Raw genomic sequence first — 115,343 nt, forward strand, 5'->3', positions numbered from 1 at the left:
CGTCGGGGGTAGAGCACTGTTTTGGCTAGGGGGTCATGGCGACTTACCAAACCAAGGCAAACTCCGAATACCGACGAGTACAGCTTGGGAGACAGAGCACCGGGTGCTAACGTCCGGACTCAAGAGGGAAACAACCCAGACCGCCAGCTAAGGTCCCTAAAATTGGCTAAGTGGGAAACGAAGTGGGAAGGCTAAAACAGTCAGGATGTTGGCTTAGAAGCAGCCATCATTTAAAGAAAGCGTAATAGCTCACTGATCGAGTCGTCCTGCGCGGAAGATGTAACGGGGCTAAGCCAGTTACCGAAGCTGCGGATTCACAGTTTACTGTGAGTGGTAGGAGAGCGTTCTGTAAGCCTGTGAAGGTGTCTGGTAACGGATGCTGGAGGTATCAGAAGTGCGAATGCTGACATGAGTAGCGTTAAAGGGGGTGAAAAGCCCCCTCGCCGTAAGCGCAAGGTTTTCTACGCAACGTTCATCGGCGTAGAGTGAGTCGGCCCCTAAGGCGAGGCAGAGATGCGTAGCTGATGGGAAACAGGTCAATATTCCTGTACCGATGTGTAGTGCGATGTGGGGACGGAGAAGGTTAGCTCAGCCAACTGTTGGATATGTTGGTTCAAGCCTGTAGTCGTGCCTGGTAGGAAAATCCGCCAGGCTTAGATGAGGGGTGATAACGAGTCTGCTTGCAGACGAAGTGAGTGATACCCTGCTTCCAGGAAAAGCCACTAAGCTTCAGCTACACACGACCGTACCGCAAACCGACACTGGTGCGCGAGATGAGTATTCTAAGGCGCTTGAGAGAACTCAGGAGAAGGAACTCGGCAAATTGATACCGTAACTTCGGGAGAAGGTATGCCCCAAGTAGGTGAACCTGTACAAGGCGAGCCAAAAGGGGTTGCAAAAAATCGGTGGCTGCGACTGTTTAATAAAAACACAGCACTCTGCAAACACGAAAGTGGACGTATAGGGTGTGACGCCTGCCCGGTGCTGGAAGATTAAATGATGGGGTGCAAGCTCTTGATTGAAGTCCCAGTAAACGGCGGCCGTAACTATAACGGTCCTAAGGTAGCGAAATTCCTTGTCGGGTAAGTTCCGACCTGCACGAATGGCGTAACGATGGCCACACTGTCTCCTCCTGAGACTCAGCGAAGTTGAAATGTTTGTGATGATGCAATCTCCCCGCGGAAAGACGGAAAGACCCCATGAACCTTTACTGTAGCTTTGTATTGGACTTTGAACAGATCTGTGTAGGATAGGTGGGAGGCTTTGAAGTGAGGACGCTAGTTCTCATGGAGCCAACGTTGAAATACCACCCTGGTGTGTTTGAGGTTCTAACCTAGGTCCATTATCTGGATCGGGGACAGTGCATGGTAGGCAGTTTGACTGGGGCGGTCTCCTCCCAAAGCGTAACGGAGGAGTTCGAAGGTACGCTAGGTACGGTCGGACATCGTGCTAATAGTGCAATGGCATAAGCGTGCTTAACTGCGAGACTGACAAGTCGAGCAGATGCGAAAGCAGGACATAGTGATCCGGTGGTTCTGTATGGAAGGGCCATCGCTCAACGGATAAAAGGTACTCTGGGGATAACAGGCTGATACCGCCCAAGAGTTCATATCGACGGCGGTGTTTGGCACCTCGATGTCGGCTCATCTCATCCTGGGGCTGTAGCCGGTCCCAAGGGTATGGCTGTTCGCCATTTAAAGAGGTACGTGAGCTGGGTTTAAAACGTCGTGAGACAGTTTGGTCCCTATCTTCCGTGGGCGCTGCAGATTTGAGGAAGCCTGCTCCTAGTACGAGAGGACCGGAGTGGACACACCTCTGGTGTATCGGTTGTCACGCCAGTGGCATTGCCGAGTAGCTAAGTGTGGAAGAGATAACCGCTGAAAGCATCTAAGCGGGAAACTCGTTTCAAGATGAGATCTGCCGGGGCCTTGAGCCCCCTAAAGAGTCGTTCAAGACCAGGACGTTGATAGGTCAGGTGTGGAAGCGCAGTAATGCGTTAAGCTAACTGATACTAATTGCTCGTGCGGCTTGACCCTATAACTTTGATCACCATTTGATCAAGTTGTTATGCCAAGTGACGCAGTCAAAATACAAGCTGATTCCAAACTCTATGAATTCGCCGCCTTGATCACATCAAGGTAGCTCCAAGTTATGCCTGATGACCATAGCAAGTTGGTACCACTCCTTCCCATCCCGAACAGGACAGTGAAACGACTTTGCGCCGATAATAGTGCGGGTTCCCGTGTGAAAGTAGGTCATCGTCAGGCTCTTACAGCCCAAAGCGCCCCGACATCCAACGATGTCGGGGCGCTTTGCTTTTGGGGAATGAAATCCTCTCCTGTAAAACATCGCTCACTCTATTCGGCTTGATTGACCAGCCCCCAGTCAGGCATTCCCTTCACTTGGGTCCAAGCGTTGATAACGCTTTGCATGGCCAATTCGGCGCTGTTCATCGGCCCAAGGCAGTGGACGAAGCCGCAACTCGCTGCCCCTCCAATAAGCCAGCCCCCCCATCCCCGCCCACTCAATCCGCTCCAGGCCCGGCGGATACGCTACGATTGACGTTACGTCAACGTCAGCAAACCCTCCCCACCACGGCAGCCCGCTGACAGGGATGGGTCTCAACTCCACGAGTCTCCCCCACCTCCTATGGCCGCCAACACCTACACCATCAGCGACCTCGCCAAAGAGTTCGACCTCACCACCCGCGCCATGCGCTTCTATGAAGACATGGGGCTCCTGCAACCCGAACGCACCGGACCTGGCGCTCGAACTCGCATCTACACCGCCCGCGATCGGACTCGGTTGCGGCTCACCCTGCGGGCAAAACGCCTGGGTCTTTCGCTGACTGAGGCGAAGGAAATCATCGATCTCTACGACAGCCCCAGGGACACGGGCGTGCAGCTCCGCAAATTTCTGGATGTGCTGGCGGGCCACCGCAAGCAGTTGGAAGCCCAGATGGCCGATCTTCAGGCGAATCTTGAGGAGGTGCGGGAGCATGAAAAGGAAGCGCGAGCACTTCTCCTCAAGGCAGACAAGAAGAAATAGGCCATAATTGACGTTTACGTAAACGTAATGCAGCCAAGCCATGCCGACCACGCTGTCTGACCTTGCTCACCCCGACCATGTGCAACGCGTTTCCCAAAGTTTTGCGCTTCAGGGCGCGATGCGCACTTTGGGTGCGTATCTGGGGCGCATCGCCCCAGGCGAGGTGGACATCGAACTGGACTGGGCTCCATCGCTGACGCAGCAGCATGGTTTTTTGCATGCGGGAATGGTGTCTGCCGCGCTCGATTCCGCCTGTGGATACGCGGCCTTCACCTTGATGCCCGATGAGGCCGCGGTGTTGACGGTCGAGTTCAAGATCAACCTTCTCGCGCCAGCGCGCGGCCCGGGTTTTCGAATGGAAGGCCGTGTCATCAAGCCCGGTCGAACCATTACCGTGTGCGAGGGCCGCGCCTACGGCATTGACGGCAGCCAGGAAAAACTCATCGCTACCATGGGTTGCACGCTCATGTCCGTCATCGGGCGCGATGGTGTCACCGGCTGAACTTCTTCTTCACTGATTCCAAGAACAGGAGACTTCCATGACCATCGCCAGCCTTCCCGGCCTGAATTTCCAATTGGGCGAAGACATCGACGCGTTGCGCGATGCCGTACGCGACTTTGCACAGGCCGAGATCGCACCGCGTTCCGCAGAGATTGATCGCACCGACCAGTTCCCCATGGACCTCTGGCGCAAGATGGGCGAGCTGGGCGTGCTCGGCATCACCGTGCCGGAGGCGTACGGCGGTGCACACATGGGGTATCTCGCGCACATGGTAGCGATGGAGGAAATTTCCCGCGCCAGCGCATCGGTGGGCTTGTCCTATGGCGCCCACAGCAACCTGTGCGTGAACCAGATCAACCGCAACGGTTCCGAAGAGCAAAAGCGCAAGTACCTGCCCGGCCTGATCAGCGGCGAGCATGTGGGAGCGCTGGCCATGAGCGAGCCGGGCGCCGGCTCCGATGTGATCAGCATGAAGCTCAAGGCCGAGGACAAAGGTGGCTACTACCTGCTCAACGGCACCAAGATGTGGATCACCAACGGCCCGGACGCCGACACGCTGGTGGTTTACGCCAAGACGGAACCCGAACTGGGCGCGCGCGGCGTCACGGCCTTCCTGATCGAAAAGGGAATGAAGGGCTTCAGCATTGCGCAAAAGCTCGACAAGCTTGGCATGCGGGGAAGCCACACGGGCGAGTTGGTGTTCGAGAACGTTGAAGTTCCGGCAAGCCAGGTCCTGGGCATCGTCAACGGTGGTGCCAAGGTGCTCATGAGCGGGCTCGACTACGAACGGGCGGTGCTGACCGGCGGACCGCTGGGGATCATGCAGTCCGTCATGGACAACGTGGTGCCCTACATCCACGACCGCAAGCAGTTCGGCCAGAGCATCGGCGAGTTCCAGCTGATCCAGGGCAAGGTGGCCGACATGTACACGGTGCTGCAGGCCGGCCGTTCGTTTGCCTACACCGTGGCGAAGAACCTCGACATGCTGGGCGCCGACCACGTGCGCCAAGTGCGCAAAGACTGCGCGTCCGTCATCTTGTGGTGCGCCGAAAAGGCCACCTGGATGGCCGGTGAGGGCGTGCAGATCTTCGGTGGAAACGGTTATATCAACGAATACCCCTTGGGACGCCTATGGAGAGATGCAAAACTCTACGAGATCGGGGCCGGCACCAGCGAAATTCGCCGTATGCTAATCGGCCGCGAATTGTTCGCGGAAACATGCTGATTTGTTGAACAATCTTCGAAAGAACTGACATGGCCGTTCCAGACATCGAACAACTTTTTGTCCATAACCGTGCATGGGCAGCTCAGATGGAGCGGGAGCGTCCCGGGTTTTTCACTGGCCTCATGGCGCAGCAAAAGCCCAAGTACATGTGGGTCGGCTGTTCCGACAGCCGCGTGCCGGCCAACCAGATCACCGGGCTGGAGCCGGGCGAGGTGTTCGTGCACCGCAACGTGGCCAACGTGGTGGTGCCCACCGATCTGAACTGCCTCTCCACCATCCAGTACGCGGTTGATCAACTGCGCGTCGAACATCTGATGGTGGTCGGCCACTACGGTTGCGGCGGCGTGCTGGCCGCGCTGCAGGATGTGCGCGTGGGCCTGGCGGACAACTGGATCCGCCACGTGAAGGATGTGCGCGACCGCCACCGTGAACTCATTGCCGCAACGCCGGAGCAGTGGCGCCACGACGTGCTGTGCGAACTCAATGCCATCGAGCAGGTGATGAACATCGCGCAGACCACTGTGATGCTCGATGCCTGGGCGAGCGGCCAGAATGTCACGCTGCACGCCTGGTGCTACGGTCTCAAGGACGGGCTGATCAAGAACCTGAACCTGGAGGTCTCCGGCACCGAAGGCCTCGACGCGCTCTACCAGGCAGCCGTTGCCGGAATCGCGGCCATCCGCCGCGAGTAAGCCCGCTCCTTTTCGCAGGACGCAGCCCATGTTTCCCCAGCGACTGGACTCGCCCCACGCTTACGCGATCGCCAAGGCGATGATGGATGGCTTCAACCGCCACTATCAGCTGTTCCGCTCGGAATCCGCTCGCGCCAAGCACCGGTTCGAGACAGCCGACTGGCATGGGCAACAGCGGGCCCAGCGGGAGCGAATCGAGTTCTACGATCTGCGCGTGAAGGAATGCGTGCGGCGGCTGGACAAGGAGTTCCACGCGGGCGAGCAGCCCATGGACGTGTGGCACCAGGTCAAGCTGCACTACATCGGCCTGCTCGTGGACCACCACCAGCCCGAGCTGGCCGAGACGTTCTTCAACTCGGTCACGACGAAGATCCTGCACCGCACGCACTTCCACAACGACTTCATCTTCGTGCGGCCGGCCGTGAGCACGGAGTACATCGAAAACGAGGAGCCGGCCGCCCGGCCGACCTACCGCGCCTATTACCCGTCGCCAGAGACACTGCACGAAACGTTGATCCGGATCGTGGATAACTTCCAGCTGCAGAGCGAGTTCGAAGACCTGGACCGCGATACACGCCATGTGCTGGCCGCCCTCCAGCAGCGCCTGGGGCCACACACCAAGCTGCGCGCCAATTTCCAGGTGCAGGTGCTGTCGGGCCTGTTCTATCGCAACAAGGGCGCCTACCTGGTGGGCAAGGTGATCAACGGCTTCAACGAACTGGCGTTCGCCCTGCCCATCCTGCACGGCAGCGCGGGCCGCCTGGTGATCGATGCGGCCCTGTTCGGCGAAGACGACCTGCAGATGCTGTTCAGCTTCGCGCGGGCGTATTTCATGGTGGACATGGAAATCCCGAGCGCCTACGTGCAGTTCCTGCGCAGCCTGATGCCGCGCAAGCCCCGGGCCGAGCTGTACAACGCGCTGGGCCTGGCCAAGCAGGGCAAGACGCTGTTCTACCGCGACTTCCTGCACCACCTGCGCTATTCCAGCGACCGCTTTCGCATCGCGCCAGGCATCAAGGGCATGGTGATGCTGGTGTTCGACCTGCCGAGCTTTCCGTTCGTGTTCAAGCTCATCAAGGATTACTACCCGCCTCAAAAGGACACCACGCGCGAGCAGATCAAATCCAAGTACCTGCTGGTCAAGCAGCACGACCGCGTGGGCCGCATGGCCGATACGCTGGAATACAGCGAGGTGGCCTTTCCGCGCGAGCGATTCGAGGACGGGTTGATCGCCGAGATCGAGAAATTCGCCCCGAGCCAGCTGGAGATCAGCGACCGCGACGGCGACGGCCAGACCGAAGTCATCATCAAGCACCTGTACATCGAGCGGCGGATGATTCCGCTCAACATCTACCTGCAGGAGGCCTTCGATGCCGGTCTGCACGACGCGCGTGCGCGCCAGCAGATGGAGCGCAGCGTGGTCGAGTACGGCAACGCCATCAAGGACCTGGTGGCCGCCAACATCTTTCCCGGCGACATGCTGTGGAAGAACTTCGGCGTGACGCGCAACGGCAAGGTGGTGTTCTACGATTACGACGAGATCGAATACCTCACCGATTGCCAGTTCCGCCGCGTGCCCGCGGCGCGCAACGAAGAGGACGAGATGAGCGGCGAGGTCTGGTACGCAGTGGGCCCGCGCGACGTGTTCCCGGAAACCTTCGGCCCCTTTCTGCTCGGCAACGATGCGGTGCGCGAGGTGTTCATGCGCCACCACGCCGACCTGCTGGATGCAGACTTCTGGCAGTCGCACAAAGAGCGCATCCAGGCGGGCCATGTGCACGACGTCTTTCCCTACGACAAGGAGCGGCGCTTCTCGCCCCAGGCCGCACCGCCTTCCTGAGTACGGCCGTGGCCACCCCGTGGCCGTGTCCCTTCGGCTTTTACATCCCTTTCCCTTTTCAGCAGCAGGAGCAACAGCATGAGCAGTGATTCCATCGTCATCGTCGGTGCCGCGCGCACTCCCATGGGCGCCTTTCAAGGCGACTTCTCCAGCCTGGCGGCGCACGACCTTGGGGGCGTGGCCATCCGCGCCGCCGTCGAGCGTGCGGGCATCGCCCCGGAATCGGTGGATGAGGTGCTGTTCGGAAACTGCCTGATGGCCGGCCAGGGCCAGGCGCCCGCGCGCCAGGCGGGCTTCAAGGGTGGGCTGCCGCAGAGCGCCGGCGCCGTGACGCTGAGCAAGATGTGCGGTTCGGGCATGAAGGCCGCGATGTTCGCGCACGACCTGCTGCTGGCCGGCACGCACGACGTGATCGTCGCCGGCGGCATGGAGAGCATGACCAACGCGCCCTACCTGCTGCAAAAGGGCCGCGGCGGCTACCGCCTGGGCCACGACCGCATCTTCGACCACATGATGCTCGACGGCCTGGAGGACGCTTACGAGCCCGGCCGCTCGATGGGCACCTTCGGCGAGGATTGCGCCGCCAAGTACCAATTCACGCGCGAGCAGCAGGATGCCTTCGCCATGGCCAGCGTGCAGCGTGCCAAGGCGGCCAGCGACTCCGGCGCGTTCGCCGACGAGATCGCGCCGGTCACGGTGAAGACCCGTGCGGGCGAGACCGTGGTGTCGGTGGACGAAGGTCCGGGCAAGGTCAAGCTGGACAAGATCCCGCAGCTCAAGCCCGCGTTCAAGAAGGACGGCACCATCACCGCCGCCTCCAGCTCCAGCATCAACGACGGCGCCGCGGCGCTGGTGATGATGCGCGAATCCACCGCCAAGAAGCTCGGGCGCCAGCCCATCGCCCGCATCGTGGCCCACGCCATGCACGCGCAGGCCCCGGAATGGTTCACCACCGCCCCGGTCGGCGCCACCCAGAAAGCCCTGAACAAGGCCGGCTGGAGCGTGCTGGACGTGGACCTGTGGGAGGTGAACGAGGCCTTTGCCGTGGTGCCCATGGCGCTCATGAAAGAGCTGAACGTGTCCCACGACATCGTCAACGTGAACGGCGGCGCCTGCGCCCTGGGCCACCCCATCGGCGCCAGCGGCGCCCGCATCATGGTCACGCTGATCCACGCGCTCAAGGCGCGCGGCAAGAAGCGCGGCCTGGCCACGTTGTGCATCGGCGGGGGCGAGGGCACGGCCCTCGCGCTGGAGCTGGTCTGATCGGGTGGCAGGTGAAATGCTATAAAATTAATAGCAATATGCCCTAGTTAATATTGCGGTGGAGGCCGATTTGATACAAGGATTCAGGCAGTGACCCAGACCGTTCTCGTCATCGGCGCATCGCGCGGCATCGGACTCGAATTCGTGCGGCAGTACCGCGAGGCCGGCCGGCGGGTGATCGCCACCGTGCGCGACACTCCGGGCCGCGATCGCGTGCAGGCCCTGGGCGCCGAGCCGATCCTCCTGGATGTGGCCGACCCGGCCAGCGTCAGCGGCCTGAGCCGGCAACTGGCCGGCGAAAGCTTCCATGTGGCGCTGTACGTGGCGGGCGTGATCCGCCGTCCCTCGGCGCTCACCCCGCCCACCCGCGAGGATTTCGATGCGGTCATGCACACCAACGTGCTGGGCGCCATGCAGGCGCTGCCGCAGGTCGCGCCCCAGGTGGCGCTGGCGGGCGGCACCTTCGCGTTCCTGTCGTCCACCATGTCGCTGATCGGCAGCGTGCCGGGCAGCGATTCGTGGCTGTACCGCACCAGCAAGGCCGCGCTGAACATGGCCGTGGCCGCGGCGCAGCACGACCATCCGCAGGCCACGCTCATCACGCTCGACCCGGGCTGGGTGCAGACCGACATGGGCGGCGTGGGCGCGGCGCTCACGCCCGAGGCCAGCGTGCGCGGCATGCGCGCTGTGCTGGCGGGCGTCACCCCGGCCGACCGGGGCCGGCTGCTGCACCACGACGGCCGCCGGGCCGCGCACTGGTGACCGCCGCGACGCTGGAGGCCCCGCGCGGGGCGGCGGCGATCGCGCCCACCGCGCATAGCGCGAACCATTTCAACCTGCTGCGCCTGGCGGCGGCCATCGCCGTGCTGCTGTCCCACGGCGAGTTCCTTTACCGGCTGACCTTGCCCGTGCCCTTTGCGGGGCACAGCCTGGGCTCGCTGGCGGTGTATTGCTTTTTCTTCATCAGCGGCTACCTCGTGTGCCAGAGCTGGGAGCGCGAGCCGGGCATCGGCGTGTTCTGGGCCAAGCGCGTGGCGCGCATCTTTCCCGGCCTGGTGGTGGCGACCGGATTCTCGGTGTTCGTGCTGGGCTGGGCCATGACGCATCTGCCCACGGCGCAGTACTGGTCCGATGCCCGCACCTGGATCAATTTTTTCAACAACGCCGCGGGGCTGGCCTTCATGCAGGTGCTGCCGGGCGTGTTCGAGAACAACCCGTTCGCCAAATCGGTGAACGGCTCGCTGTGGACGATTCGTTACGAGCTGCTGATGTACCTGCTGCTGTCGATGGCGGGCGTGGCGGGATGGACGCGGCGGCGCTGGGTGTATCCCGTGGCCGCGGTACTCATGGCGGTGTCCTGGCAGTGGGCGCGGGTGGCCGGCTGGGATGCCTGGGTCGATGCCGGGCCGCGGTGGCTCACGGCGTTCTTCCATTTGTTCCACTGGGCCGAGGTGTCTGGCTTCGGCGTGGTGTTCCTGCTCGGCTGCACCTTCGCGGCCTATCGCGTGCGCAGCGGCCCGTGGCTGCTGGCGCTGGCCGTGCTGGGCGGCGCTCTGGCGTTGTTCACGCCGCAGGCGTGGAGCGTGCAGATCGGCGTGTGGGTCCTGGTGGCGGCCGGCACCTTCTGGGCCGCGCACGTGGGCGGCGGCCGCTCGGGGGGCTGGCTGCGGGAAGACCTGTCCTATGGCGTCTACATCTACGCGTTCCCGATCCAGCAGGCCGTGACCGAAATCGGCCTGCAGCGCGGCTGGAGCCTGGCAGTGTGCATCGCGGTGTCGCTTGCGCTCACGCTGGCCATGGCCGCGTTCTCGTGGTTTTGCATCGAAAAACCGGGCGTTCGCCACGGCCGCCGCGTGGTCGAGTGGCTGTCGCGCCGGCGCAGCCTGGGCGTGCAGGGCGCGGCGGTGTGACCGGCCTGTGCCGGTTTGCAAGGCAGCGCCTTGCCCCGATCTTTAAGGCTTCATCCAGCCATTTCTTTCGACGACGGAGACAAAAAGCATGCTGTTGAACCAAGACCAGGAAATGATCCGCGACGCGGTGCGCGACTTCGCCCAGCGCGAGCTGTGGCCGCATGCGGCCCGCTGGGACCGCGAACACCACTTCCCCCGCGAGGCCCACCAGGGCCTGGCCGCGCTGGGCGCCTACGGCATCTGCGTGCCCGAGGAAGACGGCGGCGCGGGGCTCGACTACCTGACGCTCGCGCTGGTGCTGGAGGAGATCGCGGCCGGCGACGGCGGCACCAGCACGACCATCAGCGTGACCAACTGCCCGGTGAACGCCATCCTCATGCGCTATGGCAACGCCGCGCAGAAGAAGGCCTGGCTCGCGCCGCTGGCGCAGGGCCGGATGCTGGGCGCGTTCTGCCTGACCGAGCCGCACGTGGGCTCGGACGCATCGGCCCTGCGCACGACGGCGGTGAAGGACGGCGACGGCTACGTGATCAACGGCGTCAAGCAGTTCATCACCAGCGGCAAGAACGGCCACGTGGCCATTGTCATCGCGGTCACCGACAAGGGCGCGGGCAAGAAGGGTATGAGCGCTTTCCTGGTGCCCACCGATTCGCCGGGCTACACCGTCGCGCGGCTGGAGGACAAGCTCGGCCAGCACAGCAGCGACACGGCACAGATCCAGTTCGACCAGTGCCGCGTGCCGGCCGAAAACCTCATCGGCGCGGAGGGCGAGGGCTACAAGATCGCGCTCGGCGCGCTGGAGGGCGGGCGCATCGGCATCGCTGCGCAGAGCGTGGGCATGGCGCGCAGCGCGTTCGAGGCCGCGCTGGCGTATTCGAAGGAGCGCGAAAGCTTCGGCACGCCCATCTTCAACCACCAGGCGGTGGGCTTTCGACTGGCCGACTGCGCCACGCAGATCGAGGCCGCGCGCCAGCTCATCTGGCACGCGGCGGCGCTGCGCGATGCCGGCCGACCATGCTTGAAGGAGGCCGCCATGGCCAAGCTTTTTGCCAGCGAGATGGGCGAGCGCGTGTGCAGCGCGGCGATCCAGACGCTGGGCGGCTACGGCGTGGTGAACGACTTTCCCGTGGAGCGCATCTACCGCGACGTGCGCGTATGCCAGATCTACGAAGGCACGAGCGACGTGCAGAAGATCATCATTCAGCGCGCGCTGGCCTGACTTTGACCGTACAGGTGGTGGTGCATTGGCGCGACCATCCTCGCCGGGGCTGACTGCCCCATCAGGCGCGGCGGTTGATGGATTTCCGGCGCTGTGAGGGGGCGAGTGGTCCGGGCGTGCTATTCCTTCAAAGTCTAGAAAGACGGCCTGCATTTTTCGCTGGTTTGCCCAGTGCTTCGGCATGACGGGTTGGCGCGCGCGCAAATATCGGATGCTCTGAGAAGCCGGCAGATATTGGCGGCAGAAAGAGAGCCATGTTGCCGGAGAACTCATTTCGGATAGATCGAAACCCCGGCCTGGGATCGCAGCGCATGCACACCGACGTGGAGCCATCCCGGTCGGCATCGCCCTCTCCGTCAGTGCTGGATGCACCAGCCGGACTGCGCAGCGCTGCCAGGCGCCCACCGGGCGCCCAAGAGCATGGCTCTCCCGTGCGCAGCCCGTTGCCACAGTCGCTGTTAGGCAAGGCGCAGGCAAGCGCCAAGGCGTCTGCCGCAGCATCGGCGTTGCCTCTGCCTGCGTTGGTACGCCATACGCCCTTCGTCCAGCCACACGCCGGCATTCATGGCGCGTCTGATCCCGTGCAGCGCGCGGCAAGCGCCCAGCGATCCGCGCGTGTGCCCCGAACGACACTGGGGCAATTGCTGGCTCAAGAGCGCCGGGAGGAGGCCGAGCAGGCGCGATTGGCACTGTTCAATGCAGGTGGAGCACTGAAGCGGTTGAAGGACCGTGCGGCCAGAATGCATCCGTCCACGATGGACCAGCGATGGCACGCCATCTTGAATGGAAAGCCCAAACCCATGGAGGGGAAGCGCAAAGAGGCGTTCGAGGATCTGATTTGGGCGGACGTCGTGGCGCTTGGCGAGGCTGGCAATATCGAAAACTCACGCGCGATCGACGAGATGATCAACGCGTTGAAAAATGGCACCGCTGGCCCTTCCATCCTGGAGCGAGACCGGCAGCTGCTGTTGGAAGTGCTTGAAGGATGGGCCGTCAACTGCCGATACGATGAACTGAACCTGAAAATCACTCCCTATACGCGGCTGACCTTTACCGATGATCAGGTTCTTGAAAAGCCCGGGAAGCTGGGGTCGGGAACGTTCAACACGGTGTTTTCGGTCAAGCTGACGGGCCCGGATGGCGTTCCGATCGACGCCATTTTCAAACCGCTCAGCACGGTGGAGCGTGGATGGGTGGCCATGGAAACCGGTATTCCGCCTGACGATCCACAGATCGCAATGCGCAACGTGGCCACGGTTGCGTATGTGAGAAAGCTCGGCATGCGCGTGGTTGCCGATACACGCGTCGCGTTGATCGATACCGGACAAGGCCGTCAACTTGGTATGGTGATGGAGCGGGCCCGCGGCAAGTCGGCCGCCGATACTGATCCAGGCCTTTTCAAGCAAGCGAACGTATGCGCGGAAGTGACCAAGCTGCAGTTGCTGGATCACCTCACAGGGCAAGGCGATCGCCATGCCGGCAACTATTTCATCAACATCGAACCGGACGGTCGTGCCAAGGTGATGGGGATCGATAACGATCAATGCTTCGGACACAAAATGACGGACCCGGCCGGAATCGAGAGAATCCGGAATGATCCCTCGCGTAAAGGGTTCCGCGGGACGGGGCTGCCTCCGGTGGTCGATACCGAAATGGAGCGATCGATTGGCGCGCTCACTGAAACCGACATCCGTTCGATGCTGGGAGACAAGTTGAGTGAGGCCGAGATCGACGCGGCGGTCCAGCGGCACGAAGGCGTCAAGCAGCATATTGCGCAACTGCGTTCCACCAACCGCGTGATCGATCCGGCCGAGTGGGGCGATGCGGGCGTGCAGCAACTCCTGAACAGCCAAAACAGCTACGTGGGGCGCGAGCGTGACCATGCGCTGTCGATCACCACCTGGTGAGGCATTGATCGCCAACGCATGGCAATCGAATTGCTAGTGGCTCATTGCCAATCGCTCTTCGTTTTTTCGCCTTTCGGCCATGGGCTTCGCAGCAGCGTGCATGCCAGTGTTGTTGTCCGGCATAGTCGCTCGGGCCGAACCATTCTGGCGGCAGAAAGAAAGCCATGTTGTCGGATATCGCTTCCCGGCTTGCCCGAGGCCTTATACACAATAAGCCTCGCACCTCCGCCGATGTACCGAAGCCTCCTGAGACGCCTTCGCCCCTCGCGTCGGAAAGTCCTGCGGGACTCCGGCATGCGCCCAAGCGGCCTCAAGGATCGTTGGAGCAGCTCTCACCTCTTCGCAGCCCGTTGCCCTCCCTGAACAGGCAGCCCAGCATTCGACTGCAAAGTGAGATTCAAGAGTTGTCTTCTGGCGCCAATCCATCGCAAGGGCCGGGTGCGGCTCCGCCATCGCGCAAGGTTGGCCGTCCGAGACTGGGCGAACTTTTGAAGCAGGAGCTTCGGCAGGAAAAAATCGAGCAAGCCGAAAAGGCCGAGCACGACCGCCAGCAACGGCGTGCCGCGCTGGAGCAACTGGTGCATTCTGCGTTGCCCGACGGGGGACAGGCCATGAAACGGCTCAAGGAGCGCGCAGTCAGAAAGCACCCGAAGACCGCGGCCCAGATATGGCATTCGGTCCAGACCGGAATGCCCAAAACCATGAAGGACCAGCGCAGGTCGGCTTTCGAAACGTTGGTGCGCGCTGATCTGCGGGCGCTGGCATCCAGTGGCCAGATTGCACCCAGGGCTGCTGTCGACCAATTGACCGAGGCGCTTGGAGAAGGCATCTTCGGCCAAGGCATCCTCAAAAGGGATCGAGCGCTTCTATTGGAAATATTGGGTGACCTGTCCATGGAAGGTCTCTACCGGCGGTGGAATTTGGCAATGACAGACGACACCAAGCCCGCCTTTACCGACGCAGACCTTCTGCAGGCGCCTAAACAGTTCGGCGCTGGAAAATCCAGCCAAGTCTATGAAGTCAGGCTCAAGGAGACCGACGGCGCGGTGCTGAATGCCCTCTTCAAGCCGATTCCGAAGGAGGATTGGTCTTATGCCGGTTTGGTGACCGGCATTCCGAGATATGACCCGCAGACCGTGATGCGCAATCTCGCCACCGTTGATTACGCCAAAAAGCTCGGGTTTCATGTGATCCCGGATACCCGCGTGGCACTGATCGACGTCGAGAAAAAACCGTTTGATCCCTCTGTGGGCCTGCTCATGGAGCTAGCCCAGGGCGAACCGGCCGAGCGCACGCCTGCGAGCGTTTTGGCCCGGGCAGATGTTCGCGCGGAAGTGACCAAGCTCCAGCTGCTCGACCACCTGACGGGGGAGGGGGACCGCCATGGTTTCAATTACTTCATCCATATCGACGCGGACGATCGGCCCACGGTCATGGGCATCGACAACGACCAGTGCTTTGGCGAAAAGTTGACCGATCCCGCCGGTGCGCGATACGCCGATGACTCACAGCACAGGCTCTTGGAGGGAGTCGGGCTGCCTCCCGTGGTGGATACCGACATGGAGCGCGCTATTGAGGCGATGACGGAGGACGACATCCATTCCATGCTCGGCAACAAATTGAACACCGCGGAAATTGCCGCCGCGCTTCAGCGGTACCGAGGCTTGAAAGCGCACATCGTTCAGTTGCGAGAGCAGAACTTGGTCATCGATCCGAAAGATTGGGAGACGCCGCAGGTGCAGGCGCTCATGACCCCTCAGAACAGCTACCTGGCACGCGATCTTCAACGAGTGGCAGGCGCTTGAGCCACGGGGCTCTGCGGCGGAAGGTCATGACATTTCGCATGCCGACCCCGCGCTTCGCTGCAATGTGTTCGTCCGGTGCCCTTGGCCGACACACTCATTTGCACCGTTCCCTTTGACGGCAGAGAGAGAGTCGTTTTGCTGGATAACCTGTTTCGGACCGCTCGCAGTTCCGTGCCCAATGCGCCGCGCGTCGAGTCTGGCGGCGTGCCTCCCGCGCGTACGCCGCATACTCCGGTGGCGCTGAAGGGGCCTGAAGGTCTCATGGGCGCACCAAAGCGACTTCAGGGCGCTGATGAGCAGTCCTCCCCCGTGCGCAGTCCGTTGCCACCGTCCGCACTGAACCGCCGCCAACCGGTCATCGACCGCTCGCAGTCAGAGATCCAGCCCCATGTCTCCGGCGGCCATTCATCGCCGATGCACGAGACCTCGCCTTCTCAGCCGGTACGGCGCCAGACGCTGGGCCAACTGCTGGCCGAGGCCCTGCGAGAAGAAAAAGCCGAGAAGGCGCAGCAGGCCCAGCAAGCCAAACAAGCCCGCCTCGCTGCGCTGGCGCAATTGGTGCACTCGGCATTGCCGGATGGCGGTCAGGCCATGAAACGATTGAAGGCGCGCGCGGCCAGGGAGCACCCGGCCACTTTGGCCGACAGGTTGCTTTTTATCCGCCATGGAGCTCCCAAACCGATGGAAGGCCCCCGAAAAACGGCGTTCGAGGCGCTGGTGCGTGACGACCTGTGGGCCATGGCCATGGCTGGTGGGATCGATCCTTTGGTGGCGGTCGACAAGATGGCCGAGGCTTTGGAAGAGGGAATACTCGGCCAAGGCATTTTGAAGAGCGATCTTGAATTGCTGACGCAAGTGCTGGACGACTTGGCCATCGACCGTTTGTACACGCGGCTGAACTTGAAAATGACGGACGACACCATGCCCGCGTTCACGAACGCGCAGGTGCTGGAGGCGCCTGTGGAGTTGGGGGAGGGGAAAATCAACAAGGTTTACGCAGTCAAGATTGAGAATACCGATGGCTCTGAACTGGATGCCGTTTTCAAGCCGCTGAACCCCGAAGTGCCCAGCGTGGAGGAGTGGAGTGCGGCTGCCAGACTGGCGGGCATATCGAGAGAAGATCCGCAGACGGCGATGCGCAATCTCGCAACCGTCGCCTACGCGAAGATGATCGGTTTTCATGTGGTCACCGACACGCGCGTGGCGTTGATCGACATCGGAGATGACCCGTTCAACCCTGCCTTGGGGCTGATCATGGAACGCGCCCGTGGTGAACCGGCTGAAGAGGTCGATGCGGAAGTGTTCAAGGAGGGCTCCGTGTGCGCGGAAGTGACGAAGCTCCAGTTGCTTGACCATTTGACCGGGGAGGCTGATCGCTACGACAAAAACTATTTTGTCGAGCTCGGCTCCGATGGCCGGGCCAGGGTCATGGGCATCGATAACGACACCAGCTTCGGCGCAGCACTGACTGATCCAGCCGGCGCTAAAGCGCCGCCGACCAACCCGGAAGTCCTCGTAATCGATCCAGCGCTCCTGGGGCTCCGCGGTACGGCGCTCCCCCCTGTGGTGGACACGGACATGGAAAGCGCAGTCCTTGCCCTCACGGAAGACGGCATTGTTTCGATCCTGGAAGACAAGCTGAACGATGCCGAGGTCGCTGCCGCCATCCAGCGGTACCGAGGCGTCAGGCAGCACATTGCCGAGTTGCGCGAGGCGGGGCTCGTCATCGCGCCGCACGAATGGAGCCGTTCCGACATCCAGGAACTCTTCACCCCGGAAAACAGCTATCTGGGCCGCGATCGCGAATTTGCTTAGGTTGCCAGCCAACCATAGACATTGAACAACCCACATGAACCTCTCTGCCAACGAAGCCGAACGCCATGCCGGCGCGTCCTCAGCCATGACCCTCTTCGCTGACGAAGGACTGCCGTTTCCTCCGGTCCCCGCACTGTTGCTGGCGTCGATGAAGCAGCAAGGCGCAGCGTGGTTCGCCACACGCCCAGTGGCTTCCACCCCCTACGACTTCCATCACTTCCTGGACGAAGTCGAAACACAGCCCGAGCTGGCGGACTACGCCGTGGTGGGCTTCGACGGCCATGGCACCAACAGTTGGGCGGTGCATTTCTACCTGGTTGGCACCGGTATCGCGCTCTTCGTCAAGCTCCCCTGGGGCGGGGCCTACATGGACCCCGAACCGGCCCGGGCGCACATCGCCGAAATATTCGACTGGGCCGCCGCCCTGCTGTCCCGGCTGCAACGTGCCGAGTCGGCCGGCCACATACCACCAGGCCTGCGGCTTCAGGTGGCCGCGAGCCAGTTCGACCACGCGGGTTGGCGCTGGCTCGGCACGGGTCAGGATGCGGCCCAGGCCCCGTGGAACCCGCCGTCCGGAATGAGGGCGGCCCTGCTGCAGGAGCTGGACGATGTGATCGCCGGCCGCAAGGTGCTGACGGCGCAGCGGTCTTGATGGGCCGCTGAACGGCGGGGGGCGATCGCGTTTTCGCCTGCCAGGCCGGCGCTTCGCGGCGGTGCGTGCCGCCAGAGCCCCGCACCGACAGACTCTCGGGCGCCCATCGGTTTTGGTGCCAGAAAGGGAGTCATTTGTTCGACCACTCACATCGGATCACCCGGGGCTCCACCGTGCCCGCGACCACGCGCATCCCGACGGATGCCGGACCTTCCACGCCGGCATCGAATTCGCCGGCCGTGCAGGACGGACCTGAGGGGTTGCGCAGCGCGCGCAACCGGCCCCAAGGGGCCTCAGGGCAGCGCTCTCCCGTGCGCAGCCGTTTGCCCGGCGGGCCGGGCGGCCATGCGCCAGCCGTTTCCGCTGTGTCGGTCATCGGTTCGCCGTCCACCCCTGCCGCGATAGCGCATCACCCGCCCGTCACCCGGCGCCGTGGCGAGATCGAATCGCAGTCTTCCGAAAGGAATTCGCCACCGCCGCAGGCATCGCGCCAGCGGCCTTCGCACCGAAACTCTCCAAAACCGGAAGGGTCGTCGGCCCCGCAGCAAGAACGGGAGAAAGCCGAACGCGCGCAGCAGGTGCGAAAGGCCCTGCCCGGTGGGGGCGAGGCCATGAAGCGCTTGAAGGAGCGGGCGGCCAGACAGAATCCGGCCACGCTGGGCGACAGGATGCGCGCCACCCTCCAGGGGGCGCCCAAGCCCATGAAAGACCAGCGCCGCAAGGCGTTCGAAGCCCTGGTGCATGCCGACGTGATGGCCCTGGCGGGCACGAGCCAGATGGCGCCCTTGTCGGCGGTAGACACGATGCGGGCCGCGGTGCAGGACGGGGTCCTGGGCCAGGGCGTGCTGGAGGAAGACCGGCAACTGCTGCTGGACGTGCTGGAGCGCTTGTCCATCGATCACCTCTACGGGCGGCTGAAACTCAAGAGAACGGCCGAGACGCTGCCCGCCTTCACCGACGCCCAGGTGCAGGCCCCGCCCACCCGGATGGGCGCGGGCAAGTTCAATACCGTCTTTGCGGTGAAGCTCAACCATCCGGATGGCTCCGTGTTCAATGGCGTCTTCAAGCCGCTCAGAACCAAGGCGCAGGGGTTTGTCTCAGCGAAGAGCGGCATCCCGCAGGACGATCCGCAGACCGCCATGCGCAACCTCTCGACGCTCGCCTATGCGAAGAAGCTCGGTTTCGATGTGATCGTGGACACGCGTGTGGCGCTGCTCGACATCGGGGCCGGCCCGGTGAAGCCAGCCCTCGGCCTGATCATGGAAAAAGCGCGCGGCCTGCCTGCGGCCAAAATGAAGTCGGACATTCTGGACCGGCCGCAGGTGTGCGCGGAGCTGACCAAGCTCCAGTTGCTCGACCACCTCGCGGGGCAAGGCGATCGCCACCTCAACAACTACTTCATCCACATCCACGGCGATGGCCGTGCCAGGGTCACGGGCATCGACAACGACCAGTGCTTCGGCCACAAGCTGATCGATCCGGCCGGCATCCAGCGGATCAAGGGCGACCCTTCGCGCAAGGGTTATCGCGGCACGGGACTGCCCCCGGTGGTGGACGTGGACATGGCGCGCGCCATCGATGCGCTCACGCAGGAAGACATCCCTTCGATGCTGGGAGACAAGCTGGACGAGGCCGAGATCGGGGCGGCGATCCAGCGCCTTCAGGGTGTTAAAAGTCACATCGCGCAATTGCGAAACCAGCGCCGGGTCATTGGTCCGCAGGCATGGAGCCAGACATGGGTGCAGGCGCTCCTGACCCCGGAAAACAGCTATGTGGGGCGCCAGCGCGAGCGGGCTCTGAAAAAATAGGCCGAACTGGCGCGTGCGCAGAGGGACGGCGATAGCGATGGCTCCGATAGCTGGATCTCGACCGGGGCCGTGTTTTTGTGAACCCGCAGCTGGCGCTGATCGACACCTGGCGAGACCCTTCGGTCTCCAACGTCGGCTTGGGGCTGATCATGGAGCGCGCCCGTGGCAAGCCGGCCTTGCACACCGATGTGGACACGCTGGGCCGCGCGGACGTGTGCGCGCAGGTGATGAAGCTCCAGTTGCTCGACCATCTCACGGGACAGACCGACCGAAATCATGAAAACTATTTCATCGACATCGGGCCGGACGGGCAGGTCAAGGTCACCGGCATCGACAACGACCAGTGCTTCGGCCAAAAGCTCACCGATCCCGCCGGCATCCAGCCCGGCGCCGACCGCACCCCGCAGGCCCGGTTCCGGGGCGTGGGGCTGCCTCCGGTGATCGACACCGACATGGAACGCTCGGTCCATGCGCTCACGGAGAGCGACATCCGCACCATGCTGGAAGACAAGCTGAACGACGCCGAGATCCGTGCTGCGATCCAGCGCTACCAAGGCGTGAAGGCCCATATCGCCCAATTGCGGGAGGTCGGCCGTGTCATCGATCCTTCGCAATGGGACGACCCGAATGTCCAGGGGCTGCTGGACGAGAACAACAGCTACGTGGGGCGCGAACGCCTCTGGGTTCCGATCCATGCCCGCGCGTTGGACAACCCCTGGTGAGATTTTCTCTGGAAGCCCTTGCGATAAGGCAGACCGCAATCACCGGCTACCCGGCCCCATCTCTGTGAGGCACACGAACGCACTGCGTCGATGCGTCTTCGCCCTCCGGTTTCGCCTGTCAGTGGGCCGCTTCGCCATCCCATGCCTCCCGGGAGCCGGCCCGCAGCAAACTCCCCTGTGCCGTATTGTTTTGACGGCAGAGAGAGAGTCGCCTTGCCACAGAACCCGTTTCGGATCGCCCGGAGTTCTATCCCCGTTGCGCCTCGCGTTGGCCTGGATGCAACGCCTTCCCTTCCCGCGTCGCCTTCGCCAGCCTCGCTGAAGGGGCCCGCCGGATTGAGAGAGGCTCCCCTGCGGTCCCAAGGCATGGCTGGCCAGCTGTCGCCCTTGCGCAGCGCGCCACCCCGCTCCCCAGTGAGAACGGCCCAGGATGGGCCGGGGCCATCGTCGGCGGCCGGGCAGGCGGGGCATCCAGCGGCCCGCTCGACGCTGGGCGACTGGCTGGCGAAAGAGCGCGCGCAAGAAAAGACCGAGCGGGGTCAACTGCTGGCATCGGCACTGCCCGGTGGCGGCGGGGCGATGAAGCGGCTGAAGGCGCGCGCGGCCAGACAGCATCCGGCCACGGTGGCCGATAAATGGCACGCGCGCCTGAACGGGGCGCCCAAACCCATCGTGGACGGCAAACGCAGGGCAGCGTTCGAGGCCCTGGTGCGCGCCGACGCGATGGCGCTGGCACGGTTCGGCCAGATCGACCCCCGGCTGGCCGCCGACAAGATGCGCGCGGCGGTGGAAGACGGAACGCTGGGCGACGGCATCCTGGCGGAAGACCGGAAACTGCTGCTGGAGGTGCTGAACCAGTGCACCGACCCCACCGATCACCTCTACCAGCGGCTGAATCTGAAGATCATGCCCGACACCCTGCCGGCCTACACGGACGCCCAGGTAGTGGAGAAACCCGCGCACCTCACATCGGGCACGTTCGCCTCCGTCTTTGCGCTCAAGGTCGAGAAGAGCAATGGCGTCGTGCAAGACAGTGTGTTCAAGCCGCTCAAGGCAACGGAGCAAGGCTGGGTGGGCAAGTGGTCCGGCATCCCCATGGACGATCCGCAAGCGGCCATGCGCAACATCGCGACCGTGTCCTGTGCGAAGAAGCTCGGCCTCGATGTGATCGCGAACACGCAGTTGGCAATCATCGACACCGGACGAGGCCCCTTGGACCCCGATCTCGGCCTGCTCATGGAACGTGCCCCCGGCAAGCAGGCCCGCGACGTCGGTGCAGACACATTGAAAAATCCGGCGGTCTTCAAGGAGGTCACCAAGCTGCAGTTGCTGGACCACCTGACGGGCCAGGTCGATCGCCATCCCAACAATTACTTCATTCACGTCGGATCGAACGGGGACGTCAAGGTCACGGGCATCGACAACGATCAGTGCTTCGGCAAGGACCTGCTCCGTCCGTCCGATATTCGGCCGCTCAGCGGGCTGCCGTTCCATGGCACCGAGCTGCCCCCGGTGATCGATACCGCGATGGCGAGCATGATCGGTGGCCTGGGAGACGATGAACTGCATGCCATGCTGGACGACAAACTGAGCGACGAGGAGATCGAAGCTGCGGTCTCTCGCCTACAGGGCATCAGGCTCCACGTTGACCAGCTGAGGCGCGATGGGTGGGTCATCGCGCCGGACCGATGGGATAGCCCGGAAGTGCAGGGGCGTTTCAATGCGCAAAACAGCTACATCGGCCGCGAGCTCAGCAAGAAGCCGCAGGTTTTAGCAGCCGGTTGAGCCGCAGGTCTTCTGTCCCCGCCATGCCCGTACCGGCCTGGCATCCGGCATGAGCGCATCCCTTCGATCAGATGTCTTGCGGCAGCGGCCCCGCATCCAGCAGGCGGGGCGTGGCCGCGCCATGGAACAGCCGCGCGGGCGCATCGCCCAGCAGCGCGCGCGCGCTGCCGCGCACCCGCACGCCCGTGCCCTCTGGCAGGCCCAGCACCGGGGTGTCGGGGTTGAGCGCGCAGAACTCCTGCAGGCGCTCCTGCCGCGTTTCGCCGCGGTGGCCGGGCGGGTGGGCCTCGGTGTAGTGCGCGTTGATCTGCCACGGCACCAGGGCCATCGCGTCCAGGCCGCCGGGATCGGTGATGGGCATGTCGTTGGTGGTGCGGATCGTGGGGCAGGCGATGTTGGAGCCCGCGCTCCATCCCAGGTACGACGCATCGCCTACGCGCACGCGCTCGGCCATGGCCGTCAGCAGCCCCCGGCGACGCAGGTGGCCCAGCAGCGCGAAGGTGTTGCCGCCGCCCACCACGATGCGGCGCGCGCCCTGCACGGCGGCCAGCGGATCGGCGGCGTGGTGCACCGACCGCACGGTCAGGCCCAGCGGCTGAAGGGCCTGCGCCACCAGCACCTCGTAGTCGTCCCAGCCGCGCGTGACGCCGGCGAACGGAATGAAGAGCGCTTCGCCGCCGTGCGCGCCGCCGGGGCCGGGGGGCAGCGCGGCCCAGTCGCGGACCCAGTCCAGCGCATGGGTGAGATAGCCTGCGTCGCTGCTGGAGTTGCTCAGGAGCAGAAGATTCATGGGGGTGTTCCGATGGGCCAGGGGACCTTTGGGGGAGGGTGAGACGAAGCAATGGCCCGGGTTGATGGTTGCTATTAAATATGTAGCATCATGCCCTAGTGGATATTGCGCTGGAGGCCTTTTTTATCAAGAGCCTGCGCCGCGTTGGCGCAGCACCACCGTGATCTGGCCGTTGGTCTCGATGGTGGCCCGCTCCACTTCGTGCAGGTGCAGGCTGCCGCCGGCCCGCAGCGCGGCGGCGAGGTCCTCGGTGGAGATCAGTTCCTTGCGCATGAGTGCCTGGTTCACCTGGCCACCTTGCACCAGCACCTCCGGCTTGCCGTCCACCAGGTGCGCCAGGCGCGGGAAGTGGAAGGTCAGCTGGGCGAGCAGCACGTGACAGGCGATGAGGGTCAGGGCCGAGATGAGGCCGCCCACCAGGGAGTTGTCGCCCGCGTTCATCGAGTTCTGCACCGCGTTCGACAGCACCAGCAGCAGCACCAGGTCGAACGGCGCGGTCTGCCCGGTCTGGCGCTTGCCGGTCAGGCGCAGGAAGGCCAGCAGGAACAGGTACACGATCACCCCGCGAACGATGAACTCCCACCACGGCACGCTCATTGCCAACATGGCCATTCTCCAATTGCGCCCGACATGGGCGGGGTGCAGTGTGCCATCTGCAAGAATGCGCCCCTCGGGCCCGTGCCGGGCCGCTTTCGTGCTTTCCGTTTTTGCAGCAAAGGACCGCCATGCAGCGTCGCACCTTCCATCACCGCGCGGGCGCCGGGGCCCTCGCCCTGTGGCTGCTGGCCGCCCACGGCCGAGCGCTGGCATTGTCGCTGGGCGAGCTGTCCAGCGCCGATGCCGCCAGCGGCGTGAAAGCCGCGCTGGCGCAGGGCGCGCAGGCGGCCGTGGCGCTGCTCGGGCGGCCCGACGGTTTTCTGGGCAATCCGCAGGTGCGCATCGCGCTGCCTGGAAAGCTGGAAAAGGCCGCGGACCTGATGCGCCGCTTCGGCCAGGGCCGGCGCATCGACGAACTGGTGACCACCATGAACCGCGCGGCCGAGCAGGCCGTGCCCATGGGCCGCGACCTGCTGGTGGGCGCGGTGCAGACGATGACCGTGACCGATGCCAAGGGCATCCTCGCCGGCGGCGCAACCTCGGTGACCGGGTTCTTCGCGCGCAAGACCCGGGCGCCGCTGGGCGAGCGCTTCCTGCCCGTGGTGAACCGCGCCATCGAACAGGTGGGGCTCACGCAGCAGTACAACGCCTTCGCCAGCAAGGCCGCGGGGTTCGGCCTGATCCGGCAGGAGGATGCCGACCTGTCGCAGTACGTCACGGGCAAGACCCTGGACGGCCTGTACCTCATGATCGGCGAGGAGGAAAAGAAGATCCGCCAGGACCCGGTCGGCTCGGGCAGCGCCATCCTGCGCAAGGTGTTCGGGGCGCTGCAATGACGGGGGCCTGCCCATGAGCCCGGTTGCCCAGCGCCCGCCCGCCCCGCGCGATGGCGCCACCGACTGCCCCTGCGGCCGCTCCAGCGGCCCCTCCATCGGTGCTTCGCCGCCGCGCCGGCCGCTGGCCTATGCCGCATGCTGCGGCCGCTACATCGACCACTTCGACACCACCCCCGCGCCCGATGCGGAAAGCCTCATGCGCTCGCGGTACACCGCCTTCGTGCGCGAGCAGGCGCCCTACCTGCTGGCGACCTGGGAGGCCACGCACCGGCCGGCGCGGGTGGAGTTCGATCCGGGCATCCGCTGGCTGGGCCTGGAGGTGCGGGCGCACCGCAGCCTTGCCGGCGAGCGCGCCGAGGTCGAATTCGTCGCCCGCCAGCGCGCGCCCGGCGGCCGGGCGCACCGCCTGCATGAGCTGAGCCGCTTCGTGCGGCAGGAGGGGCGCTGGTTCTACGTGGACGGCGACCTTCGCTAACCCGCCGCATGCCCGATCGCTCCGGCGCCATGGTGCCATCCGTTTCCGCTGCCTCCGCGCCGGCCCCGCCCAGGCCCTCCCCGCCCACGCCCACGCCCACGCCCGTGGCGGGCGACGCCGGGGTGCAGGCGCTGGACCTGGCCGTGCGCCGCCGGCTGCTGCAGTCGCTGGCCTCGCGCGGCTCCTCGGAGATCGCCGCGGTGGTCATTCCCGGCGTGCTGGTGGGGTTCTACAGCCGCTTCGCGCCGCCGGGGCCGCTCATCGCGTGGTGGGCGCTTTTCGGGATCGTGGCCGTGGGGCTGCTGCGGCTGCGCAGGGGCCTTCTGCGCGATGCGGCGCTGCCCGATGCGGTGGCCGTGCCCAAGTGGGAGCGCATCTTTCACTGGCTGTCCCTGGCGACCGGGCTGATGTGGACGCTGCCCGTCTTTCTCACGATGCCGGCGGCCCCGCTCGAATTCCGCCTCTTCCTGTACATGGTGCTGTGCGCGGTGATCGCATCGGCCACGACGTTCCTCGCGCCGGTGCCGGGCATCTTCTGGCGCTATTTCGCGGCCAGCTACCTGCCGCCCACGCTGGCGATCTACTGGTACTTTCCGCAGCGCTGGCATTACCTGCTGCCGCTGATGCTGCTGTACGGCGCCGTGCTGTGCCGCCATGCCTGGGGGTCGCGCCGCTTCGTGGTGCAGCAGGTGGAGATGGAGCGCCAGCGCGCGCAGCTGGCCGAGCAGTACCGCGCCGCCAAGGAGGCGGCCGAGCGCGCGCTGGAGGAAAAGAACCGGTTCATCGCCACCGCCAGCCACGACCTGCGCCAGCCGCTGCACGCCATGGGCCTGCTGGTGGAGACGGCCCTGCAGCGCAACGGCGACGAGCGCCTGAACGCCGTGCTGCAGGACGTGCAGGGCTGCGTGCGGTCGCTGAACTTCATGTTCAACGCGCTGCTGGATCTGTCGCGCATCGAGGCTGGCACTTTTTCGGTGCGCCAAGAGAGCGTGTCCCTGCGTGCGCTGTTCGACGACGTGGCCACCGTGTTCGCACCCGATGCCGAGCTGCGCGGCCTGCGCCTGCGCCTTTACCTGCCGCGCCAGCGCGAGGCGGCGGTGCGAGGCGACCCGGCGCTGCTGCGGCAGATGGTGTTCAACCTGGCGCAGAACGCGCTGCGCTACACCGCCTCGGGCGGCGTGCTGCTGGGCGCGCGGGCGCGGGGCGACCGCTGGCGCATCGAGGTGTGGGACACCGGCGCGGGCGTGGCGCCCCGGGACCGCCACCGCATCTACGCGCCGTTCTACCGCAGCGAGCAGGCCCGGGTGCAGCAGGCCGAAGGGCACGGCCTGGGGCTGTCGGTGGTGGCCCGCTCGGCGGGGCTGATCGGCGCGGGGCACGGGTTCGAATCCACGCCGGGCCGGGGCTCGTGCTTCTGGCTGGAGCTGACGGCGGCCCCGCCGGGCGGCCCGCTGCCGGCCGAGCCCATGCTGCAGCCCGCGGCGCCCTGGGCCGAACGCATGGCCTCGCTGCAGGGGCGCTGCCTGCTGGTGGAGGACGACCCGCAGATCGCCTCGTCGCTGTCCCAGTTGCTGCAGTCTTGGGGACTGCAGGTGCAATGCGCGGCCACCGGGGCGCAGGCCATGGCCGGGGTGGACGGCGGCTTCGTGCCCGATGCCGTGCTGTGCGACCACCGGCTGGGCGCGGGCGAGAGCGGCTTTGCCGTGCTGCAGGCGCTTCTAGCGCGCTGCGGCCATGCGCGCGGCGCCATGGTGAGCGGCGAACACGATGCCCCGGCGCTGCTGCAGGCCGAGGAGGAGGGCTACCTCGTCTTTCGCAAGCCGCTGGCGCCGCAGGCGCTGCATGCAGTGCTGTCCCGCTGGCTGGCGCACGCCGACGCACCGTGACGGCGCGGCCCCTGGAGGCCGGGCGGCCCACAGGCCGTGGCGCGGCTCAGCGGGGGTAGGTCGGTGGCGGCAGTTCCAGCCGCACGCCGCGCAGCTTGGCGATGGCCTCGACCCGGTTGCGCGCCTGCAGCTTGTGCAGGATGGCCGTCACATGCTCCTTGACGGTGTGTTCGGACACGTTCAGCGCGGTGGCAATCGGCTTGTTGGGCAAGCCCTGCAGCAGCAAGGCCAGGATCTCGCCCTGGCGCGGGGTCAGCCCCAGTTCGGCCGGGGCCAGCGGCACCTCGCGCGCCAGCGGCGTGTCGGCCACCGGCGCGGGGCTGTCCGGCGCGGCATCGAACCAGGTGCCGCCGCCCAGCAACGTGCTCACCGCCGCGGCGAACGCCTCGGGCGCTTCCTGCTTGTGCACGAATCCGTGGGCGCCGCTGGCACGCGCCTTGAGCACGATGGCCGGGTGGCTGTCGCCGCTCACCATCAGCACGCGGGTGGCCGGCGCCAGCGCCAGCACGTCGCGGATGAACAGGTCGGTCGCCCCGTCGGCCAGCCAGAAGTCCACCAGCGCGATGGCCGGAGCGCCGCGCTGGGCGATGGTGCGCAGGGCCTCGGGCGGGCTGCCCGCGCTCACCGCATCATCCAGTTTCTTGTGTAACCGCAGGAACGCGGTCATGCCGTGGGCGACGAGGGGATGGTCGTCCACGACCAGCCCGTAGTGGTCGCTGCCAGGGCGCAGGGGTTCTGAAAAGCTCAATGAAATTTCCGTGCCGGTGCAGGCTTGCCGCCCTCGGAGCCTGGTGCACCGTGTAACAAATACCCCCCTCCAGGGGGGTGGGGCATGGGGTGCACTGTACTGAAAATCACCCCCTCTTTGCGCCGTGCCGGGCGATATCGCTCCACGGCCGTTGCTTTGATGCCAGTCACCCCGACGCAGGGACGTGCCGGCGCCGCCGTGCCGGACCACGCGCGTCCGCTGCGATCGTGGGTGTCCTCGCCTTCCCGGCGGGCACCTTGCCTTGCCACCTTCTCCAGGAAAAAACCATGAACACTGCGGACCTGTCCCGCCGAACCGCTGCGGCCTTGATCGTCTCCCTTCTGGCTGCCTGCGGCGGCAGCGACGGAAACGGCGACGCCACCGCGCCGACGGCCCCTGGTGCCCCCGCTCCCGCCCCGGCGCCCGCCCCTGATCCGACGGCACCCACGCCGGCGCCCGCTCCGGCGCCTGCCCCCGCCAATGTGACCGGCCAGTACCGGCAGGAAAGCGCCGCCACGTCGGTGGACGCCGCATTGGCGGCCATGAACGCCCAGGGCGCGCAAGGCTATGCGTTCCTCTCCACGTTCGTCGCGGATGCCGGTGGCAGCGCGCAGGCCTTTGGCGACTTCTATCTGCAGGACACGGCCCATGGCGCATCGCGCCTGCAGTACGTGGCCATCGCGCAGCCCGCCACGGCGGACGCGGTGCTGGCGCTGCTCAACCAGCAGGGCGCGGGCGGCTTCGCTTACAAGGCGCCTCTGTCGTTCGGCTCGGCGTCGGGCATCCGGGGCCTTTTCGTGAAGGACACCTCCAAGTCCCTCACCTACACCTATGAACGGCAGCCCATGTCGTCCGCGCTGTCCCGGGACGGCTTCGTGGCCCAGCTCAATGCCCAGGGCGCGCGCGGCTTCCGCCTGGTGGGCCCCCTGGCGGCAGGCAATGAATTTTTCAACCTGTACGTGAAGGACTCTTCGGCCGATACCTATGCCTACGTGGGCCTGGACGGCCTGCCTTCGTCCCCTTCCACCTATGGCGACACATTGCGCCAGCGGCTGGACGAGCAGGGCGGGCAAGGCCGCCTGTGGATCGGCGACTTCGTGGTGGCGGGCGGCGCGAGCGCGAGCATTTTCGAGAAGAGCGCAAGCCAGAGCGGTGCCATCCGCTACAGCGTGGAGCCTTCCAGCGGCCAGCAGAGCCTGGCGCAACTGCAGTCCCAGCTCAATGCGCGTGCGGCCCAGGGCCTGTTCTATTACAGCGACGTGGGCGTCACCGATCTCGGCACCAGCCAGAGTGCCCGGTTCACGGTGTCGGTCGGCGGTGCCCTCACGATGCGCAACCCCTTGGCGGGCATCACCTACCCGTAAAGGCCGGCGGCGTCCGGGCCGCGGCACGGATGGGGTAGATTCAGCGGCTGGTTTCCAGCGGCGCCGGCTGCATTGCCAGCAGTGGCTGTGCTGCCCATCGCGCCGATCCTGCGCGCTCTTGCCCCACCCCTGCCATGCCCCCATCCGTCCTGCCCTCTTCCTACGACGCCGTGCTGTTCGATTGCGATGGCGTGCTCGTGGACAGCGAACCCATCACCCACCGCGTGCTGCGCGACCAGCTCGAAGCCTCGGGCTGGTCGCTCACGCCCGAGGAATGCCTGGCCATCTTCCTGGGCAAGGCCGTGCGCAGCGAGGCGGCACGCATCGAGGCCGAAACCGGCCAGCCGTTGACCGACGCCTGGATGGCCGATTTCTACACCCGCCGCAACGCCGCGCTGCAGGCCGAACTGGGCCCGATTCCCGGTGCCCCCGATGCCGTGCGGGCCGTGCACGAGCGGCTCGGTGGCCGCATCGCCTGCGCATCGGGCGCGGACCGTTTCAAGGTGGAGCTGCAACTGGCCAAGGTGGGCCTGACGCCGCTCTTCCAGGGCCGCATCTTCAGCGGCCACGAGATGCCCCGCACCAAGCCCGCCCCCGATGTGTATTTGGCCGCCGCCGCCGCGCTGGGCGTGGCGCCGGCGCGCTGCCTGGTGGTGGAGGATTCGGTCACGGGCGTGCAGGCCGGCGTGGCGGCGGGCGCCACGGTGGTCGGCTACAGCCCCATGCCCGAGGGGCATGCCTCGGTCCAGGCCCTGCGCGCGGCCGGCGCGGCGCATGTGATGCTCCACATGGCGGAACTGCCCGCGCTGCTGGGCTGAGGGCGGCCCGGCGAAAACAGCGCGCCTTCGCAGGGTGGGAAATGGGTTCGCCTGATCGGTGCAGGGCAGGGACTTTGGCTTCCACGATCGGCAGCAGTGGGATGGGCGTGGTGCGGCGCACCGCTCCATGCCCCCAGGAGAACCCATGTCGATTCAATTTCCCAAGAGCCCTTTCTCGCGTTTCAACAGCGCCTCCGCGCGCGGTGCCAACGCCGCTCCGGAGCACCGGGAGCCGCCCCGGCAGAGCCGTTTCAAGGCCGGTGGGGACGCGGGGCCGATGCCGCAGCGCCGGGCCGGCGCTGCAGGCCACCCGGCCGACAGCGCCGCCGCCAACGACCGCCGTGGGCCCGCCCCGCAAAACTTTGCAGGCCGCACCAGTGCGCAGGCCAGACGGCCGGGCGCTCCGCCGACCGTTCCTGGCAATCCCACGGTCGCGCAGGTCTTGTCCAAAATTCCGCTGCACGAAGTCGATCGCATGACCCCGGTGCAGGTCAAGCAGTTCACGAAGCTCCTGGGCGGGAAGACCTTCGGCGTGGAGCCCGCGCTGCTGGCGCAGAACTGGAAGCTGCTGCGCAGCCAGTTCAACGGGGCTGAACTGCAGCAGTTGCTGCTGAAGAAGACCGCCGACGTGATGAAGTTCCTGACGGCCCCAGCGCTGCCGAAATCGCCTGCGGCCCAGGTGCTGGCCGTGTTCCAGTTGCATGAAATCGACCGCATGGACCCGCCGAGGCTGAAGGAGCTCGTGGCGATCCTGGGTGGCCATGCCCCGGGCAAGGGCCCTGAAGCACGGGCCGAGAACTGGCAACTGCTGCGCCAAAAATTCACCGAGCCGGAACTGAAGCATTTGCTGCTGAACGACACCGCCAACGTGGTGGAGTTTCTGACGGCTTTGCCGCCCCCGCCGAAAGCCGGCGCTGGCCCCAAGGCGGATGCCGGCCCCAAGCCAGGCCCGGGCCCCAAGGCCGATTCAGGTCCCCGACCGAATGCGGGCGCCGGGCGGCAGGAGGCGCCGAAGCCCTCGGCCAAGGTGCAGCAGCAGCAGCCGGCGGCGGTGCCTGCTGCCGCAGGAACCAAGCCCATCGCCCTCGCCGGGATGAAGCGGGAGGCGGCGTTCCAGGCGCTCAAGGACCGCGGCATGTCGCACGCGCAGCTGCAGCAGATGCGGCAGGATTTTCTCGACCAGGTCAACCACGGCAGTGGCGCATCGGGCGACGCATTGAGCGCCAAGTACCGGGCGTTCATCACCGACGACCTGTCGCAATCGGGCACCTTGCGCCACTATGCCAAGCTGTTCGTGCGCCCCATTCCTGACGAGGCCGCCGCCGGCAAGGCTTAGGTCACGCGCCCTGGCCGAATCCACCCCCGCCCGCCAGCCGGGCAGCGCGGCGGAACGCGGCGGGGGACTGCCCCGTCCAGCCCCGAAACGCGCGGATGAAGCTCTTTTCGTTGAGAAAGCCCGCGGCCTGTGCCACCTGCTTGATCGGCCGGTCGGTGCGGTGCAGCCATTCGATGGCGCGGTGCTGGCGCACCTCGTCTTTCAGCGCCTGCAGCGACGCGCCTTCTTCCTTGAGTTGGCGGTGCAGCGTGCGCGGCGACAGGTGCAGCCGCTCGGCCAGTGCGTCCGCGCCCTGCAGCGCGCCAGTGTCGGCTGCCAGCGCCTGCCGCACGCGCTGCACCAGCAGGCGGTCGCGCCGGTATTGGCGCACGGTCAGGGGCAGCGCGCGCTGCAGCATGGTGCGCAGCGCGTTCTCGTCGCGCTGCAGCGGCATCGCCAGATAGCGCGCATCGAAGCGCAGCGCGGCCTGCGGCGCACGGAAGGCGATGGGGCCGGCGAACAGCAGCGGATAGGCCGCCTGGTGCGGCGGTGGCGCAAAGGGAAAATCCGCGCCCTGCAGCGGCAGGCGCGAATCGATGAGCCAGCAGGCCAGCCCCAGCGCGTTGCGCAGCATCGAGACCAGGCAGAACTCGCGCAGCGTGCCCAGGTCGCAGTGCTCGGTGATCGCCAGCGTGGCGGTGGCGCCGTCGGTGGCCAGGTGCAGGGCGATGTCGTCGGTCAGCAGGCCATGGTGGCGGCACCAGCGCTGCAGGGCCAGGCCCAGGTGCGGCGCGCTGATCGAGGCCCGCGCCAGCATGCCGTAGCTGCCCCAGGGCAGGCGCCGGCCGAACCAGCCCAGGGCCTCGTCGTCCAGTTCGCGCATGGCGCCGTCGGAGAGCTGCTCCATCTGCAGCGCCGTGATGCGCCCTTGCGGATGGTCGATGTCCGATGGCGTGATTTGTGCCTGCCGCAGCACGGCCGACGCATCCATGCCGCGCTGGGTGTAGGCCTGAACGATGGCCCGCACGAAGGCCATTGGCGTAGCAGCGGTGGGCGCGTGGGGGGCGGGGTGGGGTGGGGGGTGGGGCAGGGCGGTGGCGGGTTCGGGCATGGAGGGAGTTTGCCTTGCGTGGCGCATATTGCAACCTTTGTGACCCCATCTGTCATGCGGTCCTGGCCCGGGCGGGCGTATGCTGCGGCCCATCGCCGTTCCCGGCCGGGCCGGGGGCGTGCCACACGAGGAGACATTGCCATGGACCCAGTGAGCCCGACCGCCCCGTTGACTTCCGCCTTTGCACGCGGCAGCACGGCGGTGCCCCTGATCGAGCAGACGATCGGCGCCTTTTTCAGCGACATGGCGCAGCGCCAGCCGGACCGCGAGGCGCTGGTGAGCGTGCACCAGGGCCTGCGCTACACCTACGGCCAGCTGCACACCGAGGTGCGCCGCCTGGCCAGCGCGCTGCTGGGGCTGGGCCTGAACCCGGGCGACCGGGTGGGCATCTGGTCGCACAACAACGCCGAATGGGTGCTCATGCAGCTGGCCACCGCGCAGGTGGGCCTGGTGCTGGTGAACATCAACCCCGCCTACCGCACGTCGGAGGTGGAATACGCGCTCAACAAGGTCGGCTGCAAGGCGCTGGTGACCATGGCGCGCTTCAAGACCAGCGACTACCTGGGCATGCTGCGCGAACTGGCGCCGCAGTGGGCCGCCGGCACGCCGGGCGCACTGCAGTCCGACCGGCTGCCGCAGCTGCGCACCGTGGTGTGGATCGACGGTGCGGTCGGCGGCGACGAGCCCGGCCTGCTGCGGTTTTCCGAGCTGATGGCGCGCGGCGATGCGCAGGATGCGCGCATCGACGCCGTGGCCGCCACGCTCGATGCCAACGACCCCATCAACATCCAGTTCACGAGCGGCACCACGGGCTTTCCGAAGGGCGCCACGCTCACGCACCGCAACATTTTGAACAACGGCTTCTTCATCGGTGAGTGCATGCGGCTCGCCCCCGAGGACCGGCTGTGCATTCCCGTGCCGCTGTACCACTGCTTCGGCATGGTGCTGGGCAACCTGGCCTGTCTCACGCACGGCGCGGCCATCGTGTACCCGAGCGACGGGTTCGATCCGCTCAAGGTGCTGGAGACGGTGCAGGCCGAGCGCTGCACCGGCCTGCACGGGGTGCCCACGATGTTCATCGCCGAGCTGGACCACCCGCGCTTTGCCGAGTTCGACCTGTCCACGCTGCGCACCGGCATCATGGCCGGCTCGCCATGCCCCATCGAGGTGATGAAGCGGGTGGTGAGCGACATGCACCTGCCCGAGATCACCATCGCCTACGGCATGACCGAAACCAGCCCGGTGAGCTGCCAGAGCAGCACCGAGACGCCGCTTTATAAGCGCGTGTCCACCGTGGGCCAGGTGCAGCCGCACCTGGAGATCCAGATCATCGACCCCGAATCCGGCGCCGTGGTGTCCGTGGGCGAGCGCGGCGAGCTGTGCACGCGCGGCTACTCGGTCATGCACGGCTACTGGGACGATCCGGCCAAGACCCGCGAGGCCATCGACGAGACCGGCTGGATGCACACCGGCGACCTGGCCACCATGGATGCCGAGGGCTACGTGAACATCGTCGGCCGCATCAAGGACATGGTGATCCGCGGCGGCGAGAACGTGTACCCGCGCGAGATCGAGGAGTTTCTCTACCGCCACCCGCAGGTCCAGGACGTGCAGGTGGTGGGCGTGCCCGATGCCCGCTACGGCGAGGAGCTGTGCGCCTGGATCATCCCCAAGCCCGGCACGGCCGCGCCCACCGAGGACGACATCCGCGCGTTCTGCAAGGGCCAGATCGCGCACTACAAGGTGCCGCGCTACATCCGATTCGTCGCCGAGTTCCCGATGACGGTGACCGGCAAGATCCAGAAATTCAAGATCCGCGATGCCATGAAAGAACAGCTCGGCCTGCAGGAAAGCACCACCGCATGATCCTCGAATCCCAACTCAATGCCCGCTCGGCCGACTTCCTGGCCAATGCTGCCGCCATGCGCGCCCTGGTCGATGACCTGCGCGCCCGCACCGCCCAGGTGGCCCAGGGCGGTGGCGAAGCCGCCCGCGCCAAGCACACGGCCCGCGGCAAGCTGCTGCCGCGCGAGCGCGTGCAGATGCTGCTGGACCCCGGCACGCCGTTCCTCGAACTGGCGCCCCTGGCCGCGCTCAACATGTACAACAACGACGCGCCCGGCGCCGGCCTGATCGCCGGCATCGGCCGCGTGAGCGGCGTGGACTGCATGGTGGTGTGCAACGACGCCACGGTGAAGGGCGGCACCTACTACCCCATGACGGTGAAGAAGCACCTGCGCGCGCAGGAGGTGGCCGCGCAGAACCACCTGCCGTGCATTTACCTGGTGGACTCGGGCGGCGCCAACCTGCCCAACCAGGACGAGGTGTTTCCCGACCGCGACCACTTCGGCCGCATCTTCTACAACCAGGCGCACATGAGCGCGCAGGGCATCGCGCAGATCGCCGTGGTGATGGGCTCGTGCACCGCCGGCGGCGCCTACGTGCCGGCCATGAGCGACGAATCCATCATCGTCAAGAACCAGGGCACCATCTTCCTGGGCGGCCCGCCCCTGGTGAAGGCGGCCACGGGCGAGGTCGTGACGGCCGAGGACCTAGGGGGCGGCGATGTGCACACGCGCCTGTCCGGCGTGGCCGACCACCTGGCGCAAAACGACTTGCACGCGCTGCAGCTGGCCCGCAACGCGGTGCGCAATTTGAATAGAAACAAGGCCCATGCCGGTGAATTACATGCCTCTATTGCTCCTAAATTTGTAGCGAACGAGCTGTACGGCGTGATTCCGGTGGACACGCGCAAGCCCTTCGACGTGCGCGAGATCATCGCCCGCATCGTCGATGGCAGCGAGTTCGACGAGTTCAAGGCGCGCTACGGCACCACGCTGGTCACGGGCTTCGCGCGCATCGAAGGCATGCCCGTGGGCATCATCGCCAACAACGGCATCCTGTTCAGCGAGTCCGCCCTCAAGGGCGCGCACTTCATCGAGCTGTGCTGCCAGCGCAAGATCCCGCTGGTGTTCCTGCAGAACATCACCGGCTTCATGGTGGGACGCAAGTACGAGAACGAGGGCATCGCGCGCAACGGCGCCAAGATGGTCACCGCCGTGGCCACCGCCGCCGTGCCCAAGTTCACCATCGTCATCGGCGGCTCGTTCGGCGCGGGCAACTATGGCATGTGCGGGCGGGCGTATTCGCCGCGCTTCTTGTGGATGTGGCCCAACGCGCGCATCTCCGTCATGGGCGGCGACCAGGCCGCGAGCGTGCTGGCCACCGTCAAGCGCGACGGCATCGAGGGCAAGGGGGGCCAGTGGAGTGCCGAGGAAGAAGAGGCCTTCAAGGCCCCCATCCGGCAGCAGTACGAAAGCCAGGGCCACCCCTATTACGCCACTGCGCGCCTTTGGGACGACGGCGTGATCGACCCTGCCGACACGCGCCGCGTGCTGGCGCTGGGCCTGTCGGCCACGCGCAATGCGCCCATCGAAGACACGAAGTTCGGCCTGTTCCGCATGTGACCGCCAGCCCGCCGAAGACTCCGACGCAGATCCCGCCATGACCCTTCGCCGACACGCCCTGGCCTGGCTGCTGCGCTGCGCGCTGCTGCTGGGCGCCTTGCCCGCCCTGGCGCAGTTGGCGCCGTCCACCGCGCCCACGCTGGATGCCACGCTGCGCGAGCAGATCGTGATGGTGCCCAAGGGCGAGGGGGTGCTGTCCACCGAGCTGGAAACCACCGTGTACCGCCCGGCGGGCACGGGGCCGTTCCCGGTCGTCGTCATCAACCACGGCAAGGCCAACGGCAACCCGCGCCTGCAGGAGCGCGCGCGCTACCTGGCGGCCGCCCGCGTGTTCGTGGAGCGCGGCTACCTCGTGGTGATCCCGATGCGCCAGGGCTTCTCGCGGTCCACGGGCGCCTACCTGGGCAGCGGTTGCAACGTCGAAGGCAACGGCCGCACGCAGGCCGAGGACGTGCAGGCCGCGCTGGCCTACGTGCGCCGCCTGCCGGATGCGGACAGTCAGCGCATCGTCGTCGTCGGCCAGTCGCACGGCGGCCTGACCACCCTGGCGCTGGGCACGCTGAACCCGCCCGGCGTGCGCGGCCTCGTCAATTTCGCCGGCGGGCTGCGGCAGGAGCAATGCCCCGGCTGGGAAAACAACCTGGCCAGGGCCTTCGGCGCCTACGGCCAGGGCACGCGCCTGCCGTCGCTGTGGTTCTACGGCGACAACGATTCGTACTGGCCGACCTCGCTGTACCGCGACATGTACGCGCGCTACGTGGCGGCTGGCGGGCGGGCCCAACTGGTGGCGTACGGCAAGTTCGGAACCGATTCGCACCGGCTGTTCGCCTCGCAAAGCGGCGTGCCGATCTGGCTGCCGCAGGTGGAGCGCTTCCTGGCCGGACTGGGCCTGCCGTCCCGGCCGGTGACGCACATTCCGATGATGCCGCACGACAGCGCCGTGCCCCGGGCCACCGACGCCTACCCCGTCGCCGATGCGGCGGCCATTCCCTATGTGCGCGATGCAGCGCGGGAGGGCTACCGCAAGTTTCTTGCGGCGCCATGGCCCCGGGCCTACGCCATCGCGCCCAGCGGCGCCTGGGCCTACTACTACGGCCGGGCCGATGCCATGGCCGCGGCGGTGGCCCGCTGCAACGAAAACGCCAAGGCGGCCACCTGCCACCTGTATGCCGTGGACGACCACGTCGTGTGGGAGGCGCCATGAGGCCGGCACATTCGCCCGCCGCACGCATCCGGCCGCATCCGCGTTCGGCTTTTTCTCCAGAGCACCGAGGACCCACCCCATGAACTCCGTCCAGACGGCCTATGACGGCGCCGTGGCGCGCATCACGCTGGCGCAGCCCGATCTGCGCAACGCCTTCAACGACGAAACCATTGCCGCGCTCACGGCCGCCTTCGCGCAGGCCGGCGCGCGCGACGATGTGCGTGCCGTGGTGCTGGCTGCGCAGGGCACTGCCTTCTGCGCGGGCGCCGACCTGAACTGGATGCGCCGCATGGCCGACTACACGCGCGAGGAAAACGTGGCCGACGCCGGCGCGCTGGCCGAGATGCTGCGCACGATCTACGAATGCCCCAAGCCCACCATCGCCCGCGTGCAGGGCGACGTGTATGCCGGCGGCATGGGCCTGGTGGCGGCCTGCGACATGGCGGTGGCCGTCGATACGGCGGGCTTTTGCCTGTCGGAGGTGAAGCTGGGGCTCATCCCGGCGACCATCAGCCCCTATGTGATCCGCGCCATGGGCGCGCGCGCCGCCCACCGCTATTTCCTGACCGCCGAGCGCTTCGGCGCGGCCGAGGCGCTTCACCTCGGTTTCGTGCATGCGGTGGTGGAGTTCGAGCAGCTCGACGACACGGTGGATGCCTGGCTCAAGGCGCTCACCAGCGCCAGCCCGGCCGCGGTGCGCGCCTGCAAGCGGCTGGTGCAGGACGTGGCGGGCCGCGACATCGATGCCGCGCTCATTGCCGCCACGGTGCAGGGGATTGCCGACATCCGCGCCAGCGACGAGGGGCGTGAGGGCGTGCAGGCCTTCCTGCAAAAGCGCAAGCCCTCCTGGCTGGTGGGGCCGGGCTGACCGGGGACGGCATGGACGCGCTCTGGCTGCACATCGTTCAGTGGCTCCACGCCGTGGGGCTGCACGTGGACCCCGGCACCGCCCGCGGCGTGGCGGCCGGCGCGTCCCAGGCCACGGCAGCGATGGACCTGCCGGGCCTGCTGGCCCTGGCCGCCGCGCTCGGCTGGGCCAGCGGGTTCCGGCTGTATGCGGTGGTCTTCATCGTGGGGCTCATGGGCGCGGGCGGCTGGCTGCCGCTGCCTGCCGGGCTGCACGCGCTGCAGCACCCTGCCGTCCTCACCGTGAGCGGGCTGCTGCTTTGCGTGGAGTTCTTCGCCGACAAGGTGCCCTGGCTGGACAGCGCCTGGGATGCAGTGCACACCGTCATCCGCATTCCTGGCGGGGCGCTGCTGGCCGCGGGCGTGTTCGGCGCCGACAACGCCACCATGGGCCTCGTCGCGGGGCTGCTGGGCGGCTCGCTCTCGGCCACGGCCCTGGCCACCAAGATGACCACGCGCGCCGCGGCCAACACCTCGCCCGAGCCTTTCTCCAACTGGCTGCTGTCGTTCTTCGAGGACGGCCTGGTGGTGGCCGTCGTGTGGATGGCCACGCAGCACCCGGTGCTGTTCGGCGTCGCGCTGGTGGTGATGCTGGTGCTGTCGGCGCTGCTGCTGATCGTGCTTTTCAAATTCCTGCGCGCCGTGCTGCGGCGCGTGTCGTCTCTTTTTTCTGGTCCTGCGAAGGTGGTTTGAATGTTCACGAAGATTTTGATTGCCAACCGCGGTGAAATCGCCTGCCGCGTGGCCGCGACCGCACGTCGCCTGGGCGTGAAGACCGTGGCTGTGTATTCCGATGCCGACGCCGGCGCCAAGCACGTCGCCGCATGCGACGAGGCCGTGCACATCGGCGGCAGCTCGCCCAAGGACAGCTACCTGCAGTGGCAGCGCATCATCGACGCGGCCCGGGCCACGGGCGCGCAGGCCGTGCACCCCGGCTACGGATTTCTGTCGGAGAACGAGGAGTTCGCCCAGGCCTGTGCCGATGCCGGGCTGGTCTTCATCGGCCCGCCCCCGTCCGCCATCCAGGCCATGGGCCTGAAGGCCGAGTCCAAGCAGCTCATGGAAAAGGCCGGCGTGCCCCTGGTGCCCGGCTACCACGGGGCCGACCAGGACCCCGCGCTGCTGCAGCGCGAGGCCGACCGCATCGGCTACCCCGTGCTCATCAAGGCCAGCGCGGGCGGCGGCGGCAAGGGCATGCGCGCGGTGGACCGGTCGGAAGACTTCGCCGCCGCCCTGGCGTCGTGCCAGCGCGAGGCCATCAACAGCTTCGGCGACGACGCGGTACTCATCGAGAAATACGTGCAGCGCCCGCGCCACATCGAAATCCAGGTGTTCGGCGACACCCTGGGCAACTGCGTGTACCTGTTCGAGCGCGACTGCTCGGTGCAGCGGCGCCACCAGAAGGTGCTGGAAGAGGCCCCGGCCCCCGGCATGACCCCGGCCATGCGCGCCGAGATGGGCAACGCCGCGGTGGCCGCTGCACGCGCGGTGAACTACGTGGGCGCGGGCACGGTGGAATTCATCGTGGAGCAGCGGGCCGATGGGTCCATGGACTTCTTCTTCATGGAGATGAACACCCGCTTGCAGGTGGAGCACCCGGTGACCGAGGCCATCACCGGCCAGGACCTGGTGGAGTGGCAACTGCGCGTGGCCTGCGGCGAGCCGTTGCCGCTGGCGCAGGACCAGTTGCGCATCGGCGGCCATGCCATCGAGGCGCGCATCTGCGCCGAGAACCCCGACAACCAATTCCTGCCCGCCACCGGCACGCTGCAGGTGTACCGCAAGCCCGCGGCCACCAGTTTCGAGCGCGCGCCACTGGATGGCGCCGCCGCCGGTATGCGGATCGATGACGGCGTGCGCGAGGGCGATGCCATCAGCCCGTTCTACGACTCGATGATCGCCAAGCTCATCGTGCACGGCGACACGCGCGAGCAGGCGCTGGCGCGGCTCGACGAGGCGCTGGCGCAGACCCGCATCGTGGGCCTGTCCACCAACGTGCAGTTCCTGCGCCGCGTGGCCCGCACCGACTCGTTCGTGCAGGCCGATCTGGACACGGCGCTGATCCCGCGCGAGCAGGCCGTGCTGTTCCACCAGGAGCCGGTGGGCCTGCCGCTGGCCGCGGCGGCAGCGGTGGCCCGGACGCTGCAGCGCGAGCGCGCCACGGAAGGCGCCGACCCGTTCAGCCGCCGCGACGGCTGGCAATCGCACGGCGTGACGCGCCGCCGGTTCGCGTTCGAATTCGGCGGCCAGCCCGCCGATGCCTGGCTCACCTACGGACCGGGCGGCGCGATGGAACTGGCGGTGGGCGAGGGCGAGGCTGCCGTGGCCGGGCCGCTGGCCTTCACCGCCGATGGCGAGGGCCTGGACCTGCACTTCGCCGGCCAGCGCACGCGCGCCGTGGTGCATGCCCAGGGCGAGACCGACCACGTCTTCACGCCGCGCGGCGCCACGCAGATCGTCGCCATCGATCTGCTGGCCCACGCGGGCGAGGCGCAGTCCGAGGGCGGGCGCCTGACCGCGCCCATGCCCGGCAAGGTGGTGTCGTTCGCCGTGAAAGCGGGCGATGCCGTGACCAAGGGCCAGGCCCTGGCCGTGATGGAGGCCATGAAGATGGAACACACCATCGCCGCGCCCGTGGACGGCACGGTGCAGGAACTGCTCTATGCGCCGGGCGACCAGGTGACGGAAGGCGCCGAGCTGCTCAAGCTCTCGCCCGCGTGACAGCGCGCAGCCCCCAGGCGCGATACGCTCCCAGGCCATGAACATCACCTTCTGCTGTACGAACACCAAGGCCGAGCCCTGGCTGCAGGGCCTGCAGGCCGCGCTGCCCGGGGCGCACATCACCGTCTGGCAACCGGGCGCCCCCCCGGCCGATTTCGCCGTGGTCTGGGCGCCGCCCCAGCAGTTCATGGACGAGCAGGCCGGCATCCAGGCGCTCTTCAACATCGGCGCGGGCGTGGATGCGCTGCTGGCCCTGCGCCTGCCGCCCGGCGCGCAGGTGGTGCGGCTGGACGATGCCGGCATGGCCGTGCAGATGGCCGAATACGTGTGCCACGCGGTGGTGCGGCACTTTCGCGAGTTCGAAGCCTACGAGGCCGACATGCGCGCCGGGGGCTGGGCCTACCGCCGGCCGCGCCTGCGCAGCGACTTCTCCGTCGGCGTCATGGGCCTGGGGGTGCTGGGCGAGCGCGTGGCCAAGGCGCTGGCGCATTTCGAGTTCCCGGTGAACGGCTGGAGCCGCTCGCCCAAGGCCGTGGAGGGCGTGCGGGCCTTTCATGGCGCGGCGGGATTCGACGGCTTCCTGGCCGCCAGCCGCGTGCTGGTGAACCTGCTGCCGCTCACGCCCGACACGCAGGACATCATGAACCGCGACACGCTCTCGCGCCTGCAGCCGGGCGGCTATGTCGTCAACGTGGCGCGCGGCGCGCACCTGGTCGAAGACGACCTGATCGCCCTCATCGACGCGGGCCATCTGGCCGGGGCCACGCTCGACGTGTTCCGCACCGAGCCGTTGCCTGCCGACCACCCGCTGCGCACGCACCCCCGCATCACGACCACGCCCCACACCTCCGCCCGCACGCTGCGCGAAGAAAGCATCGCCCAGATCGCGCGCAAGATCGCCGCCATGCAGCGCGGCGAGCCGGTGGCCGGCATCGTGGACCCCCGGCGCGGCTACTAGGCCACGGGCGCCGCCCCGCATTCATCACCGCAGGATTTCCCCATGAGCAGCAGCATTCCTTCCCGCGTCAAACTCGTCGATGTCGGCCCGCGCGACGGCCTTCAGAACGAAAAGTCTCCCGTGCCCGCCGCGGTCAAGATCGGCCTCGTGCACCGCCTGCAGGCGGCAGGCCTCACGGAGATCGAGGTCACCAGCTTCGTCTCGCCCAAGTGGGTGCCCCAGATGGCGGACAACGTGGAGGTGATGGCGGGCATCGAGCGCCAGCCCGGCGTGCGCTATTCGGTGCTCACCCCCAACCTCAAGGGCTACGATGCCGCCGTGCCCACGCGGCCCGACGAGATCGTCGTTTTCGGTTCGGCCAGCGAGGCCTTCAGCCAGAAGAACATCAACTGCAGCATCGCCGAGAGCATCGAGCGTTTCGCGCCCGTGGTCGAGGCGGCGCGCGCGGCGGGCATTGCCGTGCGCGGCGCCATGAGCTGCACCGTGGGCTGCCCCTACGAGGGCGAGGTGGCGCCCGAACGCGTGGCGTACCTGGCCGGCCTGATGAAGCAGATCGGCGTGCAGCATGTGGGCGTGGCCGACACCATCGGCGTGGGCACCCCGCGCAAGGTGCAGCGCGCCATGGAGGCCACCTTGCAGCACTACGGCATCGATGCCGTATCGGGCCACTTCCACGACACCTACGGGCAGGCGCTGGCCAACACGCTGGCCTCGCTGGAGATGGGCGTGTGGCAGTACGACACCTCGGTGGCGGGCCTGGGCGGCTGCCCCTACGCCAAGGGCGCCACGGGCAACGTGGCGACCGAAGACGTGGTGTACATGCTGCACGGCATGGGCATCGACACGGGCATCGACCTGGACGCGCTCATCGATGCGGGCGCGTACATCAGCGATTTCCTGGGCCGGCCGTCCAACTCGCGCGCCGCCAAGGCGCTGCTGACCAAGCGCCTGGGCTGAGGCCGCGCAGGGCCTGGGCGCTGGGTGCGGTCAGCCTCCGGGCAGCGGCGCGGCCACGCTCTGCAGCTGCTCCTTGAGGTGCATGAGGAACGACTGCGCGGCGCGTGACAGCGTGCGGCCCATGAGGGTCTGCACCTCGATGTTGCGCAGGTCCAGCCCGCGGTCGCGCAGGCGCACGCAGGCCATCTCCTCGCGCTCGATCTGGTAGCGCATGGTGATCTCGCCAGAGATGGACACGCCCTCGGGCTCGTGCTTGACGAACCCGAACAGGCTGGCGATGTAGTTGCTGGTGAGCACCGGGTCGATCTGCACCTTCTGGCGGCTGCACGCGATGTCGAACAGCTGCCGCACGGTGGTGTCCATTTCGGGCAGCGCCACGGGGTAGTTCTGCAGCTGCGACAAGCTGACCTGCTGAAAGCGCGTCAGCGGATGGCCGCGCTGCACCACGGCCAGCACGGGCGAGGGCTGCAGCAGCTCGATGCGGATGTCCTTTTCGGCGCTGCGGCTCATGGTGATGCCGATGTCCGCATCGCCCAGCAGCACGCGGCGCGTGCTTTCGGCCGGCGGGAACACCCCCAGGTGGAACTGGATGCCCGGGTGCCGCCGCCGGAAATCGCTGATGAGCCGGGGCAGGAATTCCAGCGCGAAGCCCTCCGACGAGGCCAGGCGCACCCGCCCGCGCTCCATGCCCTGCAGCGCCTGCATTTCGTGCACCACGCGCTCTGCGTCGTGCGCGGACTTCTGTGCATGCACCGCCAGCAGCTCGCCCGCCGCACTGGGCACCATGCCGCGCGCATGGCGGTCGAACAGCGTCGCGCCCAGCAGGTCTTCCAGGTGCGCGATGTGGCGGCTGATGGCCGAGCCCGCCACGTTCAGCCGCTGCGAGGCCTCGCTGATCGAGCCGCAGCGCACCACCTCCAGGAAGTAGCGCAGGGCCGTGTCCTGCAACTGGCGGGCGACGATCTGCGAGCGTTTCATGGCGGGGGCGAAGGGGCGTGGTGCGCTGCGGCAATTCCCGGAGCATAGGCGCAAAGCGCCGGGAGCATTGCCTTTTTGAGATCGCTCGCCGCGATATTCGGTAATGGCGAAAACGCGTCCGAGGTCCCATTCTTGCTCCCGTTCACTGTGTTTCCTGTTTCATCACGATGAAGGAGTTCGCAATGGGGCATTTATTCACCCACTGGGTGCGCCGGGGCTGCCTGGCGCTGGGCATGGTGGTTTTCGGGGCCGGCGCGCATGCCGGCAAGGCCAACGACACGCTGACCTACGCGTCGGACAACGAGGTCGAGAACGTGAGCCCGTACCACAACAACATGCGCGAGGGCGTCGTGCTCGCCGCCATGGCGTGGGACACGCTGCTCTACCGCGACACGAAGACGGGCGAGCTCAAGCCGCAGCTGGCCACCGCCTGGAAGTGGGAGTCGCCCACCGCGCTGCTGGTCACGCTGCGCCAGGGCGTCACCTTCCACAACGGCGACAAGTTCACGGCCGACGATGTGGCCTACACCTTCAACGTGGTGACCGGCCCCGACGCCAAGATCGCCACGCGCCAGAACACCGACTGGATCAAGGGCGTGGACAAGGTGAGCGACTACGAGGTGCGCATCCACCTCAAGACGCCGTTCCCTGCGGCGCTGGAGTACCTCGCCGGCCCCACGCCGATCTACCCCGCAGCCTATTTCACCAAGGTGGGGCTGGAAGGCTTCAGCAAGGCGCCGGTGGGCAGCGGCCCCTACAAGATCACCAGCGTCGTGCCGGGGCAGGGCGTGACCATGGTGAAGAACACCGCCTACTTCAAGGACAGCCCGCTGGGCCAGCCCAAGATCGGCACCGTGAAGTTCACCGTGATCCGCGACCCGGAAGCCCGCATGGCCCAGTTGATGACCGGCGCGGTGGACTGGATCTGGCGCGTGCCGGCCGACCAGGCCGATTCGCTCAAGGCGGCGCCCAACCTCTCGGTGCTGAGCGGCGAGACCATGCGCGTGGGCTTCATCTCCATCAACAACAACGGCACCACCCCCGAGGCCGCGCCCTTCAAGGACCCCCGTGTGCGCCAGGCGCTCAACTACGCCATCAACCGCAAGGGCCTGGCCGACAGCCTGGTGCGCGGCGGCAGCCAGCCGGTGTATGCGCCGTGCTTTCGCACGCAGTTCGGCTGCGACACCAGCAAGGTGCAGCAGTACGAATACAACCCGGCCAAGGCCAAGGCGCTGCTGGCCGAGGCGGGCTACCCGAACGGTTTCGACACCGCGCTGTGGGCCTACCGCGAGCGCGAATACGCCGAAGCGATGATCGGCGACCTGCGCAAGGTCGGCATCCGCGCGCGGCTGCACTTCGTGCAGTACCCGGCGCTGCGCACCGAACTGCGCGCCGGCCGTGCGCCGCTCACGTTCCAGGCCTGGGGATCGTTCTCGATCAACGACGCTTCGGCCTTCGTGGGCAACTTCTTCAAGGGCGGCCCGGACGACACCGCCAAGGACCCGCAGGTCATCGCGCTGATGCAGACGGCCGATGCCACGGTGGACAAGGCCGAGCGCAAGGCCAAGTACGCCCAGGCGCTGCAGCGCATCTCCACCCAGGCCATGTGGGCGCCGCTGTTTTCGTACTCGACCAACTACGCGTTCACCTCGGACCTGAAGTTCGAGGCCCAGCCCGACGAGCTGCCGCGCTTCTTCCAGGCCAGCTGGAAGTGACGGCCCCGGCGTTCGTGTCCCTCCCACACCCTCGCGGGCCCCTGCCATGCTGATCTACATCTTTCGCCGCCTGCTGGTGGCGCTGAGCGTCATGCTGACCGTGGCGGTCGTCAGCTTCATGCTGCTGCACCTCTCGGGCGATCTGGCCACCGCCATCGCGGGGCCGGAATCGAGCGCCGCCGACGTGGAGAAGATCCGCGTGCAGTACGGCCTGGACCGCCCCATCGTGGAGCAGTTCTTCGACTGGCTGGGTGCGGCGGCGCGGCTGGATTTCGGGCGGTCGTTCTATTTCCAGAACACCGTCATGGAGCTGGTCGGCGAGCGCCTGCCCATCACGCTCAAGCTCGGCGGCGTGGCGCTGCTGCTGGCCGTGGCCGTGGCCATTCCTTTGGGTGTACTGGCCGCGCTCTACCGCGACACCTGGATCGACCGCCTGGCGCTGATGGTGGCGGTGGTGGGCCAGGCCATGCCGACCTTCTGGTTCGCGCTCACGCTGGTGCTGCTGTTCGCCGTGGGCCTGAAATGGCTGCCGGTGGCGGGCAACACGAGCTGGCAGCATTTCGTGCTGCCGGCGGTGGCCCTGGGCTACTACGCCATGCCGGCCATGATGCGGCTCACGCGGGCCGGCATGCTGGACGTGCTGGGCGCGGACTACATCCGCACCGCGCGCGCCAAGGGCCTGAGCCGCTCGCGCGTGGTGTTCAAGCACGCGCTGCGCAACGCCATCATTCCGGTGGTGGCGCTGGCCGCCGTGGAGCTGGGCTTCATGCTCGGCGGCTCGGTGGTGATCGAGTCGGTGTATTCCATGCAGGGGCTGGGGCAGCTCGCCTGGGACTCCATCGCGCGCAACGACTACCCCGTGGTGCAGGCCGTGGTGCTGATCATCGCGGTGTTCTACATCGCGCTCACCTTCCTGGCCGATGTGCTCAACGCCGCGCTCGACCCGCGCATGCGCACCCGCTGACATCGCTGCACCGGAGACTGCCATGACCGCTTCCACCACCCTTTCCTCCCCCGGCGCGGCGGCCACCCTGGCCCTGCCGTCGCCACCGGCCTGGCGCCGCTGGCTGCGCCGCGTGCTGGGCCAGCGCGGCCTGGTGCTTGGCGCCATCGTGCTCGTGCTGACCCTGGTGGCCGCGCTGCTGGCCCCCTGGATCAGCCCGCACGACCCCTACGCGCAGGACGTGACCCAGCGCCTCATTCCGCCCGTCTGGCACGCCAAAGGCAGCTGGGAGCACGTGCTGGGCACCGACAAGCTCGGCCGCGACTACCTGAGCCGCCTCATCTACGGCGCCCGCGTGTCGCTGCTGATCGGCGTGGTCACGGCGCTCATCGCCGGGGCCATCGGCACCACGCTGGGCGTGCTGGCCGGCTACTTCGGCGGCCGGGTGGATGCGGTCATCAGCTACATCATCACCACGCGCCTGGCCATGCCGGTGGTGCTGGTGGCGCTGGCCATGGCTTCGCTCGTGGGCGGCTCGCTGCAGGTGGTGATCGTGCTGCTGGGCTTGCTGCTGTGGGACCGCTTCGCCATCGTGACCCGCTCGGCCACGCAGCAGCTGCGCGATGCCGAGTTCATCGCCGCGGCCAAGGCGCTGGGCGCCTCCACGCCATACATCCTGGTGCGCGAGCTGCTGCCCAACCTGATGAGCGCGCTCACCGTGGTGGCCACGCTGGAGATGGCGCACGCCATCCTGCTCGAATCGACCCTGTCGTTCCTGGGCCTGGGCGTGCAGCCGCCCACGCCGTCGTGGGGTCTGATGGTGGCCGAGGGCAAGGCCTACATGTTCTTCCAGCCCTGGGTGATCCTGATCCCCGGCGTGGTGCTGGCCGTGCTGGTGCTGGCCATCAACCTGGTGGGCGACGGCATCCGCGACCTCACGGCCCCCGATGGCCGGAACTGAAAGGCAAACACCCATGACCACCCCTTTGCTGGACGTGAAGAACCTGCGCGTGGACCTGCCCACCGAGCGCGGCATGCTGCACGCGGTGCGCGGCATCGATTTCCACGTGAACCGCGGCGAACTGCTGTGCCTGGTGGGCGAATCGGGCTGCGGCAAGTCGATGACCTCGCTCGCGCTCATGGGCTTGCTGCCGCGCAAGGCGGTGCGCACGGCCGACCACATCCGCTTCGACGGTGCCGATCTGCAGGGCCTGCCCGAGCGCGGCATGGCAGCGCTGCGCGGCGCCCGCATGGCGATGATCTTCCAGGAGCCGATGACCTCGCTCAACCCGTCGTACACGCTGGGCGACCAGCTGTGCGAGGCGCTGCGCGCGCACCGCAAGGTGAGCATGGCCCAGGCGCGTGAGCGCGCCGTGTACCTGCTGGAGCGCGCGGGCGTGCCCCAGGCCCCCGAGCGCCTTCGCCAGTACCCGCACCAGCTCTCGGGCGGCCTGCGCCAGCGCGTGATGATCGCCATGGCGCTGATGTGCGAGCCCGACCTCATCATTGCCGACGAGCCCACGACGGCGCTGGACGTGACCATCCAGGCGCAGATCCTGCGGCTGCTGCGCGAGCTGCAGCAGGAGTTCGGCACGGCCGTGGTCTTCATCACCCACGACCTGGGTGTGGTGGCGCGCATCGCCGACCGCGTCGCGGTGATGTATGCGGGCGAAGTGATCGAGACCGCGCCGGTGGGCGAGCTGTTCGCGCGCCCCAAGCACCCCTACACGCAGGGCCTGCTCAACTGCATTCCCGTGCGCGGCAAGACGCTGCCGGGCAGCCGGCTGCAGGCCATTCCCGGCGTGGTGCCCAGCCTGGTTGGCACCGTGCAGGGCTGCGCTTTTTCCAACCGCTGCGCGCACGCGCAACCGGCCTGCGCGCACACGCCGCCCTATGTGGCGGTGGATGCCCACCACGCGGTCCGCTGCGTGCAGGCCCATCCCCTGGCGGAGGCCGCATGACCCCCACACCCCTTCCCCCGGCACCCGGCAGCGACATCGCGCTGGAGCTGTGCGCGCTGCACCGCAGCTTCCGCCTGAAGCGCGGGCTGTTTCGCGCGCCCGGCGAGATCCACGCGGTGAACGACGTCTCGCTGCGCATCCGCAAGGGCGAAACGCTGGGCCTGGTCGGCGAATCCGGCTGCGGCAAGAGCACGCTCGCCAAGATGCTGCTGGGCCTGCTGCCGCCCAGCTCGGGCAGCGTGCTGGTCGATGGCAAGGAGGTCGATCCGCGACAGCGCCGCGCGCTGGCGCGTCGCATCCAGCCCATCTTCCAGGACCCGTATTCGTCGCTCAACCCGCGCCGCACGGTGGCTGACATCGTCGGCGTGCCGCTGCGCCTGCACCAGGTGGGCACGGCCGTGGAGCAGCGCCGGCGCGTGCGCGAGATGCTCGATCTGGTCGGCATGCCCGAGCGCACCCATGCGCAGTACCCCAACCAGCTGTCGGGCGGGCAGCGCCAGCGCGTGGCCATCGCGCGGGCGCTGGTGCTGCGGCCCGACATCCTGATCTGCGACGAGCCGACCTCGGCGCTCGACGTGTCGGTGCAGGCGCAGATCCTGAACCTGCTGCTCGACCTCAAGGCCGAGTTCGGGCTGACCTACCTGTTCATCAGCCACGACCTGGGCGTGGTCGAGCACCTGGTGGACCGCGTGGCCGTGATGTACCGCGGCGCCATCGTGGAGCTGGGAACGCGCGAGCAGATCTTCGCCCGGCCCGAGCACCCCTACACCCGCCGGCTGCTGGCCTCCGCGCTCACGCCCGAGCCGGGGCTGGGCATTCCCGACATCGAGCGCGCTGCCCTGGCCTGAACGGCTGCGCGCCCCTTCACTTCGTTCCACCCACCCGAGGACCTTTCCCATGAGCCGTGACCAAGCCATTGCCCAGACGCTGGCCTGCTTCGACGACGGGCGCTTTCAGCAGACGCTGGCGCGCCGCGTCGCCTTCCGTACCGAAAGCCAGGACGCCGCCAGCGGCCCCATCCTGCACGCCTACCTGACCGAAGAGATGGTGCCGCAGCTGCAGACGCTGGGCTTCGCCTGCCGCGTGGTGGACAACCCGGTGCCGGGCAAGAGCCCCTTCCTGCTGGCCGAGCGCACCGAAGAGGGCGCGGCCTTCACGATGCTGACCTACGGCCATGGCGACGTGGTGCGCGGCTACGACGCGCAATGGCGCGCGGGGCTCAAGCCGTGGGAGATCGTGGTGGAGGGCAACCGCTGGTACGGCCGCGGCACGGCCGACAACAAGGGCCAGCACACCATCAACCTCACCGCGCTGGAGCAGGTGCTGGCGGTGCGCGGCGGCCGCCTGGGCTACAACGTCAAGATCATCCTGGAGATGGGCGAGGAAGACGGCTCGCCGGGCCTGAACGCCGTGTGCGCGAACGAGCGCGAAGCGCTCGCAGCCGACCTGTTCATCGCCTCCGACGGGCCCCGGGTGTCCGCCTCGCGCGCCACCCTGTTCCTGGGCTCGCGCGGCGTCTTCAACTTCGACCTGCACGTGAAACTGCGCGACGGCGGCCACCACTCGGGCAACTGGGGCGGCCTGTTGCGCAACCCGGGCATCCGGCTGGCGCATGCCATCGCCAGCCTGGTGGACGAGCGGGGCCGCATCCAGGTGCCGGGCCTGCGCCCCACCGAGCTGCCTGCCAGCGTGCGCGAGGCGCTGCGCGACATCGACGTGGGCGGCGGCCCTCATGATCCCGAGATCGACCCGGACTGGGGCGAGCCCGGCCTGACCCCGTCCGAGCGAGTGATCGGCTGGAACAGCCTGGAGGTGCTGGCCTTCACCACCGGCAACCCGGCCATGCCGGTACATGCCATTCCCGCCGAGGCGCGCGCGCACTGCCACATGCGCTACGTGGTGGGCTGCGACCCCACGGCGTTCCTGGACCACATCCGCGAGCATCTGCAGGCCCGCGGCTTCACCGACGTGGAGGTGCGCGGCACCGACGTGCACATGGCCGCCACCCGGCTGGACCCGGACGACGCCTGGGTGCGCTGGGGCCTGGCCTCCATCGAGCGCTCCACCGGCCGGCGCCCGGCGCTGCTGCCCAACCTGGGCGGCTCGCTGCCCAACGACGTGTTCTCCGAGACGCTGGGCCTGCCCACGCTGTGGGTGCCGCACTCGTATCCGGCCTGTTCGCAGCACGCGCCCAACGAACACATCCTGGCGGACGTCACGCGCGAATCGTTGCAGATCATGGCCGGCCTGTTCTGGGATCTGGCGGAGCAGGGGCCCGGGGTGCACCAGGACCGCGCGGCGGCTTGAAGGCCGAAGGGCTGCGCGCTGGGTCCGCCATCGCTAAGATTCACGGCTTTGGACCACCGGCCTTCCGGCCTTGAGACACCCCATGTGCGCAGCCGAACTCATTCCCCTTCCCGAAGGCGTCCAGCGCGTGGCCGCCACGCTGCAGTCGCTGGGCCATCCGCACATGCCGCGCATGCTCGACGACGCGGCGCGCACCGCCCAGCAGGCGGCCGACGGCCTGGGCATCCTGGTCGGCCAGGTGGCCAAGAGCATCATCTTCCGGCGCAAGAGCGACGATGCGGCCGTGCTGGTCGTCACCTCGGGCGACCGGCGCGTGGATGAAAAGAAGGTCGAGGCCCACGTCGGCAAGATCGGCCGGGCCGATGCCGAGTTCGTCAAGGCGCGCACGGGCTTCTCGATCGGCGGTGTGTCCCCCGTGGGCCACGCCACGCCGCCGGTCACGCTGATCGACCGCGAGTTGTTCCGCTTCGAGGAGATCTGGGCCGCGGCTGGCCACCCGCACAGCGTGTTCGCGCTGCGCCCGCAGGACCTGGAAAAGCTCACCAGCGCGCCCGTGGTCGATGTGGTGCAAGCGCCAGTCGAATCATGAGTGCTACTGAATCGATCGCCAACCGCGCGATGCTGCTGGGTGCGGGGGGCTATTTCGACGAGGCCAGCACGGACGGCGTGCCCTCGCCCTGCATCTCAGTGTGCCGCCTGTCCGCCGACGGCACTTACTGCGACGGCTGCTTTCGCACGCTGGACGAGATCCGGGCGTGGTCGGGCGCGGACGATGCCGAACGCCGCGCGATCTGGGCCCGCCTCGCGCAGCGCGCGGGCTTCGAGTTTCCCCCGCCATCCCCTTTTCCCGACCTGCCGTGAAGCACATCACCTTCTACCTGGACTTCGTCTCGCCCTATGCCTGGCTGGCATTCGAGCAGTTGCCGCAGGCCCTGGAAGGACTGAGCTACAGCGTCGAATACCGCCCCGTGCTGCTGGGCGCGCTGCTGCAGCGCCACGGCAACCCCGGCCCGGCGGGCATTCCGGCCAAGCGGCTGTGGACGTATCGCCATGCCGAATGGCTTGGCCATTCGCTCGGCACGGGCCTGGCCATGCCGGCCCGGCACCCGTTCAACCCCTTGCCGCTGCTGCGCCAGTCGCTGGCCTGCAGCGACGATGGCGCCATCAACCGCTTCGTGGCCGGCACGGTGCTGCGCCACGTGTGGCTGGGCGGGCACGATGCCAACGACCCGGCGCGGCTGCAGGTGCTGGCCGAGGCGCTCGCCCAGCAGGTGCGCCCGGACCCTGCAGGTGCCGCCGCCAAGGCCCTGTTGCGCGCCAACACCGACGCGGCAGCGGAGCGCGGCGTGTTCGGCGTGCCGGCGTTCGCTGTGGAGGGCCGCCTGTTCTGGGGGCTGGACAGCCTGCCCATGCTGCGCGCCTGCCTGAGCGGCGACCCCTGGTTCGACGGCCCCGCGTGGGCCCATGCCGAAGCGTTGCCCTCCGGCTTGCCGCCAGTCGCCGCCTGATCCGCCGAACCCGGCGGCAGGCACCGAGTCGGCCGGCGTTACCGTGCTGACGCGGCCGATTCCCCTGACGTTCCCGCCGTTTCAGGGTTAGTCCCTGGCAGGGTTTTCCCGCGGCGAGGCGCTGCGTCGTTGGTGCCTCCGTGGCCCGTTCGGTGGGCTGCAGCGCTGTTTTCACCCCGATTTACCGCATCGAGAAATGCGGGCACAGGGTTGGCCCGGGGTTTGTCAGTTGGCAGTCAGTCCGGGGTGCCGGCAAGCCACCGGCGCTTGTCAGTGTTTGGTCAGATGCGAGTCCGATATTGCGGTCCAGGCTGCGACGAGTGCCCGGAAACCCCATCGCACCGTGCATTTCCGCATCCATCCGACCACCTTTGGAGACAAGCACCATGGCTACCAATGTTGCATCCCGGCCCATGTCGCCGGAAGAGAGAAAAGTCATCTTCGCCTCGTCGCTCGGCACCGTGTTCGAGTGGTACGACTTCTACCTGTACGGCTCGCTCGCGGCCATCATCGCCAAGCAGTTCTTCAGCGGGCTGGATGCGGGCTCGGCCTTCATCTTCGCGCTGTTGGCCTTCGCGGCCGGGTTCATCGTGCGGCCCTTCGGCGCGCTGGTGTTCGGCCGCTTGGGCGACATGATCGGGCGCAAGTACACCTTTCTGGTCACCATCCTGATCATGGGCCTGTCCACGTTCATCGTGGGCATCCTGCCGACCTACGCCAGCATCGGCGTGGCTGCGCCGGTGATTCTCATCGCGCTTCGCATGCTGCAGGGCCTGGCCCTGGGCGGCGAGTACGGCGGTGCCGCCACCTACGTGGCCGAGCACGCGCCGCAGGGCAAGCGCGGCGCCTACACCTCATGGATCCAGACCACCGCCACGCTGGGCCTGTTCCTGTCGCTGCTGGTCATCCTGGGCACGCGCACCATCATGGGCGAGCAGGAGTTCGGCGATTGGGGCTGGCGCATTCCGTTCCTGGTGTCCATCCTGCTGCTGGGCATTTCGGTGTGGATCCGCCTGTCGCTGTCGGAATCGCCCGCCTTCCAGAAGATGAAGGCCGAAGGCAAGACTTCCAAGGCGCCGCTGACCGAGTCGTTCGGTGAGTGGAAGAACCTCAAGATCGTGATCCTCGCGCTGATCGGCCTGACCGCCGGCCAGGCCGTGGTCTGGTACACGGGGCAGTTCTACGCGCTGTTCTTCCTCACGCAGCAGCTCAAGGTGGATGCCGTCACGGCCAACCTGATGATCGCCGCCGCGCTGCTGATCGGCACGCCGTTCTTCATCGTGTTCGGAACGCTGTCGGACAAGATCGGCCGCAAGCCCATCATCATGCTGGGCTGCGTGCTTGCCGTGCTGACGTACTTCCCGGTGTTCAAGGCCCTGACCGAAGCGGCCAACCCCGATCTCGCCGCGGCGCAGGCCAAGAACAAGGTGGTGATCGTGGCCGACCCGGCCGAGTGCTCGTTCCAGTTCAACCCCACGGGCACGTCCAAGTTCACGAGTTCGTGCGACATCGCCAAGCAGGTGCTGGCCGCCGGTTCGGTGAGCTATGACAACGAAGTCGCACCGGCAGGCACGCCCGCCGTGATCAAGATCGGTTCCACCACCATTCCGAGCTACAGCGCCAAGGGCCTGCCCGCTGATCAGGTCAAGGTCAAGGACGCGGAGTTCAAGAAAGCCGTGGCCGACACGCTCAAGGCCGACGGCTACCCCACCAAGGCCGACCCCGCCAAGATGAACAAGGTGATGATGGTCGTTCTGCTGACCTACCTCGTGCTGCTGGTGACCATGGTGTACGGCCCCATCGCCGCCATGCTGGTGGAAATGTTCCCCACCCGCATCCGCTACACCTCGATGAGCCTGCCGTACCACATCGGCAACGGCTGGTTCGGCGGCCTGCTGCCCACCACCTCGTTCGCCATCGTGGCCCAGACCGGCAACATGTACAACGGCCTGTGGTATCCGATCATCATCGCCGGCGCCACGGCGGTGATCGGCACGCTGTTCATCCGCGAAACGAAGGACGTGGACATCTACGCCAACGACTGATGGCTCCGGGCGGCCCCGGATTGCGGTGCCGCCCGCGTGGAAAACGCCTGCATGTGTTGGCAAAAAACGCCAAAGTGTGGTGGCGATGCATCAGCGCTGTTATCAAAGTGACTTTGGGTGGTGGTATTGCGGCGGCACGCCCTAGAATTTCGTAAGTAGTTGCACCAACGCCCGGCGGCCAGCCGCTCTGCAGTGCCTACCACACCATCTGACGGATAAAAGCATTCAAGGAAATCACATGCAAAAGACGAATCGTTTGGCACTGGCTGTGCTGGCTCTCCTGGGTAGCACCGCTGCCTTCGCCCAAAGCAGCGTCACGCTGTATGGCCGTGTGAACACCACCGTGGAACGCCAAGAAGTGGGCGACACCAAGACTACCGGTCTGTTCAACAATGCTTCGCGTTTCGGTTTCAAGGGCACGGAAGACCTCGGCGGTGGCCTGAAGGCTGGCTTCCAACTGGAAAGCGGCTTCGCTTCCGACACCGGTTCTTCCGATGCACGTGGCTTCTTCGCCCGTCAAAGCGAAGTGAACCTGTCGGGTGGTTTCGGCGCCGTGCGCCTGGGCCGCTTCACGGCTGAGTCCTACTACGCTACGGCCGACTACGTCAGCCTGCACAACCATGACACCGGTTCGTCGTCCGACGCGTTCTACGCCTACGTGATGCCCGATGCCAACAAGATTGCCTATCGCACGCCCGATTTCGGCGGCCTGAGCCTGGAAGGCGCTGTCGCGCTGCACGAGCAAGCCGTCGGCGTGAAGAACGCCTATGACCTGGCTGCCAACTACAACCTGGGCGCTCTGGCCCTGGGTGCTGGCTACAGCAAGCAAGGCGACGTGAACCAGTTCGCAGTGCGCGGCCTGTACACGATGGGTTCTTTCATGTTCGGTGGCTACTACCAACGTGACGAAGACGCATACGTCCTGAACGGCGGCAAGCGCAACACGTTCCGTCTGTCGGGTGCCTACCTGATGGGCGCTTCGGAATTCCACGTGAACGTGGGCCGTGCCGGCAAGTACAAGAACGTGTCTGACAGCGCCGCCAACCAGTACACGCTGGGCTACAACTACAACCTGAGCAAGCGCACCAAGGTTTACGGCTACTACACGAAGGTGAACAACAGCCGCAATGCCGCTTACATGACGGGCATCGCCGGCGCTGACTTCAGCTCCGTGGCCGTGGGTGTTCGCCACGCTTTCTAATTAATGGTTGACGCGGGTCGGCGGCCCCGGCTGCCGGCCAGCGCTCCAGACGATCTGAGCCTCACATCCCGAAAGGGGTGTGGGGCTTTTTTTCAGCCGTTCGTTTCACTAAAAAGGAGATAGGTATGTGGAAAATTGTCGTGGGCTTCGTTCTGTTTGCAGCGCTGTCGCTCTTCGTCATCATGAAAGCCGGAGACAAAGTGGACATGAGCGGTGAAAAGCACGGTGCCGATGCCGTGCATGTGCCTGAAACGGCAGCGCCACCGGCAAGCACGCCGGCTTCGATTCCAGTCGTTCCGGCTTCGGGAGCCAGCAGCGCTTCTTGATGCCGATCCGCTGCCATGCACAAAAAAAGCCCGCTGATGCGGGCTTTTTGCTGGGTGAAGCGCGAAGATGGGATGAATGGGATGAATGGGATGAATGGGATGGGGATAGGCCCCCTATCGATCAGCGGCGGAATTTTCCGTCCGCCCCGAGGATGGACAGGTCGGCAAAGTCCAGCCCGGTGTGGTCGTCGGGGCCGTAGCTGATCTCCATGCCGCCCAGGTCGAACCTCTGCAGGCCTTCCAGGGCGGCATGGATCTTTTCCCGTGTCGGCTTGGGGCCGGCGCGTCGCAGGCCCTCCACCAGCACCTTGGCGGCCGCGAATCCTTCCAGCATGGCGGGGCTGACTTCCTTGCCCTGCGTTTTGGCCAGGTCGTGGGCTTCGCTGACCAGGGGCACGTTCACGGCGCGTTCGTTGGGGAACACCTGGGTGACGATCACCCCGCGGGCGTTGGCGCCCAGGCTTTTGGCAAAGCCGGCGGAGGCATTGTTGGAGAGCGTGACCATCTGCGCCACCGAGCCGGCCGCGCGCAGGGCCGCGTAGCCTTCCGCGGCAGCGGTGCTGGAGGCGATCATCAGCACGGCCTGCGCCTGCGATTGCACGATTTTCGGAACGAGGGCGCCGAAGTCGGGCTTGGAGCGATCGAACTTTTCCTGCAGCACGGCCTTGAGCTTGGCGGCATCCAGCCCTTTCTGCGCGCCGACCAGGCCATCGGCGCCGAAGCTGTCGTCCGCGTGGACCACGGCGATTTTCGTGATGCCGATGGATACCAGATGCGAAACGGCTTTTTCGGCTTCGCGCTGGTAGGGCGCGCGCACGTTGAAGACGTTTCGGCGCACCGGCCTGTGCAGCACCATGGCGCCGGTGGACGGGCCGACCAGGGCCACGCCGTATTTGTCCAGCAGCGGAATAACCGCCTCGGTGGGCGGCGTGCCGCGCGTGAGGAAGAGTGCGGAGACGTTCTGCTCTTCAATCAGCTTGCGGGCATTGGCCGCTGCCAACTGGGGGTCGAGTTGGTCGTCCAGCGAGATGAGCTGCACCTTCTGCCCATGGATTCCACCCCGCGCGTTGATGGCGTTCAGGTACAGCTTGGCGCCGTCGGTGGTTTCCTGCACGCCTGCAGCCACCGTGCCGGAGAAGCCGGCGGTCTGTCCGATGAGGATCTGCGCCTGTGCGGCCGACAGCAGCGCTGCCCAGGCGACGACGCCCGCGCTGATTTTCTGAAGGGTTGTCATAGCTCTCTGGTCAAAGGATGGAGGGGCGTGCCGGACTCACTCCGGCCCCGGCATGTCCGGCCACGGCGCTTCCCGGGAAGGGGCGTAACCGAAAGGTACGGCGATTGTGCCGAGGCGATGGCCGCGGCTTTCCTCATATCCCCCGGATGGGCTGGGCCATTGCTGCCGCTCGGGCACGCTGGCCGGGTTTCAGCGGCGGAATTTTCCGTCGGTTCCGATGATAGACAGATCGGCGAAGTCCAGCCCGGTGTGGTCCTCGGGGCTGTAGTTGATCTCCAGGCCACCCAGATCGAACTTCTGCAGCCCTTCCAGCGCGGCCTGGATGCGGTCGCGCGAGGGCTTGGGCCCGGCGCGGCGCAGGCCTTCCACCAGCACCTTCGCGGCGGCATAGCCTTCCAGCATGGCGGGGCTGATTTCCTTGCCCTGGGCCTTGGCGAGGTCCTGCGCCTCGCGCACCAGGGGGAAGTTCATGGCCCGTTCGTTGGGGAACACCTGGGTGACGATCACCCCGCGCGCGTTGGCGCCCAGGCTTTTGGCAAAGCCGGCGGAGGCGTTGTTGGACAGCGTGACCATCTGCGCGCCCGATCCGGCGGCGCGAAATGCCGCATAGCCTTCGGCCACGGCGGTGCCCGAGGCGATCATCAGCACGGCCTGGGCCTGCGACTGCACGATCTTGGGCGCGATGGGGGCGAAGTCCGGCTTGGAGCGGTCGAACTTTTCCTGCAGCACGGCCTTGAGCTTGGCGGCTTCCAGCCCCTTTTGCGCGCCGACCATGCCGTCGGCCCCGAAGCTGTCGTCCGCCTGCACCACGGCGATCCGGGTGATGCCCATGGAGACCAGGTGGGAGATCGCCTTTTCGGCTTCGCGCTGGTAGGTGGCGCGCACGTTGAAGATGTTCTTGCGCACCGGCTTGTGCAGCACCATGGCGCCCGTGGAGGGGCCGACCAGGGCCACGCCGTGCTTGTCCAGCAGCGGAATGATGGCCTCGGTATGGGGTGTGCCGCGCGTGAGGAAAAGGGCGGAGACGTTCTGCTCTTCGATCAGCTTGCGCGCGTTGGCGACGGACAGCTGCGGGTCGAACTTGTCGTCCAGCGAGATCAGCTCCACCTTCTGCCCGTTGACGCCGCCGCGCGCGTTGACGGCGTCCAGGTACAGCTTGGCGCCATCGGTCGTCTCTTGCACGCCCGCCGCCACCGCACCGGAAAACCCTGCCGTTTGGCCGACGAGGATCTGGGCCTGGGCCGCCGACAGCAACGCCGCCAGCACCAGCGCGGCGCCTGTTTTGTGCAAGAGTGTCATGGTGTCTCCAATCAATGAGGGATCGCCGAGGAAAGCCCCTCGCCAGGCCGCCACCTTGCCGCACGCGATCATTCGTGACAAGAGGTAACACCCTGGGTCGAAGGCCTTTTCCATCCAGTGGGCGGTTGCTGATGGCGGGCTTGCCCCGATATGGGAAAACGCCCTACCTTCCGCGCGCGCAAGCGGTCCCTAGAATGCTCCGCCTCCCCCACCCGAAAGACCCCCGATGACCCAGGGATTGATCCGCATCCACGGCGCACGCCAGCACAACCTCAAGAACCTCGATCTGGACATCCGCACGGGTGAATTGACGGTGGTCACGGGCCCGAGCGGTTCGGGCAAATCGAGCCTGGTGTTCGACACCCTCTACGCCGAGGGTCAGCGCCGCTACGTGGAAACCTTCAGTGCCTATGCGCGCCAGTTCCTGGACCGCATGGACAAGCCGGCCGTGGACAAGGTGGAAGGCGTGCCGCCCGCCATCGCCATCGACCAGACCAACCCGGTGCGCTCCAGCCGCTCCACGGTCGGCACGATGACCGAGCTGAACGACCACCTGAAGCTGCTCTTCGCCCGCGCGGGGCAGTTGTTCGACAAACAGACCGCGCAGCCGGTGCGCCACGATTCGCCCGAGACCATCTATGCCGAGCTGCAGCGCCGCTGCGCCGAGGCCGGCGACCCGCGCGTGGTGCTGACCTTCCCGGTCGAACTGCCGGCCAACACCTCGCCCGAGCAGGTCGAGCAGTGGCTGTCCGCCAGCGGCTTCACCAAGGTGCAGGCCGAGCGCGAGGTCGCGGCGCCCACCGGACCGCGCAAGCTGCTGGACGTGGTGGCAGACCGGTTCCGCCTGGGCACCGCAGAAAAGGCCCGCGTGGTGGAGGCCATCGAAGTGGCGATCAAGCGGGGCACCGGCCGGCTGAACGTGTACCGCCTCGTGGACGAGGGTGAGTCGGAACTCTGGCGCTTTTCCACCGGGCTGCATTGCCCCGACAGCGACCTGCGCTACAGCGAGCCGATCCCGTCGATGTTCTCGTTCAACTCCGCCGTGGGCGCGTGCGACACCTGCCGCGGCTTCGGCCGCGTGATCGGCGTGGACTACGGGCTCGTGATCCCCAACGAGAAGCTCACGCTGCGCGCGGGCGCGATCAAGACCATCCAGACGCCGGCGTGGAAGGAGGCGCAGGACGACCTCATGCGCCATGCCGAAACCGCCGGCATCCCGCGCGACACGCCCTGGTACAAGCTCACCGAGGACCAGAAGCAGTGGGTCATCGGCGGCACACCCGGCTACAAGGACGGGCAGTGGAACAAGCAGTGGTACGGCATCAAGCGCTTCTTCGAGTACCTGGAGAGCAAGGCCTACAAGATGCACATCCGCGTGCTGCTGTCCAAGTACCGCAGCTACACGCCGTGCCCGACCTGCGGGGGGGCGCGCCTCAAGACCGAGAGCCTGCTGTGGCGCGTGGGCAGCAAGGAAGACGCCGATGCAGCCATCGAACCCGCGCGCCGTTTCATGCCCCAGGGCGTGCAATGGAGCCGCTCGCAGCTGGAGGCGCTGCCCGGCCTGTGCCTGCACGACCTGATGCTGCTGCCCATCGACCGGCTGCGCCGCTTCTTCGACCGCATGGAGCTGCCCGAGGGCGATGCCGGAGCGGGCGGCGACGCGCAGGCGCTCAAGCTGCTGCATGAAGAGATCACCACGCGCCTCAAGTACCTGTGCGACGTGGGCATCGGCTACCTGACGCTGGACCGGCAAAGCCGCACGCTCAGCGGCGGCGAGGTGCAGCGCATCAACCTGACGACGGCGCTGGGCACCTCGCTGGTGAACACGCTGTTCGTGCTGGACGAGCCCAGCATCGGCCTGCACCCGCGCGACATGCACCGCATCACCGAGGCCATGCTGCGCCTGCGCGATGCGGGCAACACGCTGGTGGTGGTGGAGCACGACCCGGCCGTCATGCTGGCGGCCGACCGCGTGATCGACATGGGCCCCGGCCCCGGCGAGCGCGGCGGCGCCATCGTGTTCGACGGCACCACGGGCGACCTGCGCCGCGCCGACACGCTCACCGGCCAGTACCTGAGCGGCACCAAGCAGATCGGCATGGGCTTTCAGCGCCGCGTGACCGAATCCACGCCGCGCCTGATCCTGGAAGGCGCGCGCGAGCACAACCTGCAGAACGTGTCGGTGGAGTTCCCGCTGCAGCGCCTGGTCACCGTGACCGGCGTGAGCGGCTCGGGCAAGTCGAGCCTGATCCAGGACGTGCTGGCCCCCGCGCTGCTGCGCCACTTCGGCAAGGCGACGGAGACGCCCGGCGCGCACGACCGCCTGCTGGGCGCCGACCACCTGGGCGAGGTCGTGTTCGTGGACCAGTCGCCCATCGGCAAGACCGCGCGCTCCAACCCGGTGAGCTACGTGGGCGCGTGGGACGCGATCCGCGAGCTGTTCGCCGTGGCGCCGCTGTCGCGCCAGCGCAGCTACACCGCGGCCAAGTTCAGCTTCAACTCGGGCGACGGGCGCTGCCCGACCTGCGGCGGCTCGGGGTTCGAGCATGTGGAGATGCAGTTCCTGTCGGACGTGTACCTGCGCTGCCCCGACTGCGACGGCAAGCGCTACCGGCCCGAGATCCTGGAAGTGACCATCGAACGCGGCGGCCGCTCCTTCAACGTGGCCGGCGTGCTCGACCTCACGGTGAGCGAGGCGGCGGCGCTGTTCGCCGCCGACCGCGACGTGATCCGCGCGCTGCAGCCCATCGTGGACGTGGGGCTGGAATACGTGAAGCTCGGCCAGCCGGTGCCCACGCTGTCGGGCGGCGAGGCCCAGCGCCTGAAACTGGCCGGCTTCCTGGCCGAGGCGGCGCGCAGCGAGGCCAAGTCGCGCCAGCCGCTGGCGCGCAAGGGCACGCTGTTCCTGTTCGACGAGCCCACCACCGGCCTGCATTTCGACGACATCGCCAAGCTCATGCGCGCGCTGCGCAAGCTGCTGGACGCGGGGCATTCCCTCGTCGTCATCGAACACAACCTGGACGTGATCCGCGCCAGCGACTGGATCATCGACCTCGGACCCGAGGGCGGCGACGGCGGCGGCCTGCTGGTGGCCGAGGGCACGCCCGAGGACGTGCGCCAGCACCCCACCTCGCACACGGGCGCCGCGCTGCGCGAGTACGAGCAGGCCCTGGGCGCGGGCGGTCACTCGGTGCACGAGAAGGCGGCGGTGCTACGAAAAGAGAAGCAGAACGCCCTAGATAAACATGCGCCAGCGGCCAAAAACGCCATTCAAATCGTCAACGCCAAGGAGCACAACCTCAAGAACCTGAGCGTGGACATTCCGCGCGGCCAGTTCAACGTGATCACCGGCGTGTCGGGCTCGGGCAAATCGACGCTGGCGTTCGACATCCTGTTCAACGAAGGCCAGCGCCGCTACCTCGAATCGCTCAACGCCTATGCGCGCTCCATCGTGCAGCCGGCGGGCCGGCCCGAGGTGGATGCGGTGTACGGCATTCCGCCCACGGTGGCGATCGAGCAGCGCCTGTCGCGCGGCGGGCGCAAGAGCACGGTGGGCACCACCACCGAGGTGTGGCACTTCCTGCGCCTGCTGTACGTCAAGCTGGGCGTGCAGCATTGCGTGCGCGACGGGGCTGCCGTGCAGCCGCAGACGCCCGACAGCATCGCTGCGCAATTGCTGCGCCACTTCAAGGGCCAGCACATCGGCCTGCTGGCGCCGCTGGTGATGAACCGCAAGGGCGTCTATACCGAACTGGCCGACTGGGCGCGTCCGCGCGGCTACACCCACCTGCGCGTGGACGGGCATTTTCTGCCGACCACGGGCTTTCCGCGCATCGACCGCTTCAAGGAACACACCATCGAGCTGCCCGTGGTCAGCCTGGACGTGTCGCCCGAGAACGAAGGGCTGTTGCGCTCGTCGCTGGCGCGCGCGCTGGAACTGGGCAAGGGCGTGGTCCATGTGCTGAGCCAGCTGGACGGCCTGAAGGACGCCATGGTGGCCGGCACCGCCACCGCGCACATCGGCGCGCTGCAGGCGTTCTCCACCAAGCGGGCCTGCCCCGTGTGCGCCACCAGCTATGCCGAGTTGGACCCGCGCCTGTTCTCCTACAACAGCAAGCACGGCTGGTGCCCCGACTGCGTGGGCACGGGCGTCAAGCTCACCCGCGAGCAGCGCAAGGTGTTCGACGACTCGGTGCAGGACGACAAGGAAAAGGGCCGCGAGCAGACCTTCGCCGAGCCCGAAGCCGAGGACGTGGCCGACGTCGCCTGTCCCACCTGCCAGGGCAGCCGGCTGAACGCCACGGCACGCGCCGTGCGCTTCGGCGAGAACGCTGCCGCCGGCCGCGCGGGAGTGGGCATCGCCGATATCGCTGCGCTGTCGGTCACCGACATCCGCCAGTGGATCGAGGCGCTGCAGCAGGGTGCGGCCTTGAGCCGGCGCGAGACCGACATCGCGCGCGACCTGATCCCCGAGATCCAGAGCCGGCTCGAATTCCTGGAAGAGGTGGGCCTGGGCTACCTCACGCTGGACCGGGGCGCGCCCACGCTGTCGGGCGGCGAGGCGCAGCGCATCCGCCTGGCGGCGCAGCTGGGCAGCAACCTGCAGGGCGTGTGCTACGTGCTGGACGAGCCCACCATCGGCCTGCACGCGCGCGACAACCAGATCCTGCTGAACGCGCTGCACAAGCTGGGCGACAAGGGCAACACGCTGGTGGTGGTGGAGCACGACGAGGACACCATCCGCCGCGCCGACCACATCATCGACATCGGCCCGAGCGCTGGCAAGCGCGGCGGGCGGCTGGTGGCGCAGGGCAGCGTGGCCGACGTGCAGGCCGCCGAGGACTCGCAGACCGGCCGCTACCTGCTGCATGCCATGCGGCACCCGCTGCAGGCCCGGCGCCCGGTGGTGCCGCCCGTGCACATCGTCCGTTCGGACGCTACTATTTTAATAGCTACAACGGCAGATAGTACTAGGGCGCAAGGCCAAAAAGAGCCCGAAACCGCCCAGCCGGAGCACTGGCTGACCGTGCGCGGCGCCCATCTGCACAACCTGCAGCGCGTGACGGCCAGCGTGCCGCTCAACCGCCTGGTGGCCGTGACCGGCGTGAGCGGCTCGGGCAAATCGACCCTGGCGCGCGACGTGCTGCTGGCCAACGTGCAGGCCTGGGTGCAGCAGCGCTCTACCAAGGCCGGGCGCGACGCGATGGACGCCGGCAAGGCGCCGCCCCTCGTGGGCTGCAGCGGCCTGTCGGGCTTCGAGACGGTGGACCGCGTGCTGGAAGTGGACCAGACCCCCATCGGCAAGACGCCGCGCAGCTGCCCCGCCACGTACATCGGCTTCTGGGACACCATCCGCAAGCTGTTCGCCGAAACGCTGGAGGCCAAGGCGCGCGGCTACGCGGCCGGCCGGTTCAGCTTCAACACCGGCGAAGGGCGCTGCCCGGGCTGCGAAGGCCAGGGCATCCGCACCATCGCCATGAGCTTCCTGCCCGACGTGAAGGTGCCCTGCGAGACCTGCCACGGCGCGCGCTTCAACCCCGAGACGCTGGCCGTCACTTGGCGCGGCAAGAGCATCGGCGACGTGCTGCAGATGGAGGTGGACGAGGCGGTGGAGTTCTTCGCCAGCATGCCCAGCATCGCGCACCCGCTGCAACTGCTGAAAGACGTGGGCCTGGGCTACCTCACGCTGGGCCAGCCCAGCCCCACGCTGTCGGGCGGCGAGGCGCAGCGCATCAAGCTGGTGACCGAGCTGACCAAGGTGCGCGACGAGGTCGGCCGCCGCGGCCAGAAGGCGCCGCACACCCTCTACGTGCTGGACGAGCCCACCGTGGGCCTGCACATGGCCGACGTGCACAAGCTCATCCAGGTGCTGCACCGGCTGGTGGACGGCGGGCACAGCGTGGTCGTCATCGAGCACGACCTGGACGTGATCGCCGAAGCCGACTGGATTCTCGACCTGGGGCCGGAGGGCGGCCGGGAAGGGGGCCGAATCGTCGCGGCGGCGGCGCCGGAAGACGTGGTGCGGCTCGGCACGCACACCGGCAAGGCCCTGGGGCCGGTGCTGGCGCGGGGACAGGGGGCTGGTGACTTGAGGTGAAGTCCCCATGGTTCTCGCCGTGCATTCAGAGGTGCGCCAAGCCGATGCACGTTGCCCGAACGCCTTCAATTCATGGGCGTGTGCTGCAGCGTGGGGATGACTTGGGTGCCGAAAAGCCGGAAGGAATTTTCGAAAGAAACCCGGTTTTCTCGGTTACCCGCAAAGAATCCGACGATGTTGGCGGCACCTGTCAGCCTTGCTTGTTCAACGATTTGTTCGATCACTTCGACCGGGGTGCCCGCGATGATGTCGTCCGTCAGGATGGATGGAATCTGCGTTTGCGCCGCTTGGGCATGTTCCCTTGCCTCCGAAGCACTCTGGGCGACGAAGATGCAGCGGCGGACAGCCAATTGCTCAGGGTTGCAGGGCTTGCCCTTCGCGGCCCACACACTCCGATAGTTGTCGAAGAGTTCCTTGATCTGCGGCGTCGCCAAGAAGCCGGTGCATGCCTTGTATCCCCGTTTCGCTACCTCTTGCGCCGAAGTATTGCTGCGGATGGTGGCCCATACCGGCGGTCCGGGCCGCTGGAGCGGCCTGGGCAGCACGGGCAGTTGGTCGAACGACCAATATTGGCCATGGTGAGACAACGTGGGATGGTTCCATGCCTTGTCCAGAATTTCCAGCGCTTCGTTGAACATGGGTGTGATGTCCTCCTGAGCAATGCCGACCGCCTGCGCTTCCTGGGGGTTGGAGCCACGGGCAACGCCTACTTCCAGCCTTCCCCCGCTCAGATGGTCCAACATTGCCACCTCTTCCAAAAAGCGCCATGGATGCCATAGGGGCAGGACCCAGCCCAACACGCCGATGCGCAAATTTTGTGTTCTGACTGCGAGTGCGGCGGCGAGGATGCCAGGACAGGGGGAAATCCGGGCGCCGCTGAAATGGTGTTCGCTGAAAAATATGCCATGAAAGCCAAGATGTTCGGCTTCGGTCCACAGTTTGAGGCGCCACGCGAACTCTTCTTGAAATGCGTCGCGGCAATGGGTGGCCGCAGAGGGATCGGCGGATGTATTGAGCTGTTCGAAGATCCAGGGTTTTATGGTGGTTTTAAGATATCTGCATGAAGTTGAGGTTTTTTCGGAGGGCCGTTCAGACGTGGAAAGTGAGTCGTACATTCTTAAAAAAGTCGGGAGGTAAGCGTATGGAATGATTGCGAAAAGGAAACGGAAGCGCTCTCACTCGCAATCGCGTTGATCATTTCCTTATAAACCTGCGGCTAATCGCGCTCCCTTGGAAGATTTGGATCAATCTGCATGTGGTTCTTCAATTTTCTTAGCGTCCCACCGTTTTAATTCAACGGCTTTGGCGAGCATTCCCAATGTGAGTGGAACTTTTATCACCTCTTTTTTTAGCTTCGCTCGAAAGCCAGGAAAGGGCAGTAGCAGCATTTTGAAGGGATTCAAACCTTCTCCATTAAAGTATCTTTGGAAATCGAATGCCTCGTAATCTACTTCGAATTTATCAAAGAACTTCTCCATGAAATCTACTGCGTCATCTCCCGTGATTTGCAGATCGTCCTCAATTGTTGTGAGTTGATTTAGGATTTTGCTCGGAAAAACGCCGGATTCTCTTCTTGCGAAATCCTCTAATTCTGCAACAAGATTTCTTTTCATTAGAAAACCCTATCCTCTTCTTTTGCAATTGCATTGTAGGCGCGCAAAGATTCAGTGGAGATTCTGTAGGCGTCATAAGCCAGCATAAAAACCCCAATCACTGGGATTGATCGTCCTACAAATGTACCTATATTTTTAACGAACAGCACCTTTAACTGGAGCATGCTCTTCCAAGTGATTGTTGGAAGGATTTTGTATTTCAGTTCAAAAGGAAGAGCTCTTCTTGATACAACAGAAGCAATAGATGTTCCTTTGGTAGCGCCACCAAATTTCCCCCGAGTAGGAAGCATAGGGTAACCTGCAATAATTGCTCCCAATACCGTAACGTCTTCTACGCCGAAGTGTCGTGCTGCGGTGTCTACAAAAGACTAGAAAGAATAGTTCCTGAGGTTCCAGTTGTTCATGAATGCCAAAAGTATAAATGTTGCTCAATCTAACCTCCGTTGTTATGGACGGTTTTTTCACATCTAAAAATTAGCGCTACTCAGCACCATATCAAATGCTGGTAGAGGAATTTCTAAGAGTTTTCAGTTGATCTATACGATCACTTGATTCATTTCAAAGAAATGAGGATACATTCTCGCGCGCAATCGCGTTGATCATTTCTTCATAAACTTTTATCACTTTTTCGTAAGCACCAGGCTTCTCTTTCAACATGCTTTTTACGTAGTCCATCCTGCTGTCTGAACATTCGACGCCAGAAGCGCAGCGGCTGGCTACGTCAAATTCGGTCGAATTGCAATTCAAGCCCAAGCCACAGGGAAGAAGGTATATGGCAAGGCCCACATCGGTATCAGAGGCGAGTGGGTAAAAATGATCGTTGAATTTGTATCCGCGTGCTCCTGTATCGGGGTCAACCTGCAGCGCTATGCGCGGACCTATATCTTCGATAACCATGGGGTCTTGGGTTGCAAGCAGTTGGGTCAATGCTGATTTTCGATTTTGTCGTTGCTCTTCCTTATTGTTTCCGGGGCTGTTGATCTTTTCTAGGAAATTTCTTTCCGCGAGAAGCAAGGGATCTTTCTTTTGCACGCCCTCTGATTTGACTTCGGCGATTCTACTGTCAGATAATTCACTCGCTAGGAAGTTTGCGCACTGGGCGCGCAAAATATCGGCCGATTTGGAGATGGAAGTGTAATCTGAATTGTTTTTATTAGCGCTGTAGGGCGTTTGTACTTGCTTGAAATATTTTCCGTCTGCAGTAACGCTTTTACATTGAGATAAGGCGTGGGCTGCGTAATAAGTACCACCCAATTCCGGATGTTGCATTGCGTATATCACGAATGCACGAAGATCTTTTGAATCGTTATATCGATTTAAAATCTGAGAGGATAAAGCCGCCTTTTTCGATGGACTTTCGGGCAACTTCTGCCAAGATTCGTTAACGTTCACCACAATTTCCGAATGCGAACTTGCACGTTCATGTGCGCTGTTTACTTTGTAAGCGGGCGTGGATTCTGGGACTGCATTGGTGACCTTTAAAGTGACAGCCACTGCAATGATCCCTATCACTGAAATTGCGGCAAGCCTTTTCATATTTTTGTGCATACTTTGTCATCCCTCATTGCATTTGCGGTGGCTCGGCTTATTGGTATTGATCGAGTCGGGGAATGGAGTGTCTATCAGCTTGATTGATGAATATTTGTAGCCCGGATTAATGGCCCAGGTTTCTCTACTGCCGTCCGCGTAAGAAACGGTAAATCCGTTGTAGGTAACGCCATTCATTGAAATTTTGAAATCCCTGGCAAAATCTCGGTAAGAGTCTATCGTTCCAAGGTTTGTCATGTAATTGAACACCTCTTGGGCCGCAAGCCAGCGATTGGTCACGTCCGAGTTCCTTGTCGTGCTTTTAGCGCCTGAACTGACCCGCGCCACACAGACGCTGGTCCCGCTTTCAATGGCTGACATCTGCGCCATGATGTCAATGCTGTCACCCAAAACAACCGTTCCATAAAAGCCTGGGCCGCCGAAAAACCCTGTAAGGGGATCTGGACTCGCTATCACGGTTACATCCGGTAGAACCGGTTCGTCAGTGAGTCCAGCGGACGAATGCGTCAGCCCGAAAAAAGCAATGAACGGATGGCATAGGTATTTGATTTTCATTTTCCTCCCTTGTTAAATCGGTCGTTATCGACTTTCCGAAGGGCGGAATTATTTGTATTGCTGCGATTCTCGTCAATCGCTATTGTGTAACAGCCTAGTACGTAACATCGCTGGCATGTCGCAGCCCTGGCATAGCGTCCATCAAAGGATTGATATCCACGGCCCCCTCGTAGAAGGCCGTGACGCTCCACGATTTGCGCACAAACGCTCGATAGACGGTCAAGGTTGGGTGTTCAGACTGCGCTGCAGATGAAACCCCCTCCTGGAGCCTTTCCGACATGAGCCAAGACAACGCCCAACTGCTGGCCGACGAAGCAAAGTACTGCTCGTTCGGCGACACCGTCCACTACGTCAACCCGCCCAAGATCTTCGACGGCTGCGAGGGCAGCTACATGTACGACGCGCAGGGCACGCCCTACCTCGACCTGCAGATGTGGTATTCGGCCGTGAACTTCGGCTACAAGAACAAGCGGCTGGAAGAGGTCATGATCCGCCAGCTGCAGACCCTGCCGCAGGTGGCCAGCCAGTACCTGCACCCCACGAAGATCGAGCTGGCGAAGTTCATCGCCCAGGACGCCGAAGCCAAGTGGGGCAACGCGGGCCGCGTGCATTTCAACGTGGGCGGCGCGCAGGCCATCGAGGATTCGCTCAAGGTGGTGCGCAACGCCACCGGCGGCAAGAGCCTGATGTTCGCCTTCGAGGGCGGCTACCACGGCCGCACGCTGGGCGCCTCCAGCATCACCTCCAGCTACCGCTACCGCCGCCGCTTCGGCCACTTCGGCGACCGTGCGCAGTTCCTGCCGTTTCCGTACCCGTTCCGCCGCCCCAAGGGCATGACGGCCGAGGAATATTCGGAGTCGCTGGTCAAGGAGTTCGCCCGCAAGTTCGAGAACGAATACCACGCCGTGTGGGACCCCAAGACGCGCCAGTGCGAATACGCGGCCTTCTACATCGAGCCCATCCAGGGCACGGGCGGCTACGTGGTGCCGCCGGCCAATTTCTTCAAGGGCCTCAAGAAGGTGCTGGACGACCACGGCGTGCTGCTGGTGGTGGACGAGATCCAGATGGGTTTCTGGCGCACCGGCAAGCTGTGGTCGGTCGAGAACTTCGGCGTCAAACCCGATGTGCTGGTGTTCGCCAAGGCGCTGACCAATGGCCTGAACGCGCTGTCCGGCCTGTGGGCGCGCGAGGAACTGATCAACCCCACGATCTTCCCGCCGGGCTCGACGCACTCCACCTTCGCCTCCAACCCGCTGGGCACGGCGCTCGGCCTGGAGGTGATGAAGATGACGCACGAGATGGATTTCGGCGCCCAGGTGCGCGACAGCGGCGCCTACTTCCTGGAAGGCCTCAAGGACCTGCAAAAGCGCCACAAGGAGATCGGCGACGTGGACGGCCTGGGGCTGGCGCTGCGGGCCGAGATCTGCACCGAAGACGGCTTCACGCCCAACCGCGCGCTGCTGGACAAGATGGTGGACATCGGCCTGGAGGGCAACCTGGAATACCAGGGCCAGAAGCGCGGCCTGGTGCTGGACGTGGGCGGCTACTACAAGAACGTCATCACGCTGGCGCCGTCGCTGATGATCACGCGCCCCGAGATCGACGAGGCCCTGGTGCTGCTGGAGCAGCTTCTCACACGCGCCAAGCGCAGCTGATGCCCTGGCGCAACCCGCTCGAGCCGCAGGCGCTGGCCGGGCATTTCGCCGCGCACCCGCCGCAGGGCTTCACGGTGCTGCAGGGCCTGCCGGTGCCGGCCTTCGTGGCGCCGCTGGACCTGCTCACCACGGCGGACGATGCGCTCAAGGCCCGGGTGCGGGCGCTGCCGCTGTTCGCGCGCTGGTCCCGCTGGCTGCGGGTGGCCACGGGGTTCGTGGGCACCACGGTGACCGAATACGCGCCGCTGCCCGCGGATGGCACCGCGCCCGAGGCCCTGGCGCAGGCCGTGCGCGCGGGGCCGGGGCGGCGCTTCGCGCTGGCGATCATCAAGGACCTGCCGCAGCAGTCGCCCCTGCTGTCCGATGCCGACAACGCCTACGCGGCCGCCCTGGCGCACGCTTGCGAGCGCCAGGGCTTCGTGCTGGTCGAGGGGCAGGCGCTGGCCTACGTGCCCATCGACTTCGCGAGCATCGACGACTACCTGGGCCGCCTGTCCGCCAGCCGGCGCCAGAACCTGCGCCGCAAGCTGCGCAGCCGCGCGGGGCTGTCGGTGCGCCGCATCGCCACGGGCGAGGCCTTTGCCGACGACGCGGTGGTGGATGCCTACTACGCGCTGTACGAAGCCGTTTATGCGCAGAGCGAGGTGCACTTCGACCGGCTCACGCGCAACTTCTTCGCCGCCGTGCTGCGCGATGCGTCCAGCGGCGGCGTCGCCTTCGAGTACCGCCACGCCGGCACCGGCGAGCTGCTGGGCTGGAACCTGTGCTACGTGCACGGCGGCCGCCTGGTGGACAAGTACATCGGGCTGGCCTACCCGGCCGCGCGCGAGGCCAACCTGTATTTCGTGAGCTGGATGGAAAACCTCGAGTACGCGTTGGCGCAGGGGCTCACGCACTATGTCGCCGGCTGGACCGACCCCGAGGTCAAGCGCAGCCTGGGCGCGCGCTTCACCTTCACCCGCCACGCGGTGTACGTGCGCCAGCCGGTGCTGCGCGCGCTGGCGCGGCGATTCGCCGGGCGCTTCGAGAGCGACCGGCAGTGGCGCGACCGGGCGGAGGCCGCATGAGGCCGGCTGCCTGGCCGCCCATCGTGCTGGACCTCGACGGTGCCGTCGGGGCGCTGCCGGACGAGCGGCGCATCGATCTGGCGCAGGACTGGCACGAGGCGCTGCGGTTCGGCTGCGGCCTGGCCCGCATCCGGGCCTTCGGCGGCCTGCTCGATGCCCGGCTGCCGGCCTTCGGCCACCACGGCCCCGTGTTCATGGGCAGCGGCGATTTCCACCACCTGAGCTGGCCGCTGATCGCCCGCTGCATCGCCGCGCGCGCGCACACCGCCGCGCGGCCCCTGCGCGTGGTGGTGCTGGACAACCACCCGGACAACATGCGCTTTCCGTTCGGGGTGCACTGCGGCTCGTGGGTGCGCCGCGTGGCGATGCTGCCGCAGGTGTCGCACGTGCACGTGGTCGGCATCACCTCGGGCGACATCGGCGTGCGCCACGCGTGGGAGAACTACCTCGCGCCGCTGCAGGCCGGCCGGCTCACCTACTGGAGCGTGGGCGTGGACACGCGCTGGGCGCGCTGGCTGGGCCTGCAGGCGCGGTTTCGCAGCCTGCCCGATGCCGATGCACTGGCCGCCACCATGTTCCGCGTGCTGTCGGCCCACCGCCAGCCCACGTACCTCAGCATCGACAAGGATGTGTTCTCGCCTTCGGTGGTGCGCACCAACTGGGACCAGGGCGTGCTGGGCTCGCACCACGGCGCGGCCTTGATCTCCGCGCTGCGCGGGCAACTGGCGGGCAGCGATGTGACGGGCGAGGTGTCGGTTTACCGTTACCGAACGGCATGGAAGCGATGGCTCAGTGCGGGCGACGGCCAGCAGACGGCGCAGGCCGATGCCGCGCTGCCGCAGTGGCAGGCGCAACAGGTGGCATTCAACCGTGTGCTGCTGGGGCAGCTGGAGATGGCGGCCGACTGAAAGTGCAATGGTGGTTTATGCCTGGGCGGCCCGCTCCAGCGTGGCGCAGACCTGATCGAAGCCCGCATCGTCCAGCCAGGGGCTGTTGCTGATGGACAGCACCCGCGCCGCGAAGCTGCGGGCGTGGGGCAGTTCCGCCGCCCCGCCCTCCGCCGAGACCAGGTGGGCATAGCGCCCGTAGTCGGGCAGCACCTGCACGAAGGGCACGCTCACGCCCAGCCCCGCGCCCCACAGGGCCGCCAGCGCGGTCTCGCGCGCAGCGGCATGGGGCAGCAGCACCAGCAAGGTCGGCCAGGTGCCTTGCGCGCCGCTGGCGGCCGCGCTGTCGTCCAGCACCCGCAGCCCCGCCATGCCACGCAGCCGCGCCACCCGCGGCGCCGCACGTGCCTGCGCCGCCGCCAGCCAATCGGGCAGGCGTTCCAGCGCGCGCACCCCCACGGCTTGCCGCCAGCGGCCCACGCGGTGCAGCGGAATGCGCGGCGAAAAATCGTCTCCCGCAGCGCCCACGCGGTCACCCCGCGCCAGCGCCCGGCGCAGCGGCGCGCCGTAGGCCAGGGGCAGGGTGGCCGGGCGGTAGAGCGCGGCATACGCCAGCAACTCGGCGCTGCGGCGCAGTTCCCACAAGGCATGGCGCGGCACGATGCGGCGGCTGGCGCGCACGCACGCGGCCCGCAGCACCGTGTCGGCCACGACGAGTGCGCCGCCTTCGAAAAGCGTCAGCCCCTTGCCGACGGCCAGGCTGAAAAAAGCGATGTCGCTTCCGGTCCCCACGCTCGCGCCGGCCACACGCGCGCCGAGGGCCTGTGCGGCGTCTTCGATGACCCATGCGCCGGCGGCCCGGGCCAGGTTGCGCACGCTGGCCGTGTCCACCACCCGGCCCGCCAGGTGCGTGGGCAGCACCGCCAGCGTGCGGTGGCCGCACAGCGGGTCGAGCTCCGCCAGGTCCAGGTCGAGCGATTCGGGGCCCAGGTCGCACAGCCGCAGCTTGAGGCCGCAGTGCGCCACTGCCAGTGCCACCAGCGGGCAGGTATAGGCCGGCACCACGACTTCGTCGCGGTCGGGCGCCAGCGTGCGCAACGCCGTGAGGGCGACCACCAGCGCCGCCGTGCCGGAGCATTCCACCTGCACGGCAGGCACGCCCAGAAAGCGCGCGAGCGCGCCGCCCAGGTCGGCATCGCCGCATGGCAGCAGATCGGCCCATCGCAGCGGCAGGCCCGCGGTGGGCGGCGCCTCACGCGCCATCGTGCGCCAGCGCCGGCCCGGGCTCGGCATCGGCCTCGCTGCGCGCCAGGCAGGCGATGCCGCCCAGGATGAGCGCGGCCCCTGCCACCTGCGGCCAGCCGATGGGCTCGTTGAACCACACGGCCGAGATCGCCAGCACCGAGACGACTTCCAGGTGCGACGCGGCGAACGCCGGGCCGATGGGGGCATGCTCCAGCAGTGTCATCCAGGTGAAGAACGCCCCCAGGTAGCCCACGAAGGCCCCGTAGATCCACGGGTGCCCGAAGACCCGCACCAGCCAGCCGGCGGACAGCTCCAGCGGCAGGGCGTGTTCGCCCGCGAGCTTGAAGCTGATCTGCGCCAGCGTGTCGAACGCCACCAGCGCGAGGAAGCCGATTGCGTAGAAGCGCTTCATCCGTGCAGCCCCACGACGGCCACGCCGGCCGACACCAGCAGGATGCCAGCCACGCGCATGCGCGAGAGCTTCTCGCGGAACAGGAACCGGCCAGCCACCATGACGGCCACGATGTTGATGGAGCCCAGCAGCACGCCGTCCGACAGCGGCACGAGCGAGAGAAACGCCAGCCACACCAGGAACTCGGCCACGTAGCAGCCCACGCCGATCCACAGCCACGGCCGGCGTGCCATGAAGGCCCAGCGGGCCAGGCCGCTGCCGGCGCGCGGGTCGGCCGTTGCCGCTGCCTTGAAGGCCAGTTGCCCGCCCGTGTCCACTAGCATGTTCAGCGCCCAGAGCGCCGCCACCAGCGGCGTGATGCCAGCCCCGGCCCCACCCGGGTTCACGGCGTGCCTCCGCGGGCGATGTGCTCCGCGAACGCGACGGTGCGCGCCACGACGGCGCGGCGCTCCCGGTCGATGGTGATCATGTGGTAGCTGTCGTCCAGCAGCACCAGTTCCACCGGCGCGTACCGCACGCCCTGCACGATGGCCTGGGCGTTGCCGGCCGAGGCGATGTCGTCGTGGCGCGCATGCAGCACGAGGCAGGGCGAGCGCACGGCATCCAGGCGACGGCGCACGTGGGCCGCCAGTGCGCGCATTTCGATCACCGACCACCAGGGATTGCCTGGCAGGCCGGCGGCGGCGCTGTCGCCGGAGTTCATCTGGGCCACCACGCGCTCGCGCAGCGCCGCGTCCTTGATGCCGTAGGGCGGCTGCTCCATGAAGACCCGGTGCCGCCCGATGCCGAGCGCGCGAAACAGCGGCAGCAGGAACGACAGCCGCGTGTACGCGGGCATGCTCCAGCCGTCGTAGCGGAAGGTGGGCGACAGCGCCACCACGCCGGCCACCTGCGCCGGGCGATCGGCGGCCAGCGCCAGCGCCAGCACGGCGCCCATCGACAGGCCGCACGCCACGAGCCGGCCGCCGGTCACCAGCGCCAGCCGGTCGGCACCCCGCTGCACGCTGGCGTGCCAGTCCTGCCAGCGCGTGGCGACCAGGTCTTCCTGCGTGCCGCAGTGGCCGGCCAGCTGCACGGCCAGCACGGTGAAGCCGGCGCGGTGCAGGCCCTTGGCCAGCAGGCGCATTTCGTTGGGCGTGCCGGTCAGCCCGTGGATCAGCAGCACGCCGGTGCCGGCGTTCGGGCCGTGCCCGCGCAGCAGGTATTCGTGCTGCGTCCCAGGAACGTCGGGGCGGGCCGCAGCGTCGCCCAGGGGGAGGGCGGTTTCGCGGGACATCACGGCGGCGTTCATGCCGCCAGTTCCAGCGCCACGGGCTGCGGCAGCAGGGCCAGCGCCTGCGAAAAATCGGTGAACGCCGCATGGGCGATGCGGTTGTCCACGCAGTGCTGGATGAGCTTGTACTTGGCCAGCACGAAATCGGCTTGGCCGGACACGCAGAAGTCCGAGGTGCTGTCGCCCACGTACAGCACGCGGCCATGCCGCTCGCGCTGCTCGGCCAGGCGTTCGCATTTGCAGTTGCCGCTGGCGCGCGTGCACGCGGCGCTGGCCCATGGCGACTGCAGCTGCCAGCTGCGCGGGCCGGTCTGCACCAGCCGGTTGGCGATCACCGGCAGGTCGCCCAGGCCATGGCGTTCCAGCACGGCATGGATGGCGTAGTCGATGCCATCGCTCACCACCTGCACCGGCATGCCCCGCTCGCGGGCTGCGCGCACGAAGGCACCGAAGTGCGGGTCCACCGCGATGGTGGCCAGGTGCGCGTCCAGTTCGGCGCGGTCCATGTCGAGCAGGGCCACCTGGCCCTTCATGCATTCGCGCGAGCCGATCTCGCCGCGCTCCCAGGCGGTCTCCAGCGCCTCCCAGCCGTCGCGGCCGAAGCGCTGCAGCAGGGAGTCGGTCACGTCTTCGGTGCTGATGGTGCCGTCGAAATCGCATTGCACCATCCAGCCCGAATCGGTGGCGGGGTGGGTGGCATGGCGTGCATCGACCAGGGCGATGCGGTGGGTTTGGGCGTCATTCATGGAAGCTCACTCTCACGTTCTGTCCGACCCGCGCGGTGGGCGCCTGATCGAACTCCAACACACATTCGACGATGCGCACCGGGCCGCGCTGGGCGTCGTCCTGCAGCCGGCCGGTGCCCAGCACGGGGCTGATGCGCACCACATGCGCCGGTGGCAGCGCTGCGGGGGCGATGTCGCCGTCGGTGGTCACGGTGGCCCGCTGGCCCACGTGCACCTGGGCGGCGTAGCTTTCGTTCAGTTCGGCCCGCACCACGAGCGCCCGGTGCGGCAGCAGCACGATGGCGGCTGCGCCGTTGGGCGCCAGCGGCGCGCGCTGGCCGGCCTGGGTGCCCACGCGCACCACGGTTCCATCCTCGGGCGCATGCAGCTCCAGCCGGGCGCGCTGCGCCTGCACCTGGGCCAGGCGGCTGCGGGCCACCTCGGCCTCGGCCTGCGAGACGGCGAGATCGGCTTCGGCATCGCGCACGGCCTGCAGGGCTTCGTCGGCGCGCTGGGGTTCTGCGGCGCCTGCGGCCACGGCCTCGGACAGCCGCGCGGCGGTGCGGCGCAGGGCCGGCAGGCGCTGGGCGCGCGCCTGGTGGCGGGCCTGGGCCAGGTGCAGCTCGGACTGGGCGACGGCGGCCTCGGTGCCTGCGGCATCGCCCGCCAGGCGCAGCAGCAGCTGGCCGCGCTGCACGGCCTGCCCTTCCTGCACGGCGACGGCCTGGACCAGCCCCTCCTGCGCGGGCGACAGTTCGAGCAGGCCGCCCGGCACTTCGATCTTGCCGCGCGCAACGGCCACCTGGGCGGGGGACGGCGGCTCGGCCGCAACGGCCGAGGGCAGGGGCTTTTCGTTGCAGGCGACCAGCAGCATGGCCGCGGCAAGCATCGCAGGCAGGAGGCCGAGCAATGACGGAGGGGAAAGGGGCAGGCGGGTCATGGGGTTTTCGTGGTCGGGGGCGCTTCGGGCTGGCGCCAGTCGCTGCGGATGGCGCCGTCCTCCATGCCCAGCACCCGGTCGGCATGGCGCACCAGTCGGGGGTCGTGGCTCACGCACAGCACCGTGGTGCCGTGCGCATGCGCGATGCGGTGCAGGATGTTGATCACGCGCTGGCCGCTGTCGGCATCCAGGGCACTGGTGGGCTCGTCGGCGAACAGCAGTTGCGGCTCCTTGGCGATGGCCCGCGCGATGGCCACGCGCTGCTTTTCGCCGCCCGACAACTGCGCGGGCCGCATGTTGGCGCGGTGCGACAGGTCCACCTCGTCCAGGGCGCGGCGGGCGCGCTTTTCGCTCTCGCGGTCGCTCATCCCCAGGTAGCCCAGCGGCAACTGCACCTGCTCCAGCGCCGTCAGCGCGGGAAACAGGTTGAAGCCCTGGAAGACGAAGCCCGTGTGGTGCAGCCTAAAACGCTCCAGGGCGCGCACGCTGAGCGCGCCCAGGTTTTCGCCCAGCGCGATGGCATTGCCCGCATCCGCCCGCTGCAGGCCGGACAGCAGCGACAGCAGCGTGCTTTTGCCGCAGCCGGAGGGGCCCGAGATGAGCGTGAGTTCGGCCGGGTAGATGGACAGCGTGAGGCCTTCGATCACCTGCACCTGCACCACCCCCGACACGAAGGACTTGTGCACCTTCACGGCCTGCAGGCTGGGCGTGAGGCGGTGTGCTTGGGTGGCGGTGTTGCCGTTCATCGCAGGAGCAGGGCCGGATCGGCCCGCAGCAGGCCACGGATGGCGAAGAAGCCCGAGAACAGCGCGACGATCCCCACCAGCACGGCGCAGGCGGCCGCCACGCGGGGCGTCATGGCGACCGGCACGCCATAGGCGGCGGCCACGCCCAGCAGCGCCGCGCTGGTGGCCCCGGCGACCAGCAGGCCCAGCCCGCCGATCCAGCAGGCCTGCTCGATCACGAGCCGGCTCAAAGCGCCGCGGCTGGCGCCCAGGGCGTTGAGCACGGCGTATTCACGCGCCGTGCCGGCCACCACGCCCATGAGCGACTGGCTGGTGACCACGGTGCCGACGAGGCACACGACGATCACCATGAACAGCACGGCCACGCCGGCGCCGGTGTCGAACATCCAGTACAGCTGCGACCGGCGGGAGAACTGCCGGGCCGTCCACACCTCGAACGGGCCGAAGCCCGGGCCGCCGTGCGACAGCCGCGCCTGGGCGGCCGAGGCCTCTGCCGGGCTGCGGGTGCGTGCCACCACATAGGTGCTGCCAGGCGCGGCTTCGGCACCGGCGATCTCGCGTGCGGTGTCCAGCGAGGCGAGCACGTTCACGCCGCCCAGGCCGCGCAGGCCGTCCACGGCGGCGGCCACGCGCACCGGGTGGCTGTTGATCCACGCGGTCTGGCCGACCTGCACGCCCAGCGTGTCCAGGTCGGATCGGTCCACGATCACTGCGCCGGGCTCGCGCAGCGCATCGCGCTGCCACGGGGCGATCAGGCGCGCGAACAGCATGCCGTCGGGCGCGCTGCGGATGCCCGAGACATAGACCGAGATGCCGCCCGCGCCCGCCTGGGCGCTGCGCCAGTCGCCATCGACCCAGAGGTAGGGCTCGACAGCGGCCACGGCCGGGTCCATGCGCATCCGGCTTTCCACGTCGCGGCCGATGGCTCGGCCGAAGTTCACGCTCTGCGTGCCCGGGTATCCGGCCCAGAGGTCGGCCGTCGAGGCCCGCACATAGACGGCGGCGCTGCCGAAGATGCCCAGCACCAGCGCGGCCTGCACCATCAGCAGCAGGCCCGAGAACCCCACGGCGAACACCGCCGGCACGAACCGGCGCCATTCGTGCACCAGGGTCTTGCGGGCCAGTGGAATCATGGCCGGGCCCCTGCGATGCGGGCGGTCGTGGTGAGCGCAGGGGCCGCCTCGGCCGTGCCCTCGGGCGGCGGCAGCGGCGCGCCGCCCAGGGCTTTGTAGAGCGCAACGAAGGCGAGGGCGCGGGCGTCCTGTGCCGTGCGCCATTCCGCGGCGGCTTGCAGTTCGGCGCGGCGCTGCGGCAGGCTGTCGTATTCGCTGGCCAGCCCGAGGCGGATCTGCGTCTGCCCGGCGGCGGCCCGCTCGCGCAGCAGGCCACGGGCCTGGTCGAGCGCGTCGGCGCGGGCCTGCTGGGCAGCCATTGCCGCCAGCGCGCCTTCGGCCTCGGCCACGCCGTTGTTCACCGCCTTCCGGTAGCCGATGAGTGCGGCGTTCATGGCTTCCTGCCGGGCCTGCACCTGCATGTTCCGGCGGCCCCAGTCGAACAGCGGAATGTCGATGACGGGCCCCAGGGCCGGTGCGTTTTCGCTGCGCGTGCGGAAATGCTGGGTGATGTTGTACGAGTACAGCAGCGAGCCCATGAGCGCGATGCGCGGGTACAGCTCGGAGCGCGCCAGCCCCAGTGCGGCGGCAGCCTTGTTCACCTCGGCTTCGGCGGCATGCACATCCGGGCGCGTGCGCAGCAGATCGGCAGGCAGTTCGGCCAGTGCGAACGGCGCCAGCGTGGGTTCGGGGTTGCCCGGCGCCGTGGCGCTCCAGGCGGGATCGGGGACGGAGCGGCCCAGCAGCACGGCCAGGGCCTGGGCGGCGCGGGCGCTGGCTTCCTTCAGTGCGGCCTGAGCGGCGCGGGCCTGCGCCGCACGCACGCGGGCCTGAGCGATTTCATCCGCCGGGCCCAGGCGGGTGCGCAAGCGCACCTCGGCCAAGGCGGCGCTGCGGTCGTCGAGGGCGGCCATCTGCGCCAGCGATTGCGTCTGGCGGCCGGCGGCACGCAGATCGAGGTAGTTGCGCACCACGTCGGACACGACCGCCACGCGGATGCCCTGGGCATCGGCCCCGGCCGCGTCCAGTTCGGCTTCGCCGGCCCGGCGCGTGCTTTCGCCTGCGCCGAACAGGCCCAGCTCCCAGACCATGTCCAGGCTGGCGTGAAAATAAGTGTCGGTGGCTGAAATGTCCTGCAGCGACCGGGCGCTGGCACCCAGCGACGGCCGGAACTGCAGGGCCGCGCGGCCCGATTGCAACCGCGCCTCGCGCAGCCGGCTGGCGGCCTGCGCCAGGTCGAGGTTGGTGGCGAGCGCCTCCTGAACGAGGGCGTCCAGCGCCGGGTCGTTGAATGCCTTCCACCAGGAGCGCAGATCGGCCGGGGCCGCACCCGCCGGCGCCGGTTGGGTCCATGCCGGCGGCACCGGGGCGGTGCCCTGCAACGAGGGCGCATCGGCGCCGCCCAGCGCGCTGCACCCGGCCATCAGGACGGACAGCGCGGCGCAGGACAGAATGCGAAAGGGGCGTTTCACGCGGGCAGGGCTTCGAAGAGGGGGGCGGGGGAGTCGCCCGGGGCGGGGCTTTCTGCGGGCATTGGGCTCGCCAAAATTCGCGCAGCCGTGAATACCGTGTGGAGAAAACGTGGAGACGCGCCCGGCCCGGCGCCGCGGATGCCGGATGGATAATTGCCCGGCGATGTGCCGCCCTCGGGCCCTCCCCGGGCCCCGCGCCGTCGCCTTAGCCACTGCTGCCATGAACAGTCCTGCCCCTCTGCCCGGTCCGCTTGTCCTTGTGGTCGAGGACGAGCCCGGGATCGCCAGCATCCTCACGGCCTATCTGCAGCGCGACGGCCTGCGGGCGCAGCAGGCGGGCAACGGGCTCGACGCCCTGCGGCTGTTTCGCCAGTTGCGTCCCGACATGGTGCTGCTGGACATCCACCTGCCCGGCATGGACGGCCTGGACGTGCTGCGTGCCATCCGCGAAGAGAGGCAGACGCCGGTCATCATGGTCACCGCGCTGGCCGACGACATCGACAAGCTGCTCGGCTTGCGTCTGGGAGCCGACGACTACGTGGTCAAGCCCTTCAGCCCGCCCGAGGTGGTGGCCCGTGTGCGTGCCGTGCTGCGCCGCACGCGGTCGCAGGAGGCGCCCAGCACCACGCCGATCCGCGTGGGCCGGATCGAGATCGACCAGCAGGCCCACGCCGCCCTGGCCTATGGGGAGGATGGCCGCGCGGTGCCGCTGCCGCTCACGCTGACCGAATTCAGGCTGCTTGCCTGCCTGGCGGCGCAGCCCAAGCGCTGCTTCTCGCGCGGCCACCTCATCGAGCATTGCCTGCCCGAGAGCGACGCGCTCGACCGGGTGATCGACTCCCACCTGTCCAAGCTGCGGCGCAAGCTGCAGCAGGCCGGGCAGGGCGAGCTGATCGAGACGGTGCGCGGCATCGGCTATCGCCTGTGGCCCGGCGAGTCCGCCGAAGGCTGACCCAGGCCGCCACGCCATGCAAGGCTCCATCCTCGATCGCATCTGGGTCCGCTTCGGGCTGTACATCGCCGGGACGCTGCTCGCCACCATGGGCCTGCTGGCGGCCAGCGTGGTCGTGTTCTCCGAAGTGCAGTACCGCGACTTCTACCGCAGCCTGCCGGCCAGCGTGCAGCACGAGCTGGACGAACTCAACGACCACGACCAGGAGGACAGCCCCCAGGCGATGGCGATCTACGGGCAGTACTGGCGCGGCGACCTGCTGTTCGGCGAGAAGTGGTCGCTGGTCGTCGGGCTGGTGGTGTGCCTGCCTTTCGGGCTCGCGGTGGGGTTCTGGGTGTCGCGTCTCGTCACGCAGCCCGTGGCCTCCATGGCCGAAGCGGCCACGCGCGTGGCGATGGGCGACTTCACCGTGCGGGCGCAGCCGGGCCGCTACAAGGGCGAGATGGCCGAGATGGTGGGCCACTTCAACCAGATGACCGATGCGCTGGAGGACATGGCGCGCGAGCGCCGCGCCACGGCCGCCTCCATCTCCCACGAGCTGCGCACGCCGCTGACCGTGCTGCGCGCGCGCCTGCACGCGATCTGCGACGGCGTGATCGAGGCCGATGCCGCCGAGTCGCGTGCACTACTTGAACAGGTGGAATACCTCGGTCGCCTGGTCGGCGACCTGCACACCCTGTCGATGGCCGAGGCGGGCCAGCTATCGCTCAAGATGGCGCCGCAGGACCTGGCGGAACTGGTGCGCGAAGCGCTGGCCAGCCACGCCAGCCGCATCGCCGAACACGGCGTGGCGCTCGACTTGCAGGTACCGCAGGCCCCACGCGCGGCGCTGGTGAATGCCGACCCCGACCGCCTGCGGCAGGTGCTGTTCAATCTGGTGGAGAACGCGCTGCGCCACGCGGGCGACGGCGGCTGGCTGGGCGTGGCGGTCGAGGCAACGGCCACGGGTGTCGCACTGCGCGTGAGCGATGCCGGGGCCGGCCTGCCGCCCGAGATGCTCGCGCGGCCGTTTCGCCGCTTTCCGCACGCGCCCGGACACGGGGGAGAGGGGTCGGGACTGGGCCTGTCCATCGTCCATGCCCTGGTGGTCCGTCAGGGCGGCACGGTGGAGGTGGACAACCGCCCGGAAGGGGGCTCGTGCTTCACCGTGCGGTTTCCGGCCGTGGCGCCCCATGCGATGGCTTGAGGGAGCCGCTACTGCCAGCGAGCCGCCCAGCGGACCGAAGACGTCCGGGAGTCTGTCCTACGGACCCCGCTGCCAATGGCCCACAGCCCGGGCCGGACGCCATTTATAGGATCGGGGCTTGTTGCAAGGACGGGGCATGCCACCCGATCCTTCGGCTTCCCATTTACCGATCCTGTCCGACCCATGAACGCTTTCCTCAAGACCTTTTCCGCTGCCGCCTGCACCGCCTTGCTGCTCACCGCCTGTGGCGGTGGCAATGACGACGATCCCACACCGAGCGACCAGCCCGGCGTGCTCACGGTGAGCAATGCCACGGTCTCGGGCCTGAACGGTGTTTACGGCGACGGCACCATCAACCTGACCGACGTGGAAAAGAAGAACCCCGTCGGTTCTTCGCCCGAAGTCTGCAGTTTCCGCTTCGACGGCGCCAAGAAGGTCGGCTCCAGCGACCAGGCCTCGGGCGACGTGCGCTACCAGCCCAATGCAGGCAGCCTGTACATCGCCTTCCTCACGTTCTCCCAGCGCGAATTCAGCGCCACCGACTGGAGCGATACCACCGTGTCGCGCGACGCCAACCAGGTGCGCCTCCTGAGCAAGACGCTCACGGCCACCGATGGCACGGGCGACCGAATCACCGTCTCGGGCATCGTGCCCATGCGCGGCAACCGGCCTTCCGGCTGCTGACCAGAACACCCCCAGGCAACCCCCTCGCCCCAATGATTTGGGGTTTACCCTGTCCATCCTTCCGGGTGGGCAGGGTTTTTTCATGGCCCGGTGCGATGGGACAATGGCGGCCATGACCGCTGCCCACTCCCCCGACACCCTCACGATCACCCGCCCGGACGACTGGCACCTGCACGTGCGCGACGGCGAAGCGCTGCGCACCGTGGTGCCGCACACCGCGGCCCAGTTCGGGCGCGCGATCATCATGCCCAACCTGCGCCCGCCCGTGACCACGGCGGCCCTGGCCACGGCGTACAAGGCGCGCATCCAGGCGGCCGTGCCGCCCGGCGTCGCCTTCGAGCCGCTGATGACGCTGTACCTCACCGACAACCTGGCGCCCGAAGAGATCGAGCGGGCCAAGGCGGCGGGCGTGGTCGCGCTCAAGCTCTACCCCGCCGGCGCCACCACCAACAGCGATGCCGGCGTGACCGATCTGCGCAAGACCTACCCCACGCTGGAGGCCATGCAGAAGGCCGGCCTGCTGCTGCTGGTGCACGGCGAGGTGACCAGCAGCGACATCGACCTGTTCGACCGCGAGGCCGTGTTCATCGAGCAGCAGCTCATTCCGCTGCGCCGCGACTTTCCGGAACTGAAGATCGTCTTCGAGCACATCACCACCCGGGACGCGGCGCAATACGTGCAGCAGGCCGACCGTTTCACCGCGGCGACCATCACCGCGCACCACCTGCTCTACAACCGCAACGCGATCTTCACCGGCGGCATCCGCCCCCACTACTACTGCTTGCCCGTGCTCAAGCGCGAAACGCACCGCGTGGCGCTGGTGGAGGCGGCCACCAGCGGAAGCGACAAATTCTTTCTGGGCACCGACAGCGCGCCGCACCCGGCCCATCTGAAGGAGCACGCCAGCGGCTGCGCCGGCTGCTACACCGCCCATGCTGCGATCGAGATGTATGCCGAGGCGTTCGACCACGCGGGCGCGCTCGACCGGCTCGAAGGCTTCGCCAGCTTCCACGGCCCGGCGTTCTACGGCCTGCCGCGCAACCAGGGCACGATCACCCTGCGCCGCGAATCGTGGACGCCGCCGGACAGCTTCGCCTTCGGCGAGGCCGAACTCAAGCCGCTGCGCTCGGGCGAGTCGCTGCCGTGGCGGGTGGTGGGGTGAACGCCACCGCACGCCCGGCGTGCCTGCTGGCCGTGACGGCCGTGTCCATACATCTTCAGCGAGGCCATCCATGACCGCTTTCTTCATCGATGCCGACAACCTGTGCGCGCCCGCCTGGGTGGAGGAAGCCTTTCGCACGCTGGAGCAGCACGAGGGCAGTGTGTCCCTGCGCCGTGCATACGGCAGTGCCGACAAGCTCAAGGGCCTGGGGGAGGTGCTGCGCACCCGCATGATCCGGCCCTACATGAACCTGTCGCTGACCAAGAACACGACGGACGTGGCCCTGGCGGTCGATGTGATGGAGCTGTCCTATGCGCCGTCGCGCCCGTCCACCATCGCGATCGGCTCGGGCGATGCCGACTTCGTGCCGCTGGTGCTGCGGCTGCGCGAGCGCGGGTTCCGGGTGGTGTGCCTTTCCGACCGCGGCAAGATGGCGCCCGAGGCCGTCAATGCCTACGACCAGGTGTTCCTGGTGGGGCAGGAGGGCGAGCCCGTCACTGAGGCCCCCTCCGCCATGCCGGTGACCGCACCACCGGCCCCCCGCAGCCCCGCGGCCAAGAAAGCGCCCGCGCGCAAGGCCACGCCCCGCAAGGCCGCAGCGCCCAAGCCGGCGGCGCCGCCTGCGCCCGCCAAGAAGGCGCCTGCCAAGAAAGCCGCGGCCAAGAAGGTGGCATCCACCTCTACCGCTACCTCCGCTTCTGTCTCAGCGACCGGAGCGGCAGGTCGCGCCAGGGCGGGTTCGGCGGGCTCCGGCGAGGCCGTCAGCGTCCGGCACATCCTGGACCACGCCCCCGCCCTGAAGGCCGGGCAGTGGCAGCCCCTGGGCGACATCGTGAAGCTGCTGCATGACGCCAAGCTGCTGGGCAAGAACACGGCATCCACCAAGCTGTTCAAGAAATTTCCCGACCAGTTCGAGCTGAAGCCCCAGACGCAGCCCAACGCCGTTCGCTACCTGCCTGCGGCCCGCTGAATCCGTGGACGCGGGTGCTCGCGGCACGGCGCCGCCCTGGCTGCAGCCGTTCGAGGGCACGGGTCCCGCGGTCCGTGCGGCGTGGCGGGCCGGCATTTCCTTGCCGGACGCGCTGAACCGAATGCCAGGGGCCGCCCGGCGGTTCGTTCCGCAATCGGCGCTGCCGGCGGGCCGGGCCTACGAGCCATTCATCTTCGACACCGGCACTGTCCCCACGCGCGACAACCTGCACGACTTCTTCAACGGCCTGGTCTGGCTGCGCTATCCGCAAGCCAAGCGCCGGCTGAACGCGCTGCAGGCCCAGGCCATGGCAGCGACGGGCGTGGGTGCGGTGCGCGGGCCGCTGCGCGACGCGATCACGCTCTTCGACGAAAACGGCGCGGTGCTGTTCGCCCCCGCGCCGCTGTGGCAGGCGCTGGCGGCGCGCGACTGGCGGCGGTTGTTCGTCGATCTGCGGCCACTGTGGCAGCACGCGCAACTGATGCTGTTCGGCCATGCGCTGCTGGAAAAACTCGAATCACCGAGAAAACCGATCACGGCGCACGTCTATCAACCGCTGATTGCTATCGAATCGGTAGCGGATGTGGATGCCTGGCTGGCCGGCGCGCTTGATGCGGCGCATTTGGCCGCCAAGCCCTTCCTGCCGCTGCCGGTGCTGGGCGTGCCCGGCTGGTGGCCCGAGAACGAGAACTTTTGCTTCTATGATGACTCCCTCGTATTCCGCAGCGCGCGCCCCGCATAACAAACCACACCAGGGCCATCGCAACGCTGCAAGCACGGCTTGAACGCCTGCGCATCACCCCCACTTTCCGGTTTGTGACAGCGCGTTCCTGCCGCTGTCACACCCCCCGTATCCCTTCGTGGAGAACCCTTCGATGAAACGAATCGCGCTTTTCTTGTTGACCAACGTCGCCGTCGTGGTGGTGCTGGGCATCGTCGCCAGCCTGCTGGGCGTCAACCGCTTCCTGACCGCCAACGGCCTGAACCTGGGGGCGCTGCTGGGCTTTGCCTTCATCATGGGCTTCGGCGGCGCCATCATCTCGCTGCTGATCAGCAAGCCCGTCGCCAAGTGGAGCGCGGGCGTGCAGATCATCGACGGCACCGGATCGGCCGATGAGGCCTGGATCGTCGAGACCGTGCGCAAGTTCGCCGACAAGGCCGGCATCGGCATGCCCGAGGTCGGCATCTTCCCCGGCGACCCCAACGCATTCGCCACCGGCGCCTTTAAGAACAACGCGCTCGTGGCCGTGTCCACCGGACTGCTGCAAGGCATGACGCGCGAAGAGGTCGAGGCCGTGATCGGCCATGAGGTGGCCCACATCGCCAACGGCGACATGGTGACCATGACGCTGATCCAGGGCGTGATGAACACCTTCGTGGTGTTCCTTTCCCGCGTGATTGGCTATGCGGTGGACAGCTTCCTGCGCAAGAACGACGAAAACAGCTCCGGCCCCGGCATCGGCTACTACGTCACGACCATCGTGCTCGACATCCTGCTGGGCTTCCTCGCGTCGATGATCGTGGCCTGGTTCAGCCGCCAGCGCGAGTTCCGGGCCGATGCCGGAGCGGCGCAGCTGATGGGCCGCAAGCAGCCCATGATCAATGCGCTGGCCCGCCTGGGCGGCGCGCACCCGGCCGAGCTGCCCAAGAACATGGCCGCCCTGGGCATCGCCGGCGGCATCGGCAAGCTGTTCAGCACCCACCCGCCGATCGAAGAGCGCATTGCCGCGCTGCAAACGAACGCCTGAGGGGTGAAGCGACCCGGCAGGCGGCCATTTCAGGCAACCTGCCCACCAAAGAGCGGCCGGAGCGATCCGGCCGCTCTTTTTTTGCGCTTGTATCAAGTTGTCAGAACCGGTGCCGATACTTACCATGGACCTCCCCATGCGCTTGGTGGACCGCCGGCCGCCCGATCGTGCCCGCGCTCCGCCCTCACCGGTATCTGACATGACACTGCACAACGCCCGCCTCTCCCTGCGCCTTGCCCTGGCTTTCGGGGTCATCTGCCTGGTCATGTCCCTCGCTGCCGCGGTGGGCATCTGGCGGCTCATGGAGTTGCAGGACATCGCCGACGGCCTGGGCGGCCCCGCGGCCGAGCGCGCCCTGCTGGCGCGTGAGCTGCATGCCATCGTCGTGCTGAGTTCCTCGCGCGCCGAAACGTTGCTGGAAATCGACAACCCCGCCTACGCCGCGCGCATCGACGCCGACCGCAAGGCCACTTCCGCCCGCTCCACCGAGGTGCGCAAGCGGCTCGAAGAACTCGCGGTGGACAGCGAATCCAAGCGCATCTTCGATGCCATCGACGCGGCGGGCAACGCCTTCCGGGGGGCGCGCGACGATCTGGTCAAGCGGCGCAAGGCCGGGGAAACCCTGCCGCCCGATGCGGTGGGCAAGCTGCTGCGCCCCGCGGCCGACCGCTACGCCGCGGCGGTGAACGACATGGCCGACTACCAGCGCAAACAGGTCGAGGAAGACCGCGCCGCCGCCGCCGCCAGCGAACGCCAGGGCATCGCGCTGCTGGTGGGCGGGTCGGTGCTGGGGCTGCTGCTGGCGCTGGTGTGCGCGGTGGCGCTGTCGCGCTCCATCCTGCGGCCGCTGTCGCATGCGTCCACTGTGGCGGACCGCATCGCCGAGGGCGACCTGACTTCCACCGTGCCGGCCATCGGCGCCGGCAACCGCGACGAGGTGCGGGCCATGCTGGCACGCCTGGATGGCATGCAGGCCCGCCTGGCCGGCCTGGTGGTCGGAATGCGGCAGGCCAGCACCTCGGTGGCCGGCGCCAGCGCAGAGATCGCGGCCGGCAACTCGGACCTGTCGGCGCGCACCGAGCAGACCGCCTCCAACCTGGAGGAAATCGCGGCCAGCATGGAGGAGTTGCTGTCCACCGTGCGCCACAGTGCGGATTCGGCCCAGCAGGCCACCCAGCTGGCCGTGTCGGCCAGCGGCGTGGCGCGGCGCGGGCGCGATGCGGTGGAGCGCGTGGTGGGCACCATGGACGGCATCGCCCAATCGTCGCGGCGCATTGCCGACATCACGAGCGTGATCGACGGCATCGCGTTCCAGACCAACATCCTGGCGCTGAATGCCGCTGTGGAAGCGGCCCGCGCCGGCGAGCAGGGCCGGGGCTTCGCCGTGGTGGCGAGCGAAGTGCGCAGCCTCGCGCAGCGCTCGGCCACGGCCGCCAAGGAGATCGGCGGGCTCATCAACGACAGCGTGCGCCAGGTGGCCGAGGGCTCCCAGCTGGTGCATGCGGCCGGCGGCACCATGGGCGAGATCGTCGATTCGGTCCAGCAGGTGGCCACCATCATCGGCGAGATCAGCACCGCCACGCGCGAGCAGAGCACGGGCCTGGGCCAGGTCGGCGAGGCCGTGAACCAGCTCGACCAGATGACGCAGCAGAACGCCGCGCTGGTGGAGGAATCGTCCGCTGCGGCGCAGGGGCTGCGCGTGCAGGCCCAGCAACTGGCCCAACTGGTGGAGGCGTTCCGATTGCCTGCGGGCTCGGCGCTCGCGATGCGCTGATCCGCCAAGGCGCGACGCCAGCCTTCGGACTCGCGCGGCGGCCGCGGCCGGTGCAGTCATCGATTGGGCCGCCCCTGATCGCCGATTGCGGTCCCCCAGCGAGGGGCCGGCGCTTTACCGGGGATTTACGCCGGCGCGTCAACAGGGCACGCTGGCGCAGGCGTTGAGAACGCATCAGTCACTCTCTCGGACCGGTGCCCATGCCTTCTTCCCATCCTGTCACTTCTTCTTCCAGGCCCGCTGTCGGCGGCCTGGCGGCGGCCCTGGTGGCCGCCGCTGCCTTGTCGGGCTGCGTCGTGGCCCCGCCGCCCCGCCCGGTGGTGGTCGCGCCCCGCACCGTGGTGGTGGAACCGCCGCCGGCGCGCGCTGTGCTGGTGGAGCCCGCTCCCGCCGTGGTCGTGGCACCCACCGCGCCGCCTGCGCCGTATGTCGAGACCATCACCGTCGCCCCTTCGCCGGTGCATGTGTGGGTGGGCGGATTCTGGGAGTGGGGCGGTGGCCGCTATGTCTGGCGGCCGGGCCACTGGACCACGCCGCCGCGCCAGGGCGTGGTGTGGATTCCCCACCATTGGGAACCGGGCCCCGGCGGCTGGCACATGCGGCCCGGCCACTGGGCGCCCCGCTGAGGCGCCACGCCCACGCCCGGACCACGCCGGGCGCCGCGTGCAGGCGGTGGATGCGCGTCAGGCAAGCAGCGCGCGCGCCACGGCCTCGCCCACCTTGATGCCGTCCACCCCGGCTGAAAGAATCCCGCCCGCGTAGCTCGCGCCTTCGCCGGCCGGGTACAGGCCGGCGGTGTTCAGGCTCTGGAAGGCCTCGTTGCGCCCGATCTTGAGGGGCGACGAGGTGCGCGTTTCCACCCCGGTCAGCACCGCGTCGTGCATGTCGAAGCCCTTGATCTTCTTGCCGAAGGCCGGCAGCGCCTCGCGCAGGGCCTCGGTGGCGTAGCCGGGCAGGGCGGCATCGAGGTCGGTCAGCGTGACGCCGGGCTTGTACGACGGCTCCACGGAGCCCAGCGCCTTTGACGCGCGCCGCACCAGGAAATCGCCCACCAGCTGCGCGGGGGCGTTGTAGTTGCTGCCGCCCAGCACGTAGGCGTTCGACTCCAGCTGGCGCTGCAGCACGATGCCCGCCAGCGGGTGCGGCGTCGCGCCGGCCGCCAGCGCCTGCACGCCATAGGCGCCGCCCAGCGCGGCCTCGAACGCCGCAGGGTCGTGCGGATAGTCGTGCGGGTCGATGGCAACCACCATGCCGGCGTTGGCATTGCGCTCGTTGCGCGAATACTGGCTCATGCCGTTGGTGACCACGCGGTGAGGCTCGCTGGTGGCGGCCACCACCGTGCCGCCCGGGCACATGCAAAAGCTGTACACCGCGCGGCCATTGCCCGCGTGGTGCACCAGCTTGTAGTCGGCCGCGCCCAGCAGCGGGTGTCCGGCGTGCCGGCCCCAGCGCGCGCGGTCGATGAGCCCTTGCGGGTGTTCGATGCGAAAGCCCACCGAGAAGGGCTTGGCCTCCATGTGCACGCCGCGCTCGTACAGCATGGCGAAGGTGTCGCGCGAGCTGTGGCCCAGCGCCATCACCACGTGGTCGGCGCGCAGCGCATGCGTCTGGCCCGTGGCCTGGTCCAGCACCTGCAGGCCGCGCAGGTGGCGCTGGCCCGCCGCGTCCTGCTCGACCACCACGTCGGTCACGCGCTGCTGGAACCGCACCTCGCCGCCCAGCGCGATGATTTGCTCGCGCAGCGTCTCCACCACCTTGACGAGCTTGAACGTGCCGATGTGCGGGTGCGCCACCGAGAGGATCTCGGGCGGCGCACCGGCCTGCACGAACTCTTCCATGACCTTGCGGCCCAGGTGGCGTGGGTCCTTGATCTGGCTGTAGAGCTTGCCGTCGCTGAACGTGCCCGCGCCGCCCTCGCCGAACTGCACGTTCGACTCCGCCTGCAGCTCGCGCCGCCGCCAAAGGCCCCAGGTGTCCTGCGTGCGCTCGCGCACCGCGCGGCCGCGCTCCAGCACGATGGGCTTGAACCCCATCTGCGCCAGCACCAGCGCCGCGAAGATGCCGCAGGGCCCGAAGCCCACCACCACCGGCCGGTGCGCCAGCCCCGCGGGCGCCTGGCCCACGGGCCGCCAGGCCATGTCGGGCGTGGGCTGGATGTGCGGGTGCCCGGCGTGGCCCGCCAGCAGCGCGGCCTCCTGCGACGGGTCGGCCAGGGTGATGTCGATGATGTACACCGCCAGCAGCTCGGCCTTGCGCGCGTCGAAGCTGCGCTTGAAGACGTGGACGTGGGCGATGCCTTCGGGCGGCAGCGCCAGGATGCGGCAGGCGGCCGCGCGCAGCGCGGGCTCGGGCGTTTCGGCTGCGCCGAGCGGCAGCTTGATTTCGGACAGGCGGATCATGGCTTGCGGGCCCGTGTCGATCGGGCGAAGGGCAATGTCGGGGGGACCGGCATGATAAAGGAGGCCTGCGACGCCGGGCGGGCAGTGCGCAGCCACCCCGGGCAAGCCACCAAGACGATCGCTATTAAATTAATAGCGGTATGCCCTAGTGTCGATTGCGCTGGAGGCCTTTTTGGCTTGTATTGCTGCCGTGCCTTCCAATGGCCTGCCAGACCGTGACATCCCGGCAACCGAGCCGCCTGGCGACGGTCAATGCATCGGCCGGCCGAGCCGTTGGCTGGCCCTGGATATCGCGTAATTCACAAGGCAGTAAAGCGCCGCGACCACCAGATAGACGGGCACCAGCGAGTGGTAGTTGGCGATGAGCACCTTGGCGTTCTGCATGAGTTCGCCATAGGTGACGACGTAGCCGAAGGTGGTGTCCTTGACCACGATGACCAGTTGCGCGACCAGCGCCGGGACGATGTAGCGCAGCGCCTGGGGAAAGACGACGACAGTAAAAACCTGGGCCTCGGTCAGCCCCAGGCTTCGCGCCGCATCGGTCTGGCCGCGGGGAACGGCGAGCACGCCCGCGCGGTACACCTCGGCCACGACGGCGGCGGTGCTCAGGCCAATGGGCAGGGTCAGCATCCAGTAGGTGCTCAGCTTGATCCCGGCCGACGGCAGCACCAGAAAACACACATAGATGAGCAGCAGCGTCGGCGTGCCACGCAGGAACTCGATGACCGCGGTACTGGGCCAGCGCACGAGCCGCGACCTTGCCCGGCGGCCCACCATCAGCACCAGCCCGAGGGTCAGCGCGATGACGGCGGCCATGGCCGCCGAAGCCAGCGTGCCGAGCAGGCCTTTTGCCAGGAAGGCCCAGGTCGTGGGCCAGGCGAAGAATTTCCAGAACCGGGCGTCGAACTGCCCCGCGGAGTGGAACCGGAACGCGACCGCCGCCGCCAGCAGGAGCAGCAGGGCCGCTGCGGCCACGCTCGCCGCCCGCGCCACGGCCCGGGCCTGGGGGCTTGGCGCGCCGAACAGAATGTCTTCCAGCGGCCGGCTCATCGCAGGATTCGCACCTTCTTTTCCAGGGCGGCGCCAGCCCAGGCGATGAGCAATCCGGTCGCCACGTACATCGCGGCGGCCACCGCGAATGCGGCCATGCCGGCCGCGGAATCGTTGGCGATTTTCGACACGAGCGTGGTGAGTTCCCGGCCCGGAAACGGCACCTGCGACGCCAACGAGGTGGACAGCATCAGCGCGATGAGCAGCGAGGTCATCGGCTGCACCACCGCGCGCAGCGCCTGCGGCAACACCACCGCCGTGATGACGCGCACCGGCCGCATGCCCAGGCTGAGTGCCGCCTCCGCCTGGCCGCCGGCGACGGTGTTGATGCCCGTGCGCAGGTAGTCCGCCGTGAAGGCGGAACACACCAGCGCCAGCGTCAGGATCACGGCGGGCTCATAGTCGATCAGCACGTTGAGGTCGGGCAGCGCGAACACGATGAAGATCAGCAGCGCGACGCTGGGAATGTTGCGGAAGATCTCGACGTACCCGGTCAGGGCGAAGCGCAGCGGCGGCAGCGGCAGGAGCCGAAGCACCGTGACGAGCATGCCCAGCAAGAAGCCGGGCACGAACGACAGGACCGTGAGCTTCCAGGTCAGAAAAAGGGCCTGCCCGAAGGCAGGCCCATGGTCGGCCAGGAGCCTGGAAACCTCGCCCATCGTCGATCAGGGGAGGGCGGGCGGCGTCGGCACGGCGGTGCTGCCGGTGCGCTGGCCGATGGAAATGGTCCAGAGCTTGGCCCAGGTGCCGTCGGCTTCGATCTTTTTCAGGAAGGCATTGATGAAGGCCACGCCGTCCGAGCCCTTGGCGAGGCCGATGCCGTAGGGGTCCTGCGCACCGAAGGGCGTGCCCGCCAGCTTCGCGTCGCCGGTGCCCAGGCTCAGGGCGTTGAGCAGCAGCGTGTGGTCGGTCACGTAGGCATCCACGCGTCCCTGGCGCAGTGAGTCGAGGGCTTCCTGGTGCGTCTGGAACTCCTGCACGGTGGCCTTGGGGGCGAATTGCGCCAGGATCGCGGGCCCCGTGGAGCCCGCCTGCGTGGCGGTCTTCTTGCCGGCCAGATCGTTGTACGACTGGATCGTCTTGTTGTTCGCCTTGACCAGCACCCCGGCCTGCGAGGTGTAGTAGGGCCCTGCGAACGCAATCTTCTCGGCACGCGCGGGGGTGATGGAGTAGGTGGCGAGCACCATGTCCACCTGATCGTTGATGAGCACCTGCTCGCGCGTGGACGAGTTCACCTGCGTGAACTGCACCTTGGCCGCATCGCCCAGGATGTAGCGCGTCAGAAGCTGAGCCACGCCTGCGTCGAAGCCGCGCATCTTGCCGTCCTTCTCGTTGAGCAGCGAGAAAAGATTCGAGGTCTGCGTGCCGCCCAGGCGCAGGGTGCCGGCCTGCTTGATCTTGCTGGCCCAGGTGCTCGATGCGATGGTCGCCGCGTCGGCGACGGGGCCCTGCGCCACCAGCGCGTCGAACGCCGCTGCATTGATGGGCGTGCCCTGTGCGAAAAGCGACCCACTGGTGACGATTGTCAGCGCCACCACGGTGGATTTCAGAAGGGATTTGATCGGCATGCGGTCCTCTTGAATGGTGTGTTGCATCCGTCGATGTATAGCACGTATGGAATGCGCGAGCGGGCTCCGGTCCGTCTTCGCACCGGTTCGCCTGACGGGTTGAAACGCCAGTGCAGCCGGTCAAGAAAGGACGTGCGGCATCCATCGATTTGCTATCTAATTGGTAGCAATATGCCTTAGTGTTTATTGCGCTGGAGCCTTTTTTGATGCTTGGTCTTCGCAGTGGCCGCGGCGGCAGCGCCCAAGCCGGCGCCTGCCGAGCAATTCCACCCCGCCGAACGCCAGCGCAGCCAGTCCCAGGGGCAGGAAGAAGTACAGCGTGCGGTATGCCAGCACCGAGGCCAGCGCCTGCGGCGCGGGCAGGTAGGCGGACAGCACCGCCACGCCCACGGCCTCCAGCACGCCCAGCCCGGCGGGGATGCGCGAGATGAGCCCGGCCACCGCGCCCAGCAGCACCGTCGCCAGCGCGGCCGCGTAGGGCGCGCGCTGCCCGGTCAGCACCCACAGCGCCGCGCCCATCACCATCCAGTTGGCGGCCGACAGCGCCACCTGCAGCATGCCCACGGGCCAGCGCGGCATGGCGATGCGGTGCCCGCGCAGGTGCACGGGCCGGCCGTGGCGCAGTGCGCAGGCGGCCACATGGAGCAGGCTCATCGCCGTGAGGGCGGCGCCGATCCAGCGCAGGTGCTGCGGCCCGACGTGCCAGCCCTCGGGCAGTGGTGGCGACCACTGCCAGAACACCAGGCCCGCCAGGAAGAAATAGCCCAGCCAGTTGGTCAGGATGCTCATCCCGATCACCTGCCCGATGGCCCCCACCGACACGCCCTGCCGGGAGTAAAGGCGGTAGCGCACCGTCACCCCGCCGATGATCGACCCCAGATTCAGCGTGAACGGATAGGCGATGAGCGTGATGCCGACCGACCGCCCGGCCGACAGCCCGTGCCGTGTGTAGTAGCGTCCGAACAGATCGAAGGTGCTGTAGATCAGGTGGCTGGCCAGCGCCAGCGTGCCGCCCAGCAGCAGCACGGGCACCGGCAGGGCGAGGAACGAAGCCCAGACCGCGGGCCAGTCCACCGTGCGCGCCTGGCGCACCAGCAGCGAGACGACGAACAGCACGAAGGCCCCGCTGGCGATCGTCACGCCCCAGGGCCACCAGCGATGGGCGGTCAGGCGCCTCCACCGGGTGCTGGGGCGTGCCTTGCGGGCGGCACCCTGCCCAGCGCGGTCCGCATGGCCCTCGGGTGCTGGCGGGGCGGTCTCTTGGCCGGGCGCGGCGTGGTCCGGGGAGGGAGCCGCTCCTGCCATGGCTCAGGTGGCCGAAGGCCGGCGGCTGGTGTCGGGCGCAGAGGCGTCCGCAGCGGCACCGACCAGGGAGATTTCAGGCTCGTGGCGCGGCAGCCAGCCGGCCCAGGAGGGAAACCAGCGCATGACGTGGAACAGGAAATAGCTGCGCAGCAAACGCAGCCCGTCCCAGCGCGAGGGCGGCGTGGCCTCGACCTGGCGGCAACTGTGCTGCATCAGGTGGTCGAGCCGCTCGTAGAGCGTCGCGTTGAAGTCCTTGTCGCGGATCACCACATTCGCCTCCAGGTTGAGCGACAGGCTCAATGGGTCGAGGTTGCTGGAGCCGACGGTGGACCATTCGCCGTCCACCAGCGCGACCTTGCCGTGCAGCGGCCGGTCGCAGTATTCGTAGATGCGCACGCCGGCGCGCAGCAGGTGGTCGTAGAGCATGCTGGCCGCCGTGCGCACGATGGGCATGTCGGGCTGGCCCTGCAGGATGAGCCGCACGTCCACCCCCCGGCGCGCCGCGCGGCGCATCTCGCGAATGAATCGGTAGCCGGGAAAGAAGTAGGCGTTGGCGATCACCACGCGCTCGCGCGCCGCGCGCAGGGCCACGCGGTAGTGGCGCTCGATGTCGTTGGTGTGGTTGTGGTTGTCGCGCGTGACGAAGATGGCGTCCGCCGTGCCGGCGCGCGGCAGTTCCGGGACCGCGTTTGACTCCTGGCGGCGGCGCCGCCGCGGCTTGGGCGGCGGCATGACGGCATCGCGCGCGAAGCGCAGCATGTGGGCGACGATGGGCCCGCGCACCTCGACCGAATAGTCCTGCTTGGCCTCGGGCCCGTAGTCGGCCACGTGGTCGGCGGAATAGTTGATGCCGCCGATGAAGCCGATCTCGCCGTCCACCACCACGATCTTGCGGTGCATGCGCCGCAGCACGTTCAGCCGCTGCCCGAACAGGCGGCGGCCCGGGTCGAAGATGCGAAACCGCACGCCAGCGTTCACCAGTTCGCCGATGAAATCTTCCGGCAGGTCGGGCGAGCCGAAGCCGTCCACCAGCACGTGCACCTCGGCGCCGTTGCGCGCGGCCTGCAGCAGCGCGGCATGCAGCTCGCGGCCGATCTTGTCGTCGAAGAGGATGAAGGTTTCCAGGATCACCTCGCGCCGCGCCTGCGCAATGGCCTCGAACACGCGGGGAAAGAACCCCTCGCCGTTCTCCAGCAGCGTGAAGTGGTTGCCGGGCACCCAGCGGGACGGGCGGGGGCGCTGCATCACAGCGAAATCTCCGCGGCCAGGGGCGCGTGGTCCGACAGCTTGTGCCAGGGCTTGCGCGGCAGCACCACGGGGGCGTGCACCGAGGCGTTGCGCACGTAGATGCGGTCCAGCGCCAGCAGCGGCATCGATGCCGGGAAGGTGCGCACCGCCTTGCCGCGCGCATGCATGAACACTTCATGCAGGCCCGCGCCTTCGCGCAGCACATCGTGCGCACGGCCGCGCCAGTCGTTGAAGTCGCCTGCCACCACCACCGGGTCTTCGGCCGGGAACGTGGCCACCAGTTCGCACACGCGCTTGAGCTGGCGCTGGCGGTGTGCCTCCTGCAGGCCCAGGTGCACGCAGATGGCATGCACCTGCCGGGGGTGGCCCGGGGGCTGCAGCACGCAGTGCAGCATGCCGCGCCGCTCGGGGCCGCTCACGGAGATGTCGTGGTTTTCGTAGTGGACGATGGGGAACTTGGACAGCAGCGCGTTGCCGTGGTGGCCGTTGTCGTACACCGCATTGCGGCCGTAGGCGTATTGCCCCCAGATGGTGTCGGCCAGGAATTCGTAGTGCGGCTCCTGCGGAAAATTGGCCACGCGCCCGGCGTGCCGCTGGTGGGTGCCCAGCACTTCCTGCAGGAAGACCAGGTCGGCCGACACGCCGCGAACGGCTTCGCGCAGTTCGTGCAGCATGAAGCGGCGGTTGAAGGTGGTGAAGCCCTTGTGCACGTTCACGGTGAGCACCTTGAAGGCAACGGGAGAGGCGGTGGATGGTTCCATGGGGCAATCAATGAACGCGGGGGAGGGAGCGAGAACCGGTCCGAAAAGCCCGGTGGAAGGCTGGGCCCCGCATGGGCTTTGATTGTTTCGATGGCAGTCCGGCTGGGCTGTAGGACGGCTGGCCGAACACTTGTGACCCGATGGCGGCGCAAGCGCAGAGTGCGTCCTGCAGGGCGTTCGCAGGGGCTGCGGCCCAAAGCTCGCCCGCACCTGAGAAACCGCGCCATGGCGATCCGGTGGCAAAGCGCGCGCTACCCCAAGGGACAGGGCAGCGCGCAGCCCAGAATCCGCTTCAAGAGGGCAGGAAGCCTTCGACCGACAGGTAGCGCTCGCCCGTGTCGTAGTTAAAGCCCAGCACCTTGGCGCCGGCGGGCAGCTCGGGCAGCTTCTGTGCGATGGCGGCCAGCGTGGCCCCGGAGGAAATGCCCACCAGCAGGCCTTCCTCGCGCGCGGCGCGGCGGGCGTATTCGCGGGCGGGCTCGGCATCGACCTGGATCACGCCGTCGAGCAGGCTGGTGTCGAGGTTCTTGGGCACGAAGCCCGCACCGATGCCCTGGATCGGGTGCGGCGCCGGCTGGCCGCCGGAGATCACGGGCGAGGCGACGGGCTCCACCGCGAAAATCTTGAGCGCTGGAAACTTCGCCTTCAGCACGCGGCCCACGCCCGTGAGGTGGCCGCCCGTGCCCACGCCGGTGATCAGCGCGTCCAGGCCATCGGGAAAGTCCGCCAGCACTTCCTGCGCCGTGGTGCGCACATGCACGTCGATGTTGGCGGGGTTCTCGAACTGCTGCGGCACCCAGGCGCCGGGGGTCTGCGCGCGCAGTTCCTCGGCGCGGGCGATGGCGCCCTTCATGCCCTTTTCGCGCGGGGTGAGGTCGAACTGCGCACCGTAGGCGAGCATGAGGCGGCGGCGCTCGATGCTCATGCTGTCGGGCATCACCAGGATGAGCCGGTAGCCCTTCACGGCCGCCACCAGGGCCAGGCCGATGCCCGTGTTGCCCGACGTGGGCTCGATGATCGTGCCGCCGGGCTGCAGCGCGCCGGTGCGTTCCGCGTCTTCCACCATCGACAGGGCGATGCGGTCCTTGATCGAACCGCCGGGGTTGCTGCGCTCGGACTTCACCCACACGTTGGCGCCCGCGCCGAACAGGCGGTTGATACGCACATGGGGCGTGTTGCCGATGGTTTGCAGGATGTTCTCGACTTTCATGGCGTCTCCAGGTTGGACAGGGTATGGGACAGGCAAAAAAACATTTTGGCCCATGCCTACGACACTCCGCGCATATGGTTATGCCGGCGATGCGGCTTTCTCGATGTCGATGCGCGTGGCACCCGGGCACGGTGCCATGGCGATGCGCACCGGCAGGCACTGCGCGATGACCTGCGCATTCGTGCTGGCATGCGGGGTGATCGCCTCGGCCGTGTAGCTGGCATTCTTGCCGCTGCGCCAGACGGCGAGGGCCAGCGGCAGCATCCACTGGTCCGCCAGGTGCGGGCCGACGGCGCCCCGGCTGCGCTCGAAAGAACGCACCTCGCCGGCCAGCTGGCGCGCCACCTGTTCGGCCGGCATGCCGCGCTCGCCCAGCGCGCAGAACACCTCGGTCACCTCGGCATGCTCCAGCACCGCCAGCAGGGCGTTGCCCGGGCCTTCGTTCTGCCGCGCGGGCGGAATGCGCCAGGGGTCGTCGCCATCGCTCCAATCCAGTTGCTGGCGCAGCGCCGCCAGCTCGCGCACTGCGATGCCGCGGGCCAGCCCCGGCACCAGGGCCTCGGCCCAGGCGCTGCGGCGCGCGCCGCGGTCCAGCAGGTCGAACGGCGCCAGCGGGCCGGCCGCGGGCGTGATGGCCGCGTGCACCTCGCCGCCGCCCGCGGGATAGAAGCCCCGGCGCCGCAGCGTGAGGTCCAGTCCCACGCCCAGGCGCCGCACCATCGGCGCGAAGGCCCGCTGCACAAAGTCGAACGGGGGCGCCATGGGGTTGTGCGTGCCGCCCGACAGCTGCACCCGGCTGGGTGCGCCAGCCAGCATCAGCGCGGGCAGCACGGTCTGCAGCACCAGCAGGCAGCTACCTGCTCCGGCAATCGAGAAGGCGTAGTCGCCCGCCTGCACTGGGCCGGGCGTGAACTGCAGCGCCTGCGATCCCAGTTCCGCCCCTTGCGCCTGTCCGCCGCAGACCTGCACCGCCGCCTGCACGCAGGCCAGGTGCTGGCGCATCAGTCCCGGCTTGGGCCGGCCCGCGCGGATGCGGTCGATGCGCAGCGGCCGGCCGGTCACCATGGACAGCGCCAGGCCGGTGCGCAGGATCTGCCCGCCGCCTTCGCCGTGGGAGCCGTCGAGGGTCAGCATGGCGCGGGCCTTTCGGCGCCGCCATGGGCAGGATCGAAGCGCAGCACCGTGTCGTGCAGCAGGGCGTCCAGCCCGGCATGCCCGGCAATGGGCAGGGCCTGCACCGGCTGCGCCGCATTGGCGGCCAGTTCGGCCTCGATGAATGCGTGCACGCCCGGCCAGCGCGGGCTGGTGGCGGACTCGTTCGCGCGCATCTTCACCGCCAGCAGGGCGTTGATCTCTTCGATGAGCGCTGCGTCGCGTTGCGCATCCAGCGTGTGCTGGGCCAGCTCGGCAAAGCGCATGGGCGGCACGCCGGGGCGCGTGCGGATCCATCGCGCCGCCAGCAGCGGGCGCAACACGTACAGGTATTTCTTGTAGCGCACGACGTCGGCCTGCAGGTGCTCGCGGAAGTTCTTCTTGGCCATGGAGGCGTAGTGGTGCCACGCCTTGGCATTGGAGAACACCCGTGCCGCCAGGGCGCGCACCTGGGCCATCGTGTCTGCCGCCTCGCGGTACACGATGGGCGAGCGCAGCCACTCCAGCAGCGTGGGGTTCGATTCGCGCATCAGCCCGAGCGCCTTGCGCAGGTCCCAGCCGTTGATGTCCAGATCGCCGCTGATCGGCACCTCGATCACATCGCGCCCTGGCGATACCGTGAGGTACCAGGGCAGCCGGTTCACGTACAGAAAACGCACGTCGTAGTCGCTGTCGGGCGATGCGAAGCCCCAGCCCCGGCTGCCCGATTCGCAGGCGAACAGGATGGTGACGTGATGTTGCGCCTCGATATCGCGCAGCGCATCCATGATCTGCGCGCGCATGGCTGGCTCGATGGGGTGGGCGGAACGAAGCAGTTCCTGGGGTTCTATCTTTTGCATAAAAAATGCCTTCTGCGCACGTTCCCCGTGCTTTGGCAGCTATCAAATGGTTGTTGCCATGGTGGGCGGTCGCCTGGTGCACGCCAGAGTTTGGCGCGTGCGCTATCCCTTCACGCACACCACCTGCTTGAGCGTGTACACCACCTCCACCAGGTCTTCCTGCGCGGCCATCACGGCGTCGATGTCCTTGTAGGCCATCGGGATCTCGTCGATCACATCGGCGTCCTTGCGGCATTCCACCCCTTCGGTGGCGGCGATCTGGTCGGCAATGGTGTAGAGCTTCTTGGCCTTGGTGCGGCTCATCTTGCGGCCCGCGCCGTGGCTGCAGCTCATGAAGCTCTCGGGGTTGCCCTTGCCGCGCACGATGAAGCTCTTGGCGCCCATGCTGCCGGGAATGATGCCCAGCTCGCCCGCCTTGGCGCTCACCGCGCCCTTGCGGGTGATGAGCACGTCTTCGCCGAAATGCGTCTCGCGGCTCACGTAGTTGTGGTGGCAGTTCACCGCCTCGACATGGGCCTCGAAGGGCTTGGCGATCACCTGGCGGGCGGCCGCGATCACGCGCTGCATCATCACCTCGCGGTTGGCCCGCGCGAACTTCTGCGCCCAGCCCACGGCGCGCACGTAGTCGCCGAAATACCGGGCGCCTTCCTCGAAATACGCCAGGTCCTGGTCGGGCAGGTTGCGCTGGTGCAGCTCGGCATCCTTCTTGGCCAGCTCGATGAAGTGCGTGCCGATGGCGTTGCCCACCCCGCGCGAGCCCGAATGCAGCATGAACCACACGCCACCGTGTTCGTCCAGGCACACCTCGATGAAGTGGTTGCCGGTGCCCAGCGTTCCCAGGTGCTTGTGGTGGTTGGTGCTGGCAAAGCGCGGGTAGTCCTCGCAGATCGCGTCGAACTCGCCCTTCAGGGCGGCCCAGGCCGCATCGCTCTCATCGGGCGGCGTTTCCCACGAGCCCTTGTCGCGGCCCATGCGGCGCGGGTTGCTGCCGTGCGGCACGGCCTTTTCGATCGCAGAGCGCAGCGGGCCCAGGTTGTCGGGCAGGTCGTTGGCGTGCAGCGTGGTCTTGCACGCCATCATTCCGCAGCCGATGTCCACGCCCACGGCGGCCGGGATGATGGCCTTGAAGGTGGGGATCACCGATCCCACCGTGGCGCCGATGCCGTAGTGCACATCGGGCATGGCGGCCACGTGCTTGAACACGATGGGCAGGCGGGCCGCGTTTTCCAGTTGCTTCTGGGCTTCGTCTTCCACGGGGACGCCCTGGGTCCACATCTTGATGGGGACGCCGTTTTCCACATTGCGTTGCAGGTAGGTCATTTGGTTTTCCTTCTTGTGTTGTCGTCTGTTCGTTGTCGATGTGCGGGTGGCAGCTATTCGCTGATCACGTCGAATACCGCTTCGAGAATCTGTCGCGGGCCCATGTGCGATCCGCAGCCACATGGCTGGGGGCCTTCCAGAGCCTGCGCATCGATGGCCAGGATCTTCCGGGAAAAGCGCTGGCGGTGGCCTGCATCGAGCAGCCAGTCCTTCATCGTGGTCTGGAACTCCGGCCGGTCTTCGGAAAATGCGTTCTGAATCCGCTGCTTGCCCCAGAAATCCCAGTAGCTGCCGTCGGCGTAGTGCAGCACGGCACTCGCACGATCGTCTTGCAGCCAGTGGGCGAGCAGCGGTGCGATGGCGATGCCTCCGATGTGGAACATCAGCAGGATGTCGAATGCGTTGGCGCCATGGAACGGGCTGGGCTCCTGCGCACTGCGGCCCAGCCCTTCGCGAAAGAACGCCAGTGCGAACGCATCCACGGCAGCGCGCTCGGGGCGAGACAGCGCATCGGCAGGGCAGCGGCCCAGACGGTCCAGGTACAGCTCGGTCGAGTGGTGCAGCTCTTCGCCCTGGGCCAGCAGTTCCAGCATGCGCGGAAGAAGGTACAGCATCTCTTCCGCCGGCTGCTCGCTGCTCTTGGCAGAGCTGTTGTATTCGTAGAAATGGCGGGCCGTTATTTCGCGCAGGGGCAGGCGCCGCATCTCGCGTTCCATGGCCTCGTCCATGCAGCAGCCCGTGCACACGTCCAGCATCTGCGTTGGCGGGCCATGGCGCTGGAAGGCGGCATAGGCGGCATCCACTGCCTCGCGCAGGGCGGACGGCAGCGTGGCGGCCTGCGCTGCGGGGGCATTCGGTTTCATCGTGTTCTTTCCTGTTCGGTTCATCGTGGGGCGCTGCCCTGCAGGGCGCATTCAAAAAATGAGGTGACAAGGGGTGGCGGGTTTGTGCAATTGAGCTACCTGCCGAAGCAGGCCGGGGGTCGAACCCGGAACCTTCAGGACCCGAGGGCCCCGACGCTCTACCTGTAAACCCGCCTGCATTCACCTCGCAAACAAAAAAAAGCAGCGACAAGGATCGACGAAACGTCGTGCTCTACCACTGAGCTACGGCCTTTCGACCGGCGGGATTCGAACCCGCGACCACGAGAGTCATAGTCTGTAGTTCCGTCCGCATTCGCTGCAAAAAACAGTGCGACAAAGGTGGCAAGACATGGACCACGCCGCGGTGCGGCGCTGGGATTCGAACCCCGGTCCCTCCAGATGTAGTCCTGCCTGCATTCGCACATTCATTCATCGATGCCATTCCCGTTCGGCGACAAACCGGCGGTGCGACCGGGATGTAGTCACACCTGCATTCGCCGAACGACAACGGTCATTCATCATTCATTCCCGGGGCGGGTGCCGTGAATTGGTCAGATCGGGGTTTCCTCGATCACGCCGACCCAGTGCTCCGCGCCCATACCCCCCGCGGCGTACACCGCCAGCAGCTTGAACACTTCGTCGCTGAAGCCGCCGATGTTCAGCACATCGGGCTGCTCCTGCACCTGCGTCGTTGCGCAGGGCTGGATGTCGATGCACACCAGCCGGGCCGCCGGGTTGCGCTGCTTGAAAGCAGCCCACTCCTGCATCGTCGCGGTCCCCCGGCCCCGTGCACGGTCGGCCCACGATTCGTTGTCGGACACCAGCACCACCAGATCGGCCTGCGCCTTCTCGCGGTTCAGCAAAGCCAGCGGTGCGCTGCACGACGTTCCGCCGCCTCCCACCGCGGCCAGCTTGGCCGCATTGGTCATGACCGAATCGCGGGGATTCAGTGGCAGCGGTACTACCTTCGTTTCGAAGGGCAGCACACGCGCATCCGCATTGCGGCGCAGCACGGCGGCGGCCACCAGGGCGGCCACGTCGATGCACCGCACCGCGGAAGTCGCCGAGCCCCGGTGGCCCGTCACGGGCGAACCCATGGAGCCCGACACGTCGGGGCACACCACCACGCGGCCTTCGAACTGCGGCACATTGGCCAGCGCGAGCTCCATCGCATCCTGCAGCGCTTCCTTCACCACAAGCGGCACGTCGGCGCCGCAGGCGGTGTACGCGGCCATCAACTGGTACGGCAGCACACGGGCCTTGGCCACGGCCTGCGGGTCACGCAGCTTGGCGGCCACGGCATCTGCCAGGCCTGGCAGCGCGAACACGCCATGCCGGGCAAAGGTGTTCAGGTTCTGGCGCACCATCTGCCACGAGCCGCGCTGCGCGATCGCGGCCCAGGCGGCTGCGTCCAGCTCCAGCGCGGTCAGCATCTGGAACGGCACGTCGGGCACGGGCTGCGTGCGGTCTTGCTTGAAGCGCTCGAAGGCCTGCGTCAGTGGGGGCAATGCCTCCTGCGCATAAGGGCGGCCGATCAGCCAGGCGAACCACGCGGCGCGCCAGGCTTCGGCGGGCTTCGGGTGCACCATCTTCACCACGTCGGCCAGCGATGGCGTGTTGCCCACGGCGGCGTTCAGCAGTTGCGCCTCGGTGGCGTCGAGCAGCCATTGCTGCACCAGTTTTTTCGGACGCGTGCCGAGCGATTTGCGGCCCACTGCGCCGGAGCGCAGCATCTGCACGAAATTGCGCAGCATCTTGCCGTTGTCGATCACGCGGCCGAACACCTGGGCCAGCACGGAAACGTCGCGCACCGCCAGCGTGGCCGCCAGCAGGGCCGGCATGTCTTTCATGGAGCCGGCACGGCGCGCATACAGGGCCGTCTTCGCCACGAACACCGGATCGACTTCACGGGCCAGTGCCTGAACGGCGTCGAGCTGGTCTTGCGCCTGGGCGTAGAAGGTGCTGTGGAGGCAGCCGGTGGCAGCCAGCTGCGCCAGTTGGTGCTTGGGCGACAGGGCGTAAGCCGCGCCACCGGCCAGGTTGCGCACAGTGGCAGCGGGGAGCAGGGTGCCGCGCAGCGTCTGGAAGAGCGGGTTGTTGGCCATGTGTTTTTGCTCCGTTCGGTTGTTCTTGGTTCGGTTGTATTTGTGACTTGCCATACCTACTGCAACGGATGTGCCAACTTGGGTGTTGCGTTGGTGTTGGTTTTGCTAATTCATTGATTTAATTGGATTTTTTGGTGTTGTCTCCGTTTTTCAGGATGCAGGCTGAGGCGTAGAATGCTTCTATTTTTATAAATTGAGCTAGTTTTTTATCTGAATGATGAAGAAGCAAAACGTGGTGATCGGCTTTCTGGGTACCCAGCTCGACTCGGGCAAGGGGGCGGGGCGCTGGGAGAAATGGCGCCCGACGCTTTCGCTGGTGCAGCACGACGATGTGGTCGTCGCGCGGATGGAGTTGTTCTATACCCCGCCCCACCGTGAACTGGCCGAGCGGGTGCGCACCGACATAAACGCGGCTTCACCCGAAACCACGGTGGCGCTGGTGCCCCTCGACATTGCCGACCCCTGGGACTTCGGCGAGGTCTATGCCAAGCTCTTCGACTGGACGCAGGGCTACGCTTTCGACACCGAGCGCGAGGAGTACTGGACGCACATCACCACCGGCACGCACGTGGCGCAGATCTGCCTGTTCCTTCTGGTGGAGTCGCGGCGCATTCCCGGCGTGCTCGCCCAGACGTCGCCCCCGAAGCGCCAGCAGGCGGGAGATCCCGGCAGCTACGCGCTGATCGACCTGGACCTGTCACGCTACGACGTGATCGCCCAGCGCTTTGGCGCCGAGCAGCGCGATGCGGTGGACTTTCTCAAGAGCGGCATCGCCACGCGCAATACCCGTTTCAATGCGCTGATCGAAGAGGTGGAGCGGGTGGCGGTGCGATCGCGCGCACCCATCCTCTTCACCGGTCCGACTGGCGCGGGCAAGTCGCATCTGGCGCGGCGCATGTTTGAACTGAAGAAAGCCCGCCACCAGGTGGAGGGCGAATTCGTGGATGTGAACTGCGCCACGCTGCAGGGCGACGGCGCGGCGTCCACGCTGTTCGGGCACAAGAAGGGCGCCTTCACCGGCGCGGCAGCGGACCGGGCGGGCTTGCTGCGCACGGCCCACAAGGGCGTGCTGTTTCTCGACGAGATCGGCGAACTGGGCGTGGACGAGCAGGCCATGCTGCTCAAGGCCGTGGAGGAAAAGCGCTTCTATCCCATGGGCAGCGACCGCGAGGTGGCCAGCGATTTCGAGCTGATCGCCGGCACCAACCGCGACCTGCGGGCCGAGGTGGCGGCCGGGCGTTTTCGCGAAGACCTGTACGCGCGCATCAACCTGTGGAGCTACCAGTTGCCGGGCCTGGCCCAGCGGCCCGAGGACATCGAGCCCAATGTGGACCACCTGCTGGCGCGATGCGGCGTGGAGCTGGGCCGCACGGTGCGTCTGTCGGCCGAGGCGCGGGCGGTGTACCTGCGCTATGCGCAGTCTCCCGAGGCGCTGTGGAGCGGCAACTTCCGCGACCTGTCGGCCAGCGCCACCCGCCTGGCCACGTTGGCCGAGGGCGGGCGCATCGGTCTGCCCCTGGTGGAGGCGGAAATCGCGCGCCTGCAGTGGCTGTGGCAACCTCTCGGTCCGGCAGACCGCGGCCAGGATGGCGATGCGGTGGACCTGGCCGCACTGCTGGGCGAGCCGCAGGTGCAGTCCATGGACCTTTTCGACCAGTTGCAGCTAGCGGCCGTGCTGCGTGTGTGCCGCGGGGCGCGCACGCTGTCGGATGCAGGGCGGCAGCTGTTCCAGGCGTCGCGCTCGCAGCGCGCGGTCGTCAACGATGCGGACCGCCTGCGCAAATACCTGGCGCGATTCGGTCTGGACTGGGAGCAGGCCCGCAGCGGTGGACGATAATCGCCCCCGTGAAGCGCGCCAGACCGCCGCTGGTGCAATCTGGGAAACCAGGCACTGGAGGAACGTCCGGACTGCACAGGACAGCGTAGCAGCTAACGGCTGCCCACCGTGAGGTGAGGATCAGAGCAACAGAGACGAGTCTTAGCAGGCACAAGCCACCGAAGGTGTTCTATCGGTCACCCGCGCAAGCGGGTACGGCTGGCGCAAGCCAGACGGTTTGCGGCGAAAGCCGCAAAGACCATAGCCGCCCGAAGCGGGCAGCGCCTGCTTCGGGTGAAACGGGCAATCTCTACGCGCAGCAATACCAAGTAGGCCAGCGTTGATGTGGTTCCGCAGAGCTGGCGGGTAGGTAGCATCGAGCCGTGGTGGCGACACCCGGCCCAGAGTAATGGCGGTCACGCCGCGGGCAACCGCGGTGCACAGAATCCGGCTTATCGGCGCGCTTCACACTTTGAATTCCATTCCGATCCCTTGGCCCGGCAGGCGCTGAGGCGAATCGGCGCCATCCCCGCGTGGGTCTGGCCGCACCTTGAACGCCTTGGCATGAATGCCCTTTTTCATAGGGGCCCGCTCTGCCGCAGGACCGGGCGCTGCTTTGGGTTCGGCCACGCGCGTTTCTCTTCCCGCGATTTCTCTCTTTGAAATCGGCGCCTTCGCTTTGGCTCCCTTTGCAGGCGCCACAGGCCTTCCGTGTTTTTCTTCCCCTCGTCGCTCAGCGCAGGCACTGAGTTCGCGCCCGCCGCGCCGTTTCTCTGCCTTCAGTTCATCCGGCATGCGCCTCTGGCCGGCTTTCAGAACGCTTCAGAAGTCTTAAGGGAGATCGGCCGGGTTTTCATGCCGTGCTGCATTCAATCCCACCAGAATATTCACAGGCGCTGGTAGCCACTCATGCCGTGGATTAACAGTGCCATGCATTTTCAATTCGAAGGAAATGATGGCGCGTGTTGTCTTCCATGTGCGTGACGGTCCCTCATTGGCGAATGCCTGCCGATGTGGCCCTGCGGCTCTGCAGCGCTGTTGCGAGGGCATGGCCAGTGGCGTACGGCATACCGAGGGGCAACCGATTTTCAAATGGCCTTCGAATCGATTTTCTTTCCTCAAAGGATATAGACATGAGCAGTGATCCATTCACCCAGATACTCAATGAAATTCTGCAGGGCCTTGTCACGCAATTGAATGGTGAAATCGGATCCGCCATCCGGGGCGCCGGCTACGACCCTTATCCCAATGTCGCCTCGGGCTCTGCCAGCATCGGGGTGGGCACCGCTTCTTATTCCATCTCCAATCTCACGGGCATTTCCTCGCTGCAAATCCAGGACATGGTGGTCGGAAATGTCACCGCGTCCGGCGCCAATCTTTCCGGCACGGTGAATTTCCATGCGGTCCTGAACAGTTCCTTGAGTGCGCAGGCCAGCGGAAGCGTGAAAGTGCTGTTCTTCGATCCAGGCATCTCCGGCAATGTCCGGATCGACAACCCCAGCATCTCGGGTACGGCGCAGTTCCAGGCGGGCACGTCCGGCGGCAAGCTGTGCCTCAACCAGCTGTCGGGCATGAATGCCAGCTTCAACTACGGCAACGCTTCGGTCTGGATCGATGGCCTGGGGCCGCTCAACTACCTGTTGCAGCCGGTGGAGAACCTGATCCTGGACGCCGCCAAGGGCGCCATCAGCGGACTGATCTCGTCGCAGATCAACAGCATCGTCGGCCAGGAGCTGAACCAGGCACTGCCCCAGTGCGTGCCCTTTCCATGAGGGTGAGGATCGAGCCGCTGGCCCGCACGACGCAGCGCATCGGTCCCCTTTTTCCCGCTTTCGAGGAGGTCCTGGGGAGTGCAGGGCAGGCGCTGAACTTGCCGCTGGAGCCGCAGCAGCGCACCAATTGGTGCTGGGCTGCGGTGACCTGCGCGATTGCCGCCCATTACGGCGACACCTCGTGGCGGCAGGACACGCTGGCCTGGCGCATTCTCGCGGCGGACGACGTGCTTCCCCATAGCCCGCCGCCAGCGGGACTGCTCTCGGAGCCACGCTACGACCAGCAGGCCGCGATGGAGCGCACCCTGCGCTACGTGAACTGCCTGGCCGGCTGGAGCAGTGGGCGGCCGCCGTTTCGCCGCCTGATGCGCGAATTGGACGATGGCCGGCCGGTCGCGGTGGCGATCCGCTGGCATGCGGGGCCACAGCACTACGTGCTGGTGGACGGCTACTGCCGCACGCAGCGCACGGTCTCGGTCGCCGACCCCCAGTGCGGCCGCGCCACGGTCGATTTCGATGATTTTCCGTTGCACTACCGCCATGGCGGCGAGTGGATGGAAACCTACTGGACACGCAACCCCCGTTCGGCAAGCCCGACACGCAAAGGAGAGGTGGAATATGAGTAGCTACGACGTCGCGCTGGTGCTGGATGCCGGCACCCTCAACCAGGGCATGACCCAGCTGTATGCCAATGCCCAGGCCAAGCAGAAGCTGTTTCAGGGCGTTCAGGATGTGGGACAGATGGGCATCACCACCGTCAACTGGAGCATCGATGCCGCACCCCAGTTCGTGCTGGCGCCCCCCACCACCACGCAGTGGAACGATCCGAACACCTTCGTGCCGTCGGGCGAGACGAAGCCGCCGGCACCGACCGACCAGATGTTCCAGGTGCAGCTGGCGTCCGTGTCCACCACGTTCAACATGCAGAGCGGGCCGCCGTCCCCGCTGAAGTTCTCGTTCACCCTGTTTGCGCAGGTGACCGTGTCCGACAACCAGATCCAGCTGGGATCGGTGGCGGTGCTGCCGATCAATCCGAGCGGCGCCACGGAGTTCATGCTCCAGGTGATCTGCGGAATCATCTACACCAAGGTGCAGGCCCTGCTGCAGGGCTACAAGATTCCGCCCAGCATCCCGGTGGAAGGGCAGAGCTTCACCCCGCCGGTCATGACCGTCACGGGCTCGCACCTGGTGCTGGCGAGCAACCTGGTGGCCAACGGCACGCCGGACATCAGCGGCGTGCAGTGGCCGCAGCAGGCGCTGGGCGTGCTCGTCGGCCGCAACCTGCTGTCCGCGATGGTGGCCCAGTACAGCAGCGCCATCGTGCAGAAGATGGACGACGCCCAGGTCAATCAGAGCGACAGCAACTGGACGGGGAGCTACTCGCTCAATGGCGGCATCAGCAACGCCTCCATCAAGGTGGCTTCGACGCTGCCCAACATCGATATCACCGCCACCTTCGCGGCCACCGCCTCGGTGGGCGTTTCATGGTGGCTGGTGCCAGCCGCCTGCGCCCTGGAAGCCGCCTCGAACCTGCTGCCCTGATTGGAGCCACACCATGGTTGACTTTGCCAAAGCCGATTTCGCCACCGACCCCACACCCCTCACGTTCACCGTCGCCCCCGTGGTGTCCGGCTCGAACACCGTTCAGCTGCAACTGCAGCCGCTGCCCCAATTCACGATCACCTACACCGCGGATGGCAGCGGGTGGGAGAAGTTCAATGCGGGACTGCTCAAGCACGTGGCGACCACCATCATCGGCGTCGCCACACCCTTCATCACCAGCACCATCCAGAGCAAGGGGCAGGCCTATCTGAACGAAAAAGCCTCGTTCCCGGTGCCGCCCATCCCCATCACGTTCGACGGCATCAGCCTGAGCCTGACCGCTTCGAACCTGAATATTTCCACCGCGGATGCGGACCACGTGCTGGTCACGGCCACCGTCAATGTTTCCTGACCCGCCGTCCCTGCCCATCGGACCCGGTCACATCGTACGAGGAGAATTTTCATGAGCGCTGGAATGCAAGCTTTTCAAGACGGCTGGAAGAATCAGCCCGCCGCCACCCTGAACGCCGCCTTGCCCCGCAGGATCGGCCTCGGCGACATCCCGACGTTGCCGCTGGCACGCTCGCTCGACATGCCCGCGCAGGCCGGCTTTGCGCGCGGCTCGCTGGGCATCGACCTGTCGGGCATGCAGCTGGCGCTGGCCGGCGACGGGCCGCTCGCGGTCGAGTGCAGCAGCGATGCGCAAGGCCGCTGCGTGCTGGCGGTGCGGCTGCAGGACGTCGCGCTGCAAGGCCTGCACACCCTGAACGGCACGCAGATCTGGGAGACCGACCTGGACGGCGCCGGCACGGCATTGCCGATGGGGACCCGCCGGCGCGGGGGAAGCGGTGACGACAACCTGCACCCCACCTGGGTCCAGACCGCCAACGAACAACGCGGGAAGCTGCAGAACCTGCCTGGCAGCAACGGGCCAACCCTGCTGACCACCTATTCCAACCACCGTGCGGCCTTCAACGACGTGTTCACCGACCCGCTGGCGTATGCCTTCCAGATGGGTTGGGGCACGCCGGCCATCTCGGGCATGGCGGACGACACCAACAAGGCGCTGACCCAGGGCGGGGTCGTCAACGATCCCACCAAGCAATACGGTGCAACAACCTACAACGGCAATGCCCAGACCCAGCAGCTGGCCTTGCTGACCACGCTGACGGCCATGGCCACGAACGCCGATTCCAACCATCCGACCGATGCCACCAACCCCTACAACCAGGCCGCCGCCGCCACGCTGACCTTCGGTACGAGCATCACGCAGAACACAGCCGTGACCCAGATCACCGATGTGCCCCCGCAGACCAAGGACGGCGTCTATGACCTGGTGCAGGGCGGCTCGCCGGCAGCGCCGCATTCGGTGGACGACGTGCACAACTTCCTCAACGGCAGCCCCATCGGCGGCCGCGACGCGCAGGGCAACACCTGGACCCGGTCGCTGAGCGAGGACGAGCGCGTCTTCGTGCGCAAGCTGCAGGCGGACATCGCGGAGCACGCCGCACGGCTGGCCGCGAGAAAGCCGGTGGCCCTGGTGAAGGGGGCGCTGCATGCAAGCTTGGCCTGCCATGTGTACCTGCAGTTCGGCGCGCAAGGCGCTGAAGGTGCGCCCGCGCTGATCGACGGACGTGTCGAGCTGGACGGGTTCGACCTGCACTTCGACGACGCCGCATGGAATGCCGCGCTGGGCGACGGCCCGGCGCAGACCGCGCGCGATGCCCTGTCCGAGGCGCGTTTCATCAAGAGCCTGCTGCATGACCGCATCGCCGATGCGCTGGAGCGCGCGCTGGTCCAGCCGCTGGCCCAGGCGCTGCTGGATTCGCAGCCGTGAGGATTGCCGCCGCATCGCCGGACCCGGTCGACGACATCCTGCAGGGGCTGATGGCGGCGGAGATGCAGGGTTTCGAGCGGGAGCTGGCCAATGCGCTGCAACCGCAGCAGGGCTATCTGACCGACGCGGAAATGTCGCTCTACCGCGGGGGCAAGAAACTGCGCCCGCTGATGCTGCTGCTGACCGCGCGCCTGTTCCGGCCCGAGGGCGAATTGCCGAACAAGGTGCTGCGCGCCTCCGCATCGCTGGAGATGCTGCACGTGGCGAGCCTGATCCACGACGACATCATCGATCACGCCTCGCTGCGGCGGGGCCATGCCAGCGTCAATGCCGCCCGCGGCACCGAGATGGCGATCATGATCGGCGACATGCAGTTCCTGCAGGCCGTGCGCTGCTTCGTCGATGCGATCGAGGACGAGAACGACATGCAGCTCGTGAAATGGGTGCTGGACTCGGCGTTCGACATCTGCCGCGGCGAGATCGACGAGATGACCACGCAGCCCTATTGGCATCCGGATTCGCTGATGAGCCGGTATCTCACCACGGTCGACCGCAAGACCGCCGTGCTGTTCGGCCTGGCCTGCGAATCCGGCGCCGCACTCATGCGGGCACGCACCTCGGAGCTGCGTCGCCTCGGCTCCTTCGGGCGCTACATGGGCCGCGCGTTCCAGATGATGGACGACATCTTCGACCTCGCGCATTCCGATGCGCAAGCCGGCAAGTGCCGGGGCATCGACCTGCATCAGCGGCGCATCACCCTGCCCATCATCCATGCGATGAAGCTGTTCGGCGACGCGCACCCCATGGTGCTCTATCTGCGCGACACGCAGACCCCGCCGCCGGAGCAGATCAACGCCTGGGTCGATGAGATTCGACGATCCGACGCCTTCGCGCTGGCCTACGCCCAGGCGCGGGACACCGCACTGCAGGCGGTGCAGTACCTGCAGAACCTGCCCGCCGGCCCGCATCTGCGGGCATTGCACGACATCACCATGCATGTCGTGAACCGACCTTACTGATTGACCGCCAATTTTTCGAGAGGATGACGCCATGGGCTTGCAGCTATTCCATTTCGTGTACGACACGCTGATGCAGAAGGCCAACGACAACACGCCTGGCAACAGCCTGTTCCTGCCGGTCGCGCTGTCCGGCATGAAGGGTTCGGACGGCCAGTTGTATCTGCCGCTGGAGGGCACCGACTGGAACCTGGACAACATCGGCGGCGCGCAGGACATCTCGGCCGACATGGCCACGTCCTGGTTCCAGGCCCTGTTTCCGCTGCTCATCAAGCTGAGCCAGCAGGCGAATCCCACGCCACCCGTCACTCAGCAGATGGTCGATGACGCCAAGGCCGCCGTGACCTACATCACCTCGCAGCGTTTGAACGTGGTGCCTTATTCCGGCCTCGGGCCGGACCTGGATGTGAGCCGCATCGAGATCCAGGGCCTGGCGAACATCCAGGTCAGCGGCGAGCCGCCGGTGGTCACCACCAGCAACGCCGGCTATACCGCGGACATCACGCTGAATCTCAATGCCTATGCCTCCACGGGGCTGGCCTGGAACCAGCCGCTGGCGCTGGCAGGGCCTGCACAGGGAACGGACGCCACCACCAGTCCACCGACGCCTTTCAAAGGACTGGCGTTCACGCTCAAGCAATGCCTGTGCTTCGTGGACCAGAAAGGCAACATCGTCCCCCCGCCGCCGACGCTGGGGCTCACGCCATCGCCCGGACACGCGAACGGCTTCGACTGCCTGGCCACGGGCATCGCGCTGCTGAAGTTGTCCAACGCCAAGGTGGTGGCGAGCACGACCGTGAGCGTTGCAAGCCCCGTTGCGGCGCTGCAGATCGCACTGGACAAGATCCAGCTCGTCGCGATGCAGGGCGCCACGCCCACATTCACGCTGCAGAACCTGCAGTACCAGAGCATCTCGCCCGTGCCCTTTCCCGCCTATATCAACACCAGCGTCTTCTATGCGCCCTGGAGCCAGTTCTTCAAGCAGGTGCTGTCCACGGGCGACGCGGCCCAGTTGCTGAGCGGCCAGGTCAATGGCGCGCTGATGGACCAGGGCAACCGCGGCCAGGTCGCGCAGCTGCTCAACCAGCAATTGAAGAATGCCTTCGACGAAATTTTCGGCAGTACCCAGGTGGCGGGCAGCACCGTGGACACCGATGCGAACGCGGTGGACAAATACCTGTTCGACCGGGCACGCGGTGCGCTGAACGACTCTGGCAGCTACGTCTATCTGCCGACCCTGGTGCTGGGTTCGACATCGCCGGTGCTGGAGCCCTACACCGCCATCAACCTGAGCATTCCCGGTCCGTTCAAGACGCAGGTCATGGGGGTGAACATCGCGCTGTCGGGCATCGTGCTCCAGAGCCTGGCCATCACGGGCCTGTCGAATCTGGTCGCGCCGCCCGACAACATCGTCTTCGGCACCAACCAGCAAGCCAGCGCCACGCTGCTGCTGGGCACCATGAACCCCGGGCCGACCGTGAACGTGAAGGGCAGCCCCCGCAAGGTGCCCTCGCCACCGGCCACCGCCAGCACCCCCTTCACCCTGAACGTGCAGGTGAACCAGAACGCGCCGATCCCGCTGGGCGGCACATTGAACCTCAGCCTGCAGAACAACAGCAACACGCTGGGCATCCAGACCACGCTGAACGCATCGGGCGACACGCCGGACGACCTGGAGCTGACCTACAGCCAGATCCTGCTGGTGGCCGGCGACAAGGACGTGGTGCTGACCGTCACGCTGCCGGACGACGAAGCGGCTTACGCGATGTTCATCAATGCGTTCCTGAGCCAGTCCCAATTGATCGAGCAGGTGGTGTCCGCCCTGAACGGGTACATCGCGGACAACCTGCAGCAGATCAGCGATGCGGCGACCCAATTCGCCCGCTCCGCCTTGAAGAACCTGGGGCAGTGAAGCCATGAGCAACGACATCTACGCCACCCTCCAGGGGGCACTGCAGACCGATGCGGGCAAGAAGGTGCTGCAACTGGCCCAAAGCCAGTTTCCCGGGCCCATCCAGACGGCGCTGGGCTACTACCTGAACGGCATCACGCTGCAGCTCGGCCCATCCGCCAGCCTGTCGGTCGATCCGTCCACGAAGCAACTGCAGCTACAGGCGCAGCTCGACGGCGCCGACCTCGATCTGCAGGCCACCCCGAGCGGCGCGACGCTGACGCTCACCAGCCAGCAATACACCGATGCGCAGGTGGTGCTGACGTTCAGCCGACTCGACAGCGGCGTGCAGATGACGCTGGACGCCACCATGGGCGCCAGCCTGCAGTGGCCGCTGCAGAACCTGTGGCCTGCGGAACTTGCCTGGACTCCGGCCAACCAGATCGCGTTCTCCGAGGGCCAGTTGAAGCTGAGCTACGCGTCGGGCCCGTCCATCCAGTTCAACGGGCAAGGCGGGCTGCTTTACTCCAACCAACCCTTCTTGAACGCCGCGCTCAGCGTGCAGCGCACGGACCAGGGCGCAGGCGTCATGTTCGGCGCGGTGGTCCAGCAGTGGTCGCCGGGGTTGCTGTGGCAGCCCCTGTCGGCGCTGACCTTCAACGACAGCGGGGTGGTCGTCTCCACCATCGCGGGCCAGTCCGGCAGCCTGGCGTCGCTGGGCCTGCTGAGTGCGGACGCGGTGCCTGCGATCGCGGCCGATTTCGACATCGCGCCCGGCTTCGTTCTGTTTTCGTCGCTGCAACTCACCGACTCCCTGCAGGCGATCGCCAACTTCATGGGCGACGTTTCGCAGTTGGCCTTGTTCGCCACCTATGCCAAGGACAGTGGGGACAAGACGCTCAAGGCGGTCCTCAAGAACACGTTCAGTGCCAAGGGCAACGGCGTGTTCGAGTTCGACGGCTTCACGCTCGACTGGGAAGACCCGGGCCAGGGCAGCAGCAGCGTGAACGCCACGGCCTCCGGCCTCTTTCGGCCCGACGCCGGCACCGAGATCACGCTCGATCTCACGGGCAGCATCGTTCCCTCGCAAGGCGATTTGAGCGTCACCCTGTCTTTGCAGAACTGGAACCAGCCTTTCGGTTTGCAAACCGTGAACATCGTGGAGCTGCAGGGCACGGTGACGGTGGGCGCGGAGGCCGCCGGCGTGACGCTGAGCGCGGGAGGCGACCTGAAGCTGCAGAACCCCAATGCGCCGCAGTACGCGTTCGATGTGGGTTTCGAAGTGGAGGTGGTGGATTTCGAAGTGCCCAACGGCATCGCGGTCTGGACGCAGGCCGACCAGCAGCCGATGCAGCTGTCCAACGTGTTCAACGCCGCTTTCGCGCTCGATTTTTCCCCGCAGACGCTGGACAACGACCACCAGCCCGAGATCGCCGACGTGGTGCGCTTTCTCGACGAGATCATCAGCATCAAGCAGTTCACCTTCTGGTTCGTGGAGGGCGCGCAGTTGCAGAAGATCGGCGACCGCGGCCCCTTCCCGGCGGGCTTCGGGCTGCAAGCCGAGTTCGGCCTGCTGGGCCAGGACGATGTGCAGGTGACCGCCACGCTGGCCGAATCGGCCGATGCCAAGGCCGGCTTTTCCGGCTACATCCTGGTGCAAAAGGCGATTGCCTGGGGCAGTGTCTTCGCGCTGTCCGGCTGGGACCCCACGACCAGCAAGCCGAACGGCCAGGGTCCGATGCTGGCGATCGCCGCAACGCCGGATGGCATCGTGGTGCCGCAGATCAACGGCGGCAACCCGGTGCGCTTTTATTCGTCGCTGTACCTGAAGTTCCTGGACGTGGTGGAAGACCACCTCTATGCGCTCGCCACCACCGACAACCAGTTCCAGCTGGACTATGCGGTGCAGAACGGCCAGCCGACGGGCGGCTGCGGCGCGTGGGCGGGCGACAGCATCACGTTC

98 protein-coding genes, 2 rRNA genes, 1 other RNA gene and 1 pseudogene (2 of these 102 only partly in view) are annotated in these 115,343 nt (G+C 66.9%); 67 read left to right on the top strand and 35 right to left on the bottom strand.

What is annotated here, in order from left to right; genetic code table 11:
* The 18 genes from M5C98_RS02825 to M5C98_RS02910 all read left to right on the top strand — a co-directional run.
* Positions 1-2,036 (top strand): 23S ribosomal RNA (locus tag M5C98_RS02825) (it extends 842 nt beyond the left edge of the window).
* Positions 2,037-2,154: 118 nt separating this feature from the next.
* Positions 2,155-2,267, top strand: a 5S ribosomal RNA gene (gene rrf / locus M5C98_RS02830).
* 382 nt (positions 2,268-2,649) lie between these two features.
* Complete coding sequence (locus tag M5C98_RS02835; RefSeq protein WP_272550837.1) at positions 2,650-3,048, top strand: MerR family transcriptional regulator; 399 nt, start codon at positions 2,650-2,652, stop codon at positions 3,046-3,048.
* Between the two features lie 40 nt (positions 3,049-3,088).
* On the top strand, positions 3,089-3,550 hold the full coding sequence (locus M5C98_RS02840; RefSeq protein ID WP_272550838.1) for a PaaI family thioesterase: 462 nt from the start codon (positions 3,089-3,091) through the stop codon (positions 3,548-3,550).
* A gap of 37 nt (positions 3,551-3,587) precedes the next feature.
* Positions 3,588-4,775, top strand: a complete 1,188-nt coding sequence (locus tag M5C98_RS02845; RefSeq protein ID WP_272550839.1) for an isovaleryl-CoA dehydrogenase — start codon at positions 3,588-3,590, stop codon at positions 4,773-4,775.
* A gap of 29 nt (positions 4,776-4,804) precedes the next feature.
* A complete protein-coding gene (can, locus tag M5C98_RS02850; protein WP_272550840.1) occupies positions 4,805-5,467 on the top strand; it encodes a carbonate dehydratase in 663 nt (220 codons plus the stop codon).
* Between the two features lie 28 nt (positions 5,468-5,495).
* Positions 5,496-7,307: a bifunctional isocitrate dehydrogenase kinase/phosphatase gene (gene aceK, locus M5C98_RS02855; RefSeq protein WP_272550841.1), complete on the top strand. Its 1,812-nt coding sequence runs from the start codon at positions 5,496-5,498 to the stop codon at positions 7,305-7,307.
* A 78-nt stretch (positions 7,308-7,385) separates the two neighbouring features.
* Positions 7,386-8,570, top strand: a complete 1,185-nt coding sequence (locus tag M5C98_RS02860; RefSeq protein WP_272550842.1) for an acetyl-CoA C-acyltransferase — start codon at positions 7,386-7,388, stop codon at positions 8,568-8,570.
* A 90-nt stretch (positions 8,571-8,660) separates the two neighbouring features.
* Entirely contained in the window at positions 8,661-9,332 is a 672-nt protein-coding gene (locus M5C98_RS02865; RefSeq protein WP_272550843.1) for an SDR family oxidoreductase, read from the top strand.
* A complete protein-coding gene (locus M5C98_RS02870) occupies positions 9,329-10,480 on the top strand; it encodes an acyltransferase family protein (protein WP_272550844.1) in 1,152 nt (383 codons plus the stop codon). Before M5C98_RS02865 ends, M5C98_RS02870 begins: the two co-directional genes overlap by 4 nt.
* Before the next feature lie 88 nt (positions 10,481-10,568).
* Positions 10,569-11,699 (top strand): acyl-CoA dehydrogenase family protein, encoded by a 1,131-nt coding sequence (locus tag M5C98_RS02875; protein ID WP_272550845.1) that lies wholly within the window; start codon positions 10,569-10,571, stop codon positions 11,697-11,699.
* Positions 11,700-12,010: 311 nt separating this feature from the next.
* Complete coding sequence (locus M5C98_RS02880; RefSeq protein ID WP_272550847.1) at positions 12,011-13,606, top strand: hypothetical protein; 1,596 nt, start codon at positions 12,011-12,013, stop codon at positions 13,604-13,606.
* Positions 13,607-13,956: 350 nt separating this feature from the next.
* Positions 13,957-15,411 carry a hypothetical protein gene (locus tag M5C98_RS02885; protein ID WP_272550848.1) on the top strand — a complete coding sequence of 485 codons (1,455 nt, stop codon included), beginning with the start codon at positions 13,957-13,959 and terminating at the stop codon, positions 15,409-15,411.
* Between the two features lie 135 nt (positions 15,412-15,546).
* The gene (locus tag M5C98_RS02890) at positions 15,547-17,226 is read left to right on the top strand and encodes a hypothetical protein (protein ID WP_272550850.1); all 1,680 of its coding nucleotides are present in this window, start codon (positions 15,547-15,549) and stop codon (positions 17,224-17,226) included.
* A 34-nt stretch (positions 17,227-17,260) separates the two neighbouring features.
* A complete protein-coding gene (locus M5C98_RS02895; protein ID WP_272550851.1) occupies positions 17,261-17,878 on the top strand; it encodes a hypothetical protein in 618 nt (205 codons plus the stop codon).
* Positions 17,879-18,489: 611 nt separating this feature from the next.
* Positions 18,490-19,686 carry a hypothetical protein gene (locus tag M5C98_RS02900; RefSeq protein ID WP_272550853.1) on the top strand — a complete coding sequence of 399 codons (1,197 nt, stop codon included), beginning with the start codon at positions 18,490-18,492 and terminating at the stop codon, positions 19,684-19,686.
* Positions 19,687-19,763: 77 nt separating this feature from the next.
* Positions 19,764-20,408: a hypothetical protein gene (locus M5C98_RS02905; protein ID WP_272550854.1), complete on the top strand. Its 645-nt coding sequence runs from the start codon at positions 19,764-19,766 to the stop codon at positions 20,406-20,408.
* A gap of 366 nt (positions 20,409-20,774) precedes the next feature.
* Positions 20,775-22,193: a hypothetical protein gene (locus M5C98_RS02910; protein WP_272550855.1), complete on the top strand. Its 1,419-nt coding sequence runs from the start codon at positions 20,775-20,777 to the stop codon at positions 22,191-22,193.
* Positions 22,194-22,260: 67 nt separating this feature from the next.
* Here M5C98_RS02910 and pepE read toward each other — a convergent pair whose 3' ends face one another.
* Both pepE and M5C98_RS02920 read right to left on the bottom strand, forming a co-directional pair.
* Complete coding sequence (gene pepE, locus M5C98_RS02915) at positions 22,261-22,983, bottom strand: dipeptidase PepE (protein WP_272550856.1); 723 nt, start codon at positions 22,981-22,983, stop codon at positions 22,261-22,263.
* 126 nt (positions 22,984-23,109) lie between these two features.
* Entirely contained in the window at positions 23,110-23,589 is a 480-nt protein-coding gene (locus M5C98_RS02920) for a DUF421 domain-containing protein (protein WP_272550857.1), read from the bottom strand.
* 119 nt (positions 23,590-23,708) lie between these two features.
* Between M5C98_RS02920 and M5C98_RS02925 the strand changes: the two genes are divergently transcribed.
* From M5C98_RS02925 to M5C98_RS02935, 3 genes are read left to right on the top strand one after another with little or no spacing between them, the layout of a single operon-like run.
* On the top strand, positions 23,709-24,416 hold the full coding sequence (locus M5C98_RS02925; RefSeq protein ID WP_272550859.1) for a DUF4197 domain-containing protein: 708 nt from the start codon (positions 23,709-23,711) through the stop codon (positions 24,414-24,416).
* A 13-nt stretch (positions 24,417-24,429) separates the two neighbouring features.
* On the top strand, positions 24,430-24,891 hold the full coding sequence (locus M5C98_RS02930; RefSeq protein WP_272550860.1) for a YchJ family protein: 462 nt from the start codon (positions 24,430-24,432) through the stop codon (positions 24,889-24,891).
* An 8-nt stretch (positions 24,892-24,899) separates the two neighbouring features.
* Positions 24,900-26,777 carry an ATP-binding response regulator gene (locus M5C98_RS02935; RefSeq protein WP_272550861.1) on the top strand — a complete coding sequence of 626 codons (1,878 nt, stop codon included), beginning with the start codon at positions 24,900-24,902 and terminating at the stop codon, positions 26,775-26,777.
* 46 nt (positions 26,778-26,823) lie between these two features.
* Here the strand turns inward: M5C98_RS02935 and M5C98_RS02940 are convergent, their stop codons facing one another.
* A complete protein-coding gene (locus M5C98_RS02940) occupies positions 26,824-27,531 on the bottom strand; it encodes a LuxR C-terminal-related transcriptional regulator (protein ID WP_442867271.1) in 708 nt (235 codons plus the stop codon).
* A 281-nt stretch (positions 27,532-27,812) separates the two neighbouring features.
* On the opposite strand from M5C98_RS02940, the gene M5C98_RS02945 reads away from it, so the two are divergent.
* The 3 genes from M5C98_RS02945 to M5C98_RS02955 all read left to right on the top strand — a co-directional run bounded on the left by M5C98_RS02945 (position 27,813) and on the right by M5C98_RS02955 (position 31,043).
* Positions 27,813-28,889, top strand: a complete 1,077-nt coding sequence (locus tag M5C98_RS02945) for a hypothetical protein (protein WP_272550863.1) — start codon at positions 27,813-27,815, stop codon at positions 28,887-28,889.
* Positions 28,890-29,023: 134 nt separating this feature from the next.
* Positions 29,024-29,707: an HAD family hydrolase gene (locus M5C98_RS02950; protein ID WP_272550865.1), complete on the top strand. Its 684-nt coding sequence runs from the start codon at positions 29,024-29,026 to the stop codon at positions 29,705-29,707.
* Positions 29,708-29,852: 145 nt separating this feature from the next.
* Complete coding sequence (locus M5C98_RS02955; RefSeq protein WP_272550866.1) at positions 29,853-31,043, top strand: hypothetical protein; 1,191 nt, start codon at positions 29,853-29,855, stop codon at positions 31,041-31,043.
* Between the two features lies 1 nt (position 31,044).
* Here M5C98_RS02955 and M5C98_RS02960 read toward each other — a convergent pair whose 3' ends face one another.
* Entirely contained in the window at positions 31,045-32,133 is a 1,089-nt protein-coding gene (locus tag M5C98_RS02960; protein WP_272550868.1) for an AraC family transcriptional regulator, read from the bottom strand.
* Positions 32,134-32,274: 141 nt separating this feature from the next.
* On the opposite strand from M5C98_RS02960, the gene M5C98_RS02965 reads away from it, so the two are divergent.
* The 8 genes from M5C98_RS02965 to M5C98_RS03000 all read left to right on the top strand — a co-directional run bounded on the left by M5C98_RS02965 (position 32,275) and on the right by M5C98_RS03000 (position 42,346).
* Entirely contained in the window at positions 32,275-33,999 is a 1,725-nt protein-coding gene (locus M5C98_RS02965; protein ID WP_272550869.1) for an AMP-binding protein, read from the top strand.
* A complete protein-coding gene (locus tag M5C98_RS02970) occupies positions 33,996-35,600 on the top strand; it encodes a carboxyl transferase domain-containing protein (protein ID WP_272550870.1) in 1,605 nt (534 codons plus the stop codon). Before M5C98_RS02965 ends, M5C98_RS02970 begins: the two co-directional genes overlap by 4 nt.
* Positions 35,601-35,637: 37 nt before the next feature.
* On the top strand, positions 35,638-36,804 hold the full coding sequence (locus M5C98_RS02975) for a dienelactone hydrolase family protein (protein WP_272550871.1): 1,167 nt from the start codon (positions 35,638-35,640) through the stop codon (positions 36,802-36,804).
* Positions 36,805-36,883: 79 nt separating this feature from the next.
* A complete protein-coding gene (locus M5C98_RS02980; RefSeq protein ID WP_272550872.1) occupies positions 36,884-37,672 on the top strand; it encodes an enoyl-CoA hydratase/isomerase family protein in 789 nt (262 codons plus the stop codon).
* A gap of 11 nt (positions 37,673-37,683) precedes the next feature.
* Entirely contained in the window at positions 37,684-38,403 is a 720-nt protein-coding gene (locus M5C98_RS02985) for a DUF4126 domain-containing protein (RefSeq protein WP_272550873.1), read from the top strand.
* Positions 38,404-40,431: an acetyl-CoA carboxylase biotin carboxylase subunit gene (locus M5C98_RS02990; RefSeq protein ID WP_272550874.1), complete on the top strand. Its 2,028-nt coding sequence runs from the start codon at positions 38,404-38,406 to the stop codon at positions 40,429-40,431. It abuts the gene before it with no gap.
* 37 nt (positions 40,432-40,468) lie between these two features.
* Positions 40,469-41,389, top strand: coding sequence for a 2-hydroxyacid dehydrogenase (locus M5C98_RS02995; RefSeq protein WP_272550875.1), 921 nt, complete (start codon positions 40,469-40,471; stop codon positions 41,387-41,389).
* Positions 41,390-41,431: 42 nt separating this feature from the next.
* Positions 41,432-42,346 carry a hydroxymethylglutaryl-CoA lyase gene (locus tag M5C98_RS03000; protein WP_272550876.1) on the top strand — a complete coding sequence of 305 codons (915 nt, stop codon included), beginning with the start codon at positions 41,432-41,434 and terminating at the stop codon, positions 42,344-42,346.
* Positions 42,347-42,376: 30 nt separating this feature from the next.
* Here the strand turns inward: M5C98_RS03000 and M5C98_RS03005 are convergent, their stop codons facing one another.
* Positions 42,377-43,324: a LysR family transcriptional regulator gene (locus M5C98_RS03005; protein WP_272550877.1), complete on the bottom strand. Its 948-nt coding sequence runs from the start codon at positions 43,322-43,324 to the stop codon at positions 42,377-42,379.
* Positions 43,325-43,557: 233 nt separating this feature from the next.
* Between M5C98_RS03005 and M5C98_RS03010 the strand changes: the two genes are divergently transcribed.
* From M5C98_RS03010 to M5C98_RS03065, 12 genes are all read left to right on the top strand, one after another.
* Positions 43,558-45,039 (top strand): ABC transporter substrate-binding protein, encoded by a 1,482-nt coding sequence (locus tag M5C98_RS03010; RefSeq protein WP_272553126.1) that lies wholly within the window; start codon positions 43,558-43,560, stop codon positions 45,037-45,039.
* A 46-nt stretch (positions 45,040-45,085) separates the two neighbouring features.
* A complete protein-coding gene (locus M5C98_RS03015; protein ID WP_272550879.1) occupies positions 45,086-46,003 on the top strand; it encodes an ABC transporter permease in 918 nt (305 codons plus the stop codon).
* Between the two features lie 22 nt (positions 46,004-46,025).
* Positions 46,026-46,943 carry an ABC transporter permease gene (locus tag M5C98_RS03020; RefSeq protein WP_272550881.1) on the top strand — a complete coding sequence of 306 codons (918 nt, stop codon included), beginning with the start codon at positions 46,026-46,028 and terminating at the stop codon, positions 46,941-46,943.
* Positions 46,944-46,956: 13 nt separating this feature from the next.
* Entirely contained in the window at positions 46,957-47,943 is a 987-nt protein-coding gene (locus M5C98_RS03025; protein WP_272550882.1) for an ABC transporter ATP-binding protein, read from the top strand.
* Entirely contained in the window at positions 47,940-48,791 is an 852-nt protein-coding gene (locus tag M5C98_RS03030) for an ATP-binding cassette domain-containing protein (protein ID WP_272550883.1), read from the top strand. The genes M5C98_RS03025 and M5C98_RS03030 overlap by 4 nt, the downstream gene beginning before the upstream one ends.
* 49 nt (positions 48,792-48,840) lie before the next feature.
* Positions 48,841-50,250: a M20 family metallopeptidase gene (locus M5C98_RS03035; protein WP_272550884.1), complete on the top strand. Its 1,410-nt coding sequence runs from the start codon at positions 48,841-48,843 to the stop codon at positions 50,248-50,250.
* Between the two features lie 82 nt (positions 50,251-50,332).
* On the top strand, positions 50,333-50,839 hold the full coding sequence (locus M5C98_RS03040; protein WP_272550885.1) for a YbaK/EbsC family protein: 507 nt from the start codon (positions 50,333-50,335) through the stop codon (positions 50,837-50,839).
* Entirely contained in the window at positions 50,836-51,111 is a 276-nt protein-coding gene (locus tag M5C98_RS03045) for a DUF1289 domain-containing protein (RefSeq protein WP_272550886.1), read from the top strand. Before M5C98_RS03040 ends, M5C98_RS03045 begins: the two co-directional genes overlap by 4 nt.
* Entirely contained in the window at positions 51,108-51,758 is a 651-nt protein-coding gene (locus tag M5C98_RS03050; RefSeq protein WP_272550887.1) for a 2-hydroxychromene-2-carboxylate isomerase, read from the top strand. Before M5C98_RS03045 ends, M5C98_RS03050 begins: the two co-directional genes overlap by 4 nt.
* A gap of 386 nt (positions 51,759-52,144) precedes the next feature.
* On the top strand, positions 52,145-53,803 hold the full coding sequence (locus M5C98_RS03055) for an MFS transporter (protein WP_272550889.1): 1,659 nt from the start codon (positions 52,145-52,147) through the stop codon (positions 53,801-53,803).
* A 238-nt stretch (positions 53,804-54,041) separates the two neighbouring features.
* Entirely contained in the window at positions 54,042-55,004 is a 963-nt protein-coding gene (locus M5C98_RS03060; protein WP_272550891.1) for a porin, read from the top strand.
* Positions 55,005-55,129: 125 nt separating this feature from the next.
* Positions 55,130-55,330 (top strand): hypothetical protein, encoded by a 201-nt coding sequence (locus M5C98_RS03065; RefSeq protein ID WP_272550892.1) that lies wholly within the window; start codon positions 55,130-55,132, stop codon positions 55,328-55,330.
* Between the two features lie 121 nt (positions 55,331-55,451).
* On the opposite strand, the gene M5C98_RS03070 is transcribed toward M5C98_RS03065, so the two are convergent.
* Both M5C98_RS03070 and M5C98_RS03075 read right to left on the bottom strand, forming a co-directional pair.
* Positions 55,452-56,564 (bottom strand): ABC transporter substrate-binding protein, encoded by a 1,113-nt coding sequence (locus M5C98_RS03070; protein ID WP_272550894.1) that lies wholly within the window; start codon positions 56,562-56,564, stop codon positions 55,452-55,454.
* Positions 56,565-56,753: 189 nt separating this feature from the next.
* Complete coding sequence (locus tag M5C98_RS03075) at positions 56,754-57,863, bottom strand: ABC transporter substrate-binding protein (protein ID WP_272550895.1); 1,110 nt, start codon at positions 57,861-57,863, stop codon at positions 56,754-56,756.
* 226 nt (positions 57,864-58,089) lie between these two features.
* On the opposite strand from M5C98_RS03075, the gene uvrA reads away from it, so the two are divergent.
* Positions 58,090-63,960, top strand: coding sequence for an excinuclease ABC subunit UvrA (gene uvrA / locus M5C98_RS03080; protein ID WP_272550897.1), 5,871 nt, complete (start codon positions 58,090-58,092; stop codon positions 63,958-63,960).
* Between the two features lie 65 nt (positions 63,961-64,025).
* Here the strand turns inward: uvrA and M5C98_RS03085 are convergent, their stop codons facing one another.
* From M5C98_RS03085 to M5C98_RS03105, 5 genes and pseudogenes are all read right to left on the bottom strand, one after another.
* Positions 64,026-65,075 (bottom strand): LLM class flavin-dependent oxidoreductase, encoded by a 1,050-nt coding sequence (locus M5C98_RS03085; RefSeq protein WP_272550898.1) that lies wholly within the window; start codon positions 65,073-65,075, stop codon positions 64,026-64,028.
* A gap of 129 nt (positions 65,076-65,204) precedes the next feature.
* Positions 65,205-65,573: a DUF1493 family protein gene (locus M5C98_RS03090; RefSeq protein WP_272550899.1), complete on the bottom strand. Its 369-nt coding sequence runs from the start codon at positions 65,571-65,573 to the stop codon at positions 65,205-65,207.
* Positions 65,573-66,005, bottom strand: a pseudogene (locus M5C98_RS03095) (STM2901 family protein). The gene M5C98_RS03090 and the pseudogene M5C98_RS03095 overlap by 1 nt, the downstream one beginning before the upstream one ends.
* A 126-nt stretch (positions 66,006-66,131) precedes the next feature.
* Positions 66,132-67,109: a hypothetical protein gene (locus M5C98_RS03100; protein WP_272550901.1), complete on the bottom strand. Its 978-nt coding sequence runs from the start codon at positions 67,107-67,109 to the stop codon at positions 66,132-66,134.
* Positions 67,110-67,127: 18 nt separating this feature from the next.
* Positions 67,128-67,676, bottom strand: a complete 549-nt coding sequence (locus M5C98_RS03105; RefSeq protein ID WP_272550902.1) for a hypothetical protein — start codon at positions 67,674-67,676, stop codon at positions 67,128-67,130.
* 278 nt (positions 67,677-67,954) lie between these two features.
* Here M5C98_RS03105 and M5C98_RS03110 point away from each other — a divergent pair, with 278 nt between their 5' ends.
* From M5C98_RS03110 to M5C98_RS03120, 3 genes are read left to right on the top strand one after another with little or no spacing between them, the layout of a single operon-like run.
* A complete protein-coding gene (locus M5C98_RS03110) occupies positions 67,955-69,331 on the top strand; it encodes an aspartate aminotransferase family protein (protein WP_272550903.1) in 1,377 nt (458 codons plus the stop codon).
* Positions 69,331-70,398: a peptidogalycan biosysnthesis protein gene (locus tag M5C98_RS03115; RefSeq protein ID WP_272550904.1), complete on the top strand. Its 1,068-nt coding sequence runs from the start codon at positions 69,331-69,333 to the stop codon at positions 70,396-70,398. Before M5C98_RS03110 ends, M5C98_RS03115 begins: the two co-directional genes overlap by 1 nt.
* Positions 70,395-71,306 (top strand): arginase family protein, encoded by a 912-nt coding sequence (locus M5C98_RS03120; protein ID WP_272550905.1) that lies wholly within the window; start codon positions 70,395-70,397, stop codon positions 71,304-71,306. Before M5C98_RS03115 ends, M5C98_RS03120 begins: the two co-directional genes overlap by 4 nt.
* A gap of 15 nt (positions 71,307-71,321) precedes the next feature.
* On the opposite strand, the gene M5C98_RS03125 is transcribed toward M5C98_RS03120, so the two are convergent.
* The 9 genes from M5C98_RS03125 to M5C98_RS03165 all read right to left on the bottom strand — a co-directional run bounded on the left by M5C98_RS03125 (position 71,322) and on the right by M5C98_RS03165 (position 79,210).
* Positions 71,322-72,578: a DegT/DnrJ/EryC1/StrS family aminotransferase gene (locus tag M5C98_RS03125; protein ID WP_442867223.1), complete on the bottom strand. Its 1,257-nt coding sequence runs from the start codon at positions 72,576-72,578 to the stop codon at positions 71,322-71,324.
* Entirely contained in the window at positions 72,538-72,942 is a 405-nt protein-coding gene (locus M5C98_RS03130; RefSeq protein ID WP_272550906.1) for a DMT family transporter, read from the bottom strand. The genes M5C98_RS03125 and M5C98_RS03130 overlap by 41 nt, the downstream gene beginning before the upstream one ends.
* Positions 72,939-73,265, bottom strand: coding sequence for an EamA family transporter (locus M5C98_RS03135; RefSeq protein ID WP_272553130.1), 327 nt, complete (start codon positions 73,263-73,265; stop codon positions 72,939-72,941). The genes M5C98_RS03130 and M5C98_RS03135 overlap by 4 nt, the downstream gene beginning before the upstream one ends.
* A 59-nt stretch (positions 73,266-73,324) precedes the next feature.
* A complete protein-coding gene (locus M5C98_RS03140; RefSeq protein ID WP_272553132.1) occupies positions 73,325-74,218 on the bottom strand; it encodes an alpha/beta hydrolase in 894 nt (297 codons plus the stop codon).
* Positions 74,219-74,229: 11 nt separating this feature from the next.
* Positions 74,230-74,883 (bottom strand): MtnX-like HAD-IB family phosphatase, encoded by a 654-nt coding sequence (locus tag M5C98_RS03145; protein WP_272553134.1) that lies wholly within the window; start codon positions 74,881-74,883, stop codon positions 74,230-74,232.
* A 70-nt stretch (positions 74,884-74,953) separates the two neighbouring features.
* On the bottom strand, positions 74,954-75,880 hold the full coding sequence (locus M5C98_RS03150) for an HlyD family secretion protein (RefSeq protein WP_272550908.1): 927 nt from the start codon (positions 75,878-75,880) through the stop codon (positions 74,954-74,956).
* On the bottom strand, positions 75,877-76,626 hold the full coding sequence (locus M5C98_RS03155; protein WP_272550910.1) for an ABC transporter ATP-binding protein: 750 nt from the start codon (positions 76,624-76,626) through the stop codon (positions 75,877-75,879). Before M5C98_RS03155 ends, M5C98_RS03150 begins: the two co-directional genes overlap by 4 nt.
* Entirely contained in the window at positions 76,623-77,759 is a 1,137-nt protein-coding gene (locus tag M5C98_RS03160) for an ABC transporter permease (protein WP_272550911.1), read from the bottom strand. Before M5C98_RS03160 ends, M5C98_RS03155 begins: the two co-directional genes overlap by 4 nt.
* Entirely contained in the window at positions 77,756-79,210 is a 1,455-nt protein-coding gene (locus tag M5C98_RS03165; protein ID WP_272550912.1) for an efflux transporter outer membrane subunit, read from the bottom strand. Before M5C98_RS03165 ends, M5C98_RS03160 begins: the two co-directional genes overlap by 4 nt.
* A 220-nt stretch (positions 79,211-79,430) precedes the next feature.
* Between M5C98_RS03165 and M5C98_RS03170 the strand changes: the two genes are divergently transcribed.
* From M5C98_RS03170 to M5C98_RS03210, 9 genes are all read left to right on the top strand, one after another.
* The gene (locus M5C98_RS03170) at positions 79,431-80,162 is read left to right on the top strand and encodes a response regulator (protein WP_272550914.1); all 732 of its coding nucleotides are present in this window, start codon (positions 79,431-79,433) and stop codon (positions 80,160-80,162) included.
* Between the two features lie 16 nt (positions 80,163-80,178).
* Entirely contained in the window at positions 80,179-81,348 is a 1,170-nt protein-coding gene (locus M5C98_RS03175; RefSeq protein WP_272550916.1) for a sensor histidine kinase, read from the top strand.
* Positions 81,349-81,531: 183 nt separating this feature from the next.
* Positions 81,532-82,032, top strand: a complete 501-nt coding sequence (locus M5C98_RS03180) for a hypothetical protein (RefSeq protein WP_272550918.1) — start codon at positions 81,532-81,534, stop codon at positions 82,030-82,032.
* A gap of 112 nt (positions 82,033-82,144) precedes the next feature.
* A complete protein-coding gene (gene pyrC / locus M5C98_RS03185; RefSeq protein ID WP_272550919.1) occupies positions 82,145-83,194 on the top strand; it encodes a dihydroorotase in 1,050 nt (349 codons plus the stop codon).
* Positions 83,195-83,264: 70 nt separating this feature from the next.
* Positions 83,265-84,164, top strand: coding sequence for an NYN domain-containing protein (locus M5C98_RS03190; protein WP_272550920.1), 900 nt, complete (start codon positions 83,265-83,267; stop codon positions 84,162-84,164).
* A gap of 4 nt (positions 84,165-84,168) precedes the next feature.
* Positions 84,169-84,906: a DUF3025 domain-containing protein gene (locus M5C98_RS03195; protein ID WP_442867224.1), complete on the top strand. Its 738-nt coding sequence runs from the start codon at positions 84,169-84,171 to the stop codon at positions 84,904-84,906.
* Between the two features lie 133 nt (positions 84,907-85,039).
* Complete coding sequence (htpX, locus tag M5C98_RS03200) at positions 85,040-85,912, top strand: protease HtpX (protein ID WP_272550921.1); 873 nt, start codon at positions 85,040-85,042, stop codon at positions 85,910-85,912.
* Positions 85,913-86,111: 199 nt separating this feature from the next.
* On the top strand, positions 86,112-87,686 hold the full coding sequence (locus tag M5C98_RS03205; protein WP_272550922.1) for a methyl-accepting chemotaxis protein: 1,575 nt from the start codon (positions 86,112-86,114) through the stop codon (positions 87,684-87,686).
* Positions 87,687-87,886: 200 nt separating this feature from the next.
* Positions 87,887-88,312 (top strand): YXWGXW repeat-containing protein, encoded by a 426-nt coding sequence (locus M5C98_RS03210; protein WP_272550923.1) that lies wholly within the window; start codon positions 87,887-87,889, stop codon positions 88,310-88,312.
* A gap of 57 nt (positions 88,313-88,369) precedes the next feature.
* Here the strand turns inward: M5C98_RS03210 and M5C98_RS03215 are convergent, their stop codons facing one another.
* The 13 genes from M5C98_RS03215 to M5C98_RS03275 form a co-directional block, all read right to left on the bottom strand.
* Positions 88,370-90,085, bottom strand: a complete 1,716-nt coding sequence (locus M5C98_RS03215; RefSeq protein WP_272550924.1) for an NAD(P)/FAD-dependent oxidoreductase — start codon at positions 90,083-90,085, stop codon at positions 88,370-88,372.
* A 249-nt stretch (positions 90,086-90,334) separates the two neighbouring features.
* Positions 90,335-91,135 carry an amino acid ABC transporter permease gene (locus M5C98_RS03220; RefSeq protein WP_272550925.1) on the bottom strand — a complete coding sequence of 267 codons (801 nt, stop codon included), beginning with the start codon at positions 91,133-91,135 and terminating at the stop codon, positions 90,335-90,337.
* Positions 91,132-91,794 (bottom strand): ABC transporter permease subunit, encoded by a 663-nt coding sequence (locus M5C98_RS03225; RefSeq protein WP_272550926.1) that lies wholly within the window; start codon positions 91,792-91,794, stop codon positions 91,132-91,134. The genes M5C98_RS03220 and M5C98_RS03225 overlap by 4 nt, the downstream gene beginning before the upstream one ends.
* A 6-nt stretch (positions 91,795-91,800) precedes the next feature.
* Positions 91,801-92,703 carry a glutamate ABC transporter substrate-binding protein gene (locus tag M5C98_RS03230; protein WP_272550927.1) on the bottom strand — a complete coding sequence of 301 codons (903 nt, stop codon included), beginning with the start codon at positions 92,701-92,703 and terminating at the stop codon, positions 91,801-91,803.
* Positions 92,704-92,886: 183 nt separating this feature from the next.
* Positions 92,887-94,008, bottom strand: coding sequence for a lysylphosphatidylglycerol synthase transmembrane domain-containing protein (locus tag M5C98_RS03235; RefSeq protein ID WP_272550928.1), 1,122 nt, complete (start codon positions 94,006-94,008; stop codon positions 92,887-92,889).
* Between the two features lie 3 nt (positions 94,009-94,011).
* Entirely contained in the window at positions 94,012-95,253 is a 1,242-nt protein-coding gene (gene clsB, locus M5C98_RS03240) for a cardiolipin synthase ClsB (RefSeq protein ID WP_272550929.1), read from the bottom strand.
* Positions 95,253-96,017: an endonuclease/exonuclease/phosphatase family protein gene (locus tag M5C98_RS03245; RefSeq protein WP_272550930.1), complete on the bottom strand. Its 765-nt coding sequence runs from the start codon at positions 96,015-96,017 to the stop codon at positions 95,253-95,255. The genes clsB and M5C98_RS03245 overlap by 1 nt, the downstream gene beginning before the upstream one ends.
* A 292-nt stretch (positions 96,018-96,309) precedes the next feature.
* On the bottom strand, positions 96,310-97,227 hold the full coding sequence (gene cysK / locus M5C98_RS03250) for a cysteine synthase A (protein ID WP_272550931.1): 918 nt from the start codon (positions 97,225-97,227) through the stop codon (positions 96,310-96,312).
* 78 nt (positions 97,228-97,305) lie between these two features.
* Positions 97,306-98,361, bottom strand: a complete 1,056-nt coding sequence (gene rtcA, locus M5C98_RS03255; protein WP_272550932.1) for an RNA 3'-terminal phosphate cyclase — start codon at positions 98,359-98,361, stop codon at positions 97,306-97,308.
* On the bottom strand, positions 98,355-99,218 hold the full coding sequence (locus M5C98_RS03260) for a nucleotidyltransferase domain-containing protein (RefSeq protein WP_272550933.1): 864 nt from the start codon (positions 99,216-99,218) through the stop codon (positions 98,355-98,357). The genes rtcA and M5C98_RS03260 overlap by 7 nt, the downstream gene beginning before the upstream one ends.
* A gap of 102 nt (positions 99,219-99,320) precedes the next feature.
* Positions 99,321-100,538, bottom strand: a complete 1,218-nt coding sequence (locus M5C98_RS03265) for an RtcB family protein (RefSeq protein ID WP_272550934.1) — start codon at positions 100,536-100,538, stop codon at positions 99,321-99,323.
* A gap of 53 nt (positions 100,539-100,591) precedes the next feature.
* Entirely contained in the window at positions 100,592-101,401 is an 810-nt protein-coding gene (locus tag M5C98_RS03270) for a hypothetical protein (RefSeq protein WP_272550935.1), read from the bottom strand.
* Between the two features lie 551 nt (positions 101,402-101,952).
* Positions 101,953-103,506 (bottom strand): vWA domain-containing protein, encoded by a 1,554-nt coding sequence (locus M5C98_RS03275; RefSeq protein ID WP_272550936.1) that lies wholly within the window; start codon positions 103,504-103,506, stop codon positions 101,953-101,955.
* 217 nt (positions 103,507-103,723) lie between these two features.
* Here M5C98_RS03275 and rtcR point away from each other — a divergent pair, with 217 nt between their 5' ends.
* Positions 103,724-105,343: an RNA repair transcriptional activator RtcR gene (gene rtcR, locus M5C98_RS03280; protein WP_272553138.1), complete on the top strand. Its 1,620-nt coding sequence runs from the start codon at positions 103,724-103,726 to the stop codon at positions 105,341-105,343.
* A gap of 10 nt (positions 105,344-105,353) precedes the next feature.
* Positions 105,354-105,793, top strand: an RNA gene (rnpB, locus tag M5C98_RS03285) — RNase P RNA component class A.
* Here rnpB and M5C98_RS03290 read toward each other — a convergent pair.
* Positions 105,788-106,117 (bottom strand): hypothetical protein, encoded by a 330-nt coding sequence (locus M5C98_RS03290; protein ID WP_272550937.1) that lies wholly within the window; start codon positions 106,115-106,117, stop codon positions 105,788-105,790. The two genes, rnpB and M5C98_RS03290, sit on opposite strands and share 6 nt — an antisense overlap.
* A 338-nt stretch (positions 106,118-106,455) precedes the next feature.
* On the opposite strand from M5C98_RS03290, the gene M5C98_RS03295 reads away from it, so the two are divergent.
* The 8 genes from M5C98_RS03295 to M5C98_RS03330 form a co-directional block, all read left to right on the top strand.
* Positions 106,456-107,094, top strand: a complete 639-nt coding sequence (locus tag M5C98_RS03295) for a hypothetical protein (protein WP_272550938.1) — start codon at positions 106,456-106,458, stop codon at positions 107,092-107,094.
* Entirely contained in the window at positions 107,091-107,720 is a 630-nt protein-coding gene (locus tag M5C98_RS03300) for a C39 family peptidase (protein ID WP_272550939.1), read from the top strand. The genes M5C98_RS03295 and M5C98_RS03300 overlap by 4 nt, the downstream gene beginning before the upstream one ends.
* Positions 107,713-108,636 (top strand): hypothetical protein, encoded by a 924-nt coding sequence (locus tag M5C98_RS03305; protein ID WP_272550940.1) that lies wholly within the window; start codon positions 107,713-107,715, stop codon positions 108,634-108,636. Before M5C98_RS03300 ends, M5C98_RS03305 begins: the two co-directional genes overlap by 8 nt.
* A gap of 13 nt (positions 108,637-108,649) precedes the next feature.
* The gene (locus tag M5C98_RS03310; protein WP_272550941.1) at positions 108,650-109,048 is read left to right on the top strand and encodes a hypothetical protein; all 399 of its coding nucleotides are present in this window, start codon (positions 108,650-108,652) and stop codon (positions 109,046-109,048) included.
* Positions 109,049-109,111: 63 nt separating this feature from the next.
* Positions 109,112-110,473 (top strand): hypothetical protein, encoded by a 1,362-nt coding sequence (locus tag M5C98_RS03315; protein WP_272550942.1) that lies wholly within the window; start codon positions 109,112-109,114, stop codon positions 110,471-110,473.
* A complete protein-coding gene (locus M5C98_RS03320) occupies positions 110,470-111,492 on the top strand; it encodes a polyprenyl synthetase family protein (protein WP_272550943.1) in 1,023 nt (340 codons plus the stop codon). The genes M5C98_RS03315 and M5C98_RS03320 overlap by 4 nt, the downstream gene beginning before the upstream one ends.
* A 31-nt stretch (positions 111,493-111,523) precedes the next feature.
* Entirely contained in the window at positions 111,524-113,401 is a 1,878-nt protein-coding gene (locus M5C98_RS03325) for a hypothetical protein (RefSeq protein ID WP_272550944.1), read from the top strand.
* Positions 113,402-113,405: 4 nt separating this feature from the next.
* Positions 113,406-115,343, top strand: the 5' portion of a protein-coding gene (locus M5C98_RS03330; protein ID WP_272550945.1) for a hypothetical protein. It continues 624 nt past the right edge of the window; 1,938 of the gene's 2,562 nt are visible here — the first part of the coding sequence; the start codon lies at positions 113,406-113,408; its stop codon lies beyond the right edge, outside the window.

It is taken from the genome of Acidovorax sp. NCPPB 3576 (assembly GCF_028473605.1).
In the GTDB taxonomy this organism is placed as follows: Bacteria; Pseudomonadota; Gammaproteobacteria; order Burkholderiales; family Burkholderiaceae_C; genus Paracidovorax.

What these genes read in the sequence shown, in the direction of transcription:
- M5C98_RS03230 (WP_272550927.1), bottom strand. Translation starts at nt 92,703, where the DNA reads ATGCCGATCAAATCCCTTCTGAAATCCACCGTGGTGGCGCTGACAATC.
- rtcA (WP_272550932.1), bottom strand. Translation starts at nt 98,361, where the DNA reads ATGCTGACCCTCGACGGCTCCCACGGCGAAGGCGGCGGGCAGATCCTG.
- M5C98_RS02860 (WP_272550842.1), top strand. Translation starts at nt 7,386, where the DNA reads ATGAGCAGTGATTCCATCGTCATCGTCGGTGCCGCGCGCACTCCCATG.
- cysK (WP_272550931.1), bottom strand. Translation starts at nt 97,227, where the DNA reads ATGAAAGTCGAGAACATCCTGCAAACCATCGGCAACACGCCCCATGTG.
- M5C98_RS03135 (WP_272553130.1), bottom strand. Translation starts at nt 73,265, where the DNA reads ATGCTAGTGGACACGGGCGGGCAACTGGCCTTCAAGGCAGCGGCAACG.
- M5C98_RS03000 (WP_272550876.1), top strand. Translation starts at nt 41,432, where the DNA reads ATGAGCAGCAGCATTCCTTCCCGCGTCAAACTCGTCGATGTCGGCCCG.
- M5C98_RS03225 (WP_272550926.1), bottom strand. Translation starts at nt 91,794, where the DNA reads ATGGGCGAGGTTTCCAGGCTCCTGGCCGACCATGGGCCTGCCTTCGGG.
- M5C98_RS03010 (WP_272553126.1), top strand. Translation starts at nt 43,558, where the DNA reads ATGGTGGTTTTCGGGGCCGGCGCGCATGCCGGCAAGGCCAACGACACG.
- M5C98_RS03085 (WP_272550898.1), bottom strand. Translation starts at nt 65,075, where the DNA reads ATGTACGACTCACTTTCCACGTCTGAACGGCCCTCCGAAAAAACCTCA.
- M5C98_RS02945 (WP_272550863.1), top strand. Translation starts at nt 27,813, where the DNA reads ATGAACACTGCGGACCTGTCCCGCCGAACCGCTGCGGCCTTGATCGTC.
- M5C98_RS03115 (WP_272550904.1), top strand. Translation starts at nt 69,331, where the DNA reads ATGCCCTGGCGCAACCCGCTCGAGCCGCAGGCGCTGGCCGGGCATTTC.
- M5C98_RS03055 (WP_272550889.1), top strand. Translation starts at nt 52,145, where the DNA reads ATGGCTACCAATGTTGCATCCCGGCCCATGTCGCCGGAAGAGAGAAAA.
- M5C98_RS02900 (WP_272550853.1), top strand. Translation starts at nt 18,490, where the DNA reads ATGAAGCGCTTGAAGGAGCGGGCGGCCAGACAGAATCCGGCCACGCTG.
- M5C98_RS03310 (WP_272550941.1), top strand. Translation starts at nt 108,650, where the DNA reads ATGGTTGACTTTGCCAAAGCCGATTTCGCCACCGACCCCACACCCCTC.
- M5C98_RS03295 (WP_272550938.1), top strand. Translation starts at nt 106,456, where the DNA reads ATGAGCAGTGATCCATTCACCCAGATACTCAATGAAATTCTGCAGGGC.
- M5C98_RS02985 (WP_272550873.1), top strand. Translation starts at nt 37,684, where the DNA reads ATGGACGCGCTCTGGCTGCACATCGTTCAGTGGCTCCACGCCGTGGGG.
- M5C98_RS03120 (WP_272550905.1), top strand. Translation starts at nt 70,395, where the DNA reads ATGAGGCCGGCTGCCTGGCCGCCCATCGTGCTGGACCTCGACGGTGCC.
- M5C98_RS03105 (WP_272550902.1), bottom strand. Translation starts at nt 67,676, where the DNA reads ATGAAAATCAAATACCTATGCCATCCGTTCATTGCTTTTTTCGGGCTG.
- M5C98_RS03270 (WP_272550935.1), bottom strand. Translation starts at nt 101,401, where the DNA reads ATGAAACCGAATGCCCCCGCAGCGCAGGCCGCCACGCTGCCGTCCGCC.
- M5C98_RS03060 (WP_272550891.1), top strand. Translation starts at nt 54,042, where the DNA reads ATGCAAAAGACGAATCGTTTGGCACTGGCTGTGCTGGCTCTCCTGGGT.
- M5C98_RS03030 (WP_272550883.1), top strand. Translation starts at nt 47,940, where the DNA reads ATGACCCCCACACCCCTTCCCCCGGCACCCGGCAGCGACATCGCGCTG.
- M5C98_RS03275 (WP_272550936.1), bottom strand. Translation starts at nt 103,506, where the DNA reads ATGGCCAACAACCCGCTCTTCCAGACGCTGCGCGGCACCCTGCTCCCC.
- can (WP_272550840.1), top strand. Translation starts at nt 4,805, where the DNA reads ATGGCCGTTCCAGACATCGAACAACTTTTTGTCCATAACCGTGCATGG.
- rtcR (WP_272553138.1), top strand. Translation starts at nt 103,724, where the DNA reads ATGAAGAAGCAAAACGTGGTGATCGGCTTTCTGGGTACCCAGCTCGAC.
- M5C98_RS03180 (WP_272550918.1), top strand. Translation starts at nt 81,532, where the DNA reads ATGAACGCTTTCCTCAAGACCTTTTCCGCTGCCGCCTGCACCGCCTTG.
- M5C98_RS02910 (WP_272550855.1), top strand. Translation starts at nt 20,775, where the DNA reads ATGGCTGGCCAGCTGTCGCCCTTGCGCAGCGCGCCACCCCGCTCCCCA.
- M5C98_RS03160 (WP_272550911.1), bottom strand. Translation starts at nt 77,759, where the DNA reads ATGATTCCACTGGCCCGCAAGACCCTGGTGCACGAATGGCGCCGGTTC.
- pepE (WP_272550856.1), bottom strand. Translation starts at nt 22,983, where the DNA reads ATGAATCTTCTGCTCCTGAGCAACTCCAGCAGCGACGCAGGCTATCTC.
- M5C98_RS02960 (WP_272550868.1), bottom strand. Translation starts at nt 32,133, where the DNA reads ATGCCCGAACCCGCCACCGCCCTGCCCCACCCCCCACCCCACCCCGCC.
- M5C98_RS03175 (WP_272550916.1), top strand. Translation starts at nt 80,179, where the DNA reads ATGCAAGGCTCCATCCTCGATCGCATCTGGGTCCGCTTCGGGCTGTAC.
- M5C98_RS03005 (WP_272550877.1), bottom strand. Translation starts at nt 43,324, where the DNA reads ATGAAACGCTCGCAGATCGTCGCCCGCCAGTTGCAGGACACGGCCCTG.
- M5C98_RS02990 (WP_272550874.1), top strand. Translation starts at nt 38,404, where the DNA reads ATGTTCACGAAGATTTTGATTGCCAACCGCGGTGAAATCGCCTGCCGC.
- M5C98_RS02895 (WP_272550851.1), top strand. Translation starts at nt 17,261, where the DNA reads ATGAACCTCTCTGCCAACGAAGCCGAACGCCATGCCGGCGCGTCCTCA.
- M5C98_RS03260 (WP_272550933.1), bottom strand. Translation starts at nt 99,218, where the DNA reads ATGCAAAAGATAGAACCCCAGGAACTGCTTCGTTCCGCCCACCCCATC.
- M5C98_RS03090 (WP_272550899.1), bottom strand. Translation starts at nt 65,573, where the DNA reads ATGAAAAGAAATCTTGTTGCAGAATTAGAGGATTTCGCAAGAAGAGAA.
- M5C98_RS03210 (WP_272550923.1), top strand. Translation starts at nt 87,887, where the DNA reads ATGCCTTCTTCCCATCCTGTCACTTCTTCTTCCAGGCCCGCTGTCGGC.
- M5C98_RS03190 (WP_272550920.1), top strand. Translation starts at nt 83,265, where the DNA reads ATGACCGCTTTCTTCATCGATGCCGACAACCTGTGCGCGCCCGCCTGG.
- M5C98_RS03035 (WP_272550884.1), top strand. Translation starts at nt 48,841, where the DNA reads ATGAGCCGTGACCAAGCCATTGCCCAGACGCTGGCCTGCTTCGACGAC.
- M5C98_RS03245 (WP_272550930.1), bottom strand. Translation starts at nt 96,017, where the DNA reads ATGGAACCATCCACCGCCTCTCCCGTTGCCTTCAAGGTGCTCACCGTG.
- M5C98_RS03150 (WP_272550908.1), bottom strand. Translation starts at nt 75,880, where the DNA reads ATGACCCGCCTGCCCCTTTCCCCTCCGTCATTGCTCGGCCTCCTGCCT.
- M5C98_RS03065 (WP_272550892.1), top strand. Translation starts at nt 55,130, where the DNA reads ATGTGGAAAATTGTCGTGGGCTTCGTTCTGTTTGCAGCGCTGTCGCTC.
- M5C98_RS02840 (WP_272550838.1), top strand. Translation starts at nt 3,089, where the DNA reads ATGCCGACCACGCTGTCTGACCTTGCTCACCCCGACCATGTGCAACGC.
- M5C98_RS02980 (WP_272550872.1), top strand. Translation starts at nt 36,884, where the DNA reads ATGAACTCCGTCCAGACGGCCTATGACGGCGCCGTGGCGCGCATCACG.
- M5C98_RS03110 (WP_272550903.1), top strand. Translation starts at nt 67,955, where the DNA reads ATGAGCCAAGACAACGCCCAACTGCTGGCCGACGAAGCAAAGTACTGC.
- M5C98_RS03155 (WP_272550910.1), bottom strand. Translation starts at nt 76,626, where the DNA reads ATGAACGGCAACACCGCCACCCAAGCACACCGCCTCACGCCCAGCCTG.
- M5C98_RS03220 (WP_272550925.1), bottom strand. Translation starts at nt 91,135, where the DNA reads ATGAGCCGGCCGCTGGAAGACATTCTGTTCGGCGCGCCAAGCCCCCAG.
- M5C98_RS02835 (WP_272550837.1), top strand. Translation starts at nt 2,650, where the DNA reads ATGGCCGCCAACACCTACACCATCAGCGACCTCGCCAAAGAGTTCGAC.
- M5C98_RS02970 (WP_272550870.1), top strand. Translation starts at nt 33,996, where the DNA reads ATGATCCTCGAATCCCAACTCAATGCCCGCTCGGCCGACTTCCTGGCC.
- M5C98_RS03140 (WP_272553132.1), bottom strand. Translation starts at nt 74,218, where the DNA reads ATGTCCCGCGAAACCGCCCTCCCCCTGGGCGACGCTGCGGCCCGCCCC.
- pyrC (WP_272550919.1), top strand. Translation starts at nt 82,145, where the DNA reads ATGACCGCTGCCCACTCCCCCGACACCCTCACGATCACCCGCCCGGAC.
- uvrA (WP_272550897.1), top strand. Translation starts at nt 58,090, where the DNA reads ATGACCCAGGGATTGATCCGCATCCACGGCGCACGCCAGCACAACCTC.
- M5C98_RS02880 (WP_272550847.1), top strand. Translation starts at nt 12,011, where the DNA reads ATGCACACCGACGTGGAGCCATCCCGGTCGGCATCGCCCTCTCCGTCA.
- M5C98_RS03215 (WP_272550924.1), bottom strand. Translation starts at nt 90,085, where the DNA reads ATGATCCGCCTGTCCGAAATCAAGCTGCCGCTCGGCGCAGCCGAAACG.
- htpX (WP_272550921.1), top strand. Translation starts at nt 85,040, where the DNA reads ATGAAACGAATCGCGCTTTTCTTGTTGACCAACGTCGCCGTCGTGGTG.
- M5C98_RS02925 (WP_272550859.1), top strand. Translation starts at nt 23,709, where the DNA reads ATGCAGCGTCGCACCTTCCATCACCGCGCGGGCGCCGGGGCCCTCGCC.
- M5C98_RS02950 (WP_272550865.1), top strand. Translation starts at nt 29,024, where the DNA reads ATGCCCCCATCCGTCCTGCCCTCTTCCTACGACGCCGTGCTGTTCGAT.
- M5C98_RS03290 (WP_272550937.1), bottom strand. Translation starts at nt 106,117, where the DNA reads ATGCCGGATGAACTGAAGGCAGAGAAACGGCGCGGCGGGCGCGAACTC.
- M5C98_RS03020 (WP_272550881.1), top strand. Translation starts at nt 46,026, where the DNA reads ATGACCGCTTCCACCACCCTTTCCTCCCCCGGCGCGGCGGCCACCCTG.
- M5C98_RS02995 (WP_272550875.1), top strand. Translation starts at nt 40,469, where the DNA reads ATGAACATCACCTTCTGCTGTACGAACACCAAGGCCGAGCCCTGGCTG.
- M5C98_RS02935 (WP_272550861.1), top strand. Translation starts at nt 24,900, where the DNA reads ATGCCCGATCGCTCCGGCGCCATGGTGCCATCCGTTTCCGCTGCCTCC.
- M5C98_RS02875 (WP_272550845.1), top strand. Translation starts at nt 10,569, where the DNA reads ATGCTGTTGAACCAAGACCAGGAAATGATCCGCGACGCGGTGCGCGAC.
- clsB (WP_272550929.1), bottom strand. Translation starts at nt 95,253, where the DNA reads ATGCAGCGCCCCCGCCCGTCCCGCTGGGTGCCCGGCAACCACTTCACG.
- M5C98_RS03265 (WP_272550934.1), bottom strand. Translation starts at nt 100,538, where the DNA reads ATGACCTACCTGCAACGCAATGTGGAAAACGGCGTCCCCATCAAGATG.
- M5C98_RS03025 (WP_272550882.1), top strand. Translation starts at nt 46,957, where the DNA reads ATGACCACCCCTTTGCTGGACGTGAAGAACCTGCGCGTGGACCTGCCC.
- M5C98_RS02845 (WP_272550839.1), top strand. Translation starts at nt 3,588, where the DNA reads ATGACCATCGCCAGCCTTCCCGGCCTGAATTTCCAATTGGGCGAAGAC.
- M5C98_RS03205 (WP_272550922.1), top strand. Translation starts at nt 86,112, where the DNA reads ATGACACTGCACAACGCCCGCCTCTCCCTGCGCCTTGCCCTGGCTTTC.
- M5C98_RS03305 (WP_272550940.1), top strand. Translation starts at nt 107,713, where the DNA reads ATGAGTAGCTACGACGTCGCGCTGGTGCTGGATGCCGGCACCCTCAAC.
- M5C98_RS02920 (WP_272550857.1), bottom strand. Translation starts at nt 23,589, where the DNA reads ATGTTGGCAATGAGCGTGCCGTGGTGGGAGTTCATCGTTCGCGGGGTG.
- aceK (WP_272550841.1), top strand. Translation starts at nt 5,496, where the DNA reads ATGTTTCCCCAGCGACTGGACTCGCCCCACGCTTACGCGATCGCCAAG.
- M5C98_RS03235 (WP_272550928.1), bottom strand. Translation starts at nt 94,008, where the DNA reads ATGGCAGGAGCGGCTCCCTCCCCGGACCACGCCGCGCCCGGCCAAGAG.
- M5C98_RS03015 (WP_272550879.1), top strand. Translation starts at nt 45,086, where the DNA reads ATGCTGATCTACATCTTTCGCCGCCTGCTGGTGGCGCTGAGCGTCATG.
- M5C98_RS03130 (WP_272550906.1), bottom strand. Translation starts at nt 72,942, where the DNA reads ATGAAGCGCTTCTACGCAATCGGCTTCCTCGCGCTGGTGGCGTTCGAC.
- M5C98_RS03170 (WP_272550914.1), top strand. Translation starts at nt 79,431, where the DNA reads ATGAACAGTCCTGCCCCTCTGCCCGGTCCGCTTGTCCTTGTGGTCGAG.
- M5C98_RS03325 (WP_272550944.1), top strand. Translation starts at nt 111,524, where the DNA reads ATGGGCTTGCAGCTATTCCATTTCGTGTACGACACGCTGATGCAGAAG.
- M5C98_RS02975 (WP_272550871.1), top strand. Translation starts at nt 35,638, where the DNA reads ATGACCCTTCGCCGACACGCCCTGGCCTGGCTGCTGCGCTGCGCGCTG.
- M5C98_RS03145 (WP_272553134.1), bottom strand. Translation starts at nt 74,883, where the DNA reads ATGGTGCAATGCGATTTCGACGGCACCATCAGCACCGAAGACGTGACC.
- M5C98_RS03315 (WP_272550942.1), top strand. Translation starts at nt 109,112, where the DNA reads ATGCAAGCTTTTCAAGACGGCTGGAAGAATCAGCCCGCCGCCACCCTG.
- M5C98_RS03045 (WP_272550886.1), top strand. Translation starts at nt 50,836, where the DNA reads ATGAGTGCTACTGAATCGATCGCCAACCGCGCGATGCTGCTGGGTGCG.
- M5C98_RS03070 (WP_272550894.1), bottom strand. Translation starts at nt 56,564, where the DNA reads ATGACAACCCTTCAGAAAATCAGCGCGGGCGTCGTCGCCTGGGCAGCG.
- M5C98_RS03300 (WP_272550939.1), top strand. Translation starts at nt 107,091, where the DNA reads ATGAGGGTGAGGATCGAGCCGCTGGCCCGCACGACGCAGCGCATCGGT.
- M5C98_RS02955 (WP_272550866.1), top strand. Translation starts at nt 29,853, where the DNA reads ATGTCGATTCAATTTCCCAAGAGCCCTTTCTCGCGTTTCAACAGCGCC.
- M5C98_RS03125 (WP_442867223.1), bottom strand. Translation starts at nt 72,578, where the DNA reads ATGCCGAGCCCGGGCCGGCGCTGGCGCACGATGGCGCGTGAGGCGCCG.
- M5C98_RS03100 (WP_272550901.1), bottom strand. Translation starts at nt 67,109, where the DNA reads ATGAAAAGGCTTGCCGCAATTTCAGTGATAGGGATCATTGCAGTGGCT.
- M5C98_RS03040 (WP_272550885.1), top strand. Translation starts at nt 50,333, where the DNA reads ATGTGCGCAGCCGAACTCATTCCCCTTCCCGAAGGCGTCCAGCGCGTG.
- M5C98_RS03075 (WP_272550895.1), bottom strand. Translation starts at nt 57,863, where the DNA reads ATGACACTCTTGCACAAAACAGGCGCCGCGCTGGTGCTGGCGGCGTTG.
- M5C98_RS02930 (WP_272550860.1), top strand. Translation starts at nt 24,430, where the DNA reads ATGAGCCCGGTTGCCCAGCGCCCGCCCGCCCCGCGCGATGGCGCCACC.
- M5C98_RS02965 (WP_272550869.1), top strand. Translation starts at nt 32,275, where the DNA reads ATGGACCCAGTGAGCCCGACCGCCCCGTTGACTTCCGCCTTTGCACGC.